Below are 108,058 nucleotides of genomic sequence, written 5' to 3'. Positions count from 1 at the left end.
GCGCCAGCTACCGGCCCGATCCCTCCGGCTACATGACCGCCGGCATGAACAAGGCGCTCGCCTATATCAGGGAAAACCTGACGCAGCTGTTCGACGAGGCGGATCTCGCCGCCATCGCCGGCCAGTCGACCGGCGCCTTCTCGCGCTCGTTTCGCCGTCACACCGGCATGTCGCTGGTGCAGTATGTCAAACGGCTGCGCATCAATCTCGCCTGCCAGATCCTGATGAGCGACGAGCAGGCCTCGATCACCGACATCTGCTACGAGGTCGGCTTCAACAATCTGTCCAATTTCAACCGGCAGTTCCTGGCGGAGAAGGGCATGCCGCCCTCGCGCTTCAGGCGCCTGCTGGCCGACAACATCAACGCGGGCAAAGCCGCTTAACGGAGGAGCCAGGGAGGAACCAAGGGAGGATTTTTCTTTTGCATGACGACGTGAGCCGCGTGGAGCGGTTCGCGATAGAGAACGCTTGTCTCGAATTCCTCCGTAGGCGGAGGTTGTCGGCGCGGCTCGAAAGGCCGGCGCCGGGTCCCGGTTCCCAATGCAGTTTGGGCGAGGGCGGATGGGTGTCTTCAGACCAAAGCAGTCAACGACCTTCTTACAACCATATCAGAAACGGAGAAGACCGAATGACCAAACTTTCATCTTCATTGAAGTCTGCTGGCAAGTCCGCCGGCGTGGCAGCCCTTGCGCTGTCGCTGCTGGCCGGCACCGCCGCGATCGCCAGGGCCGCCGAAGTTACCGACGCCACCGTCGCCTTCCTGATGCCCGACCAGGCCTCGACCCGCTACGAGCAGCATGATTATCCCGGCTTCGCTGCCGAGATGAAGAAGCTGTGCCCGGGCTGCAAGGTGCTCTACCAGAATGCCGATGCCGACGCCTCGCGCCAGCAGCAGCAGTTCAACTCGGTGATCTCGCAGGGCGCCAAGGCGATCGTGCTCGACCCGGTCGACTCGACCGCCGCCGCCTCGCTGGTCAAGCTGGCGCAGAGCCAGGGCATCAAGGTCATCGCCTATGACCGGCCGATCCCGACCGCGCCGGCCGATTTCTATGTGTCGTTCAACAATGAAGGCATCGGCAAGGCCATCGCCGATTCGCTGGTCGAGCACCTGAAGGCGCTGAAGGTCGATCCGGCCAGCGGCGGCGTGCTGCAGATCAACGGCTCGCCGACCGACGCGGCGGCCGGCCTGATCAAGAAGGGCATCCATGCCGGCCTCGACAACAGCGGCTACAAGATCCTGGCCGAATACGACACGCCGGAATGGGCGCCGCCGAAGGCGCAGCAATGGGCCGGAGGCCAGATCACCCGCTTCGGACCAAAAATCCTCGGCGTCGTCGCCGCCAATGACGGCACCGGTGGCGGCGCCATCGCCGCCTTCAAGGCGGCCGGCGTCGATCCGGTGCCGCCGGTGACCGGCAATGACGCGACGATCGCGGCACTGCAGCTGATCATCGCCGGCGACCAGTACAACACCATCTCCAAGCCGAGCGAGATCGTGGCGGCGGCCGCCGCCAACATCGCCATCAAGCTGCTTTCGGGCGAAACGCCGAAGGCCGAGATGACGCTGTACGACACGCCCTCGCAGCTGTTCACGCCGGCCGTGGTGACGCAGGAAAACCTAAAGGCCGAGATCATCGACAAGAAGATCAACACCGCGGCCGAGCTCTGCGTCGATCGTTACGCGGAGGGCTGCAAGAAGCTGGGCATCGGGAACTGACCGCGACCCTTGCCCGCTCCGCTGTCTGGCCGCCCACGCGGTGGCCAGACAGCGCTCAATCCATGAACCGGTTTTGAAAGGCTTCCAGGCATGATCGATACCGCGGACGAACCGGTTCCGGCAGGCGAGCTGGTGCTCAGCCTGCGTGGCGTTTCGAAGAATTTCGGCGCCGTGTCGGCGCTCACCGACATCGATCTCGATGTCCATGCCGGCGAGGTGGTGGCGCTGGTCGGCGACAATGGCGCCGGCAAGTCGACGCTGGTCAAGATCCTGGCCGGCGTGCATCAGCCGAGTTCGGGCACCATTAATTATCGCGGCAAGCAGGTGACGCTTGCAGATCCAAGCGCGGCTTTGACGCTCGGCATCGCCACCGTGTTCCAGGATTTGGCGCTGTGCGAAAACCTCGACATCGTCGCCAACATCTTCCTCGGCCGTGAGCTCAGCCCGCTGCGCCTGGACGAGGTGGCGATGGAGGTGCGCGCCTGGACGCTGCTCAACGAGCTATCGGCGCGCATCCCAAGCGTTCGCGAAGTGGTCGCTTCGCTGTCGGGCGGCCAGCGCCAGACGGTGGCGATCGCCCGCTCGCTGCTGCTCGAACCCAAGCTCATCCTGCTCGACGAGCCGACGGCCGCACTTGGCGTGGCACAGACGGCGGAAGTGCTCAACCTGATCGAGCGCGTGCGCGACCGCGGCCTCGGCGTCGTCATCATCAGCCACAATATGGAAGACGTGCGCGCCGTCGCCGACCGCATCGTCGTGCTGCGGCTTGGCCGAAACAACGGCATCTTCTCGCCCGACGCCTCGAACCAGGAACTGGTCAGCGCCATCACCGGCGCGTCGAACAATTCGGTGTCGCGGCGCGCCGAGCGCAGACAGGCCAGGCACGAGCAAACCCAGGAGCCACGCCCATGAGCCGTGAAGCCGAACAGGCCGCCTCCGTGCCGCCGCAGCTCGACCGCGCCGATGTGCGCGTCAAGCATGAGGCGGGAATCGGCGGCGCCATCCGCAGGTTCTTCGATCGGGTCCGCTCCGGCGATCTCGGTTCGCTGCCGGTGATCGTCGGGCTGGTCATCATCTGGACGGTGTTCGCCAGCATCAATCCGATCTTCCTGTCGAGCAGCAATCTGGTCAATCTGCTGTTCGATTGCTCCACCGTCGGCGTCATTGCGCTCGGCATCGTCTGCGTCTTGATGGTCGGCGAAATCGACCTGTCGGTCGGTTCGATCAGTGGCTTTGCCTCGGCGATGGTGGGCACGCTGTGGGTCAATCAGGGCTGGCCGGTGGCGCTCGCCATCCTCGCCGCTGTGGCCGTCGGCGGCTTCATTGGCGCGCTCTATGCGCTGCTGTTCAATCGACTCGGCATGCCGAGTTTCGTTTCGACGCTTGCCGGCCTGCTGGCGGTGCTTGGCCTGCAGCTCTATATCCTCGGCTCGACCGGCTCGATCAATCTGCCGTATGGCTCGAACCTGGTGAATTTCGGCCAGCTGCTGATGATGCCGAAGTTTGTTTCGTTCGCTCTGGCGGCCGTGCCCGGCATCGTCATGCTGGTCACCGGCCTGCGCACCGTCGCGCGCCGCCGCGCCGCCAATCTGTCGGCGCCGTCGACCGGCGGGCTCGTCACGCGCGCGGTGGTGATCACGGTCATCCTCGAACTCATCGTCTTCTATCTCAACCAGGCGCGCGGCATTCCGTGGATGTTCGGCCTGTTCGTCGGCCTGGTCATATCAATGCATTACGCGCTGACGCGGACCAAATGGGGCCGCTCGATGTCGGCGGTTGGCGCCACCCCCGAGGCGGCGAGGCGCGCCGGCATCAATGTGCGACTGATCTATTCGAGCGCCTTCGTGCTGTGCTCGATGCTGGCCGCTTTCGGCGGCGTGCTGTCGGCGGCCCGCCTTGCCTCGGCCAGCCAGCAGGCCGGCACCGGCGACGTGAACCTCAACGCCATCGCGGCGGCGGTCATTGGCGGCACCAGCCTGTTCGGCGGCCGCGGCAGCGCCTATTCGGCACTGCTCGGCATCATCGTCATCCAGTCGATCGCCAGCGGCCTGACGCTGCTCGATCTGTCCTCGTCGCTTCGGTACATGATCACCGGCGCCGTGCTTGCCATCGCGGTCATCGTCGACTCGCTAGCACGCCGCTCGCGTGTCTCGCATGGCCGGGCCTGAACCCATCAACAGGAGCAAGACATGAGCGAAGAACTGTCCGGAAAAGTTGCCGCCGTCACCGGCGCGGCATCAGGCATCGGCCTCGAATGCGCCAGGCACATGCTGGCGGCCGGCGCCACAGTGGTGCTGGTCGACCGTGCCGAGGCGACGCTGAACAAACTGTGCGCCGAGCTCGGTTCGAAGGCGATCCCGTTGGTGATCGACCTGATGCAGCCGGCAAGCGTCGCCACCATGATGCCGCAGATTCTGGAGAAAGCCGGCCAGCTCGACATCTTCCATGCCAATGCCGGCGCCTATGTCGGCGGCGAGGTAGCGACCGGCGATCCCGACGCCTGGGACCGGATGCTCAACCTCAACATCAATGCCTGCTTCCGCTCGATCCAGGCGGTGCTGCCGCACATGATCGAACGCAAGACCGGCGACATCATCGTCACCAGTTCGATCGCCGGTCTGGTCCCGGTGGTCTGGGAGCCGATCTACACGGCTTCCAAGCACGCGGTGCAGGCCTTCGTCCACACGGTGCGCCGCCAGGTCGCCAAGCACGGCCTGCGCGTCGGTGCGGTGGCGCCGGGTCCGGTGGTGACGGCGCTGGTCGACGACTGGCCGAAGGCCAAGCTCGAAGAGGAACTCGCCGCCGGCGGCCTGATGCAGCCGCGCGAAGTGGCCGAAGCGGTGATGTTCATGCTGACCCGCCCGCGCAACGTGACGATCCGGGATTTGGTGATTTTGCCGCAGAGCAATGATTTGTGAGGCAGTAGGCAATGGGGAATAGGCAATAGGCAATAGGCAATAGGAAGATGTAGACACAGTCTTACAGGCCCCGCTCAAAAGTGCTTCGCGCGTCCTATCCTACTAACTAATCGCTTACTGCCTACTGCCTATCCCCTATTCCCTGAACCGGAGGTTCCTCATGCCCCATTATCTCGGCATCGATGTCGGCACCGGCAGCGCGCGGGCCGGGGTGTTCGACCACACCGGCACCTTGCTCGCCTCGGCCAAGCGGGACATCGAGGTCTGGCGCGAGGCCGGCGACATTGTCGAGCAGTCGAGCAACGACATCTGGCGGGCGGTGTGCGCGGCCACGCGGGAAGCGGTCGCTCAATCGGGCGTGGCAGCTGAGGCCATCGCCGGCATCGGGTTCGACGCCACTTGTTCGCTGGTGGTGCTGGGCGAGGGCGGCGTGCCGCTGCCGGTAAGCAAGTCCGGCAATTCGGAACGCAACATCATCGTCTGGATGGATCACCGCGCGGTCGAGCAGACGCGCCGCATCAACCGCAGCGGCGAGGCGGTGCTGAACTATGTCGGCGGCGTCATCTCGCCGGAAATGGAAACGCCGAAACTCCTTTGGCTGGCCGAAAACCTGCCCGACACGTTCAACGCCGCCTGGCAGTTCATGGACCTCGCCGATTTCCTCACCTGGCGCGCGACCGGCAGCCTTGCCCGCTCGGTCTGCACGGTGACTTGCAAATGGACCTATCTGGCGCATGAAAGCCGCTGGGACGAGGCCTATTTCCGCACCATCGGACTAGGGAGCCTGGCCGACGAGGGGTTCGCGCGCATCGGCACGCAGATCGTGCCGGCGGGTGCCGCGCTCGGCGGCGGACTGACCGCGCAGGCGGCATCGGATCTGGGCCTGCGCCCCGGCACGGCCGTGGCGGCGGGGCTGATCGACGCGCATGCCGGCGGCGTCGGTACGGTCGGCGCGCGCGGCGCGTTCGGCAGCGTTCTGTCGCGCATGGCCTATGTCTTCGGCACCTCAGCCTGCACCATGTCGTCGACCGCCGAGCCGGCCTTCGTCGACGGCGTCTGGGGTCCGTATTTCTCGGCCATGGTGCCGGGCCTGTGGCTGAACGAGGGCGGCCAATCTGCGGCGGGTGCGGCCATCGACCATCTAGTGCGCATGCATCCGGCGGCCGGCGAAGCGACCGCCAAGGCGCAGGCCGAGGGGCTCAGCCTCAGCGCCTGGCTGTCGCTGCAGGCGCAGAGCCGCAACGGGGCAGCGGCGACGCCGGCCTTGGTCGGCGGCATCCATGTCGTGCCGGAATTCCTTGGCAACCGCGCGCCTTTCGCCGACCCGGACGCACGCGCGCTGATCGCCGGGCTCGATCTCGACACCAGCCTCGACAGCCTGGTCGGGCTCTATGTCGCCGGGGTCTGCGGGCTGGGCTATGGCGCGCGCCAGATCGTGCGGGCCGAGCATGACAAAGGCATTGCCGTCGACACCATCGTCATCAGTGGCGGCGCCGGGCAAAGTCCGCTGGTGCGCCAGCTGCTTGCCGACACGACAGGCATGGTGGTGGTGGCGTCGACTTCGCCGGAACCGGTGCTGCTCGGCTCGGCGATGCTGGGCGCCGTCGCCGCCGGGACCTACAAGGATGTGGCGGCGGCAATGGCCGGCATGTCGGAACTCGGCGAGGTCTATCATCCCGACGCTACGCTGGCCGGCTGGCACGCGAAGCGCTTCGCGGCGTTCGAGCTGCTGCAGCAGGCCGGCAGGGCCATCCGAGGCTGAAGCGAGCGGCTCCTGTCGGGCTCTGTCAGGAGCGTGGCGAACACCGCTTGGCGATGATGCCGGAAGCTGGCAGCTTTGTTCTGTCGTAGACCCTCCTGCGGCTTGCGACGAGGGCAGGGCGACAGGATCAGGAGGCCCCAATGGCTGACGAGAAAGCGCCCGTGCCATTCGCATCGGATGAGGTGCCGTGGACGGAATGGTCCGATGTGCCGCGCTTCGGCGTGCGCTATCGCCATTTGTCGCTGGCCGCGCTTGGCGAAAACTACCATGTCGGCGTGGCGATCGAGGAGTTGCCGGCGGGCAAGCAGACTTCGCCGGCGCATTACCATATTTTCGAGGAAGAGCATGTCTTCATCCTCGAGGGGATGCTTACCGCGCATGTCGGCGACGCCGCCTACGCCATGAAGGCCGGCGACTACATCTGCTTTCCGGCAGGTGCAGCGGCGGGGCATTGCCTCATCAACACCAGCGACGCACTCTGCCGCTACGTCCTCGTCGGCGAGCGCAACCCGAACGACGTTGTCGTCTACACCGCCTCCAACAAGGTGCTGGTGCGCGCCTTGGGCAGCCGTGCGATCTTCGATCTCGCGGCGACCCGAACCTACTGGGACGGTGAGAGCACCGGCCTCGCCGCCGGCGATCCGTTGCCGTCGGATGTGACGGCCGGTGTCACCAAGGCCCCGGCCGCGCCGATCCCGCCGGTCGCCAGCGATGCTGTCGAGTGGAAACAGGAAGGCGAGGGGGCGCGGTTCGGTGGTCGGTCCAAACACCTCACCTGTGCCGCCTTGGGACGGCCCGACTACCATGTCGGCGTGCTGATCGAGGCGCCGGCCCCCGGCATGCGCCTGGCGCCCAGGCACTACCATATGCTGGAAGAAGAGCATGCGCTGATCCTGGAAGGGCAGGTGACGCTGCTGCTTGGCGAGGCGCGCCACGAGATGAAAGCCGGCGACTATGTCTGCTTTCCGGCCGGCCTGGCGGTTGGACATTCCTTCCTCAACAGCGGTACGGGACCGTGCCGCTATCTGATGATCGGCGAGAAAAACCCCAACGAGGTCTGCGTCTATCCCGATTCCAACAAGATGGCGGTCGACGCCTTGCGCCGGCGCGACGGCATTTTCGATATGGCCGGGGTTAGGCGGTATTGGGATGGCGAAGCGTAGAACTGAAAGTGTCGATATCCGACTCAAATAGCCGCGCTCTGAACGCGAGAACCGTTCGGAGATAGGCGTTGTTGCCACCCTACCTGGGTGACGCTAGTCTGGTTCGGGCACTTCAACGGGGGAGTTGGCGGGGATGCTCCTGCCATTCTTGCGATGGCCTTCACGCTATCACCGCCGCCTTGGCAGGCTGAGATGGGTGGCTTTGTTCGCGCCGTTCATTCTGTTGTCGGGCTATATCGTCTATGGCTTCGTCGGCATTCGGTTTGATACGCCTCTCTCGGTGCTGAGGCACCTTGCCGCGTTCCCGAACTGCACGGCCGCCCGCAGGGGCGAACCTGGCTATTGGCCGACTCACGATGCCGACCATGACGGCATAGCCTGCGAGCCCTGGCACGGGGCAAGCCGACGACACGGGGCAAGCTCCACTGGCGTTCGGGTCCATCGTTACTCGCGTACCGGCCCATAGCCTTTGCCTTGGCTTCACAGCTCCTTCTCCGCCAGTTCCCTGAATTCATCCGGCACCGAGCGCGCCGCCTCCAGCGCCACCGTGCCATAGCCGACCGCCTGTTTGCCGAAGCGTTCGCGGATATTGTCGATGGCGCGGTCGGCGTCAAAGCGTGCCAGGCCTTTTCGGGTGCCGGGCCTCTGCTTCTCGTCGGCGAGATCGAGCGGCAGTTCGAGCTGTAATTCGAAGCTTTCCTCGAGATGCGAGACCGAGATCGCCAGCAGCGAGATCGTTCTCTCGTGGGGGTTGTCGGCAAGCACGCCGCGCACCAGATCGCCGGCGATCTCGGCCAGCATCGCGGTCGCCGAGATCGCCTGGTCAAGCGTGATCGAGCGGGTGACGGCGCTGAGATCGGCAAAGCGCACGCGCACCGTCACCGTGCGGCCGGGCCGCGCCTTGGCGCGCAGCCGGCTGGCGACGCGGTCGGCCAGATGCAGCAGGGTTGGCACGATGACGTCAGCTACGGCGGGCTTGCGGCCAAGCGCCGATTGCGCGCCGGCCGAATGCGCCCGGCGCTTCGTCTCCAGTTTTCGCGGGTCGCGGTTCCATGACAGCGCGGCGAGCTTTTCGCCGGCGGCGGGGCCGAGCAGCCGCGTCAGCGCGCCGCTGCGCGTCCTGGCCAGCTGGCCGATGGTCTCGACGCCGATTTCCGCCAGCCGCGCTTTGGTCGCCGAGCCGACGCCCCACATCAGCCCGACCGGCAGGTCGTGCAGGAAAGCGAGCTCGCTGCCGGGTTCGACGACCACCAGCCCATCGGGTTTTGCCACCTGCGAGGCGATCTTGGCCAGATGCTTGGTGCGGGCGACGCCGATCGAGATCGGCAGGCCGAGTTCGGCGCGTACCCGGCTGCGGATCGTCGTGGCGATCTCCTGTGGGGAGCCGAACAGATGCGTGCAGCCGGCAACGTCGGCAAAGGCCTCGTCGATGGAGATGCGCTCGACCAATGGCGTAAAATCGTCGAGCACCTTGATCGCCGCGTCGCCTAGCCGCTGGTAATGGCTGAAATTGCCACCGACGAAGATCAGATGCGGGCAGAGTTCGCGCGCCTTGCGCCCGGGCATGCCGCCGCGCACGCCGAAGGCGCGGGCCTCGTAGGAAGCGGCGAGCACGACACCGCCGCCCACCGCGATCGGCTTGCCGCGCAGCGACGGATCGAGCAACTGCTCGACCGAGGCGTAGAAAGCGTCGAGATCGGCATGCAGGATGGTGGCTGTCGTTTCCATCCCGACCGCACATCCGCAGTTGCTGATAGATTGGAACAAATAAAGAACAAAGATGGATCATTGTCAAGGGAAGGGCGATTTGTGCGGCAACAGCCATGCCGGTTCCGCCTGAACGCAACCGCCTAGACAATATGCTCCGCTCGCAGCGCCGCTTTCATCCTTTCCAGCGCCGCTTCGCCGCCTGCCGCCAGTTCGTCGGCAATCCTGGCCAGCTTATCGTCGGCCTTGCGGTGCTTGCTGCCCCAGGCGCCGAGCGTCGCCAGCACCGGCAAGAGGTCGATGCCTGCTTCGGTCAGCCGGTAGACGGTTCTCAAGCCATGCGTCGGGTCGTCGCTTCGGGTGAGGATGCCCTCCTCCTGAAGCGTTTGCAGTCGCTCGGCCAGCGTGCGCGAGGAGATGCCTTCGTCGGATTGCAGGAATTCGCGAAAGTGCTTTTTCCCGGCGAAGACCATGTCGCGGACGATGAGCAGCGTCCAGCGGTCGCCGATCAGTTCGAGTGACAGGTTGATCGGGCAGCCGGACTTTTCGCGCGTCGACATCTATGGTTCCATTTTTAAATCACTTTACTATTGACATCGTTTTGGCCTTGCGTCAACGGTTCCAAATGTAAACTGTTTTGCGATGGCCCTGAGGAGAATGACGGTGAAAAAGCTGGTCCTGCAGATGCAGATGTCGGTCGACGGCTTTGTCGGCGCCAATGAGGACCATTCCTGGCAGCTCTGGGAGTGGGGTGACGAGAGCGCCTGGGACGGTGCGCTGAAGCAGGACTTTAACGCCGTCTTCGCAGGCGTCGATACCATCCTGCTCAGCCGCAAGATGGCGCAGGAGGGCTATCTCACCCATTGGGGCAATGCGGCGAAGAAGTTTCCGCGCGATCCGTTCTACGCCTTTGCGCAGCGCATCGTCGACTCCCCAAGGTGGTGCTCAGCAACAAGCTCAAGCAATCGGCCTCGGAGCCGGCTTGGGAGCGCACCAGTGTGGTCAGCGGCGACCTGCCGCGCGAAGTCAATGCGCTGAAAGCGGGCGAGGGCGGCGACATGGCGGTGTTCGGCGGCGCCGGTTTCGCGTCGGCGCTGATTGCGGCCGGGCTGGTCGACGAGTTCCAGCTTTTCATCAACCCGGCGGTGCTGGGTGCGGGCCGCCGGATTTTTGATCAGGGCGGTTTTAGGAACCTGCGGCTACTCGGCTCGAAGGCCTATGCCTGTGGCATGGTGGTCAGCCGCTATGCGCCGGCGGGGTGAGGGGGACCTCCATCTTCTCCCTGGTCACTTCGCATCGTGAAAAATGATCCCGACCGTGTGGCGCATGCCTGAGCGCAACCGGCTGACGCCATGGCGCAGGTTGACCCGGTAATTGCCTTTGGTGCCCTGCACCGGCCGGTTGTGGACGGCGAAGACAACGGCGTCGCCCTGGCGCAGCGACACCACTTCGACCCGGCTCTGCATGCGCGGGCGCTGCTCGGTCAGGGCGAACTCGCCGCCGCTGAAATCCCGGCCCGGTTCGGAGAGCAGGATCGCCACCTGCAGCGGAAAGGCGAGGTCGCCATAGAGATCCTGGTGGAGGCAGTTGAAGTCGCCAGGCACATATTGCAGCAGCAGCGGCGTCGGCCGTGACTGGCCGGCGGCATGGCACTGATCGAGAAACGGGGCGTGCGTCGCGGGATAACGCATGGCCTGCCCCATGCGCTCGTTCCACCGATTGGCGACCTCGGCCAGCCTGGGGTAGAGCGCGCTGCGCAGGCCACCCAGGAGGTCGGGCAAGGGATAGCGGAAATAGCGGTACTCGCCCTTGCCGAAGCCGTGCCTGGCCATATGGATGTGGCTGCGGAAATATTTCTCATCCGAATAGAGGTCGGCGATCCGCCGGCACTCCTCGGGCGACAACAGCTTTTCGATCACGGCACAGCCGAAGCCGTCGAGTTCGGCGGCAAGGGCCGGCCAGTCGTAACCGGCGACGCGTGTCTCGGCGGCTTCGATCACCGATCTGGCAATTTTGGCATGGGCATTCATATCGTAGCCTCCTTGTCGAGCAGGGCGCGTTTGCGTTCGACACCCCAGCGGTAACCGGCCAGTGAGCCGTCGGCGCGGACGACACGGTGGCAGGGAATGCCCAGCGCGATCGCGTTGGCCGCACAGGCGGTCGCCACGGCGCGGGCGCCATTCGGCTGGCCGAGGCGGCGAGCCAGTGCGGTGTAGCGGATGGTGGCGCCGCACGGGATGCTGCGCAGCACATCCCAAACCTGTTGCTGGAATGGCGTGCCGTGGCGCATGTCGAGCGGCAGGTCGAGGCCGACGCCGGGCATTTGGATGAAGCGCGCGATTGTCGCGAGATCGTCGCGCAGTGCGGCCTCGTCCTCGACCAGTATCTTGTCGGGGAAGCAATGGCCAAGGTCCCGCTCCAGCGCGTCGGCGTCCGAGCCGATCAGGATGGCGCAGACGCCGATCTGGCTGCGCGCTGCCAGGACGTCGCCGATTGCGGATTCACCGATGGCATAGCTTATGGTGTCGAAGGCATTGGGGACGCTCGCCGGCGGCGCCATTTGGGTTTGCATGAGGTTCATTGCGTCTGTGCGTGAACCCTACAGGGACGGCTTCTCGCGCTCACTCCGGTGCTTGCTTTCAAATTCGAATTTCGAAGGTAGGTGCTCTACGGCGCCCCCCCCTCTGCCGGACAGAGGGGGGCGCCGTAGAGCACTGACTTGAACCGTTTTACGCGACACGAGTAACAGCGACCTCGCCGAGCAAAAACACCTCACCCGTCAACAACCGCAGCTCGATCTCGCCGGCCGCGGTGCGGCTCCATTCGGCTCTGCCGTGATCGACCATCTCGCCAATGGCCGCCATCACCAGTAACTTCGAGCCTTCGGCGCGCCGGCTGCCGACAGCTTGGGTCCGGCTGGTCGCATCGGTGGTGGGAGACCTTGCCATCGCGCGCATTGCCGGTCCTGGTCAGGCCCGAATTGACCGGTTGGCATTGTCGGACGCCGCCTCACGCTCCAGCAGTGCGCGCTTGCGCTCAACGCCCCAGGCGTAGCCGGACAGGGCGCCATCCCTGCGGATCACGCGGTGGCAGGGAATGGCGACGGCATGATTGTTGGCGGCGCAGGCGGCGGCGATGGCGCGGGTTGCCTTCGGCGCACCGATGCGCTGCGCGATCTCGGCATAGGAAACCGTGCGGCCGGCGGGGATGTCGCGCAAGGCCTGCCAGACGCGCCGCTGGAACGCGGTGCCGCGCACGTCGAGCGGCAAATCGAGGCCCAGCGCCGGAGCCTCGACGAAACCGACGACGCGGGCGACCAGCGCCTCGTAGTCGCGGTCGCCGCCGATCAGCCGCGCCCTGGGGAAACGGTCCTGCAGGTCGCGCACAAGCGCGTCGGGATCGTCGCCGAGCAGGATCGAGGCGACGCCCTTTTGACTGGACGCGACCAGGATGGCGCCGAGCGAAGTCTCGCCGACGGCGAAGCGGATCTCTTCATCAGCGCCGCCGGCGCGATAGCGCGTCGGCGTCATGCCGAGCATCCCGGTGGATTTCTCGTAAAAACGTCCGCTTGAATTGAAACCGGCATCGTAGATCGCCGTCGTCACGCTTGCGCCGTCTTCCAGGCCCTGGCGACCCGGGCGGCGCGGTGCGCGGCGGCATAGTCCTTCGGTGTCAGCCCGGTGGCCGCCTTGAAGATACGATGGAAATAACCGGCGCTACGGCCGGCGGCATCAGCCAGCTCAGCGAGCGACGGTTCTTCCTCGCTCTGCTCGATCCTGCGGCAGGCATCGGCGACCATCGCGGCATTACCGGCCTCGAGCGATGGGCCATCCGGGTTGCAGCGCCGGCACGGGCGAAAGCCGGTTGTCCTGGCCTGATCGAGCGTGCCGTGCAGTTGCACATTTTTCGGATTGGCGCGCCGCGACGGGCAGGAAGGCCGGCAATAGACGCCGGTCGTCGCCACCGAATACCAGAATGCGCCGTCGGCCGACTTGTCGCGCGCAACGATACGCGCCCAGCGCGGATCGTCGGCGATTTGCGGCGGCGCGGATTTCAGATTTTTCGCCAGGGTGATGAACATGGCCGGCATTGAAGCCGCCAAAAGCCGGCCTCGCCACCCGTTTCCTGCCAAGAGCCCCACTCTCCTAAGCCGCGCGTTTGGGCTCCACCGCGAACGGGCTGAGCCCGAGCCAGGTCTGCATCTTCCTGCCAATGGCCTGGTCGCCGGTCAGGGCAACCTTGGCGCCGGCCTTCTCGACGGTCAGCAGTCCCATCCAGATCGCCGTCATGGTGTGCAGATCGGTCGAGACGTAAAGGTCGACGTCGAAACCCGGATCGTACCAGCACAGATCGACCTCGCCGTGCTTCTCGACGATCAGCCACCATGACCGTTTGGACGCCGGCAGGTCCTGATACAGAAATTGTATCACCGTGCGTCCCTCGGGCAGCGGCGAGGGGTTCAAATTGCGCCGCATGTCCCACATCAGCAATGACGGATCGAGGTTCTTGAGCGACAGCCGGGACTCGACCCATTTCTGCCCCCAGAAGCCCATCGCCTCGACGACTGGGCGCAAATCGCGGCCGGCCTCCGTCAGCCGATAATCGAAGATCCCCTTCTCGCCCCGGACCTCCCCGCGCTCGACGATCCCGGCGATCTCAAGCTCCTTCAGCCGTTGCGACAGAAGGGTTGGCGACATTTTGGGGACACCGCGGCGCAGGTCGTTGAAGCGGGTCGAACCCGCCACCAATTCGCGCATCAGCACCATCGTCCAGCGGGTGCACAGCACCTCCGCGGCCATCGATAGCGGGCAGAATTGCTTGTATCCGTGCTGGTTCATGATTGCGCCTCTCCCTCCAACCTGGCCGAACATTAGGCCTTCATGAATGAAGCGGCCAGTACGGAAACTGTACTGCCCCAGTACAGATCGCGGACTGGTTGGCGAGCGCCTTGCCATGCGAGCCCTTTGGCCGGTTGCACGGGATACCCTGTGCGCCGCAACCAGGAGACTACCATGACCGCTTACGTTATCGCAGACATCAAGATAAACGACCCGCAATGGGTGCCGGCCTACGCCGCATCGGTGCACGACCTCGTCCACAAGCATGGCGGCAGATATCTGTCGCGCAGCGGTAATGTGAAGACGCTTGAAGGCAAGCCGCTCGACACCACGCTGATCGCCCTGATGGCGTTCCCGTCGGAAGCGGCGGCCCGCGCCTTCGCCAACGATCCGGCCTATGCGCCCTTCGTTTCGGCCCGTCGGGGCGGTAGCGACAGCCGTTTCCAGATGATCGACAACACCGATCTGGCTGGAACGATCCCGTATCTGCCGAAGGGATGATCCTTCCCGGTAGTCGTCACATCGATTTCGGGATCTCCAAGCAACAACAGTCACAGCGCTTGCCCGCCGGGCCTCCGTATTTTCGGCGGCCGGCCAGCTGGGCTTTTTCAAGAAGAATGGAATGAAGATGATATCGAACTTTCACAATAAGCTTGCCATGGCCGGGGCCATGCTGGCTGTCTGCACCACCTTCGCACAGGCGCATCAGGAAGCCGCCGCGCCGGTGGCCGGCCTCAATCCGCTGGCCGACAAGGTGCGGGCCGCCAACAGCCGGTTTCTCGACGTCAAGGCCGCTACATCAGAGGGCTATGCGCCCATTCCCTGCGCCAGCGGCATCACCGGTGGCGCCATGGGCATCCACTATGTCAACGGCGGATATCTGAAGGACGACAAGATCGATATCGCCCGGCCTGAGGCCGTGATGTACGAGCCGATGGCCGACGGCACGCTGCAACTGGTGGCGGTCGAATACATCACCTCGAAGGGGCCGGCGTCGCTGGACGGACAGCTGTTCAATTTCAACAGCGCGCCCAACCGCTATGGCCTGGGCGAATTCTACGAACTGCATGTCTGGGCCTGGAGGGGCAACCCGACCGGCACTTTCGCCGACATGAACCCGAAAGTGTCATGCGAACACACGATGGCGCCGAGCCAGTAAGCAATGAAGCCAGGCGGCGTCAATGCCGCCTGGTCGCCCTCCGCGACAGTTGGCAGCTCCGGCCCAGCGGCCGCTTTCGGCGAGGAAAAGCCGGGGAGGTGCGTGCCGCTGGCGCTCCTCGCGGCGTCAGGCAGGTACGGTCTTTATGCCGCTTGATCCGGGATCGCCAATCCCACCTCGGCGGTATCCCGGCTCGCTTGCGGCGGCAAGACGAGGCGTCCCGTCACATACCAGAGCAGGGACACGACAAGGATCGAGAGATAGCCATCCACGGCATAGTGCCAGCCGGTGTAAACCGAACCGAACAGGATGAAGGCCGCGAAGGACCAGCCGGCGGTTGCCCACCGGCGGCCGAATCGGGTCAGGAAGAATGCGTTGAGCGTGGCGATCGCAACATGCATGCTGGGCATGGCCGAGATGCCGCCGCCGAGTTCCGGGCGGCCACTCTGGTAGGCTGTAAACAGATAATCGGCGTACAGATGGACCGACGCGCCGTAGCCCTTCTGCGCCAGGGCGGCCTGCAGCGCGACAAACCGGTCGCCGCCGTAGATTTGGTCGTGGAATATCGGGCCGGCGGACGACAGCAGGGTCGCAAGAACGGTGCCGCACAGCATCGTGGTCAGCGCAAATGCCCATAGGTAGCGCAAACGCCCGACCGGATTGTTCCAGAAGGCGACGAAGAGCACGGCGCCGAACCATTGCAGAAGCCAGCCATAACCATAGCCGGCGAAAATGACGACCGACACCGGTTCGGAAACGATGCTGTGCGCCCATGTCCAGGGATCGGCGCCATGCAGCCGAAGATCGAGGTCCGCCAGGGCGCGGTCGGCGTAGAACGGCACCATGTCCGGGATGGCGACCTTCAAGGTGGTGAATGCGGTGACGCCGAGAAAGAACAAGAAGATGACGGGTGCGGCTGCAAGCCAGCGGTGCCTGAGTACGCCGAGGATGAACCTCGTCGGCGCATGCCGGGCAAATGCCAGCCCCGCCACACCAAGGCCCGCCGCCAGAAGCGCGGGCAGGAAAAAGGCGAACGGCTTGGCATAGGATTGCGCCAGATGCAGGTAGCGGTCCGGCTGCAGGCAAACAGCGGTCACGGCATAGGTCAGACACAAGGCAACCAGCAGCCAGCCGCTCCTGGTTGTCGCGATGTCGAGGTCAAGGATGGCAGCTGGGCGGCGATTGTTGCCGTGCTGACCTGTGTGCTCACTCATCGAAGGACATCCCGCCAGTTGTCCAGAAAAATAATTGGATTATTTCGCAGGCGATATATTACCATCAGGTTACACTTGTGTGCGAATAGATCTCCAAATATTAGACCGATAGATGCCTGTTGGCAAAGAGTCTGTTTACGAAAGCGTTGCGCCGCCCTCTTTGTCTCTGCATGGGCTCATCGGCGCCGCCGATGATCCGGGATCATCGGATTGGCCGATGACCTGGAGCCATGACTAGGAAGATCCGGCCGATGCGAAACTCCGGTTCTTGCCGGCCAATCGAAGAGCAGAGGCGGCAGGCGGGGAGCCAACAAAGCAGCCCGCCATCGCCGCGGTAACTGTTTCTTCTCTGGTTTTGCCGCAGATTGCCCCGCGGTGGAGCAGGCGAAGCAGACGATGGCGCGTCAGGGCAAGAAAAGTCGCAATGGAACGTTCTGGGCCAAGGCCCTGGAGCGCGCCCATCTTGGCGTCTGGGACTGGGATCTTGTGACCGGCGACTGCTTCTATTCCGCGACCTGGGCGCGGATGCTGGGCTACGATGAGAGCGAACTTGCCGACACCAGCGACCTGTGGCTGCAACTGACCCATCCTGACGACCGCGAGCGGGCGCTGGCCAGCGGCGACCGCCACATTGCCGGCCTGACCGACACCATCGAGACCGAATTGCGGCTGAAGCACAAGCAGGGACACTGGGTGTGGGTGCTCGATCGCGGCGGCGTCGTCGAGCGCGACGCGATGGGAAAGCCGCTCAGGCTGATGGGTGTGCAGACCGACATCTCCAAGCAGAAAGCCGCAGAAGCCGAACTCGAGCAGGTCAATGTGCGCTTCCGCCTGGCGCTCGCCGCCAGCGGTACCGGCATCTGGCACCACGACCTCGCCACCGGCAAAAGCTATTGGGACGAACGCACCAGGGAGATTTTCGGGCTTGTCTCCGACACCGCCGAAGTCGAGCGCGACCACTGGTTCGGCTATCTGCATCCGGACGACAAGGAGGCCGCGTCGCGCGCACATCTGGTGCCGCTCGAAACGGACAAGGTCACCGCGGTGCAATACCGCATCGTCCGACGCGACGGAGAGGTCCGGCACATAGAATCCCTGCTGCGTTTCATCGCCGACCCGCAAATCCCGGACCGCCGGCTGGCGGGGCAGATCCTGGGCACGGTGCGCGACATCACCGAAGACAAGCAGCGTGAGCAGGAACTTGCCTATGCGGCCCGCCACGATGCGCTCACCGGTCTCTGGAACCGTGCCGCGTTCGACCGGCTGCTGGCCGATCATATCGCGGCCGCGCAGCGGCTGCCGCTCTCCGTGTTCTATGTCGATCTCGACTACTTCAAGGCGCTCAATGATTTTGCCGGCCACGCGGCCGGCGACCTGGCACTGAAAAGCGTTGCCCAAGGCATTCTGGGCTGCCTTCCCCCGACGGCGCATGCCGCGCGCCTGGGCGGTGACGAGTTCGCGCTGCTGATGCCCAATTGCGATACGGCGCAGGCCGGGCGGCTGGCCGACGCGGTACTTGCAGCGGTTCGCGATGCCGAACTAGGATCGACGGCCACGTCGCGCAAGCTGGCGGCCTCGATCGGCATCGCTTTCGTCGATGATGCAAACACGACGGTGGCCGACGCGCTGGCCTGCGCCGACGACGCCTGCTACGCGGCCAAGGCCGCCGGGCGAAACCGATTTGCCGTCTTCTCCACCGATACGGCATCGGGTTCGGGTGGCCTCAACGCGGCGCGCGTCGTCGCCGATACGGTCGATGCCATGGAAGACGGGAGGCTGAAGCTGTTTGGCCAGGAAATCCATCGGCTGGGCCGTCCCTGGCTGGAAAGCCGCCATGTCGAAGTGTTGGCCAGGCTCGCCGCCCGCAACGGCCGGCTGGTGCCACCCGGCGAGTTCATTCCGGTGGCCGAGCGGTTCGGCATCGCGTCGCGGCTCGACCGCTGGATCATCCGCACCGCGCTGTCGCGGCATGGTGCCGCCTTGCGTTCGGGGGCGTTGACGCTTGGCTTCAATCTGTCGGCGCAGACGCTGAGCGACCCGCAGCTTTGGGACTTCGTGGACAACGTCATAGAAGAAACCGGGGCGCCGCATTCGGGCATCGGCTTCGAGATCACCGAAACCGCCGCCGTCACCAATTTCGACGCCGCCGAACAGTTTGTGCGCAAGGCGCGCGAGCGGCGCTGCCGAGTCAGCCTCGATGATTTCGGCGCTGGTATGAGCTCGTTCGAATATCTCCGGCGGTTCCCCGTCGACGCGATCAAGATCGACGGTTCCTTCATCGAGCACATCACGCAAAGCCGTTTCGACCGCGAGATCGTGCTGGCCATCACCAGCATCGCCCGCAGCCTCGGCTGTGACGTGGTCGGCGAGAAGATCGAACGGCAGGACACGCTGGCCATGTTGAGCGACATGGGCGTCGCCTTCGGCCAGGGATTTTTGCTGCACCGGCCGGAGCCGCTGGAGCGGATTGTCGTGCGTGCGACCAAGGGAGCGGCGGCCCGCAAGGCATCGTGATCCGGGTGCGGCGAGTTTCAGGCCAGGCCGGACTGACCTGAAACTCGCCACAGTCTATCCGGTTCGCCGCGCCGTTGATTGCGGAAACTCCAGCACTCCAGCCTCGGGTCGCCTGTGCTGCGCCTCCGTCACCGCTTCGATCAACAGATCGAGCGCTTCACAGGCCGTGCGACTCGTCTCGTCGTTGCCTTGCAGATAATGATAGGCGCGTTCGAGGTGGATGCGGGCGGCTGAAAAATCGCTGGTCAATGGTCCCTCCATGATCCCGCCCTAGAAGACCTTGCCGGAGACGAGGGAACGCGGGGTAAATATCCACAAGCGGCTTTTATTCAAATGCCGCAGAAACAGGGCGCGGCAGATGCGCTGTCAGGAGTGACGCCACCCAACTCTTTGCGGTGCCTTGCCGCGCGACTAGACTGTCGGCTCCCTTGTCCGAGGTGAGACCGATGATCGTCCAGGCCTGCATCAACGGCGCGCGTCCGCGCGATTTCCATCCCGCGCTACCGCTGACTGCCGAGGCGATGGCCGGCGATGCCGCCGCCTGCGTCGCCGCGGGTGCCTCCGAACTGCACATCCACCCGCGCGGCCTTGACGGGCGCGAAAGCCTCGCGGCCGTCGATGCCACCGTGCTGGCGGTGCGTCAGGCCTGTCCGGGCACGCTTATAGGCGTGTCGACGGGCGCCTGGATCGAGAACGATGTCGAGCGGACCCGTGCGGCGATCTCCGGCTGGCGGGAACTGCCCGACTATGCATCGGTCAATCTGTCGGAGGTGGATGCGCCTCGCGTGATGGAGCTGTTGCGCCAGCGTGGCGTCGGCATCGAGGCCGGGCTTGCCACCGTCGCCGACGCTGAGCGCTTCGTGGCGCTTCCCGACCACGACCGGGTGCTGCGCATCTTGATCGAGATCGACATCCCGGATCTGTCCGTGGCACTCGACGAGGCACACGGCATCGCCACGGTGCTCGATCGCGCAGGGGTGCGGCGGTCGATCCTGCTGCATGGCGTCGACACAACTGTCTGGCCCCTCGTCGAGCTTGCGTATCGCAAGCGCTGGTCGACACGGGTCGGCCTGGAAGACGGCAAGACGCTCGCCGATGGAACTGTGGCGAAGGATAACGCGGCGATCATCGCTGCCGCCGTGGCGATCTTTCGCGGCTAGTTTTCCAGAATGATCTGGATCGCCTTATCCACCACCGGATGCAAGCCGCTGGCCTGGAAGGACAGGCGGTTGCCGGAGCCGACATTGCTGGTCATGGCGATGGTCAGCTCTGAGATCGGGTCATGCAGCATGACGGCGACGTAGCCGGGGATACTGCCCTGGTGGCCGTAAAAGGCGCGGTTGGCGTAGTCGCTCTGGAACATGCCGGCGCCGGTCTCGCGCATGCGGGTGCCCGGAAAACTCGCTGGCACGCGGTGTTCGAACATCTCGGCGAAGAACGGCGGCGACAGCACTCTGCCGGAAAAGAGACCGCGCATGAAGCTCACCATGTCGGACGGCGTCGACACCATGTCGCCGCAGCCATAAGCGGCGCCGAACGGGAAGGAATCGGAAGAATCCTGCAATTCGTCGGAGTAGCGCAGCACGCCGTCCACGCGCCACATCTCGCCGCCGGAGGCGATGTCGGTGGGCGCATTCGCCGGCGGCGGGGGGCGGTGGTAGTAGCCACGCACCATCGACTTTTCCGGAAAGGCTTCGGTGGCCGGCGACCAGGTATTCTCCAAGCCGAGCGGCTGCAGCACCGCGCTTCTGACATAGCCGCCCAGCGACTGGCCTGTCACCGCCTCGATCACCATGCCGGCCAGCACATAGCCGGTGTTGTTGTAGACGGCGGGTCCGCCCGGCGCCTTCTGCTTGTCGGAAGCGAAGGCGATGTCGACCAGTTGCCGCGGCGTCCATTGCCGGCTCGGATCCATCGGAATGTAATATTCGAACTCCGGCAGGCCGCTGCGGTGGTTGATCAACTGGCGCACCGAAATGTCTTTTGCTTCCGGCAGGTAAGGAAACCAGCCGGAGATCGGCGCTCCGAGATCGAGCTTGCCGTCCTGGGCGAGCTTGGCCAGGGCCGCGGCAACGAAGGTCTTGGTGCAGCTGCCGATCTTGAACAGGCGTTCAGGCGAGACGGCAATGCCATGCTCCCGGTCGGCGAGGCCGGCGGTCAGGGGGGTTGGTGCGGCGCCAGTGGAGTATGCGAGTGATGCGCCTACCGCGCCATCGGTGAGATAGGTCTTGAGGAGGGCGTTCAGGTCTTCACACATGGATTCTGCTTTCGCCGCTAAATTGCTGGTTTCATAGATGATGTCGGTGCGTCCTCGGGCCGAGCCCGAGGGCAGGGTCGCCAAGCTTCACTCCGCCATATCGACAGCGGCAAAGTTCTGCCGGCCGAAGGGGTCGAGCACGTAGTTGAGCACGCTCTTGCGGATCGGGATCGCCACCACCGAATGGGCGATCGGCGCCACCGGCACCTCGACCTTCAGGATCGCTTGGCCCTGGCATAGATGTCGGCGCGCTGTTTCGGATCGGCGGCGACGCGGCCGTCCTGCAGCAGCTTCTCGAAGGCCGGATCGCACCAGCGCGAGCGGTTGGAGCCGCCCTTCACGCCGTCGCAGGACAGCAGGTAGCTCAGCATGTTGTCGGGGTCGCCATTGTCGCTGCTGCCGCCGAGCAGGTAGGCGTCCTGTTCGCCCGCCGCGGTGCGCTTGAGATATTCGCCCCATTCAAAGCTGACGATCTCGGCCTTGACGCCGACTTTCGCCCAGTCGGCCTGGATCATCTCGGCCATGCGCTTGGCATTGGGATTGTACGGCCGCGATACCGGCATCGCCCACAGGCTGACTTTCAGGTCGCTCTCGTGGCCGGCTTCCTTCAGCAGCGCCTTCGCGCCATCCGGGTCATAGTCGATGCCGGCATCGGTGACGGCGCCGATCTGCGCCGGCGGCACGACGCTGCCGGCGACCGTGCCGGCGCCGGCATAGACGGCGTCGACGATCGCCTTGCGGTCGACGGCCTTGGCCAGCGCCATGCGCACGCGCACATCGCCGAGCGGCTGATGTTCGACATTGAAGCCGAGAATGCCAATGTTCTGGCCCTTGAGGTCGAGCACGGTGATGTCGGGATCGGTGCGCAAATCGGCGACGGCGCTTGGCGGGGGCGGGGCGGCGACCTGGCACTCATTGGCCTTGAGACGCTCGACGCGCGTGGTCGGTTCGGGCGTAACGGCGAAGACCAGAGTGTCGATCTTCGGCGCGCCGCGCCAATAATCCTTGTTGGCGGCGTAGCGGATCTGGCTGTCGGGGACATAGGCCTGCAGCACGAACGGGCCGGTGCCCACGGGCTCGCTATCGATCAGTTCCGGCGTGCCGGCGGCGACCATCTTTTCGGTCTGCTCCAGGGACAGGATGGAGAGATAGTCGAGCGCAATGCCGGGCAGGAAGGTGACATTGGCAGCCGTCAGCGTGAAGCGCACGGTGTAGTCGTCGACCTTGTCGATCTTGTCGATCAGCGTGCCCATGCCCAGTGCGTTGAAATACTCGTAAGCGCCGCCGCCGAGCTTGTGGTAGGGATTGCTGGCGTCGCGCTGGCGGTTGAAGGTGTACAGCACGTCGTCGGCATTGAACTCGCGCGACGGTGTAAGTGGTCGTTCGACTGGAATTTCACGCCGTGGCGTAGGTGGAATGTGTAGATCTTGCCTTCGGCTGAGACCTCCCAGCTTTCGGCCAGCGCCGGCCCGACCTCGGTCGTGCCAGGCTTGAACTCGACCAGCCGGTTGAAGATCGTCTTGGCGGCGGCATCCATGGTGGAGTCCGCCGTGCCGATCGCCGGGTTGAAGGTCTCGGGATTGGCTTCCGAGCAATAGACCAGGGTTTTGGCGTAGGCCTGTCCGCCGAGAAGGACGGATGAGGCCAGCAGGGACGAGGTAAGCACTGCGCGCAGAACGGATTTCATCGCAAACGCTCCTGATGACACTTTACGGGTTGAGGGAAGGGCAGGCCGGTGAAGTTCATGGCGTCGCCGCCGGGGTGATGAAACGGTTGGGCGCAAGCGCGGCGGACGTGATTCCGCGTGCCGTGAGATCGTCCGGCAGCGGCTGGCCGCGCAGCAGCACTGAGCCCAGCCGCGCCAGCGTCAGCGACACCTGGAAACCGTAGCCGCCCTGGCCGCCAAGCCAGAAGAAGCCGGGCAGGCGAGGGTCGAAGCCGATGACCGGCGTGCGGTCAGGCGAAAAGGTGCGCAGGCCCGCCCAGGGCGTCGACGGACGGCCGATGCGCAGCGACGTCGCCTGTTCGATGCGGTCGACGGCGATCGCGGCTGCACTGTCTTCGACACCGCCGACGTGCAGCGCGCCGCGCCGGTGGGCGGCGAAGCCGCCATCGATGATCGCCTGTCGGCTGGCCAGCGACAGCGCCCGCACCAGTGCATTGCCATAGGTTTCTGAAAACAGCGCGGCCGAGCGGCCGCTGGCGTGATAGCCGAGATGCGGCTCGCGCTCGAGCACTGTGACCTCGGCCCAGGGCTGCACGGCAGCCGCCAGCGAAAGGCCGGCAATGCCGCCGCCGATGACGACGATTTTTTGGATAGACTTGGATTGCATGCCCTAGGGGTAGAAATAATTTCGTATCCAGTCAATATTTAGCGTATAAGAAAATTGTTGGTGTTGTTGATGGCGGCAGAGAGTTGGACTACCTAGGGTGGACTGGCGGCTCGATGGGCCGCGCAACGGAGCTGACGATGTCGGAGCAACCGAACCTCGGTGATTGTCTGCGCGGCTTGAGGAAAACGCATGGCTGGACCTTGCAGGAGGTCAGCACGCTGACCGGCGTCGCGGTGTCGACGCTGTCCAAAGTCGAGAACGACCAGATGTCGCTGAGCTACGACAAGCTGCTGCAGATCTGCGAGGGGCTGAACATCCATGTCACCGAGCTGCTCAGCGGCGACCGCAAGCAGCCGGCCGCGCGCACCCGTCGTTCGGTGACTTCGCAGTCCAACACGCTGCGCCAGCTGACCCGCAACTACGACTACCGCTATCTGGCCACCGATCTGGTGCGCAAGCGCATGGTGCCGATCCACGCCTATGCACGCGCCCGCACGCCGCAGGAATTCGGCCCGCTGACCAGGCATGCCGGCGAGGAATTTTTGATCGTGCTTAAGGGCGAGATCGAACTGCACACCGACCAGTACGCGCCGGTGCGGCTGAAACAGGGCGACAGCGTCTACATCGATTCCACCATGGGTCATGCCTACCTCTCGGTCGGCGAGGGCGACGCCGAGATGCTGTGCGTCTGCTCCGGCGACGAGCCTGATATGGAAGGCACGCTGCTGAGCGTGCTGGAGACGGTGGAGGGGTAGGGACTAACATTCTCGATGGCTGCGCCGCCCCTCATCTGGCTGCCGCCATCTTCTCCCCGCAAGGGCAGGGCTATCGCACATGGAATTCCTGAGATGTCTGCCCGGCACGGACCCCCACCCCTAACCCCTCCCCACAAGGGGGAGGGAGACTTCCGTTGGCGCTGACCCAGGAGAATCGCCTGTCTTTCGGCGCCAAGAAGAATGGAAGGCACGCGGCAGCGTTCCCTCCCCGTTGTGGGAGGGTTAGGGTGGGGGTTCTTCCTCGCAAGAATCCATATGCGATAGCCCTGCTGTAAACGGGGAGAAGGACGATCCTATTGACGGGCGGCGCTGGCTTCGACAATTGAGCCCCCACTACATCGCAACCACACGCCCCATTCCCCGCCGAACCGCCTCGCGATAGGCGAGATCGGCCGCCACCATGTCCTCCATAGCAACGCCCATGGCCTTGTAGACGGTGACCTGATCGGCGCTAACCCGTCCCGGCCGCCGCCCGAGCAGCATGTCGCCGAGCTCGGTTCCGGTTTGCGGATCGAGGTCAGCGAGTTCGCAGGAGCCGACCGGCGTCGGGGCAAAGGCCTCCCTGGTCTCGACGAACAGGCTGGCCCTGCCGATAAGCTCGACCGGCAGTTCGCCGCCGGGCGGGGCGACGCCGACCGATGAGATGTGAGTGCCGGGCCGCACCCAGTCGGCCGAGATCACCGGCGCATAGGAATGCGTTGCCAGGCAGACGACGTCGGACGAACGCACCGCGGCCTCGATATCGGCGACGGCGACGACGCCGGGATGCTGCGCGGCAAGCGCCTGCGCATCGGCGAATTCCTTCGAGACGACGCGGATCTCGGTGAAGTCGCGCACCAGCGGCAGAAGATTGAGATGCTGGCCGGCCTGCACACCGGCGCCGACCACCGTCGCGACCTTGGCGTCGCGGCGGGCGAGTTCACGCACCGAGAGCACGGCGGAGCCGGAGGTGCGCACGGCGGTGATGTAGGTGCCGTCCATGACGCAGACCGGCATGCCGGTCTGCGGATCGAACAGATGGATGGTGGCGAGGTGGCTGGGGATGCCTCTGGCGACGTTGCCCTCGAAGACGTTGACGATCTTCACCGTCAGATGCATGCCTGCCATCCATGCCGACATCGCCAGCGAATAGCCGACCTGCGGAATGTCGAGCTGCGGCCGTGCCGGATTGACCACCTTGCCGCCGGACAAGGCCTTGAAGCCGCCGGCGAGCACGTCGAGAAGCTGGCGCAGGTCGATGCAGGTTTTCACCTCGGCCTCGCTCAGGATGAGTACGGGCGTGTCACCCTTGGCCTGGGCGCTGCGGGAGGTCGATATCGCTGATGTCATGGAATCCGCTTTCGTTATGGGTTGCACGACAACGGTATTGCGATCTATCAGCGTGATGAAATATGCTGTTTTCGTTATTTTGGCGTGACTATCACGCGTGCCCGGCTCACAAAGCGTGAATCCTGAAATGGACGATCTCGACCGTATCGACCGCTCGCTGCTGCGTTTGTTGCAGGAGGACGGCCGCCGCACGACGCTCGATCTGGCGCGGCGGGTCGGCCTGTCGCCGACCGGGGCGACGCAGCGCGTCAAGCGGCTGTTCGCCGAAGGCTTCATCCGCGCCGTGCGCGCGGTGCTCGATCCTGCTCGGATCGGGCAGGCGCAGCTCGTCTTCATCGAGGTGCGGCTCGACCACACGGCGCCGCATGTCTTCGACCGCTTCGCCGAGGCGGTTCTGCGGGCGCCCGAGATCATCGAATGCCACATGGTGGTCGGCGGCTTCGACTATCTGGTCAAGGCGCGCATCGCCGACATGGCGATGTTCCAGGATTTTTTGCAGCGGGTCATCCTGCCGCTGCCCGGGGTGCGGGAGACACACACCTACGCTTCGATCGCCAATGTGAAGCCCGACGCCCTGCTGCCGATCTAGACCGGCGGCCGTTCCCCCGCATCCAGCAGCCATTGCCGCACCGCTTGCGTCGGCTCCGGGTGCCGCTGCTTTCTCGGCATCACGACATAAAAATCCTGCGTGCCGCGCATTTCACCGCTGACGGGCTGAACCAACCGGTGGGCGGCGAGGTCGGCGGCGACGAGAAAGCGGCTGGCCAGCGCTATGCCCTGGCCGGCGATGGCTGCATCGATGGCGAGGCTGGTCTGGTTGAAGCGCATGCGTTTCAGTTCGGTCGTCATCTTCAGGCCGACCGCCTTTTCCATGAATTCCGGCCACAGATTGTGCGCATCGTGCAGCAGGACGTGGTGCTGGATTTCGGTGGCCGCGATCTGGACCGTGCCGGCCGGCAGCAAGGCAGGGCTGCAGACGGCGATGATCTGCTGGGGAAACAACAGGTCGACGATCAGCCAGCGCCGAAGGGCGGGCGGCCTTGCCTGACCGCGATGTCGACGCCATCGGCCTGGAAGCTCGACAGGCTCTCGCTGGCCAGAACGCGCAGGTCGACAAGCGGGTTGTGCGCGACGAAGTCGTGCAGCCTCGGGATCAGCCATTTGGTGGCGAAGCTTGGCGTCACGCTGACCGTCAGCCGCGCCGGTTCGGGACGCAACAGCAGCGTCGCCTCGGAGATCAGGTCGAAGGCGCGGCGGATGTTGGGCACATAGGCGCGGCCCTCATCGGTCAGCGCCAGGCCGCGCGGCAGCCGCTCGAACAGCTTTGTGCCGAGATCGGCTTCCAACCCGCGAATGTGCTGGGCGACCGCCCCTTGAGTGACGTTCAGCTCCTCGGCCGCGATGCGGAAGTTGAGATGACGCGCCGAGGCTTCGAAGGCGCGCAGCGCATTCAATGGCGGCAGGCTGAGGAAGGCTTCGGGCATGCAGGAGTTTTTCTACAGGTTGATTTCAAGCATTCTGGTTCGAACCGGTGTGGAAAACCAGCTATATCGACGTTCAACTCCCGAAAACACCGTTTGCGGTGCCCGCCAACCCTGAGAGGAAAATCCGATGAGTGTAGAAAAAGTAGCTGTGGTGGTGGCCGGCGGCAGCGGCATGGGTGCGGCGGCGGCCAAGCGGCTGGCGGCGGACGGCTTCAAGGTCGCCATCCTTTCGTCTTCCGGAAAAGGCGAGGCGCTGGCTGGGGAATTGGGCGGGCTCGGCGTCACCGGCTCCAACCAATCCAATGAAGATTTACAGCGCCTCGTCGACCTGACGCTGGAGCGCTTTGGCCGCATCGACGTGCTGGTCAACAGCGGCGGCCACGGGCCGCGCGCGCCGATCCTCGAAATCACCGACGAGCAATGGCACACCGGCATGGATGTCTATCTGCTGAACGTCATCCGTCCGGTGCGCATCGTGGCGCCGCAGATGGTCAAGCAGAAGGGCGGCGCCATCATCAACATCTCGACCGCCTGGGTGGTCGAGCCGAGCCCGATGTTCCCGACGTCCGCCGTGTTCCGCGCCGGGCTTGCCGCCTACACCAAGATCTTCGCCAACACTTGTGCAGCCGACAATGTGCGCATGAACAATGTGCTGCCCGGCTGGATCGACAGCCTGCCGGCCACCGAGGAGCGCCGCGACAGCGTGCCGATGCAGCGCTACGGCACCTCGGAAGAGATCGCCGCGACCATCGCCTTCCTGGCTTCGGAAGGCGCCGGCTATATCACCGGCCAGAACATCCGGGTCGACGGCGGCATTATCCGCGCTATTTGAGGGCGTCGACCGGGAGGGGGATTCCGGCATCTCACCCCAAGGAGCAAAGAATGCGGCTTTTGATACTCGGCACCGGCTGGATGGCGCAGGAACATGCAAGGCGGTTCAGCGCCATCGAGGGCGTCGACATTGTCGGCGCGGTCGATGTCGATCCGGCACGGGTCGGCGAGTTCGCCGACAGCTTTGACATTCCCAACCGCTTTACCGCGCTGGATGAGGCGCTGGCATGGGGCGAGTTCGACGCGGTGGCCAATGTCACGCCAGACCGCATCCATCACCCGACCACCATGGCGCTGATCGCCGCCGGCAAGCCGGTGCTGTGCGAGAAGCCGCTGGCCGAAGACTTCGCCAAGGCGACCGAGATGGCCGATGCCGCCGAGGCTGCCGGCATCGTCAACATGGTGAACCTGACCTATCGCAATGTCGCCGCGCTGCAGAAGGCTCGCCAGATGGTGCTGGCGGGCGAAATCGGCATGGTCAGGCATGTCGAGGCGTCCTATCTGCAAAGTTGGCTGGTGTCGAAATTCTGGGGCGACTGGCGCACCGATCCGAAATGGCTGTGGCGCCTGTCGCGCGGCCACGGCTCGAATGGCGTGCTTGGCGATGTCGGCATCCACATCCTCGATTTCGCCAGCTATGGCGCCGCGGTCGACATCGACCATGTCTTCTGCCGGCTGCGCGCCTTCGACAAGGCGCCCGGCAACCGCATCGGCGACTACGGGCTCGACGCCAATGACAGCTTCGCCATGACGCTGGATTTTTCCAACGGCGCCTTCGGCGTGGTGCATGCCAGCCGCTGGGCAACAGGCCATCTCAACGAGCTGCGTCTGCGCATCTATGGCGAGAAGGGGGGCATCGAAGTGGTGCACAATCTCGATGGTTCGACGCTCAAGGCCTGCATCGGCGAAAACGTCGAGAACGCTATATGGGAAGAGCTCGACGCCGGCACGGTGCCGACCAACTACCAGCGTTTCACTGACGCAGTGCGATCCGGCGTGCAAGCCGAACCGTCCTTCCGCCATGCCGCCGAATTGCAGCAGGTGCTGGATCTGGCAGTGGTATCGGACGAGAAGCGCGCGGAGCTGCGGGCGAGTGCGGAAACGCGGTGAGCTGGGGCGAAGCGGCGGAGAGCGCGGGCGCCAGCGGTCGAGATAGCACTGCCGCCAACTTCGGATTGGAGGCTGCGCCAGTCAGGGGCCGGTCACGAGCGAAAAAACCAGTTTCTGCAAATTGCCGCCATCGCCGAATTCGACGCGGTCGAAATCTCGGCTTGCCTGCACACGCGCCTTCGAAATCGCGTCGAGCCGCTTGACCACCTCGGCCCTTGTCTTGCTGCATTTGGGATCGTCGGCGACGGTCAGGCCGTCCGTAGCGGCTTGGATATCGTGGACCATCTGGACCATGCTGGCGCCATGCACCTTCTCATGGGCGGCGACGCCGGCGATGAAGGTTTCCCAGTTCTTCTGGACGGCGGGCGGCAGGGAGCCGGAGGGTTTTGGCAAGGTGTAGGTGACGATCAGCTTCGGCCGCCCGGCCGTCAGCACGCAGTCCTTGCCCCTGGGCCGGTAGTCCCTTAACCCCCAGGTCAGCTTGAAATTGGTGTAGGCGATGGCACGGGCAATGCCGAGCTTTGGCCCTTTCTCGCCGATCGAGCGGTAGAGTTCGGCGCCGGACCGGCCCGAGATCGCGTAGGGCTCGATCTTCTCGACCGGCTTCCACTCGGCATGAGCGATGAGCGGCAAGGCCAGCAGGGCAACAAAGGACAGACACAGGCGAACGCAGGCTTTCAATCCAACTCTCCGCGAAACAGGACTGGTTGCCGCAAGGGGCAATGCCATCGGATCGCTTTTCCTATATGCTGCCGACGGGCGCTGCAAATGCCCTGGAGGCAGTCAATTGGGGGAGTCATGAGAGTTGCACATCTCATCGTCGCTGGTGCCTTGGCGATCCTGCAGGCCGCGCAGCCGGCGTTTGCCGCGTCGTGCGGTGGCTGGAGCGCCAAGATGGAGGAAGACGAGGGCGGCAGCGTGCTGACGGCTTCGGTCTGCGGCGGGCCGAAAGGCGATGCGCATCTGATGCTCACCTGTTTCGACACGCCGGTGCTGAGCTACGATCTCGGTGCCACCGGCCAGCAGCTGGAACCTGGCATCAGCGGTTCGTTCGCGTTCAAGGCCGACGGCAAGACGGTGACCAGGACGCTGCAGCTGGAGGCCATGTACAATTACTTCGTGGTCAACCTGGCGAAAGCCGATCCGCTGCTCGACCTGTTGCGCGGGAAGGGCGATGTCAGCGTCAGTGCGGCCAAATATGGGGAGATCAGCTTTCCACTGAAGGGGTCGAGCGCGGCCATCGGCAAGGTGCTGGCGCAGTGCGGCAAGGCCGGGCCAGCGGATGGGGATTGAGGGGTTCTACAGTTCGATGCCGGCGCAGGAATGAGGCGGTTCTCGTTGGCTCACCGGGCTTGCTGCCGAACCACCCCACCCAGTCGCGCCGTCGCGGCAATCAATTCCTCATCCAAGAATCCCGAAAAACCCAGCACCAGACCTTGCCGGGGCGCCCCGCCGATGAACATCGAGGACAAGGCCCTGGCGCCGACACCCGCCGCCTTCGCCGCCTCGACGATCGCGGTGTCAGGCCCGGCGCGCTTCAGCGTCGCCATCAAATGCAACCCCTGTTCGGGCACGGTTACTTCGAGGGCATCGCCGCAATGCGCCTCGAGGCCGGCGACCAGCACGTCGCGCGCGGCTTGCACCCGGCGGCGCACGCGCCTGAGATGGGCGGCGAAATGGCCTTCGTTCAACAGGTCGGTCAGCGCGCCTTCGGCCAGCGTCGAGGGGAAGCGGTCGGAGCGCGCCCTGACCGCCATCACGGCATCGAGCAGCGCTTCGGGCACCACGACATAGCCGATGCGCAGGCCGGGGAAGAGGATTTTCGAGAAGGTGCCGAGATAGGCGACACGGCCTGAACCGTCCATGCCCTGCAGCGAGGTCAGCGGTGGGCCGGCATAGCGGAACTCGCTGTCGTAGTCGTCCTCGATGATCCAGGCATCGTTGCGCCGCGCCCAGTCGAGCAAAGCGAGACGGCGGCGCATCGTCATCGTCACGCCGAGCGGATATTGATGCGAGGGCGTGACATAGGCCGCGCGCGCCTTGGAGCACAGGCTTTCGCCGATCTCGGGATCGAGCCCTTCCGCGTCGACCGGTACCCCAAAAACCCTGGCGCCGCTGCCGGCCAGCACGGCCTGCGCCATCGGGTAACAGGGGTTTTCGATCCAGACGGCATCGCCGGGGCTGAGCGCGGCACGCACCAGAAGATCCAGCCCCTGCTGCGTGCCCGAAGTCAGCACGATCTGGCCGGCGTCGCAGCGCACGCCGCGTGCGGTCCTGAGATAAGTTGCAATTGCCGTGCGCAGCGGCAGGCCGCCGCGCGGGTCGCCATAGCGGAAATGCTCCGGCCCGGGGCGGGCGAGGTGGCGCGACAACAGGATGCGAAACATATCGAGCGTGCGCGGATCCGACACCGCCACGCCAAGGCCGCAAGGCAGCGAGGTCGCCGCGTCGATCTCCGGCGGACGCGGCTTGACCAGTGCTGTCGGCAGATGCGGCACGTCAGGCGCGACGAAGGTGCCGGCGCCGACCTTGGCAACCGCAAACCCCTCCGAGATCAGGATTTCGAAACAGGCAACCGCCGCCGAACGCGACAGGCCGAAGCGCTGTGCGAGATCCCGGGTGGTCGGCAGTTTGGCCCCGGCGGCCAGCGCGCCGGTCTCGATCAGCCGCCGCAGCGCCGCATATAGTTCGCGGCTGCGCGGGCCGTCGCCCGGCAGGACCGGGATCAGCGCCGACCAATCCGGAAAATTGGTCTGGTTTTTCTTCATCAGATTGGTTCTTTTATCAACCAATGTCATGGCGCATGGTTGGCAGACAACAACCAAGGATGCAAGCCGTGAACGACACGCCAGCCAGCTTTCCGACCACCAGCCGCAACCGTGTCAAGCGCCTGCACGAGCGCGGCAGCTACGACCATGCGGCAGTCTTCGCGGTGCTGGATGCCGGGCTGCTGTGCCATGTCGCCTATACGTTCGACGGCCAGCCCTATTGCACGCCGACCATCCACTGGCGCGAGGACGACATGCTCTACTGGCACGGCTCGTCGGCCAGCCGCATGCTGCGCAATCTGCGCGGCGGCACGCTGGCCTGTCTCACGGTGTCGCATCTCGACGGGCTGGTGCTGGCGCGCTCGGGCTTCAACCATTCCGCCAATTACCGCTCGGCGATGTGTTTCGGCACGGCGCGGATCATCGATGAGCCTGATGAGAAACTGAAGGCGCTGGCCGGCGTCGTCGACCGCTTCTACCCCGGCCGGAGCGAGACCCTGCGGCCGATCTCGGTGCAGGAGGCCAAGGCGACGACGGTGATCGGCATGCGCATCGAAGAGGCATCGGCCAAGGTGCGCGCTAAGGGCGTCGCCGACGACGAGGAGGATTACGGGCATCCGGTGTGGGCCGGCGTCATCCCGGTGCGGATGGTGGTCGGCGCCGCCGAGCCGTGTCCGAGGCTGCTGCCTGGGACGGTGCGGCCGCAAAACCTGGCTAGATATGCCGAGGGTGCGAGGCTCGATGAGGCGCTGACGCGGGCGCAGCGAGCGTATGAGGGCAAAGTTTAGCCAGCGCCTAGTGGGAGCGTATTCAAATCTTGCCGCTGCCGCCGCCTCGCGATATCTCGACACCATGATCACCTTCCGCCGTGCGCAGGCCTCCGACCTGCCTGATATCGTCGCGATGCTGGCCGACGATCCGCTTGGCGCCGGCCGCGAGGACGCCTCCTTGCCGCTGGCACAAGGCTATATCGACGCTTTCAACGCCATCGACGCCGATCCCAATCAGTTGCTGGTGGTGGCCGTGGATGGCGGCGAGGTGATCGGCACCTTGCAGATATCTTTCCTTGCGGGCCTGTCGCGCAAGGGCGCGTGGCGCGGGCAGATCGAGGCGGTTCGGGTTGCCGGCCACCGTCGCTCGGGGGGCGTCGGCAGGCTGATGATCGAATGGGCGATCGACGCGTGCCGGGCGCGGGGCTGCAGCCTCGTCCAGTTAACCACCGACAAGGGGCGGGCGGACGCGCACCGCTTTTACGAAAGCCTCGGCTTTACCGGTAGCCATCTCGGCTACAAGAAGAGCCTATAGGCGGGCGGCTGCACACTTTTTGTGGAACGGCTCGCGGCGTTCGAGCATCGCGCCACCGCTGGCGCATTCGGGAAATCGTTCAGGCATACTTCAACTCGCGACCAAGAGGGGATATAGGTCAGTCAAGTTGACCTATATTGCAGCGTCTGGGGAGGCGTGTCGTGACCCTTATGAATCTGTTGGCCTCGCGCTCATCGCGCATGAAAGCGTCCGAAATCCGCGAGCTCCTGAAGCTGCTCGACCAGCCAGACATAATCTCGTTCGCCGGCGGTATTCCCGATCCCGCGCTGTTCCCGGCCGAGGCGATCCGCGACGCCTATGCTTCGGTGCTCGGCGGCGCCGAGGCGGGTGCGGCGCTGCAGTACCAGGTCTCGGAAGGCTATCTGCCGTTGCGGCGCTGGCTCGCCGGGCAGATGGGCAAGCTCGGCGTCGCCTGTGACGAGGCCAACATCTTCATAACCTCCGGCTCGCAGCAGGCGCTGGATTATCTCGGCAAACTGTTCCTGTCGCCGGGCGATACCGCGCTGGTGACGTGGCCGACCTATCTGGGCGCGCTGCAGGCTTTCAACGCCTATGAGCCTCGCTACGATCGGCTGACCCCGGCCGGCGGCAACATGACGCCCGATGCCTATCGCGCGGCGGCGGCTGCAAATGGCGGCAAGGCCAAGTTCGCCTATCTGGTGCCGGATTTCGCCAACCCGACCGGCAACACGCTGAACCGTGAGCAGCGCGAGGCGGTGCTCGACCTTGCCGGCGAACTCGACATCGCCGTCATCGAGGATGCCGCCTATCGCGCGCTGCGCTATGACGGCGAAGGCGAGCCGCCGATCCTGGCGCTCGACTGCATCAGGTCCGGCGGTATCGACAAGGCGCGCACGCTCTATTGCGGCTCGTTCTCGAAGATCCTGTCGCCGGGCATGCGGGTCGGTTGGGTGTGCGCGCCGCGCCAAATCGTCGAGAAGCTGGTGCTGATGAAGCAGGCCTCCGACCTGCATAGCCCGTCGATCAACCAGGTGGTGATGCATCGCGTCGCCGAAGCCGTGTTCGACGGCCAGGTGGAAAAACTTATCGGCGCCTATCGTGAGCGCCGCGACGGGCTGCTCTCGGCACTGGAAGCCCACATGCCGGAAGGCGTGACCTGGAGCCATCCGGAAGGCGGCATGTTCGTCTGGGTGACGCTGCCGGAAGGGGCCGACGCCACCGAGCTTCTGGCGCGGGCGGTCAAGGAGGCGCGCGTCGCCTTCGTGCCGGGCAGCGCGTTTTATGCCGACGGCACCGGGCGCAACACGCTGCGGCTGTCCTTCACGCTCGCCGACCGGCGCGCGGTGAGCGAAGGCATTCCAAGGCTAGCCGCCATCCTGAAGGGATAGGCCGGCGCCGGAAGCCGGCTTTGCCTCCGCCATTGCACTAACCAGCCGCTCGAGCTTTGAAAGCCTGGTGCGAGCGAGCTTGCGGACCGGCTTTTCGACACCTTCTTCGCCGTTTTCGACGACGAAGACCAACGTCATGAAATCGAGCATGAACTCATCTATGGCTGCCGCGACCTCGTGCGACCTGCCCTTGAACCGGCGCAGCAGAGCGGTTGCTTCCTCGATATCGTCGACACCGGCGCTGTCGACAAGCGCTTCGAGCCTCTGAAAACAATCCAATCGCAATTCCTCCCACCGCGCCACCAAACCCGGTTCGGAGCGGAAAGTTCCAAACTGAGAGTGGTCTCGCGAAAGAAATCGCCTCCACCGCTCGAATTCCGCGGTTTCGACCGGGCGTTGGCATTTTTCTGTTCGGGTGGAACCTCCGCGGCCAACAAAGGTTCTTACCAGGTCTGATCCCCCCTCAGACCTCTGAAGGCTAGAGATGCTTTCCAAAGGCCCGCTGGATCCCCTCCCAGCGGGCCTTTTGTTTGCTGGACGGAAGGAGTATCCGCATTGACGACGCCCTGTCCGAACCTAAATTCGAACCCACACGAGGAGGCGTTTTCATGGAAACCCAGGAATTGCATCGCGGCCGGCTCATCGACCACATCCAACTGGTGGTCGGGGACCTTGCGGCCAGCCGGCGTTTCTACGAGGCGGTCCTGCAGGCGCTCGATGTCCCGATTGGCGGCAGCGGCGCCGCCTTTTTCTGGGCCGACGAGCTGTTTGTCTCCACTGCCGACAGCCGGGCCGCACAGGGAAAACTCACCGGCCGCCATCACCTGGCTTTCCAGGCAAGGGATCACGCCATGGTCGATGTCTTCTACAAGGCCGGGCTTACGGCTGGCGGCACGGACAATGGCGCACCGGGCGAACGGCCCTATCACCCCGGCTATTACGCCGCCTTCCTGCTCGATCCCGACGGCAACAACATCGAGGCCGTCCATCACGGCCCGCATAGTCGCAGCGCCGCTTCGGTGAAGATCACCTTCTAAGCTGCCGATATTCAGCCGGCCGGGATCGCGGGCGCATGGGGCGATGCTGGAGAGAGAGGCTGCTTTGCGTTGCCAGATTGGTGGCCACGATGCTAACCGTGCAAATGGCGAGCGGGAATCGGTATCGAAGCAACGCGCGCTGCAAAATCCTCAATAAAACTCCCCTTACCCCCGTGGAGATATATTTTTTATGCAAAACCCAACAAGGGCGATCTGTGCCGCCACGCTTTTATTTGCGATCGGGGCCGGTGGCCTCACAAGTATATCACCTTTTGCTTATGTTTCATCGGCGCAGGCGCAGGAGGAATATCTTCCGACCCAGAAGGATTTTGTCGGTAAATGGAAACTGAACGGTGGGGCCATCCGGCCGCCGCGCGATATGAAGGATGCGCCGACACCGGAACAGGAAGCGGCCGCCAATGAATTCCAGCAGACGGTGACGGCGTTTTACGGGGCGTTCGACTATCTGGAGATCACGGCGGACGGCCGCTACAATTTTCATCAGCCGGGTGATCCGACGTCGGGGCCTTGCGTCTGGTGCGGAACCTGGTCCTTCAGCAAGAGTTCGGCGTGGCTCAAGCTGGAGACCGCGCCCCGGCTGGATATCTACGCCAAGGACGGCGACATGCAGATGACCTACACTGTCGAACCCGACGAAAAATCGAAATATGCATGGCTGGTTTTCGGTTGGACGAAGGCCGAGTAGGCGGCGGCACACGGCTCGCCAAACGGGCCTAAGCGGCTTTTTCGCGATCCGCTGTGGCGGGAGTCGGGCGCGGAAACTCTCGATGAGTATGCGGTCTGGGCCGCCAACATCTGCGGCATGGCGTGCCTGAAGATGATCCTGGCCAGCCGCGGCGAGATCGTGCCGACGATCGAGCTTGCCAGGCGCTGCACCTTATATGGCGGCTATGTCGTCAACGGGGGATCGATCAAGGGGCTGATCTACGCGCCCTTCGTCAGCTTCGTGAAAGAGGTTTTTGGACTCCGGGCCGAGGTGGTGACCAATGTCGCGACGGGGGAGATTCCGGCGATCATGCAGCGGACGCGCTTCTTCATCGCGTCGGTCAGCAGTTCGATCCGCTGGCCCGAGCGCGAGCCGCCCTCGAAGGGCGGTCATCTGGTGCTGGTCACGGCGGCGTCCGACGAGGGTTTCCGCTTTCACAACCCGTCCGGCCACGACCCCGCCACACAGGCAGACGCAGTGTTGGCGCCGGCCGATTTCGATCGCTTCTTCGCCAATCGCGGCATTGCCGTCGCCATTTGATTTTTTGACAGTCGAGGGATTTCGATGACCGGTAAGACAAGAGTGGCCATCCTCTATGGCGGGCGTTCGGCCGAGCATGACGTGTCGCGCCTTTCGGCCGCCAATGTGCTGAAGGCGATCGACCGGACGCGCTACGACATCGTGCCGATCGCTATTTCGCGAAGCGGCAGATGGCTGCTGCAACAACTTGATGACGCGGCAGGGGCGCCGGCATCCGAAGACGGCCCGGAGGTTGCATTGTTGCCCGGCGGCAAGGGCTGGCTGGTCGCCGTGTCGCGGGATGGTACGCAGCCTGACCTGCCCCCCATCGACGTCGTGTTCCCGGTGCTGCACGGGCCGTTCGGCGAGGACGGCTCGGTGCAGGGCTATGCCGAGGTCGCCGATGTCGCCTATGTCGGCTGCGGCATCCTCGCCTCGGCCGCCGCCATGGACAAGGATGTCGCCAAGCGGCTGATGCGCGAGGCGGGATTGGCGGTTGCCCGCTCCGTCACCGTGCATCGAAACGGCAAGCATTCCTTCCAGGAGATTGCCGGGATGCTCAGCCTGCCGTTCTTCGCCAAGCCGGCGCGCCAGGGCTCGTCCTTCGGGGTCAGCAAGGTGAATGACAGGGACGGCTTCGAGCAGGCCATCGACACGGCTTTCCGCTACGACCGCAAAGTGTTGATCGAGGAATTCGTCGAGGGTCGCGAGATCGAGTTCTCGGTGCTGGAGCGCGCCGACGGGTCGCTGACGGTGTCGCTGCCCGGCGAGATCATTCCGGCCGGCAAGCATGGCTTCTACACCTATGAGGCCAAATATCTCGATGCCGACGGCGCGCTGGTCAAGGTGCCCGCCGATGTCCCGGCCGATGTGGCCGAGAAGGCCAGGGATATGGCGCGGCGGGCATTCCAGGCGCTTGGCTGCGAAGCCATGGCGCGCGTCGATTTCTTTCTGCGCGCCGATGGCAGCCTGCTCGTCAACGAGGTCAACACCATTCCCGGATTCACCGACATCTCGATGTACGCCAAGGCGCTGGCGGCAACAGGCATCGGCTACAGCCAAACCATCGACGTGCTGATCGAGCACGCGCTGGCCAGGCATGCGGCGCGCTGATCCGAACGAGCGAGCCTGACTTCCATTCCGCGCGTTGAGAGCGCGGCCGACGCGGGCGGGATCATTGCCTGTTGAGTGAGGTGTATTTCATCGTTGGCTAAAGTTGTACGTCGGCTCTATATGCCCGATCATGGCATTTGGCAGGGAGGCATCACGTGGCCAATCGTCGAAACGGCACGGCGTCTTCGGCTGATGGGCCGGGGGACGCCCTTTCAGCGGCCGCGCTTCATCCGCGAACCTCATTGCCAAATGTGGCGGCCATCGTCACGACAGTGGCGGCACTGTATTTCGGGCGCGAGGTTTTCCTGCCGATCGCGATCGCGCTGCTACTGACCTTCGCCCTGGCGCCGCTTGTCTCAGCTCTTAAAAAGGTCGGTATCCCCCGGATTGCCGCCGTCATTGCCAGCGTGCTCGGCGCTTTCGCGGCCCTTGGCCTGTTCTCCTTCATCGTCGCCACGCAGGTCAGCGAACTGGCGCAGAACATCCCGGTCTACCAGACCAACATCCTGACCAAGATCCGCTCGCTCAAGGAAACCGGGGTGGGGGGCGGGATCCTTGCCAGACTGAGCAAGGTGGTCGAGCGGGTCGGCCAGGAGATCGACAGGCAGGACCCCTCGCTACCGGCTGCCACCCCGGAAAAGCCGCCGCGCGAGCCGGTGCCGGTCGAGATCGTCGCGCGCGAAAGGCCGCTCCAGGTCCTGCAGAACATCGTCGGGCCGCTGATCAGCCCGCTTGGGTCGGCCGGGCTGATCATTGTCGTCGTCATCTTCATGCTGCTCGAGCGGGAGGATCTGCGCGACCGCTTCATCCGGCTTGTCGGCTACGGCGACCTCCACCGCACCACCGAGGCGCTTCAGGATGCCGCCAAGCGGGTGGGCCGCTATCTGTTGATGCAATTGGTCGTCAACATCGTCTACGCCGTACCGATCGCGATCGGGCTCTGGGCTCTCGGTATTCCCAATGCGCTGCTGTGGGGGCTGCTGGCGCTGGCGCTGCGTTTCGTGCCCTATATCGGCCCGATCATAGGCATGCTTTTGCCGCTGTTCCTGGCGCTGGCCGTTGCGCCGGGCTGGTCGCTCGTGCTGTGGACGGCCGCCCTGTTCGTGGTGATGGAGCTGATCACCGGCAATGTCATCGAACCCTGGCTCTACGGTTCGCGGACAGGACTGTCGCCGCTGGCGATCATCGTCGCGGCGATTTTCTGGACGTGGCTTTGGGGGCCGCTCGGGCTGATCCTGTCGACACCGCTCACCGTCTGCCTGGTGGTGCTGGGCAGACACGTGCCGCAGTTTGAATTCCTCGACGTTCTGTTCGGCAACGAGCCCGTGCTCGAACCCCATGCGCGCCTGTACCAGCGGCTGCTGGCCGGCGATCCGGAAGAAGCCACCGACCATGCCGAGGAGATGCTGGAGGAGAAATATCTGGTCGAATTCTACGACAAGGTTGCCATTCCGGCGCTTCTGCTGGGCGAACAAGACCGTGTGCGCGGCGTCATGGGCGATTTGCAAAGGCGGCAAGTGGCGGCCAGTGCCCTGATGCTGGTCGCCAATCTCGACGACAGCGCGCAGGAGGAGGCAGGCGAGGAGGAGGAGCCGCCCGTGGCCGCAGAGGCGAGCGACGATGGCGATCCCAACGGGGAGGACGAGACCGACCTGCCCGATGGCACGGATATGTCCGTGCTTTGCGCCGGTGGGCGTGGCGAGCTCGACGACGCCGCCGCCGCGATGCTGGCGCAGGTGCTGGAGGTTCAGGGCGCGACGGTATTGAAAGCCGGCTTTGCCGATATGGAGCCCGCCAGCATTCGCCGCCTTGAGCTCGAAACCGTCGACACCGTCGTGGTCGGATTCCTGAACCGGGATTCCGTCAAGCACGCCCGTTTCCTGGTTCGCCGGCTGAAGCGCGCGAAGGCCGCACTTCGGGTGGGAATCGTGTTCTGGTCGGAGGCCGCTGCTGAGGACAAGGAGACGGCCGACAAACTGGCCCGTGACATGAACGCGGATTTCGTGGCGCATGGCATGGTCGACGCCGTGCTGGGCGCGCTGTCAAACGAGCCGCCGGTCGCGCTCAAGCTTGTCGCCAAACGGCGCATGCGGCGACAGCGGGCCGCGTCCAAGAAGGTCACGGCGGCAGCGGCGGGTTAGGCCCTGCCTTTGCCTTCTTCGGCAGTGTCGGGGTCGACAAGCCAGGCACGAATTGCGGAAAATAGTTCAGACCGATGTCGATTTCCGGGAGGCCCATTCGTCTTGACGATAGGGAGCCGAAGAATTCACCCAATCAGGAACGATGCGATGACAATCACCATCACGGCATTTAAGCGATCGCCCGATCGCGGCAAGGGACTGGCGCGCGATACGCGCGTTCGCTGGGCGCTCGAAGAAGCAGGGCAGCCTTATGAGGTTCGGTTTGTTTCCTTCGCGGAGATGAAGGCGCCTGGCCATCTGGCACTCCAGCCCTTTGGCCAGATCCCCACCTATGAGGAGGGTTCTCTCTCACTGTTCGAGACCGGCTCGATCATCCTTCATCTTGCCGAGCAGCACGCGGGCCTGCTGCCCGGCGATCGCGATGCCCGCGCGCGTGCGATCACCTGGATGTTTGCCGCACTTAACACAGTCGAGCCGCCGATCCTCGAATTAACGACGGCAAAGATATTCGAAGCTGACAAGCCCTGGAGCGAGGAGCGTTTGCCATTGGTGAAGGATCGTGTTCGCGCCTGTCTCGACAGGCTCTCGGCTCGCCTGAGCGCCGCCGAGTGGCTCGACGATGCATTCAGCGCGGGCGATCTGTTGATGGTATCGGTGCTGCTGCGACTAAGAATGTCGGGCATTTTGGACGAATATCAAAACCTTGCTGCCTATGTGGCGCGCGGTGAAGCTCGGCCCGCTTACATCAGGGCTTTCGCTGCGCAATTTGCGGTCAACGCCCCGAGCACGCTGGACAGGCATGGCGCGAACGCTCTGAGATGTTCGCAAAGCCAGGGATGATGCAGCGGATTGTAATTCTTGGAAATGCCGGAAGCGGCAAATGACCCTGGCGCGGCAGATCCCAGACTTTTGCAGGCGGTGAGGAATGCTTGAAATTCGCCCAGCCCAAGAAGCCGACCAGCCGGCGATCGTGCAACTATGGCACCAGGGCTGGCATGATGCCCACGCGCATCTGGTTCCGGCCGAAATCCTGGCGTACCGAACGCCCGCGCATTTTTCGCTGTGGCTGGAGCAATCCGCCGATGCATTCCATGTGGCGGCAGCCGATGAACTGCTTGGCTTCGTCGCCATCAACGGAGCGGAGCTGGTGAAACTCCACGTAAGCCCGCAAGCACGGGGAAGCGGGACCGCCCGCGATCTGCTGTCACGCGCCGAGCATCTCTTGTCCGAGCAAGGCGTGGCTGAGGCCGAGCTTTTCTGCACGGCGGGAAATCTCCGCGCGCAGAGATTTTATGCCCGCGAAGGGTGGCGCTTGAGCCGCACCTTCGAAGACGCACTTTGGCTGCCGGACGATGTCGCCGGCAGGTTCACCGTGGAAACCCACTGCTATCGGAAGCATCTGGGCTTTCGGTAGCCTTGTCTATTCGGAACGACCTTGGCGAGACTGTCGCGGACGCTGGAGCAGGCACCCCTACCGATCGACCATCGCCATGCCCCGCTCGGTGTAGCGCGGGCCGGAGACTTTTCCCGGCGCAAGCGCTGCGTCGAGCGCGGCCATCTCGGCGGCATCGAGTTTGATGGCGGCGGCGGCGACGTTCTCTTCCAGATATTTTGTGCGCTTGGTGCCGGGGATCGGCACGATGTCGATGCCAAAGCCGTCGCCCTTCGCCAGCAGCCAGGCCAGCGCGACCTGGCCGGGCTTGACGCCGCGGGCAGCGGCAATGTCGCTCACCTTGGCGGCCGCCTCGACATTGGCGTCGTAGTTTTCGCCTTGGTAGCGCGGGTCGTTGCGGCGATAATCGCCGTCGGGATAGTCTTCCGCGCGCTTGACCTGGCCGGTGAGAAAACCTCGGCCGAGCGGCGAGAACGGCACCAGGCCGATGCCGAGTTCGCTAAGCAGCGGGATGATCTCCGGCTCCAGATTGCGCTCCCACAGCGAATACTCGCTCTGCACGGCCGACACCGGATGCACGGCATGCGCCCGGCGGATGTTGGCCGCACCCGCCTCCGACAGGCCGAAGAAGCGCACCTTGCCTTGCGCGATCATCTCGCCGACGGCGCCCGCGACATCCTCCATCGGCACCGCCGGGTCGACGCGGTGCTGGTAGAGGAGGTCGATATGGTCGGTTCCGAGGCGGCCGAGCGAGGCTTCCACGACCTCTCGAATGTGTTCGGGCCGGCTGTCGGTTCCGACCTGCTTGCCGTTTTCGATGCGAAAGCCGAATTTGGTGGCGATCGTCACCTGGTCGCGCTTGCCCTTCAGCGCCCGGCCAAGCAGGGCTTCGTTGTCGTAAGGGCCATAGACCTCGGCGGTGTCGAGGAAGGTGCAGCCGAGTTCGATGGCACGGTGCAGCGTGGCGATGGATTCGGCCTCGTCGGCCGGGCCGTAGGACTGGCTCATGCCCATGCAGCCGAGGCCGATGGCCGAGACCTGCAGCCGCTGGCTGCCGAGCTTGCGTGTGTTCAGGGTCATGGTGGGGTCTCCAAGGAGGGGATGCGCGACTATAGCAGCCGCATCGACGTTGGCCGATTCAATCGACACTCTATTCGATCAGGATGTGGGCTTCACGCGCGGCCTCGACGAGCGCCGCCCTGGCGACGTCGGGGGCGACATCGCCGCTCGTTGCCCGCCGGCAGGCGCGCAGCGCGGACTGATGCTTCGGGCTGCCTGCGTCACGCCAATGTGTGGTGAGCAAATCAATGGCCTGCTGTGTATTGGACAGATGGTGGATGGTACCGGTGACGCCGACCGAAACCGCCACAGGCTTCGAGAACCATGCCGTTTGCATTGGAACTACCTCGATAGGGCTGAAGCGATAAACGCCTATGGCCGCTCAAAGGTTTCGTCGATGCCAATCATCCGGTGTGAGAGTTGCCGATACCTCCCGATGGCATTGGGCGACCCATCTTGTCCGCGCGGCTCACATGTTCGAGGAGACGTCGCGGGTGGACGGTGTTTTGGGTTTGTGGGCGGCACGTTGCCGCGGCGCCTGATGGGCGGGGCGGGGTTTGACTGTGTTCACGACAGTGGGCGCCTGCGCCTTGCGGCGCTTGAGCCAGCTGGCTGACAGTTCGGCAAGGAGACTGCGCAAGCCTTTCACGACGTCCTCCTCTTGTAAGGGTGACAAGGTAATTTTCGTCGCCCCAACTTGTTCCGCCGGAAATCATTCCGCGAAAAATAAAGGTTCTTGCCGGCGAAAGCGCCGGGCATCACCTGCCGATATAGGCGGCCAGTTCGTCCGGCGTCCCATTCGGGAAGGCCTGTTTCAGAAAATCCAGGAACGCCGACACGCGCGCGCTGAGCAGCCGCCGGGAGGGGTAGAGCGTCCAGAGAGCGATCTCCGGGCCATCGATGTCCCCCCAATTCACCAGGGTGCCGTCAGCCAAATCGTGGCTAACCAGGGAAATTGGGAGACGTCCAACACCGACGCCGGCCCGCACCGCATCCCGCACCATGATCAGCGTCGACAGAGCAAGGACAGGCTCGACCGCAATCGTCGAGCGGCCACCATGGTCCTTCACGTGCCATGTCTGGCGTTCGCCTGTGCCGCGTGCAACGCCAGGAGCGGCCTGCCCACCGGTCGTACGAGGAAGGTCCGGGCTCGCCACAACGACCAGGCGGTCGCGGAGAAACGCCCGTCCGACCAGGCTTTCGTCGGGTTTCGGATTGACCCGGATCACCAGGTCGTAACCTTCCTCGATCATGTCGACAGCCCTGTCCTCCGTCGTGACCTCAAGCCTCACCTCGGGATGCTTGAGGGTAAATCCCGCGGCGATCCTTCCCATCGCGGTCTGAGAAAAATGCAGAGGTGCGCTGATCCGCAGTCTGCCCTTGGGTCTTTGGCCGCCCGAGGCGATCTCGGCGGCCGTCTCGTCCAGCTCGGCGAGCAAGGTCCCCGTCCGCTCGAAGAGTGCTCGCCCTTCCTCGGTGAGCTTCAGGTTGCGCGCACCCCGTTCAAACAGGCGCAGGTCAAGGCTGCTCTCCAAGTCTCCAACCCGCCTGGACAGCGTTGCCTTGGGCCGGCCGGTGGCCCTTGCCGCTTTGCCGAAACCCCCATGGCGGGCAACGAGGTTGAAATCGGTCAGGGCCAGAAGATCCATGAGTGTTCCACCAGTGAGACGGTACGTCTAAAATTTCGGCCTGTTTGACTGTTTGTGAGCCACACATATTGGTCCTGTCAAGCAACCCAACAGGAGAAATTCCATGACCATCCTCGTTGCCGGCGCCACAGGCAATGTTGGCCGCCAAGTCGTCGAGCACCTCGTCAAGCGCGGCGCCGACGTCCGTGCTCTCGTCCGCGATCCGTCGAAAGCCAGCTTTCCGGCAGGCGTATCGGTCGCGCACGGCGACTTTCTCGATGTCGATTCGCTGCGCAAAGCCATGTCCGGCGTTTCCACCCTGTTCCTCTTGAACGCCGTGGTGCCGGACGAATTCACCCAGGCTTTGGTCGCGCTGAACGTCGCCCGATCGGCGGGCATCGAGCGGATCGTCTATCTCTCGGTGATCCATGCGGACGTCTATGTGAACGTGCCGCATTTCGCCGGCAAATTCGGCGTCGAGCGAATGATCGAGCAGATGGGCTTCCAGGCTACGATCCTGCGCCCGGCCTACTTCATCCAGAACGACCTGATGATCGAAGACGTCATCACCGGCTACGGCACCTACACAATGCCGATCGGCACCAAGGGGCTCGCCATGGTCGACGTGCGTGATATCGCCGAAATCGCCGCTCTCGAGCTGCTGCGTCGGGAACGATCCGCAGAGCCGCTTGCGCTGGAGCGGATCAATCTCGTCGGTCCGCAGACACTGACCGGGACGGATATCGCGGCCATCTGGTCCGACGTGCTCGCACGCCCGATCAGCTACGGCGGCGACGATACCGAAGGTTTCGAGCAGAATCTCAAGCAGTTCCTGCCTGCCTGGATGGCGTACGACATGCGCTTGATGGGCGAGCGGTTCCTGACCGACGGCATGCTGCCCGAGGCCGGCGACGTCGAGCGGCTGACCGCGCTTCTGGGCCGCCCGCTGCGTCCCTATCGGGACTTCGCCTCACAAATCGCCGGCTCCGCCTGACGGAACAGCTCTCATCATCACCAGGGTACAGAAACAGCAGGGCGGCCTTTTGAGGAGGCCCCCTGAATGGCACAGGACAAATGCGCGTTCAGCCGGAACTGCCCTACTGCAGGGTGGCCGGACCAGGCCTGTCGAGTTGGGCGATCACGTGCTCGCCACCGTCGCCACCGAGCCCATCCACGAACAGACCAGCTACGCCGTCGAAATTGGTGAGCCCGTCGAATTCAATTGCGGCGCCAATCAACTGGGCTGCCTGGAAGACAAGGTATTCGACGTCCTCGAGGGCGACGTTTTCGGCCAGATTCCTGACCCTTACATGCTCCGCCACCGCCGTGATGCTGACGATGCCGGTCTTCCTGAAGGCGATCTGGACCGCTGAACGGACGTCATCGCGCAGTCGCGCCGAGTAATCATACCGCATCGAAACCTCCCGAAGGGAACGGTCTTCTGTTCAGATCGCACAATGCGGCAAAAACTTCGCCTTGGCAAGTCACGAATTAAATAATATCCAAATAAATCAACCAGTTAGCATAGTTATGCAAGTGTGCGTCTTACGCCGAATACCCGTCAGGCTCATCATGAGCACGAGAAGCGGTTCACACATCGCGAGGTCTTGACGCGCTAGGAGCGGTTTCCTAATTATGAGGTAAATGAGTTGAATGCTCATTCGACGTATTCATGGTCCAGAGCGAGGGAAGCGCGATGACTGAACTGGAACGCCCGGAACGGTTGCAGATCATGCTGACGTCAGACGAACTGGCGGCGCTGGAAAACTGGCGCTTCGACAAGCGCATGCCGAGCCGTTCGGCCGCCGTCAGGGAATTGCTGCGGCGCGGTCTTGCCGCGGATGGCTTCCTGACGGCGGAGCAAGGGGCGAAGTCGCAAGACTTCGGCATCCTGCCAACCGCCGACGGCAACGGCATTTCCGACGGCGGCAAGGAGTAGAGCGGTTCACCGCGCGTGAGCCGCCCTGGTCCCCGCAACGGTCAGCGGTCGCCGCGCTACGCCGGCCGGCGTAGCGGACGATAACTCTCGATTCAGAGGATGTTTGTCGTCACTTCGACGACGATCGCGGCACCTTCCAGGCTGCCATTGGTGACGTGCACGACGCGCGATACCCGCAGATCCTGCGTGGTTCCGTCGATCGACAGCGCAACGCTTTCCCCAATCCGGGGAACCGCCTGGAAAACGGCGTCCGTGGCCTCCGGCCGGTTGTCGATCGATATGCGGCAGTTGACGGTCATGAGATGTCTCCTGTGTCGGCCCGGTGGTCAACGCGGGGTCCGCGAAATGGTTTCAGGAGGCCGGATGCAACTTAACGGCGCCCGGATCCGTAACGCAGTAATTGCTCCATTGTTCATCGTCACGGAGCAACAGGGCTCGCCGGGGAGGGCGTTGGGGCTGCCCCGGCGAGCTTGATTGCTTTGCCCGGGGGCGCTGCCTCACCGAGGTATGGAGACGAGTTTCGGGGCCCGCAATTCACCGGCCATCCTTGCCGCCTGGAAAATTGTCATCAAAACCAGGATGGGCTCACCCTCGGTCGGGTTGATGGTCAGGACGATGCGGCCAAGCTCGTCGCTCATGCCGCAAGACCAGTCCTTGACGGCTATCACCTTTCTGGCGGCCATATGCCTTCTCCTGCACAGGAGGTTCTCTGCGGGCTACGCCGTCTGGAGTTGGTCGGCAGAACCTTCGCGCGATATTGCAACCAGCCGAAATGCGGCAAATGCGGCCAATATCATGAAAACCGCCGTGATGTTCAGGGACATCGCCGATGCAAGGACGCCCCCGTCAAAGCAACTCAGTTCCATGTCGCTCCACCCCTTCGATCCACTGTCGGCCAGGATGATGGTCCTGCTTCGAGCGAAATACAACCGCTCGCTAATACGCTGAAGCCGGCTGGCCAGTCTGCGCGCAGCTTCGAACCAGCCGAACGCTGGTTGCTTGCTGGTTCCCGCTCATGGGCTCGAACCACGATTCACGCCTTCAAAGGGCGCTGTCCTACCATTAGACGAAGCGGGAAAATGCAAGTTGCCCCCACCCCTAGCCGGTTCCCGCGCCGGGATCAACGCAATGCGGCGGCAAAGCCGACTGGAGGCGCGGTATCAGTCCGGAAAGTTGGTGACAGGTTCCTCGCAGCGGTAGACGGGGCAGCTGCCGTCACGGGTCGGGACATAGGCCGACATCGGCACCTCCGGCCAGTCGCATTCGTTGCCGAACTGCCTGACATAGCGGTCATAGGTGTTGGGGCCGGTGGTCAGCACCACGGCATGGTGACTTTGGAGCAGTCGCCGAAGTTGGTCGCAACTCATCGTGCGGGTATCGGGCCTGGCTTCGGCGAGGCCGGTCGCGGCCAGCAGGATCGCTGCCGTCATCAAGGCAATTCGGCGCATCGGCATAGCTGTTCCCTCGAATGGATGTATTGGCCGAAACTCGCATCCCGGCGGGTGGTTCCGCAACCGCCGGGTGGCCGTCTGTAGCGGCGCAACCAAATGGTCCGTCGTGCATTGCTGGGGATGGATGGCAGGAAGCCCTACGAAACCCCGCAATGGCGTCCCGGAAACGGGGATCGCGAGGCCATGTGCTGTTCTTTCTGCGGCGGGCGCGACCACAGCTATGAGGACTGTCCGCAAAGGGATGCCGACGCCGATCCAGCACCGAATGCCCCTGACCCTCCCAAGCCGGACTGATCGGCACCGGTGTGCCGCACCGGCGATATTCGCTGCGCCCCACCGGCATTCGCACATCTGCCTGAGGTCCTCGACGCCGTCCGGCTACATCCTGACCTTGCCGGTGTTACCGATTTCCGGGCGGCTGTCGCTGACCGTTGCCGCCAGCATCTTCACATAGCTGACCACGGTGCCGGGACTGTCCCAATACTGGGCATCTTTCGGCGTCACTTTAAGCACGCGGATCGAAGGGTCATCGGCACTGTCCCACCAGGCCTTGGCCGGGGTCGACCACAACTCCCTGATCTTGGCGCGGTCGTTCGAAACCGCCGCCAGACCGCTGACGGAAACATATTTCTGGCCGCCTGAATCGGCGAAGGCGAGACCGACATTGGGCTCGGCTTCGATCTCGTCGTCCTTATGGCTGTCGACATCGGTGAGGAAGTAGATTGCGTTTTCGTCGCGCACCACATGCGCCGCCATGGGTCGCGAGCGGATGTCATCGCCTTCGCGGGTGGCCAGCATACAGAAACCGATCCTGTCCATCAGCTTCCAGACCCGGTCGAGATCGCCGTCGCTCATCGTGTGTCTCCTTATTGAGCCATCCATGGGGGTGTCGGGTGCAACTCGCGCAAGCGCGCAAGGTTCCAGTGCAAGGTCCAGTCATGAACTGCCTGGACTGTTCCTGGGAGGAATGTTGGGAGGCGATTGCAACCAAAACCCACCGCGGCGCATTGGTGGCCATGCGCGCAATCCGCGCATGAGGGAGAAGGGGTCGACAGTGACAGATTTGGCGGGCTTTGATGCCTTGATCGCCATTACCGCCGATGCGCGGCTGGCGGCGATTGTCGATTCGTCCTTCGACGCCATCGTCAGCAAGGATTTGAACAGCATCATCACCAGTTGGAACGCGGCGGCGCAACGCATGTTCGGCTACACCGTCGAAGAGGCCGTCGGCCGGTCCGTGCTCATGCTCATCCCCGATCATCTCAAGGATGAAGAGACCGACATCATCAGCCGGGTCCGCAAAGGCGAACTGCTGGCAAGCTATGAGACGATCCGCCGACGCAAGGACGGCGGCCTCATCGCCGTGTCGCTGACCATTTCGCCGATCAGGAACGCGTCCGGCGAGATCATCGGCGCCTCGAAGATCGCCCGCGACATCACCGCCAGCAAGGAGAGCGAGCGCCGGATCAGGCTTTTGCTCCGCGAGGTGAACCATCGCGTCAAGAACCAGTTCGCGGTGATCCTCTCGATGATCCGGGAGACCAGCAAACGCTCGACCGATCCGCGCGAGTTCGAGGAGTTGATCCGCTCCCGCATCATGGCGCTGTCGCGGTCGCACGATCTGCTGGTGAACTCGGAATGGGCCGGCGCCAGCCTCTTCGACCTCGCCCAGGAGCAGCTCAAGCCGTTCGGCCACGAGGCGCGGGTATCGCTGTCCGGACCGCTTTTGACCTTGCAGCCGAATGCCGTGCAAAATCTCGGCATGGCATTTCATGAGCTCGGCACCAACTCTTCAAAATATGGCGCGCTGGCGAGCGAGGCCGGGCGGCTCGAGATCACCTGGCGGATCGTTGAAGGCGTTTCGGACAAGCGGGAAATCCATCTGGTTTGGGACGAGACGATGCCGGTGCGTGAAGGAGAGCGGCCCGGGGGGCGGCAAGACGAAAGCACGCGCAAGGGTTTCGGCACCGTCGTCCTGCAACGGGTCGCGCCGCAATCGCTGAACGGCTTGGCGGTGCTGGATCGCAGCCCGGGCCATCTCAAATGGTCCCTGACGGCGCCCCTGGACTCGATCATCGTTCCGGAGCTCGGCGCCGACCTGCCCGAAACCGAGACTTCCTGAGCCTTGAGGTCTGGTTCCATCAACCTCCCTTTGGCAGATGCGTTTTCAAAAGCGGCCGCATCCTTGCCGCACCTGGCGGTGGATTCAGGAACCGTGACCCGGCGGCCGCGTTGTGGCGTCACGCTTTCGGAGGGGACATCATGGAACAACTCGTCGAGGAATTCGGCCATTCCACCTACACCTCGTTTCCGGTCATCGCGGCGCGGCTGTTGCTGGCGACGCTCTATGGCGCGGTCATCGGTTTCGAACGCGAATGGCGCAATCGCCCGGCCGGACTTCGCACGCATATTCTCGTCTGCGTCGCCGCCGCCACCTTCGGCATCCTGACGGTCGAGATCGTGCACGCGCCGATGTTCGCGGGGGAATCGGTCAAGGTCGATCCGATCCGGGTGGTCGAGGCGGTGACCGCCGGCGTCGCCTTCCTTGCCGCCGGCTCGATCATGTTTTCGCGCGGCGAGGTGCATGGGCTGACGACCGGCGCCGGCATGTGGCTGGCGGGCGCGATCGGCGTCGCCTGCGGACTGGGTCTTTGGCAAGTGGCCGGGTTCGGCACGCTGATCGTGCTGGTCGTTGCCGGCTTTCTGCGCCGGTTCGAACGCGGACCCGGCCTTGCCGCCGGTGATGAAGGCAGTCAGGCAAAGGCGGAGAAGGAGGGGCTTCGGCCCGATCAAAGGAAGGGCGAAGGTAATTCCGATCGCCGGGAAATGCCGTGACTGGTTTCACCGAAGAAGCCGGCCAGCAGATCGGCCGTGCGCGCCGGATTCTCTTCGGGAAAGAAGTGCCCGGCCGGCATCGCCTGGCCACGCACATCGTCGGCCCAGCCGCGCCACAGCGCCAGCGGCCCGCCTTCGCCGGCATACCAATGCGCCAAGGCGCCCTGACCGCTCCATAGCGCCAGCAGCGGGCAGCGGATGCGCCGGCCGGCTGCCTTGTCGGCATGGTCGTGCTCGCGGTCGAGCGTGGCTGCCGCCCGATATTCCTCGCAGATGGCGTGGGCGTGGGCAGGCGCGCGCAAGGCCTCGATATAGGCCTGACGCACTTCGGCTGGAAACGCCGATGGCGGCGAGCCCCAGCCGTTGAGCGCATTGTCGACGATCGCCTCGGCGGCGCCGGACAGGATCTTTTCCGGCAACGGCTCAGGCTGCGCCAGCAGCGACCATGGCCAATAGCCCAGCGCCAGCCTGGCGTCGGCCCGGTCCCAGGCATCGGCGGTCGGCACGATGTCGAGAACGGCGAGCCTGTCGATGCTGTCCCGATGATCGAGCGCCATGCGGTAGGCGACACGCCCGCCGCGATCATGACCGGCGACCATGAAGCTGCTGAAACCCAGCTTCTCCATCAGCCTCCTCATATCGGCGGCCATGGCACGCTTGGCATAGGGTGCGTGGTCCGGAGTGGACGTCGGACAGGAACTGCGGCCATAGCCGCGCAGGTCGGCGCAGACGACGCTGAACCGGCTGGCCAGAGCGGGGGCGATGTCGCGCCACATCAGATGCGTTTGCGGAAAGCCGTGCAGCAACAGCAGCGGTGGGCCGCCGCCGGCACGCAGGCAGTATATGCCGGCATCGCCAATGTCGATTTCCGTGTTTTGAAAACCTTCGAACATGACCGCCTCCGGCACGCGCAACGGCCGGCAAACGGGTTTGGTTGCAATGCCGCCCGGCGAGGCGGCCAACCTTTTTCTTCGACAGGCGTTGTCCCTGTGAAGGGAAGGTCGCCGCGGGCGGCCGTGAAAGAAAAGAAGGAGGCAGTGATGAGAACTCTCGCCATCATGCCACTAGGCCTCATGCTGGCGCTGGCAGTGCCGGCCGCGGCCCAGCAGCAGAACGACAGCCAGGCGCTGCAGGCCGACAAATGCAGGGCTCAGACCGAGCAAGGGGCAAAACAGCAGCCTGAACAGCAGGCCGATGACGGCAATTTGACCGCCAAGCTCAACGACTGCGGCGGCGTGCTGAAACCACCCCCGACGGGCGACCAGGGCATGGCGGCGCCCGCTCCCGACGAAGGCAAGACGCCGGTAATCAAGCCTGGTGAAGTGCCGCCCCAGCCGCCGAAACAATAAACGCCGGCTCGTTGGTATTATCGCGCAAGCTAATGGAACCTCGTTATGTTGGGAGCGTTTTTCTCACGACTTGGAATTTGGAGAGATTATCGTGAGAGATATTGCAGCCACTGCCACGTTGCTTGCCTCGATAGCGATCGTGATTGCCTTGATTCTGCTGGCGCCAAAGAGTTTTGGCTTCGAAACCTCTCACCCGATCGTACAGGGCGAGCTTCCGGCGGAATAATCGGATCGATTATTCGGATACGGAGTGATCAGGACCGATTTGCACGAAGCAGGCGAGGCAATAATGCCCCCCCTGCTTCTATTGAAACGCTATCGCACCAAAACGCCGGAGTGGCTGCAGAGCGCTGCGAACGCTTCCTGTGCCTCGGCAGCACCTATCTTGGTTTCCAGGGCGGCTTCGACCTTCTCGCGCGCCGCCTGGTAGAACGGGCCGCGCTTGGCCTGCGGCCAGTCGATCAGGATTTCGCTGGCATCCTTGAGCGTGGCGACGTCGCGGATCGTATCCGACCCATGCGGCTTGATCCGCATCGGTGTAGGCAAAATGAGATCAGGCATGGCCCCTGTTCCAACTACTGGAGGAGTTTTGCTTCGCGCGCGGCGTCGATCATCGCCCGCATCGCTTTTTCCGCCGGCGTCCAGCCATCCAGCGCATCGCGACAACTGCGCAACGCCGCTCGGTAGCGCCGTCCCTGGCCAGCCGGCCAGTCGCCGAGGCATTCCAGGCCTTCCCAGGCGCTGCGGATGATGCGCTCGCGCTCAGGCGCGAATTTCAGCCTGATCGGGCGGGGAAACATCTTGTCGTTCAACGGTCGTCTCCATGATTGCCGCAAGTCGCCGGGGCGACATGCGTGAGAGGCATCCGGTAACGTAGGCGGCAGGGCAGGGTTCCCTTCCCCAGAGATCAAATCTCAGCGTCGATGTCCGACAGCGATCTCGGCGTCGGCGCTTCGGCGTTGTGCTGCGCTGGGCGGTCGTGCTCGAACTGTTCGGTGCCGGACAGAGCGTGCAGCCAGGTCTCGCGCCTGGAGGTCCACAGTTCATATTCGGGCACGAGATCGGTCGGCGCGATGTCGAGGCTGCCGATCGCCACCTCGGCCTCGTTGTCGTCGACCCAGGCGACGCGGCCGCCGCAGGTCGGGCAAAAGCTGCGCGTGCCATAGGAGCTGACGAGGCCGGTCGTCTCGAAGGCCTCGCGCGGCCAGATGGCAAAGGCCGAATAGACCGACCCGCCGGCCTTGCGGCAATCCTTGCAGTGGCACAGGCCGACGCGCAACGGCGGGCCGTGAACCTCGAACTGCACGCCGCCGCACAGGCAGCTGCCGGTCCTGCGTATGGTGTCGGACATGACGACCTCCCTCAATGCGTGGCGCTGCGGGCCGGGTGGGACAGATGCTCGTCTGCCGTTTCGTCGGCCAGGATGAGAAACCGGGAAAAAGACATCCTGTTCACCGTACCACCAGGCCCGGTTGACACGGCCCGCAGCATCTTCAACGCCGTCGAGGCGAAATGGTTTCGGGCCTAAAGCGCGCCGCGCCCGAACGAGTTCAGACGACCCGCTTCATGCATGTCGTTCTCCCAAAACCGAGATCCACTTTTGGGCGACATGCGCTAGCCGCGGGCCGCCATATGGGCGTCGAGCTTCTTGCGCGAGGGTCCGTAGCGCTTGATGATGGTCTGTGCCTCGCTTGGCGGAATGCCGTATTTGCGGGCAAAGGCGGCAACCTCGTAGGGCTCTTCACTCGAGACCTGCTTGCGGTCCTGCTTCGTCTTCGACTTGTCGTCAGCCATCTCAGGCCTCGCTTTCTGTTGTCGGGACGCGCAGCCTTCGGCGCCCGCGATCAACACGACATAACACAGATTGGCGCCGCCGGTTCCACCAGACGACACGGCCTGGGCTGCGATAGGCATGTATCAGGCCGATGGCCGCATGGGGTCGGCGTCGGCAGTGTGGTCGCCGTCACATTCGGAGCATGCCGCGCTGAGGCCGGGGCAGCCGCGCCGGTGCGTACCGGCAGGGCAGCAATGGCCGTTGGAACTCGTCCAGCGCGGACACTGGAAGACCTGGCCAGCGCCGCCGCAGCCGCTGCATTCCAGCGTCGCCGACCGCACGCTATGAGATATCTCCCCAAACCTGACGCTTGTACGCAAATTTCAGCCCACCCAAAATCGCTGCGCCGGCACGCCGGTGCATTAGCCCCGACTAACGATAGCACTTCCGTGATTACCAACAAGTTTCAATCGCGGGCGGCGCCGGAAGCCGTTCGGGCCTCTCGAGAAAAATTGGCCTGATGTGTCGGACCTGGCGTCCGTCGCGCGTCCTAGGAGCGAGCAACCTGCAAAGCTGGAGAACGAGCATGTCGTCGCAAATCACTCAATCGCCGTGGCAGACCGCGGCCCTTCTCATCGCCCGGCTGATCTTCGCCGGCGTCTTCCTGATGGCCGTGACCTTCAAATTCATGGGCATGGCGGCGACCGCCGGCTATATCGCCGCCGCCGGCTTTCCGTTTCCGTTGTTCCTGGCCTGGTGCGCTGCGATCCTGGAAGTCGCGCTGGTGCTGTGCTTCCTGACCGGCGCCTTCTTCTCGCAGGCGGCCCTTGTCGCCGCCGCCTATGTGCTGTTCCTCGCCCTGGCCTTCCACGGACCCAGCCACTGGGCCGGCAACCAGGCCGAGTTCGGCTTCTTCGTCGACCATTTTTCGTTCCTGGCCGGACTGCTGTTTGCGGCCGTGCATGGACCGGGCAAGGTGCTTTCGCTCAATTTGGGATGGCCGGGCAGGGCTTGAGGCGAGACCGACCGGCACCGCGCGAAGGACGCGCGCCGGGGCCTGCCTTGGCACCCCCTCACAGCTGGTCGTTGTAGGGTTCCTTTATCTTGCCGACCATGCGGGCCAGCTTCGAAAAAGACGGCATCTCCGCCTCCGGCTGGCACTGGTTGGCGAGTTCCAGCAGCCGGATCGGAAAGTTGACGGCGTCGCGGCTGGACGCGGACATGCCTTCGGACCGCTCCTGGTTGGTTTCGCCTGCCTCGGTCTTGCGCAAGGCCAGGTCGATTTCCTCCGCCGTCAGCACCCCCTTTTGAACCAGGAGGCGGTTGATCGAGGCGACGGCCATCAACAGGCCTTCGAGTTGCAGGTTGGCGACATTCATGGCGATTGCTCCCGTGACTGGGGTTGAAACGCGCGAGCGGCATTTCCGCTCCAGAGAGCGCGCGCAATGCTTGCGGCTGGGGGAACAGGCGACCGAGGCCGGGCGAACGCCTATTCCTGCGTCAGGCGTTCGCCATATTCGCGCCACAGCGCCTTGACCTCCAGGTTGCCGAGGCTGCTGATCGAAACATCCCCACAGCTGATGGCGACGGCGCTGATGTCGTATTGGGGGTAAGCGTTGGCGACGAAACGGATGGCTTCGCCCAGCGAACGCACGTGGATGACTGGATCGGCCTGACCCTGCCCAGTGCTGCGCACGCCGGAAACCATGGCTGGTGCATGCCGCATCCTGAACACGGATGCCATGGCTGGTCTGTCCATCGTCCTCTCCCACAAGGCCGTGCGACGGGAATCACTCCATGAGCTTCGACGAATGATTTCACACCTGCCGGCTTGTGACCAGCCGCCGGCAAAAGCAGGGTTTTACGCGCTTTGCCAGCGTCGGTCAGGCCAGAATTGCGATCGATCTAGGAATTTTTTCTCAGAAAACGGTTGACGGGGTGAGTGCAGCTATGCTACATTTTTGTCCATGGTGCTGAGTTGCGCCGACGACCCGCCGCCGAGGCGGGTTTTTTGTTTCTGGGCTAGACATGTCGGCAGGACAGAGGGGGGCCCCAAGGAATGCCATCCTTCGCCCGATGACTCATTTCGCAATCCGAGAGACACTCATGACCCGCTACGCCACCATCATCACCGATGCTGACGGCCAGGAAATCGTCAGCGCCATCGGCGAATTCGAAGGTGCTGCGCCGCAGCCAGGCCTGGGGCGTGTCGAGCAGGTCGCGCCCAGCGTAAAGATCGGCATGGTGCGGGATGCGGCCGGCGGGTTTGACCGAATTAGGAATTTTTTCTCAGAAAACGGTTGACGGGGTGAGTGCAGCTATGCTACATTTTTGTCCATGGTGCTGAGTTGCGCCAACGACCCGCCCCTGAGGCGGGTTTTTTGTTGCTGGGCTAGACATGTCGGCAGGACAGAGGGGGCGCCAAGGAATGCCATCCTTCGCCCGATGACTCATTTCGCAATCCGAGAGACACCCATGACCCGCTACGCACCAGCATCACCGATGCTGACGGCCAGGAAATCGTCAGCGCGATCGGCGAATTCGAAGGCATTGCGCCGCAGCCACGCCTGGGGCGTCTCGAGGAGGTCGCGCCCGGCGTAAAGATCGGCATGGTGCGGGACGACGCTGGCGAGTTCGGGTTCTCGCAGGCCGGCATCGCCGGGCACCTTGTCGGTCTGGTCATGGCGCGTCTCAGGGCGCGGGCCGGTCTGGCAAGGCCTGCCCCGGCGGCGAAGCCTGCCGACGCGGCAAAGCCAAAGCGCGTCCAGGGAGCCAAGAAGCGCACCAGGAAGAAATCCGCTCGTTCAAAGAAACCGGCCAGCCGGGCCGGATCGATGCCGAAGGCCGGCATTCCCGCTGCCAACGCCGTGGGTGGTGACGTCCGTGACTGACAAGACCGCCGCCGGGCCAACGCGCCGCAAGCCGGCAAAGCGCAAACCCGCCGCCAAACCGGCCGCGCAAAAGCCGCGCCGCAAGCGCGCCAAGAAGACACTGGGCGACGATTTCCTGGCCGCCGTGCGGGCCGATTTCCGCGCCTATGGCGCCGGCGTCATTGCCCAGGTGCGGGCCGACAAGCCGGACCAGTATCTGAAGATCGTGCTGTCGGTGCTGCCCAAGGATTTCGATGCCAAGATCAACCAAATGGACGGCCTGAGCGATGACGAGATCCGCAGCCGCATCCGCGCCCTTGAGGCCGTCGTCAAACCGTTCCTCGAAGAGCCCGGTGATGTCCGTGAAGATGGAATATCTGGCGCTGCTGGCGGAGCTTGACCGCCGGCGCCGGACCAATCAATTGGCGGCCTATAGACCGTATCAACGCCAGGCCGAGTTTCACGCAGCGGGCGCCCAGAACCGCGAGCGCCTGTTCATGGCCGGCAACCAGCTCGGCAAGACCAGGGCAGGGGGCGCCGAATGGGCCATGCACCTGACCGGCCGTTATCCCCAGTGGTGGCAAGGCAAGGTTTTCGACACGGCCGTTCGGCTGTGGGCGGCCGGCGTCACCGGCGAAGGCACGCGTGACAATCCGCAGCGCGTGCTGGTCGGTCCGCCGCAGCAGCAGGCGGCCTGGGGCACGGGCATGATCCCGGCCGACGCCATTGTGCAGACCTTCATGGGCCGCGGCGCACCGGGCGCGCTGGACAGCGTCGTGGTGCGCTGGGGTGGCGGCGGCGACGTGCAGGCCGATGAATCGGTGCTGTCGTTCAAGAGCTTCGAGAAGGGCCGCGAGAAATGGCAGGGCGAGACTTTGCACGGCGTCTGGTTCGACGAGGAACCGCCGCTCGACATCTATTCCGAAGGCCTGACCCGCACCAATGCGACGGGCGGCATCACCATCGTGACGTTCACGCCGCTGCTTGGGATGTCGGATGTGGTGCTGTTGTTTCTGTCGGCGTCGCAAGTGGAGGGGATGGCCAAAGGCAGCGGATGAAGACGTTCAAGGGTATTTGCTGCCCGCAAGCTGTCTGGCGCGGGCCTTGGGATCGGTTGCTTTCCGGGTTAGCGGTTGGCACCATATCCTTTCATCACCCGTAATCTGGTTGTACCAGACATTGCATACTTTATTTGGTGTGTCCGGGATACAAACTTCGCGTTGGAACCCTGAAGAATTGGCGTACATCTTGCAGGTTTTCTTACTCGTATCATACGGAACGTTCGATTGGCATGCCGACGCACTCGCGGCAATGGCCACAACGATTGCTATGCGGATCATGTATCTCCCCCAATTGGCCAGCAGCTTTGCATTGATAAACAGTATTATCAATGGCGGTTACTCGTCCCGGCAAATAATTTAGGCAGACTGATATGTCTCGACACGTCACCTTCATGACCATCGACGATGCCGCGCACTACACGCCGCAGGAGCGCGCGGCGATCGTCGCGGCCTATCCGGCGCATGAGCGCGAGGCGCGGGCTCGGGGCATTCCGGTGCTGGGTTCGGGCCGCATCTTTCCGGTGGCCGAGGAAATGATCGCCTGCGAGCCGTTCCGGCTGCCGCGCTACTGGCCAAGGCTCGGCGCGCTGGATTTCGGCTGGGACCACCCGTCGGCCGCCGTCGAGTTGGCCTGGGATACGGAAGCCGACGTCGTTTACGTAACCAAATCAGCGCGGGCCTCGCAGCAGACGCCGGCGATGCAGACGCTGACGCTGAAACCCTGGGGCGAATGGCTGCCCTTCGCCTGGCCGCGCGACGGCCGCCGCGAAACGCTGGAAGGGGCGGGCGTGGCGCTCGCCCGGCAGTACTCCGCGCACGGGCTGAACATGCTGACCCGCCACGCGCAATTCCCGGACGGTTCGGTCTCGGTCGAGGCCGGGCTGATGGAGATGCTCGACCGCATGCAGAGCGGCCGCTTCAAGGTGTTTGCCACGCTCGCCGACTGGTTTGAGGAATTTAGGTTGTTTCATCGCAGGGATGGCCAGGTTGTGAAGCTGCGGGATGATTTGATGGCGGCGACACGCTATGGCGTGATGATGCTGCGCGAGGCGGTGGTGGACCCGGCGGAGTTCAGGTCGGCGAGAAGGCCGGCGGGGCAGAGCGACCCGCTGGGGGCGTTTCGGTAGGGGCAAGGCTCCCCACACTTCGTCATTCTCGGGCTTGACCCGAGAATCCATGCCGTGATGGTCGCCGGGGAACGCGGCACGTCAGAATCCTGCGACGTAGCAGCGCTCCAAGGTCACGGCATGGATCCTATGGTCTGCGCCGCGTCGCTCCGCTCCTTGCTCCGCCATAGGATGACGAAGAGACAGGGCGCGCCGGCCCTGCGCCTGTAGTCCGCAACACCGAATTACGGTGAATTACGGTGACAGTGCACTTTTATCGGTTGCACCATGTGACCGCAGCGAACCTCCGGACTGAAGCACCGGCACCGTAATTCTAGCTTATCGGCTAAACTTGGCAGCCAAAGCCACCAGAAAAAAGAGAGTCGAGACGGCGAGTGCCGCTCCCACGACAGCAAAAAGGCAAAGTATAAGTAAAGCACTGCGAAGGTGGTAACGCCAACCAGGCGTCGGAAAGTCAGAACGTCTGAGCTTCGGAGAACGAGCCCTGTTTTTGATCGAATGGAGCCTGTTCTCCACGCGGACAAAAGTTCACGAACGCAGTAGAGTGTGGCCGAGGCGAGGACAATGAAGACGATACCGCTAGCCACTGTGTCGCTTAGTATCTTTGTGTCTGAAATCACTGGCGTTATCTGAACTGCTTGGTGCTGGAGTTTCATGGAAGATAAGCGCTGTATGCGGGGATGTCAGCAACGAGTCGAGAGCGGGATTGCAAATAGACCCTATCCTGTCTGAACGGCACAAAATCATTCGGCTGCGTGGACGAGAACCTGTCTGTAAGCGAATACGATGACAGTGCACTCTTACCCGTCACACCACCGCAATTCGTATTGACGCCGCAAGCTACTCCACGATCTTCCAATAAGAATCCTTGCGGATCACCTTGCCGTCGCGAAACGTATAGAAGTCGCAGCCCCGGACTTCCTTTTTCACGCCTTCACGGGTGGTGCCGGTGAGGGTCCATTTCGACATGCCGGTCTCGGCAGCCTCGTCCGCAAAGTGCTCAGCCTTGCCGTAGTGGACATCGGGCAGGCCTTCGAAGCGTGTCGCCAGCGCGTCCCGTACGTTGCGCTTGCCCTCGCAACGGGTTCCCCAGGGCTCGGCTCCCCTCGGCATCTCCAGGACGCAGTCGTCGGCGAAGAACGCCATGATGCGATCGAGATCGTGCGCGTTGAAGGCGTCGCATAGCTGCGTCAGTGTCGCTCGAATGTCCATTCGCCCGTCTCCTGGGTAGCCGTCGATGCCCGAAGTAGGTCACTGGCGACGGGGACGGTCAAGTGCGCAGGCCGCCGAGACGCCGCCCGGAAGCGAGAACTGCATTCTATTGCTCAGGCCTGCTCATGCCCCTTCGCATCATGCCCGCAACCCTTCGCGACCTGTCCTACATCGCAGCCAATTTGCGCCCTGAGGACCGGGCCGAGATCGACTGCCAGCTCGACCACTGGTCGCCGGCACTGCTGGCGCTGACGGCGCTGCAGGGCTTTGCCTATGTCGCCGAGCTGGACGGCAACCCGGAAGCGGGCTTTGGCGCTGCCGAACAGCGCGGCGGCCTGTGGACCGCCTGGAGCTGGGGCACGCGCCGCATGAAGCGCTGCGTGCCTGGGATCACCGACTTCTTTCACGCCGTGCTGGGACCGCAGGTGTCTGCGCGAAGCGCCTGGCGTGTCGAGGCGCGGGCGCTGGCCGCCAATGAACTGGCGCTGCGCTGGCTCGGCCGGCTGGGCGCCACGCAACGCTGCCTGTTGCCGGGTTACGGCCGCAACGGCGAAGACTTTTTCCTCTACGACTGGACAAGAACCTCTAATCTTGGAGAAGGCTGGAACCATGTGTCTGTTTCAAAAACCACCGGAACTGAAGCCGCTGCCGCCGGTGCCGACGGCGCAGGACAAGGACGTGCAGGCGCGCGAGGCGGCATTGCGGGCTGAACTCGAACACCGGAACGGCACCGCCGGCACCATCAAGACCGACCTCGCGCCAGGCAGCCTCACCGGCCAGCGCCGCGTGCTGCTGGGGCTATGACCATGACCGCGATGAAGCGCAGTTTCAGGAAGCGCGTGTGGGACTGGTGGGTGTGGCGACGGCATGCAAGGGTGATGAAAAGGCGGGGGTGATTAGCCGATCTCCCCCCTTGCGGGGGAGATTGGCAGCTTCAGCCCCTCACGCCTTCTTCGCAAACGCCCAGACCATCAGCGGGTATTCCTCGTCGTTGCTCAAGTCCCGCCAAAGGCCGTAGGCGCGGACGGGGCCGCCGATATGGGCCCTGGCGCAGGCCTTGTTGCCCCAGCCGTGGACCTTGACGTTGGCTTCCGCGAAGCCGCCCTCGACCATAAGCTGCTTGAGGCCGGCGGGGGTCCATCTGTTGTAGTCGTGCGGCCTGGCGTGCACCCGAAACAGGAAAGGTGTCGCCACCATCGCCCAGCCTCCGGGCCGGGTCATGGCGTGGATGTTCTGCACCGCTGCCTGTGGCCGGCGCACATGTTCCAGCACCTGGTCGGCGATGACGATGGAATATTGCTCGTCGGTGCGGTCCTTGCAGATGTCGAAGGCGGGGAAATCGACTGAGCGGTAATTGGGGCACATCGCCCGCCAGTAGCGGTTCCAGCCGGGCGAGATCTCGATCACGTCGGAAGCCTTGCGGTTGCCGGCTTCGAGAAAGAGCGTGAACGCCTCGATCTGGCGGATGCGTAGCCAGTTGCGGGAATCGTAACCGATGAGCCGTTTCACGGCGCGTTTGCTTTGGCTTTTCAGGGCGGCAAGGCTTGTCGTCACATCGACCTCCTCCAAAACCCGCCGCGAGCAAGTTCGTAGCACCGCCAAGTGGGCAAAAGATGACAAGGGAAGGCTGGCGCGAGGCACCCCCCCTCTGTCCTGCCGGACATCTCCCCCGCAAGGGGGGAGATTGGATGTGCTGCCGCTTTCGCCAATTGCCGACGTTGCAGGAAACGCGCCGTCGGCAAAACTGCCGATCTCCCCCCATGCGGGGGAGATGGCCGGCAGGCCAGAGGGGGGTGCTGTCCCTCCGCATCTCCAATCAATCGGCAGCTCCGCCGCGCCAAACAAGTGAGAACATCATGACCGACACCCGCGCCCGCAATATCCTGTCCCGCCAGTCCGAGCTCGAGAGCGAGCGCAGTCAGTATGAGGCTGTGTGGGAGCAGGTGGCGGAGTTCTGCGACCCCGATGCGCCCGATATCTGGAGCGGCCGCCGAACCGGCAGCCAGGACTCGCAGGCCGAGCGGCAGGAGCGGCGCGGCGCCCGCGTCTATGCCAACACCATCAACTCGGCCGCCAACCGGCTGGCCGCCGGGCTGGAAAGCCTGATCATCCCGCAGTCGGAAAAATGGCACGGGCTGTCGACGGCGGCCATGAACGACGAGGAGACCGACGAGGAAAAGGAATGGGCGGAGGCCTTGCGCGATTTCCTGTTTGCGCTGCGCTACTCCGCCAATTCGAATTTCGTGCCGGCGACGCAGGCCTGCCTGCGCAATGTCGTGCGCTATGGCCCGGCCTATCTCTATGCCGAGGAAGGGTTTGGCGCGACGCTGATCCGCTATGCCTCGATCCCGGTGGTCGAGGGCTATCTCAGCCGCAACCGCTGGGGCCAGGTCGATATTTTCCACCGCCGATACGAGCGCACGGCGCGGCAGGCGGCGCAGCTGCTCGGCTATGAAAAACTGCCGGCGCAGATCAAGGTTCTGGTCGACGATCCGGCCAAATGCGAGACGAAGATCTCGCTGATCCAGTGCATTGAGCCGCGCGACGAGCGCAAGATGTACCGGCTCGGCGGCCAATACCAATATCTCGACACGGCCTTCGCCTCCTACCACGTCATCGAGGACGAAGAGGAGATCGTGCGGGAAAGCGGTTTTCGCACCTTTCCGGTGTCGACCTTCAACTGGCGCCGCTACGAGGGCGACCCCTATGGCATTTCGCCTGCTATCGAGGCGCTGACGACCGTGCGCGAGGAAAATGCCGTGCGCCGTTCGGGCTTGCGTGCCTTGCAGCAGATCACCGATCCGGCGACCGCCTCGAAGGCCCGGCTCGACTACGTGCCGGTGCTCAATCCGGGCGAGAATTATCCGGGGCTGATCGACGACAATGGCCGGCCGCTGATCGCGCCAATCTCGACCGGGCAGAACCCGACCTATGCCTTCAACTACGCGCAGAGCCGCGCCGACGAGATCCGCGACATGATGTTCGTCAACCTGTTCCAGACACTGGTGCAGAACCCGCAGATGACGGCGACCGAGGCGCTGATCCGCCAAGAGGAAAAGGGCGCGCTGCTGGGGCCGTCCGGCTCGATCATCCAGGCCGGCTTCGCCAGCAATCTCGATCGCGAGCTCGGCATTCTGGAGGACAAGGGGCTCTATGACGAAGACAGCCGCTTCGTGCCGCCGGAGAGCCTGGCCGGCAAGGCGGTGCGGCCGACCTTTACCGGCCCGCTCGACGTGCTCAGGCGCTCGGCCGAAGCGCGCGACACCATCCAGGTGGTGACGACGGCCATGCAGATGGCGCAGTTCGATCCAGGCGTGATGGACAACATCGACAGCGACGAGGCGATCAAGATCGTGCAGAGCGCCGGCCGCAGCCCGCAGCGCATCTTCCGCCGCAAGGAGGAGGTCGACGGCCTTCGCGACGCCCGCGCCAAGGCAAGCCAGGCGCAGGCCGGCATGGCGGCGATCGCCACCGCCGGCAAGGCCGCCAAGGATGCGGTGCCGGCAGCGGTGCAGGCGCGCGACAGCGGCCTGCTCGACGGGTTGCAAGACATGCTGGGCGGCGCCCAAGATGCGCAAAGTGGTCAAAGCGGGCAGCCTGTCGGCCCGGCGGGCGGCGTCGCATGAGCCGGAAACGCTTTGCCCATGCCGGGCAGGCCGGCAGCCCTGCCAGAGGGCGCGACGCGCTGGCCAAGGCCTATCTCCGAGTGTTTTCCGGCGAGGGCGGCGAGATGGTGCTCGCCGACCTCGCGGCGACGACCGGCTATTACCGGCGTCCGTCCTATGGCGAGTGGATGGCGCGGACACGGACGCCCAACGGGTTCGAACTGCACAGCGCCTTGAGCAATGCGCGCGCCGAGGTGGTGCAGCACATTATGGGGTTTCTGACGCTCGATGACGCGCAGCTGGTGGCGCTGGAGAAGGCGGCAAGGGCGGAGGGGTAGCGGAGTCCTGAAGCTGCCGATCTCCCCACTCGTGGGGGAGATGTCCGGCAGGACAGAGGGGGGCGCTGTCCCGCTGACGCTTCAATAATTAGACGCGCCCGAGGGAGCGGTCGCCGCGGCTGCGCGGCGTGGCAGAGCTGACCCACACGGGCAGCACCGCTGCTCCAGGATTTTCCAGAAAAGTCGATCCGACAAAACCCGCGAACGCCACAGACAGCGTGCGACCCGGCCGTGCCGTGAATCGCCAGCGCCGCGCGCCCTTTTGTTCAAAGCCAGTTGCGCAGGAAACAGCCAATGGTCAGCATCATCCCCCTCTCCATTGCCCAGCGCCGACTCGATACCGGCAACGCGCCGCAATACCCGCAAGGGTCGCCGATTGGCGGCGCCATGCAGGGTCTTGGCGACCAGTTTTCCGCTGTCGCCGAGCGCTATCAGCAGATGAAGGACCAACAGGAGGCGTTCGACGCCGAGCTGGAACGGCGCCGGTTCAACGGCCGGATCGCGCAGGCGGAAGATGAGGTGGCGGCGAACGCTCCGGCCGATGGCGCCGGCCTGCATGAGACGATGTATGGCCTGGTCGATCCGTACAACGGCCGGGTGGTCAAGACTGGGCTGTTCGACACGCTGTTCGACGATGCCTTGCCTGATATGCCCGAGAGCCAGCGCGCTGGTTTCGCCAGGCAGAAGGAGGCGATGCGTGCGGTTGGCGCGCGGCGCATGGCGCAGCGGCAGAAGACGCGGCGTCAGGACTACGAGCAGGCGCAGGTCGACACGGTGCTCAAGACCAGCGCCATCGCCATCGGCAACGCCAATCCCGACGATCACGTCACCTTCGAGGCGGCCAGGCAGGAAGGGCTCGATCTGATCGACAAGATGGGGCTCGACCCCGGGATCAGGCAGCAGAAGGTGAAGGACTGGTTCGGCACCGCGGCCAAGACGCGGTTCGAGGCGCTGATCGCCAAGGATCCGAAGCGCGCGCTGGAGGTGTTTGGTGTCGGGGCACCGGTCTCCGGCCGCGATGCCCCCGGCGACCGCCTCGGCAAGAAAACACCTGATGAAACCGTGGCGCAGGCGTTTGCTGGCCGTGCTCCGGCGCCCGATCCGATCGCGACCAAGCCGGCAGGCGATCCTCTCGCCGACCTGTCTTCAGATGACGTTCAGCGACTGATCGACCGGGCGCACGCTTCGACGACGGCCCAACTGATCGAGGCGCGCACCAACATCGCCCTCGCTTCGCAGAATGCGCCGGACGCAATCGCCAATACGGGCAGCTATTCCGGCAAGATGCCCAGCCCCGCTGACTTCGCGGCCGTCTATGGCGCGGAGGACGGCGGCAATCGGTACCAGGACTTCAGCTTGAAGATGGATGTCGGCCGCCATGCCTTTGGCATGCGGACGATGCCCAACCAGGCGATCCACGCAGCGCTGCGCGATGCGGAGCCTGGGCCAGTCAGCTCCAACGACGAGGAGACACGGTATCGAGTTGCGGCTGCCGCTGCGCTCAAGATTCTGGGCGTGAGGCGGGCGGATCCTGCTGGCTACGTCCGCGATGTCTTCGCCAGTGTCGACGCCGCGTGGAGGGCGGCAACGAACCCGGACGGCAAATCGGAGACCAGCAATCCGGCGGCGTACAGATGGGCCATCGCCGTCTCTGTCGCAGCACAGAGGCAACTGGGCGTCGAGACCCCTCAACCCCTACCAAGGGCCATTGTCCAAAGCCTTGCCGACATCTTTAGCAATGAAGACGTGCCGCAGGCTGAGAAGGACATCATCCTGCATGATCTTCTGGCAGCAGCGCCCGATCCGGGTGTCCGCCAGGCCTTATCTCGGCAGTTGGATCAAGCTCGCTCTCCTCAGCCGGCCCACGTCGATTCGATCATCACCAGTGCGACAGGGCAGGGACGGGTTCCATCCGCACAACCTGGCCAGCCCCGGTCTGCATTCCAACAAGCCGCTGACGACTTCGGGGACTATCTCAGTGAGGGTTTCGAGGCCCTAGGCCGAATCCCGCATGACATCGGGATAGCTCTCCAGGATCTGCACGACGATCCGTTGGATGCCCTTAGTCAACTGCCGGTTACTTCCGCCTCCGGAGCAACGGTCGGCGGGGTCGCAGGCCTTCGGTGGTTAGGCGCCAATTTCCTCAAAGACGGGAAAATCGCCAGTGAAGTAATTGAGCCAGCTTTAAGAGTTTTCTCCAGAAAATATCAGAAGACGTTCTTTAAAGAATATCCTAAGTTAGCTGAGTTGGTATTTGTTCATCATCGAATAGAGCAAAAAGCGCTCAAGATATACATCGGAATTATGAACAAAGATATGATGCATTCACTTGAGAATCTCCGAGGAATACCGAAGGAATTGAATTCTACGCTGCATCTGAGTACCATTCGACGCGAATGGGACGCGTTCTACAGGCAAAATCCTACAACCACATTGCAGAAGTTGCTGGAAAAGGCCGCCGAAATAGATCAGAAATATGGTCACCTCTTCAATCCACCAATAGGTGAGAAATGAGATACTATTATCTTGAGCCAGAGGTATCTGGTGGTTTTGGCGATAACATCATTTTGGACGCGAGTGTCCATCCCCCTCTCATAACCCGTTTACATTATGAGTTTGATGGATGGCTGGGCGATAGTATGGTGGCGTCATTCCCGTGCTATCTTGTCACCGACGATGTTGCAGAGAAAATTCTCAAGAGTGAATTTTCAGGCGTAACCTTCGACAAGGTCGAGGTGACCACTTCTGAATTGTTCGAGGAGATGCAACCGGACCAGAAGCTTCCGCCCTTCGTATGGCTGAAAGTGAAAGGGGATGCCGGTCGCGATGATTTCGGAATGGCGAAAGATCTCCGCCTTGTCGTTTCCGAGCGGGTTCTCGATGCTCTCAAGCCTTCGGGAATCTCCAATGCCTTGATTGAACCTTTCGAGGCGTCTTGATGCCCTTAGTCTTGGCGGCTCTTTGGGGGGCGATGTTGAAGCGATGGATTGCTGGCCTGAGGGCGAAACTCGCCGAAGCGACACGTGAGGCGGCACGGGGGCATCCGACCAACGGGTCGACCGGATACTTTAAAATAAGGCCGAACGTCGCTGGCGGGATCGGCGAAAACACCGTTCTCGACTCGAGCGTCCATCCACCAATCGTGACCAAGCTTCACTATGAGGTAGAGGGCTGGTTCGGCGATGTGATCGTTGCGACATTCCCCTGTTTCCTCGTCACTGAAGAAACCCAGCGCGCACTGAAGAAGATGAGCTTTTCAGGTGCGACGTTCGCCGACGCAGAGGTGACTACCTCGGAAGAGTGTCAGGAGGATCAACCCGGGCTGGAGCTACCACCCTTCGTCTGGCTGAAGGTAAATGGGAAGGCTGGTCGCGACGATTTTGGGATCGCGATACCCTTCCGCCTTGTCATTTCGAAACGCATTCTCGATCTGCTGGAGTCGTTGGGAATACCGTTTGCTGTGGTCGAGCCTTACGAACAGTAACACGCTGTCGCAACGTTGCCGGGGTGTCGCCAAGCTGGAACACCCCTCATCCGGCCGCTGCGCGGCCACCTTCTCCCACAGGGGGAGAAGGGAAGATCAGCGCCTCAATAATCGCCGTTGTAGTACCGGTCGTCGCAAGGTGCCGTGTAGATGCGGCCGCCGCGGTCCTGGTAGCGGCACATCTGTTCGCCACGGCGCTGCGGCGTGGTGGAGCTGCCGACAACCGCGCCCAGCAGGGCGCCGGCGCCGGCGCCGATGAGCGTGCTTTCGGTGTTGCCGCCGATGGCCTGGCCGACGAGGGCGCCGCCGGCGCCGCCGATCAGCGCGCCGGTTCCGGCCCGCTGCTGGCCTTCGGTCTGCGCGCAGCCTGCCAGTGCGGCGGTCATCAGCACGGCGGCGATGGCTTTGTGAAAGTTCATGTGCGGTCTCCCTTAAAGGCCTGAAATCCCTATGGCTCGTCCCGTGCGGTCGCATTGCGGCGGAACGGGGGCACGAAGCCTCACGATATAAGACATGGTTTCTCGGGCGTTGATAGGCCGAGGGCCGAAAACATCTCTTTCGAACAAGGCTCTAGCGGTGCTCCTTGTCAAAATGATTCAGCCTTCGACGGCTCGCCCTGCTGGGGCTTGATTGGTCGAGCTGCCAGAATTGCCAATGAAAAAAATGGAGAAATGCCATGACCCGAGGTCTTCCCCGGACGCTTGCCCGTGCCGCCGCCCGCGAGGCCGGCCTTGCCCCGCCCAGGCCTGGCCTGAAAGCCGTCACCACAGGGCAGGGCGGATCGTACCGCACCGTCTTCGCCTTCGCCGGCATGCAGGTGCCGGTCACCGATGCGCTGGCCTATGCCGCCCAAAAGATCTTCGACTTCACCAAGGGCAAAGTGCGCATCAAGGGCGGCACGGCCCGGCTGCAGTTCGCTGTCCTCGGCACCCGTGCGGCGACCATCAACGACAATGCGGCGCTGACTTGGTCGCTGGGCTCGGCCGCCGCATCGAGCGCGACGCTGGCCTCGACCATGGTCAACGTGCTGGCCTCGACGGCCCGCACACTCGACGGCACTGGCGCCGCACTCTCCACCGCCTTGACCGCCGACATCGCCGCCGCCGTGACGCTGGATGGCACGGTGACGCCGGTCGATCTCTATCTTAACCTGGCGTTTGCCACCGGCACGGATATCGATGCCGACGGTGTGCTGGCGATCACGGGTACGATCACGCTGCTTTGGGAGAACTGGGGGGATAACGCCTAGTTGCCGATGACGCGGCCAATCTCCCCCCCTCGTCGGGGAGATGCCCGGCAGGGCAGAGGGGGGGCGCTGTCCCACGAGCCTGTCCTGCTGATTAGCATTTGCATGCCTCGGGAGGGCATCGGGTGACGAAGAGCGTCGAACGCTTGCGTTCCTTCGCGCCCCCCTCTGTCCTGCCGGACATCTCCCCCACAGGTGGGGAGATTGGCAGCTTTGCCGCCGGCTCATTTCTAACCCCTAGCAAAGGAACATTACATGACAGATCTGGCAGACGCCGGGTCCGTGGCGGCGCGTGCGCAGCCGGCGGGCAACCCGGCACAGTCACCGGCAGGCACGGATAACGGGTCCGCCGCGCCTGGCGGCAAAAGTTGGTTTGACGGTCTTTCCGAAGGCAACCGCAAGCTCGCTGAAACCAAGGGCTGGACCAAGCCTGAAAGCCTCGATCGGGTTTTCACATCCTATGCGGAGCTGGAGCGGCAGCAGGGTGAGAGCCTGCGCCTTCCCGCCCCGGACGCGCCACCGGAAGACTGGGACCGGTTCCACGCCCGGCTGCCCGAGGCCATGCGTCCGGTCACGTCGTCCGAGAAGGTCGAATACCTCAGGCCGGAAGGCTTGCCGGAAAACTTCGCCTATTCGGACGAACTCGCTCAGGTGTCCAAGGCTTGGGCGGTCGAAGCGGGTGCCTCGCCGAAAACCGCGCAGGCCTATCACGACAGGTTCGTCGGCTACATGGCCGAGCAGGCCAAGCATCAGGAGATCGCGCTGGCCCGCTCGGTGGAAGCCACCCATGACGAGCTTGTCAGGGACTGGGGACCGACCGATAGCGACGGCTTTCGCCAGAGACTGGAGGTCGCCAACCGGGCGATGAAGAAGCTCGGCCTGGTCGACGCCTACAAGGCGAAGGGCATCCTTCTGCCTGACGGGGCGCTGACCGATCCGCAGATCGCCAGGGCGTTCCAGGCGATCGGCGAGGCGATGTTCCGGGAAGACACGATCGACGGCGGTGCTTCTTCCAGCGGAGCCAATCCGTTCAAGCGCAATGCCGCCGGCGAACGCAACGTGACCGATATTTCAGCCCTCGTCAAAAGCGACCCCGCCCGCGCAAGGCGGCTGGCTCGCGAGGCGGGGGAAAATCCCGACCGCTGGATGCCCAACAACCCGCGCTGACGATCGATCAGCCGCACTGAAACGCCCCTCATCCGGCCGCTTCGCGTCCACCTTCTCCTCGTCAGGGAGAAGAGGCGCGCCGACGTCGCAAGTCTCCTCTCCCCCGGAGAGGTCAGCCGAGCGAAGCAGAGGCTGGGTGAGGGGGCACCCGCCGCCAACCCAAACCTGAAGGAAGAGAAAAATGGCAGATGCCTACACCCGTATCGCGGACGCGATCGTTCCGTCCGTCTATGCGCAATATGCTTTCGAGGAACATGTGCAGTCGCTCGAGATCTACCAGGCCGGAATCCTGTTTTCCGACCCGGCCATCTCGTCAAAGCTGTCGATGGGCGGCCGCTCCGTCGACATGCCCGGCTGGAAGGACCTCGGCAACGATCCGTCCGAACCGGTCAATGACGATCCGGCTGATTCCATCGAGATGAAGAAGATCGGCTCGCGCCGCGAGGTCGCCGCCCGCAATGTCCGCGCCCAGGCGTGGGGCGTTCCGGACCTGACCTCGATCCTGGCCGGCGACGATCCGCAGAAACTGATCGTCAAGCGGCAGACCGAGTACTGGCAGCGCGCCAACAAGCTGACCCTGCTCGGCATCCTGAAAGGCGTCGTCGCCGACAACATCGCCAATGACGGCGGCGACCTGGTGCGCACCACCGGCGCCTCCATCGTCGACACCGACATCATCGAGGCCGCCTATCTGATGGGCGACCGCGCGGACAAGTTCAAGACGATCTGGATGCACTCCAAGCAGATGAAGGCGCTGAAGCTCGCCGACCTCATCGACTATGTGCCGTCTTCCGAGCAGGGCGGACCGCTGATCCCCTATTATATGGGTCTGCGGGCCGTGGTCGACGACGATATCCCGGTCACGGCGGGCGTCTACACCGCCTTCATGTTCAAGGACAAGGCGATCCTGTGGAACGAGCTGCCGGTCAACACCGAGGGCGGCCCGCTGGAGTTCGACCGCAAGCCGCGCCAGGGCCATGGCGGCGGCATCACCGAAATGGTCGGCCGCCGGCATTTTGTGCCGCATGTGCCCGGCACCCGCTTCCTCGACGCCTCCTCGGCCGGCGAATTCGCCACCGATGCGGAACTGGCGCTGGCTGCGAACTGGGACCGCACCGCGTCGAGCGTCAAGAACATGACGTTCATCGCGCTGAAGACGACCGAGGCCTGATAGGACCGAGGCGGGGGGCGGGGGCGATGCGCTCCCGCTTCTTTTCTAAACTTGGCGCCGGCCATGTTCCGATCCTGGCGTGACAAACAGAGCCGGAATCCGTCGCCGGCACAGGATTGGCCCGCCGAATCAATGCGTGGGCAACACGCTCGTTGGCGGCCTCTCCAAAATCCGGATCCGACGAAGGCATCGGCCTCGAGCGCCATTGCCGGCCGTGCCGCAGCGGCCGGGTGATTTTCGGCCGTTCAGCCCTCAGTGCTTCGTGAGCAGGGAACAGCCATGGTACACATCATCCCCCTTTCCATTGGCCAGCGCCGGCTCGACACCGGCAACGCGCCGCAATATCCGCAGGGGTCGCCAATCGGCGGCGCCATGCACGGGCTGGGCGATCATCTTTCCGCTGTCGCCGAGCGCTACCAGCAGATGAAGGACCAGCAGGAGGCGTTCGACGCCGAATTGGCCCGCCGCCGCTTCCACGGCCAGATCGCGCAGGCGGAAGATGAGGTGACTGCCAACGCCCCGGCTGACGGCGCCGGCCTGCATGAGACCATGTACGGCCAGGTCAATGCGTACGACGGCAGGGTCGTCAAGACCGGCCTGTTCGACAGGCTGTTCGACAAGGCTTTGCCGAACATGCCTGAGAGCCAGCGCGCCGCTTTCGCCGAGCACAAGGAGACGATGCGCAGGGTTGGCTCGCTGCGCATGGCGCAGCGGCAGCTTCAGCAGCGCGAAGACTATGAACAAGCGCAGGTCGACACGGTGCTCACGACCAGCGGCATCGCCATCGGCAACGCCGATCCCGACGATCCTGTCACCTTCGAAGTAGCCCGCCAGGAAGGGCTCGACTTGATCGCCAAGATGGGGCTCGACCCCGGGATCAGACAGCAGAAGGTGAAGGACTGGTTCGGCACCGCGGCCAAGACGCGTTTCGAGGCGCTGATCGCCAAGGATCCGAAACGCGCGCTGGAGACGTTTGGTGTCAGGACCCCGGAAGAGTCTTCGGGAGACGTTCAGCCGATCACTTGGGTTCTTGCCTCGGGCAGATCAGAGGCGGCTGCCGCGAAAGGCGATCGCGTTGGCAAGCTCACGCCAGACGAGCGCGTGGCGCAGGCGTTTGGGGACATTGCTCCGGCGCCTGATACGGCGATCAAGCCCGCAACCGACCATCTCGCCGACCTGTCTCCAGATGACATTCAGCGGCTGATCAACCAGGCACACGCCGCGAATACGGCCCAATTGATCGAGGCGCGCACCAACATCGCTCTCGCTGCGCAGAACGCCCCGAACGCGATCGCCAATACGGGAAGCTATTCCGGCAAGATGCCCAGCCCCGCCGACTTCGCCGCCGTTATGGCGCCGAGGAGGGCGGCGATCGGTACCAAGACTTCAGCTTGAAGATGGATGTCGGCCGCCAAGCCTTTGGCATGCGGACGATGCCCAACCAGGCGATCCACGCAGCGCTGCGCGATGCGGAGCCTGGGCCGGTCGGCTCCAACGAAGAGGAGACACGGTATCGGGTTACGGCTGCCGCTGCGCTCAAGACCCTGGACATGAGGCGGGCGGACCCTGCTGGCTACGTCCGCGAGGTCTTCCCCAATGTCGACGCCGCGTGGAAGGCGACAACGAGCCCGGATGGCAAGTCGGAGACCGGCAATCCGGAGGCGTACAAATGGGCCATCGCCGTCTCTGTCGCAGCCCAGAGGCAACTCGGCATCGAGACCCCTCAACCTCTGCCGAAGGCCGTTGTCCAAAGCATAGCTGACACCTTCGGCGACAAAAACATGCCGCAGGCTAAGAAGGACATCATCCTGCGTGATCTTCTAGCAGCAGCGCCCGATCCGGGTGTCCGCCAGGCCTTATCTCAGCAGTTGGATCAAGCTGGCCTTTCTCGATCGGCCCAAGTCGGCCCGATCGTCACTGCTGCGACAGTGCAAGGACGGCTTCCATCAGCGCCTCCTGGCGAAGCCCGGTCTGCACTCCAACGAGGTGCGGACGACTTCGGCGATTATCTGAGCGAGGGTTTCGAGGCCCTAGGCCGAATCCCGCATGACATTGGGATAGCTCTCCAGGATCTGCACGATTCTCCTTTGGGTTTCCTTGAGCAACTGCCCGCCACCCCTGGCTCGGGGGCGGTTGCTGAAGGGCGCTTGGCATTAGAGACAGTCGGCGAAGCTGTTGCAAAAGGCTTGGCCATAATCCGCGGCGGGACCGGCAAGTTTGCCAAACCGCTGGAGGAGTTTGCAACAAGTGGTTCGCGCGCCACATCGGAGCTTGCCGCTGAGGGCGCGGTGGCTCGCCAAGCGTCGGTGCGGAGGCTCGTGCAGTAAATGCAGCAAATGAGGCCGCTTACCGCTTGGGCACAGGCGCAAAGCCCGACAAGGCCGAGCTTCTTGAAATAATAAAGTCAATCGCGAGAGACCCCTCAAAGATAAAGTACGCGGGGGCATCGTTTGGCAAGGCTCTTTCAAAAAATTACCGCAAAACGTTTCTCGACGCGAACCCGAAACTGGAGGGTGAAGTTGTGGTCCACCACGCGGCTGAGCAGCAAATCTTGAACAGATATCTCGGGCTCGTGGCCGAAGAGGAGATGCACTCGCTTCAGAATCTGCGTGGGATTCCTAAAAGCTTGGACAACCTCTTGCACAACAAAATTTTCCGATACGAATGGGACGAATTTTATGCGTCGCATCCTCAGGCCACTCGTCAGCAGGTGCTGGACTACGTGGCTTATATCGACAAAAAATACGGACATCTGTTCAACCCTCCAATAGGGTGGATAATGCAGTATTTCTATATCAGACCTGATGTGGCTGGTGGGCTTGGCAGAAACACCGTTTTGGACCCCAGCGTCCATCCTCCGATTGTGACCAAGCTCCACTACGTGGTAGAGGGCTGGACCGGTGATGTGCTCGTTACGACGTTCCCGTGTTACCTCGTCACCGAAGAAACCCAGCGTGCACTGCAGAACATAGGTTTTTCGGGTGCGACGTTCGCTGAAGCCGAAGTGACGACATCCGAAGAGTTTCATGAATATCAACCTGGGCAGGAACTTCCACCTTTCGTCTGGTTGAAAGTGAATGGGAAGGCTGGCCGCGACGACTTCGGGATCGCAGCAAACTATCGCCTTGTCATCTCGGAGCGCATTCTTGATTTGCTGGAATCATTGGGAATACCGTTTGCAGTGGTCGAACCCTACGAGCAGTAACGGATTACGCTTGTTGAATGCGATAACAGTCCGTCTTTTGTCGGCTGCACCATGTGACTGCAGCGTGCACTGTCACCGTAATTCCAGAAGACACTGCATCCGAATGGCCGAGGAGGATTTTCCCTATGGGGAAAAAATGAAGGTGCTGGATATCGTTGGACGGTTGTCGGAATTTGACGAGGAGGACCCGGTCTACGCAGCGGAGCCCACAATCTACGCGGCGGAGCCTTGGACCGAGGATTCAGACGCAATGGTTTTGCCTCAGCAGGATGGGGTGTTGGTACCAGCCGAGGCAGCTAAAGAGGGCCTGGCATACTTTCTCGAAATCAACCTTGCGATCGAGATTACCGAGGCTTTGGTTGCATCCGCAGAAAGAAAAGCCAAGCGTTTCCGCTATCTGCGAACGCGTTATTTATTATGCCACCTATGATGCGTGAGAGGTTAAATGTCGACTAACCCACGTTATGACGGACAGCCGCTGCTTAGACTGCTGGATGTTTATGTGCTCTGGGCGATCGGAGAACTTTCTCAAGAGTCGAAAGAGGGCTTGAAAAGAATGGCCCCCAAACTGCAATCTCTGTTTGGTGGCGATGGACGGTGGCATCACGCAATTGCCCAAGCCATGCACATGCCCGGAGGAATCCCGGCAGCAATCCGGGATATGTGGGCAAGGAATCTCAAAATCGCTCGCGTCAACGGCACGACCCTCCCGCCCGAGAGATTTGCCGAGATATTCGTGGACAACAACTTCGCGGATTGGGCGTTCTGTAGCGCCAGATTTTCAGACCTTCGCTGCCCCTCAACCTCCTGCCGGGACCTTCTCCCCGTCAACGGGGATGATCAATAATCGCCATTACATCGATAAGAAATACTGAAATCTGTTCAATCCTCCGATAGGTGAGTGATGCAATATTTTTACATAGAACCGAACGTTGCTGGTGGGCTTGGCAACCACACCGTTCTTGACACGAGTGTCCATCCGCCGATTGTGACCAAGCTTCACTACGAGGTAGAGGGCTGGTTCGGCGATGTGCTCGTTACGACGTTCCCGTGTTACCTCGCCACCGAAGAAACCCAGCGCGCTCTGCACAAGATGGGCTTTTCAGGTGCGACGTTCGCCGAAGTCGAAGTGACAACCTCCGAAGAGTTCCATGAGGACCAGCCTGGGCAGGAACTTCCGCCATTTGTCTGGTTGAAAGTGAATGGCGAGGCTGGCCGCGACGACTTCGGTATCGCAGCAGATTATCGCCTCGTCATCTCGCAACGCATTCTCGATCTGCTGGAGTCGTTGGGAATACCGTTTGCCGTGGTCGAGCCTTACGAACAGTAACGGGATTACGCTTTTGAATTGCGACGACGGCTCATTTTTGTCGGCCGCACCCATGTGACTGCAGTGAATCTTCAGACTGAGAACTGGAAATAGTGCATTGTCACCGCAATTCCTCATGGGAACGGCATCGCTCCAATCTCATCCAGGCGTCAATAATGCAGCGGGTGCTTTGAGACATGCCGAATGGTCGGCCAAGATGGCGCAATCGCTTGGGGTCAACGAAGCGAAGAAGATATCGGATGCCTATGAGATATCCCATCCGAATGACCGATATGAGCGCGCGATGGATTTGATAAATAACAATGTCGGCCGTGTGTTGGGCGAAGCTTTACCCGGGGTCGCGCCCGAGGAAATCGCGCGCCTTGCCCTGGAGGCCGGACTACTTCAGACTTCACTGCCTCCGGCAATGATCTTTCACGAGAAAAGAAAATGAAGAAAGTGATGGTTCTGACGACCGCAACTATCTTGGTGGCTGCTGCAATTTTTGTTTATTGCAGCCCTCTTCTCGTCAAGCTTGAGAAGGACGGATTTGTGGGCGGAACGCTGGAAATTGCAGGCACCAAACTGGATGAAGCGGCAGGATCTGGAACGACGTACCACCTCGTTTTCGTGAATGAGGAATCCAGCGCGAGCGTTTCTTGCAGCAAGGATGGGAAAGTTACAAGCCGGGATGGATATCTATCTCCATGGCTTGGGTGGTACGTAAGTTTCCATCTTTCGAATTGCTCGATTAGTGGATTTCGTCCGATATTTTAAGGGTTGGAATCACGAATAACAGTGAGATGCCGGAGATCTCGCGCGTTTTGTCGATAGCATGTCCGGACTGAGACTTGGAAAATAGTGCGCTGCCGCCGTAATTCCTCGTTCTGACAATATTTCTTAGCGCCCCCTCCGTCCTGCCGGCTTTCGTCATTCGGAAAGCCAAGCAGTTGGCTTTCCGTCCGCTACGCGGACCACTCTTCAACCCCACGAAGGGAGATCGGAGGGGCGTAGAGCACGATCTCTGAATATCGCCATCCAAACCCCCAGCCGCTTCGCAGCGGCTTTTTTCATGCCCGGAGAAAATCATGACCCGACCCACATGGACGAGGCGCTGACCCATGGCCATCACCCCGCTCGATATCGCCAACATGGCGCTGGCCGTGCTCGACGAGGCGCCGATCGACAGTCTCGATCAGGACGTCAAGGCGGCACGGCTGCTCAACTTGCATTTCGACCTCGCAAGGGAAGCAGAACTTACCAAATGTGCCTGGGTGTTCGCCATCCTGCGCGCCACGGTTGCCGGGGCGGACACCGGCAGCGATTGCGGCTTGACCTTTGCCTATGAACTGCCGGCCGACTGCCTGCGGCCGCTGCCGCTGACCCGTGATGGCGAGCCGGACGGCGTGCCGATTTCGTGGCGCCAGGAGGCGGGGCTGATCTATTCCGACCAGTCCGGCCCGCTGACCATCCGTTACGTCGCCAACCTCACCGATCCCAACGACTGGGATGCGCTGTTCACCGAGGTTTTGGTGGCGGCCCTTGCCGTCAAGGTGGCGCATCCGCTGACGCACAAGTCAGGCATGATCGATATTGCCCGCTCGGCCTATGACCGGGCGCTGGACGCGGCGCTCAACGCCAACGCCATCCAGCGCGGCAGCCGGCTCTACACCGCCTCGTGGTCCAATCAGCGCGGCGACAACAGGATTGCGCGCTGATGACGACGCTCTATCCCGTCCAGGACGTCTTCACCCGCGGCGAGATCTCGCCGCGCCTGCATGCACGCGCCTCGCTCGACTTCTATCGGGCGGCGCTGGCCAAATGCGAGAACTTCATCACCCTGCCGCATGGCGGCATCCGCAAGCGCGGCGGCACCTATTTTGCCGGCGAGGTGAAGATTTCCGCGAAGACGACGCGGCTGATCCCGTTCATCTTCTCGGCCGATCAAGCCTATGCGCTCGAATTCGGCGACCGGTACATCCGCGTCCATGCCTATGGCGCGCGCGTCGACACGGTGGAGGTCGCTTCGCCCTATCTCGAGGCGGACCTGTTCGAGCTCGCCTATGTCCAGTCGGCCGACCAGATGTGGGTCACTCACCGGGACTATCCGCCCAAGGTGCTGACGCGCAGCGCACACACGGCGTGGGCTCTGACGGATTTTGAATTCCTCGACGGTCCCTACGACCCGGTCAACGACACGGCGACGACGCTGACACCGTCCGACACCGGGCATCTGACGCCGCAGATGACCAGCAACACGACGCCTTCCGGCACCGCTTCCACCGGCAGCGGCAGCGCCTCTGCCTGGCAGATGTTCGACCGCGACAAGACGCAGGATATCCAGATCTCTGGCGGCGGTGACGGCTATATCCGGTTCCGCAATGCCGGCGGTTCACAGCGCGTGGCCGATGCCTACTGGATCACCACGTCACGGGTGGCAACGGGCAATTATGATTTCTTCACCGCCTGGGAATTGCAGGGTTCCAATGATGGCACCAACTGGGTCACCCTGGATACTCGTACGGGCGAGCTCGGCTGGGGCAATGGCGAGACGCGCTTCTACGAATTCACGAACAAATCGGCCTTTGAATATCATCAACTGGTGTTCAGCGGCGGTGGCGGCGATGATGCCGAAAGCAGCGTTTCGGCCGAGCTTGCGATCCATGTCGCCGCATTCGACCAGACGCCGTTCGACATCACCGCGTCTTCAAGCATCGGCATCAACAATGACACCGGCTTCCAGGCGACCGATGTCCGCCGCGCCATCCGCTTGTTGGGCGCCGACGGCATCTGGCGGTGGGCGAGGATCACCAGCCGCACCAGCACCACGGTGGTCAAAGTGATCCTCTACGGCCATGCGCTGCCGAACATGAACCCGATCACGCGCTGGCGGCTCGGTACGTTTGTTCCCGGAAAACATGTGGAGAGCGGCTCGCTCTATGAGGAGCGGCTGGCCTTCAGCCGCAAATTCTCGGTCTATGCCTCGGCCACCGGCGACTTCGACAATTTCGCTCTCGGCGAGAAGGACGACGATGCGCTGGAGTTCGTCCAGGCGGGCGGCGGCCAGGCCAACGACATTGTCTGGATCGCCGACAGCGACGGCGCGCTTCTGATCGGCACCTCAGGCGGCATCCGCGCCCTGTCGGGCTCGGGCATCGACGAGGCGCTGACGCCCTCCTCGTTCAAGAACCGGCGCTCGCGCACCTTTGGCTGCGCCCGCATCCGCCCGGTGGATGCCGGCCAGTCGTTCCTCTATGTCACACGCTCGCGCAAATCGATCGCCGAGCTGACGCAGACGGCGCAGAGCCGTTTTGCTTCGGACGATGTCGGCCAGGTCTCCGAGCATATTCCCAAAAAGGGTGTGGTCGAGCTCGCCTTCCAGACCGATCCCGACCCGTTGCTGTGGTTCCCGCTCGAGAATGGCGAGCTTGGCGGCTACACCCATCAGCCGAGCCAGGAGGTGCGCGGCATGCACCGGCATCGCCTGGGCGGCAACGTCAGCGGGGCGGGCTCCGATGGTTCAAATTGGGCTGATGTCGAAAGCGCTGCGGTCACCCCCGGCCAGGACGGCAATGACGATCTCTGGCTGATCGTGAAGCGCAGCATTGGCGGCGTGACCAGGCGCTACATCGAGATCAAGACCGCGCCGTTCGAATACGGCGCCATCGCGGACGCCTTCGAGGTCGATTGCGGCCTGTCCTACGCGGGTCTTGCGGTCACCACGGTGGGCGGCGCCATGCACCTTGCCGGCCAGTCCGTCGATGTGCTCGCCGACGGCAAGGTCTATCGCGGGCTGACCGTCAGCGGCGGCGGCACCGTCACGCTGCCGGGCGGTTCTACCGCCGCCAAATGGCAACTCGGCCTGCCCTACGCGGCGGGCGCCGACACGCTGGAGCTCGATGTCGGCGGCCGCGACGGCTCCATCATCGGCCGCCGCAAGAAGGTGGCGAAGGTGATCCTGTCGCTGCTGGAGACCGACACCACGGGGCTTCAAGTCCAGTCCTTGATGCGCGGCCGCTGGGAGCCGGTGCGCATGCCCTCGATCATCGCGCCGGACGGGCGGGCAACGCTGTTCACCGGCAATGTCGAGGTGCCGATCGACGACAGCTGGGAAGGGCAGGGCCGAGTGCGGATCCGCCATGTCAACCCGACGCCCTGCACGATCCGTGCGTTCACGCCGGTGTTCGACGCCGAGCCGTAGAGCGCCGGCATTGAAGATGGTGATTTCCCCCTTGAGGGGAGATGTCGCCGGAGGCGACAGAGGGGGTCGGTTCGACCGGACGCCAACCTCCTCCACGTTGAAAGAGGATGCCGACGCTCCACGCGAAGCGCCAATCTCATCTGCCGCGGTAGGTCGCACCCGGTCGTGCCGACCCCCCTCTGGCCTGCCGGCCATCTCCCCCTCGAGTGGGGAGATAACAATTCACCAAAGGATCCCCGAAATGACATCTCCCCATGCCGAAATTCTCGGGATGGCGCGGACGGCTGCCGAATTCGCCGCCGTCATCGCCTTGCTCGACACCGACCTCAACGACGCGCTTCACTGCAGAAGCGAACTGGCGCAAGCCGAGGACCGCGCGGTCTTCGGCGATGGCGACCTGGCCGCCGCGCGTGCCGCGCTGGACGACTGCAACGACCAGATCGGGCTGCTGGAAAAGATCATCGTCGCTGCCGGCAAATGCCGTGCGGAGGCCGCTCGGAGCGAAGCGCGGGCCGACATCGCCGCGCTTGGCGACGAGATCAAGGCCAAAGCTGCAACGCTTGGCGAGCGCTGGGGCAGCGCCCGCCGGCTGGTCGAGCTGCTGCGCCAGGAATTGTTCGAGGCCGATGCGCTCGCCCGCACCATTGCCACCGCCAACGGCCTGTTCGATGCCGCCGGCGTCGCCGAGCTGAAGATCAATCTGACCACGACCCGCCGCGCCGCCATGGCCGGCCCGCGGGCCGCTGCACCCGCCCGTCTCAGCCGGCCGGCGTTGCAGGCCGACAGGCTGCTTGTGTCGTTCCTCACCCCCGGCGGTGCGCTCGACCCTCGCCCGGCGCTCGGCGCGCCGGTGGACGGCGTCAAAAGCAAATTCATTCCCGCAAACACCTCCTTTGGCGAACGAGGCTGAACCATGTGCACACTTGCCCTTATCGGCACCGCCCTTTCTGTTGGCGGCGCGCTGGTCGAAGGCCAGCAGTCGAAGCAGATGGCCGACTATCAGGCCAAGGCCTACGGGCAGCAAGCGCAGGCCGAGGCGCAGAGTTCCGCCTTCGAGCAGAGCCAGGAGCGCCATAAGCAGGATCTCCTGCTGGGCCAGGCGCGTGCGCAGGCCGGCGCCTCGGGCGTCGGCATATCAGGCTCGCCGGCCGAGGTGCTGGCCGCCAATGCCAGGCAGGGCCAGCTTGATCTCGACGCGATCCAGTACGGCTCGAAACTGCGCCAGAACAGTCTCAATACGCAAGCCGCGCTCTCGCGCTTCTCCGGCAAGCAGGCGGTCACGGCCTCGATCTTCAAGGCCGGCAGCAATCTCGTATCGGGTCTCTCCGGCCTCTACGACCCGACCAAGGCCGTGACCTTCGGCAAGGGCGCCTTCCCACCGCCGCCGGGCGGCTCGTCCACCGGAGGCCTCTACTGATGGCCACCATTCCGCTCCACATAGCGCAGCGCCGGCTCGATGCCGGCAATGCGGTGCCGTACCCCGGGGGATCGCCGATTGGCGGCGCCATGCAGGGTCTTGGCGACCAGTTCTCGGCTATCGCCGAGCGCTATCAGCAGATGAGGGACCAGCAAGAGGCGTTCGACGCCGAGCTGGCGCGCCGCCGGTTCAACGGGCGGATCACGCAGGCGGAAGACGAGGTGGCGGCGAACGCGCCGGCCGACGGCAGCGGCCTGCATGAAACCATGTACGGCCAGGTCGACCCGCGCACCGGCCAGGTGGTCAAAACAGGCCTGTTCGACACGCTGTTCGGCGATGCCTTGCCTGATATGCCCGAAAGCCAGCGTGCTGGTTTCGCCAGGCAGAAGGAGACGATGCGCGATTGGCGCACGGCGCATGGCGCAGCGGCAGCTCCAGCGCCGTGACGAGTATGAGTTGGCCGAGTGGACCAAGGTCGACACCATGTCCACGGGTTCCATCGCACAGGGCGACCCGAACGACGCCGAGACATTCGAGGCGATCCGGCAGAGCGGCTTCGACCTGATCGCCAAGATCGGCAACTCGATCATTCGGCAAACAGCCGAGGCCACCTGGCGCACCAACACGGCCAAGGCGCTGGTCCAGGCAATGATTGCCCAGGATCCGAAGCGGGCGGCTGAGATGCTGGGTGCGGGGCGGGCTGGCAGCCGGATCAAAGATGATACGGCCGAGGCGGTTGGTGGCCCACAGGCAAATACCACAAGTTTTGTGGCGCCAAGAGACGATCGCCTTGGCGAGCCGACGCCATATGAGCGAGCGGTGCAGGTTGTCCGGGACGACATCCCGCCTGAAGACAGGCCAGCGTTGGCCCAGAAAGCGCGAACCGCTGAGATCGCACGGCAGGTCGAAACACGAACCAACATCGGCCTCGCCGAACAGAATGCGCCAAGCTCCATCAGGGAAACTGGAACCTATTCCGGCCCCGTGCAGACTCCGGAGCAGTTCATCGCTCTCTACGGCGCCACCGAAGGCGTCAGGCGCTTCCAAGCCTTCAGCCAAGCAATGGATGTCAGTCGGCAATTCTACAGCATGCGTGGCATGTCGAATGAGGCCGTTTTGGCCAGAGTCAAAGAGTCCTCGCCCAAGGCCGATAGTGCTACGCCGGAAGAGGACAGCGCGCGTCATGAAGTAATAGCCACGGCCGCCGACCTCACGCTCAAAGAGAGGCAGGGCGATCCGGGTGGCTATGTACGTAAGACGTTCGCGAATCTCGATGCGGCTTGGAACAATCTTTCGACGCCGGAAGACTATCAGGCAGCCATCATCGGCTCGATCGCCGCTCAGCAGCAACTGGGCTTCGAGAAGATTCAACCGCTGCCCAATTCCGTGGCGGGAGGCGTCGTCGACGGACTCAAAAACGGAACAAACCCGCAAAATCCCGCCCTAAACAACCTCTTTGCTGCACTGCCTACCGAAGCTGCCCAAAAGGCAATGCTAGACCACCTAATTCGGACAAGTGCAGCGCAGACAGAGAGAAGCCTAGCTGATCGAACACGTCGCGATTGGATAGTCGACCCCGAAATGCTGCTCGATCTGCGCCAAGCAGCCGAGTTGGGTCTGCGGGACTCGCATGTAGAAGTCACGAATTACATTCCTACGCCCCAAGATAAGCTTGGCTACCTTATCGCCGGCGATAGTAAGCCAAGCAGCGTGCGGCGTAATCTGGCGCGGATGCTGGTTGGCTCCGAGGGAGCCGGCGAGCAGGGCATCTCGCTGCTCGGCATTGCGCCCATGGTCGCGGCCGATAAGGCTGTTGCGTCCGCGATGTCTGGCAACGTCGGCGACACCATTCTCAATGTCTTAGGAACGCTCCCCACCGAGAAATTGGTATCCGTCGGCCTGCAACAAGCCGGCAAGATTGCGGGGCCTTTGGTTAAGGAACTCTCGCAGGTCTTGAGGCGGTCCGACGACCTAGCGGAGGGGGCCGAGGCGCTTGTTCGCAGAAGCAGCGGCAAGCTCGCCGACTCGACGGAGGACGCTCTTTCTGAAGGAGCGGATCTTTACAAAGGCGTAGACGACTTACCTACACCCGGGTCCGAACCGCTGACAGAAGAAGCAGGCGACGGCGCTAGTCGAGGGCCGACCGGTCAATTCTATAGTGTGGTGTTCGAGACAGAGATAGATTCTGCATTATATCCGAACGTTTCGCGCCCACGCCATTTCCAGGCGGCCAACGAAGCCCTGCTGGTGCTAATGGAAAGAGAGCCGGATTTCGCGAAAGCTCTGCAAGATGCGGGAATTAACCTCCAGCGGACAAAGAGGGGGCTCGTTCCCCGAAGAGCGCCCCCCGGCTACACTTGGCACCACGACACAAAAGCCGGTGTGATGCAACTTGTCCCTAGATCGCAGCATGATCCTGGGACTATCTTTCAGAAAGCATTGCACCCGAATCGTCGAGGAGGATTTTCTTTATGGGGAAAATAATCAAGTTGTTGGATATTGTTGGACGGTTGTCGGACTTTGACGAGGATGACACGATTTATGTGGCGGAGCCTTGGACTGAAGATTCCAATGCAATGGTTGCGACCGCACCCGACGATAGCACGGTGCCTCCGAAGGCGGCAGCCAAAGCGGGGCTTACATATTTCATCGAGATATTCATTGCGATTGAATTTACCGAGGCCTGGGTAGCTTCACTGAAGGAAAAGCCCAGCCTGTCGGCTATCTGCCAAAGACTCATCGAATACGCCACCAATGATGCGTGAGGGGAAACATGGCGACTAACCCACGTTACGATGGACAGCCGCTGCTTAGGCTGCTGGAGCTTTATGTGCTCTGGGCCATTGGAGAACTTTCTCAAGAGTCGGAGGGTGGCTTGAAAAAGATGGCCCCCAAACTGCAATCTATCTATGGCGGCGACGGACAATGGCATGATGCAATTGCCCAAGCCATGCACATGCCCGAGGGAATGCCGGCAGCAATCCGGGATATGTGGGCAAAGAATCTCGAAATCGCCCGTGTCAATAATGTAACGCTTACGCCCCAGCAATTTGCCAAGATGTTCGTGGACAACAACTTCGCAGGTTGAACGCTGTTTTCTGATTGGAATTGCGGTGCTGGCTGGCGTTCTACGGCGCCCCCCTCGTCCTGCCCGACATCTCCCCGGAGGGGGATTACGGTGACGATGCACTTTTATGAATTCTATCGATACGGATCGGAGTGAAATCTAGACAAAGAAAATAGTGCAAGAGCACGACTCGCCAAATGTAGGCAGCCCCGAAGCAAGAGCCTGGGCGCGAAATTATCTAAAAGATCGATAGTGCGTGCGAAAAGCGCGGCAACTGGGTTGCTGACCGAGGCGAAAAGGCTGATGCCGACCTTGTGCTGCAGTTACGGTGACAGCGCACTTTTATCGGTCCCACCCATGTGACGGGGGTTAACCTCCCGACGCGCCCACGCCCCAAAATCAGACCCTTTTCACAGCCTCGCTTGCGCGGGGCTTTTTTCATGGAGCAAGCCTTATGGCCCGACCTGCAACCGCCGCCGTTCGCCTGTTGACCGGCGAGCGCGAACCCGTGCGCCTGGCAACGACGGCGAACCTGGAGACGATCGTCATCGACGGCGTTGCCTGGATCCAGGGCCTCAAAATGGTTGACGGCGTCCAGACAGCGACCGGCGACCGGGTGCTGGTCAAGGATCAGGCGGACGCCAGGCTGAACGGCATCTATACGGCCTCGGAAGGCTACTGGTACCGCGCCGCCGATGCGCGCACGGGGCGCACCATGCAGAAGGGAACGACGGTGCATGTCCAGGAGGGCACGGCTTCGGCCGCTTTCGTCTATGCCTTCCAGACAGTGAGCCCCGTGATCGGTGCCGACGACATTGTGCTGTCGTTTTACCAGTCCGACGACACCGTCGGCGATATCCAGGCAGCCGCGCAAGGCATCATCGACCGGGCCCAGGCCGCGGCGGACGTGGCGACGGGCGCCATGACGACGGTGCTCGATCCGCAATTCGCAACCAAGGCGACGGCAGAGGCATACTCACCGGCGATCGCGCCGGATTATATCAGGACTGCCGGCTATTCGCAGGTCGGCGACGGCCAAGCCCTCTACAGGAAGAATGGCACCATTTCGGCTGGCGGGGGCGGCCTGGCGATCACGCTGCAAGATGGGGCGAAAGCCGGCTTCGACATCATCAACGCACCGAGGGCAAAGGAGATCAACATTCGCGCTGCGGGCGCCGACACGGCAGCCGGCAACAACAGGACCGCGATCGTCAACGCCATTGCTGCCGCCGGGCAGGGCAGGGTGATCATCCCGGCTGGCACATTTTCGCTGGCCGGCAATATCGACATTCCGCAGGGGCTGATGGTCGAGTTTGACGACAAGGCGCTTTTACAGCGCACCGAGGAGGCCACGCACCTATTCAACCTGAAGGGCGACAACCGCATCATCGCTCCAAAGGTCAACGGCGCCTGGAATCATGTCGCGGCTCCGAACGGCTTTGGCGTTTTCAACATCAGCGGCATTTCAGGCGTCACGATCGAGCATGGCACGCTCACCGGTGCGCAAGGCGATCACTACCGCATTGCCGATTCCAACTGGGTCTACATCGACGACGCCAGGGGCGACACAGCGCGCAACATCGTCACCATCAACGACGATGTTTCCGGCACAAGTCACGTGTTTGTCCGCCGCGCTCGCGTGAGTGCCTATTTGAACGGTTTCGATGCAGAGAGCGACGACGACTGGCCGGTGAGCGATATCGAGGTGGATATCGACTGGACGCAGCTTGGCGGCGTTCAGCTTGGTGCGGCCGTCGCCTTCACCCGCAGCGCTGTGCCCGCCGGATCGGTGTTGAAGTACAAACGCCTTCGCATCAGTGCCAAATCCAGGGATGGCCTTTATGGTCTGGTGCTGCGAGGGGCCAAGGATATCGAGGTGCGCAGCCTGGTGACGGAAGGCGTGCAGCAAGGCATTCGCGCCGGCACCGGCCATCATATCGAAGATCTTCGCCTGCTGTCCTTCGACATCCAGGCGACACATCAGGGCATCTATATCGAAACCCCGGCCGGGCAACAGATCTCGCGCGGCGTCAGGATTGGCGCCGGCCGCATCTTTGGGTTCACCCAGGCCAATGCCTATGGCGTCTTCAGCGCGGCGGATGAGACCATTGTGTCGGCTGACACGCTTGTCGACATGGGCGGCGCAGCCGCTTCCATCGGCGTTCGATTGAACGGCGACATGTCGCAAACCCATGCAGGCATCGCGGATGCGCGATCGTCCTATGTCGCCCTGTCGACACTATCGAGCGAACGGCAGAGGGCGACGGGTGGCCTTTTCAAGGCGACGACCGGCAGTGTCGTCAACGACGTGAAAGTCAGCGGATCCTCGCCGAACATCGAGGTGCGGGGCAACATCTACTCCGGCACGGCGACGGGCAAGCCAACCGATGACGGATCGCACATAGCGCTGATTGAAGGAAACCGGGGCGGCGATCTTTTCAAGGGCTATAAATCGACGCCGGACGCAACGCCCGTTCTTATGGTCTTCGAAGCCGGAAACAGCTTTGTTCCGATCAGGCCAGGGCAAGGCGCAAAGTTCACCGTCGATGTCGCTGCCCGCCGCACGGATGGTTCATCGTCGACCAGCGCCGGCTATGTGTTCGCCGGGGTGATCCGCAACACGGGCGGAACCCTGGCGATCGAAGGTGCGATCACCAAAACGGTGATCGGCGAATATGCAACCGACGCCGCATCGCTCGACGCGTCGGTCACCGCTGGGGCTTCCGGAATTGAGGTGACCGTTACCGGCGTCGCGGCAAAGACCTATGGCTGGAACGCCGTTGTGCGGCTTCAGGAGGTTTGATTCTGCTGAGAAGTTCGACGCCGCTGCGCCATCACAATCGCCACTGATGTCATCAGCCGGCTGATCGGCAGGCCCGAGGGATGGGCTCGCTGCATTGCAAGACCAAAATCTTTTTTCAGCCTCGCTTTTGCGGGCTTTTTTCATGGAGCAAGCCAGCATGGCCCGATCTTCAGCCGCCGCCGTTCGCCTTCTGACCGGCGAGCGCGAACCCGTTCGTCTGGCAACGACCGCCAGCATTGCGTTTTTCGGCCTTCAGACCATCGACGGGGTGGCGACGGAGGTGGGCGACCGCGTGCTGGTCAAGGACCAGGCCGACCAGACGCAAAACGGTATCTATACGGTAAGCGAAGGCCGATGGTTCCGCGCCGCCGATGCCCGCACCGGGCGCACCATGCAGAAGGGAACGACGGTGCATGTCCAGCAGGGCAACGCGAACTCCAGCAAGGTCTACGCTTTCCAGACCGATAACCCGGTGATCGGGACTGACAACATCGTGATCAGCTTCTACCTCTCCGACGACGCCGTCGGCGATCTTCAGGAGGCGGCACAGGAAATTCTCGATCTCGTAACGGGCGCTATGACGACCGTCATGGATCCTCAGTTCGCTACCAAAGCGACGGCTGAAGCATTCTCGCCGGATGTCGCGCCCGACTACATCCGCACGGCATTCTACGACGGCAACCATGTGGCAGGCAGCGGCGGCGTCTATCGCAAAAATGGCACGACGACCGGCGACCTCGTGATCACCTTGCACGATGGCGTGACGGTCGTCGGATACACGCTCTCTGACACGCCGACGGCTTCGCAGAAGGGTGCCCGGAAAAACAACTCGACTGATGATGCCGCAGCCGTGCAGACCGCGCACAATCTGGGTTCGGGCGGCGTAGAGTTTCCGTCCGGCATCTACAAGATGGTGCCCGGCTCGGTCTCGCCATTCACGCTCGGCAACACCACTGCCAATGTCTATCGCGCGGTGGCACTGACCGCCGACAATGTTACCTTCAGCGGACATGAAGCAGTGCTGCATGGCGTGAGCCGGGCAAGTGTTGTCGCTACCGACATTCAACCGGTCTTCTCGACCGACAAAAATATGACAGTCGGCGCTCGCAAGAATATCGCGTTCGACGGCGTCACCTTCGATTCCAACAATGACGGCGACGCGACGAACAGCAACCAGCGTTTCCTTTACGCCGTGGGCGTTGATGGTCTGCGGTTTATCAACACCAAGGCCGAGTCGAGTGGCGGCCGTCGCGGCTATTATACCCACATTCAGAACAGCAAGAACGTGCAGGTGAACGGCCATCGTCACCAGAAAATGACAGGCGGATTCAATGTCCGCTATGTCGACAGCTTCGTGATGACCAACTTCATTTTCGAGGACTTCTCGGAGGCGATCGATCTCGACGGCACAAGCCAGCTTGTCGTGATCCGAGGCGGGGTCTTCAAATCGGTCGCGCGCGTTAACCAGTGCATAGACATCAACGACCAGATCGATGCGTCGATCGGCGATTTCTCGGTCCACAACACCGGCAACATCGCGACCATCAACTACAAGACGACGACGCCAGATACTTTTGCAGAGTACGTGGCCGGTACTGCTGTCAGAAATTTTCAGGTCAGCAAGCGCATTATTTTGTCCAACATCAGCGGCTCGGCCATCGGCTCGACCACGGCCCCTGCCTTCTACATCGGGTGGGATTGGGCGGCTGGCGGCCATGCAGGCACGGGTCCAGTGCAGGACATCACGCTACAGAACATCACGCTTGATGATCATGGGTATTTCTGGATCCGCGAAGCCGTCAACCTGAAGCTCAAGGACATAACGTCTTATCGTGCGATCTGCGGTTTCAACCACGCCTTTACTTGCTTTTCAGGCGTAGCCAACGCCGATCAGATAGGATGGTCAGACCTTGATATCGACATCGATGGGATGCGCATCGAGGCTTCCGATAAAGGTGGCATCAGTATTCAATCCCCATCGAGCGTAAAAGTGCGTCGCCTTATCACTCGGGGCAACAACACTTCAGGATCAACCCAGGCTGACCTTGTCATCACCGCGCTACACCAGCGAGCAGGTTGCGCTACGGTCGATGAGTGCGACATTGAGGGCAGCGTGAACCTCAATGGGGACAGCACCGCAATTGCCTCGTGGGCTGCCGACACGATCTACAAGCGCAACGCCATGGTGACGAACGGGGGAAATTTCTACCGTGCGACCACCGAGGGCCGTTCGGCAAGCAGCGGGGGACCAACCGGGACGGCACTGTCCGTGACCGACGATGGCAGCGCATCCATTGCCGCGTGGGCTGCCTTTACACCTTATGCGGTTGATGCTGTGCGGAGGAATGGGAGTGCCTACTTTATCTGCATGACAGCCGGCACCTCTGCGGCGTCGGGTGGCCCGAGCGGAACCGACCAGCGGATTGCCGACGGCACGGCTGTCTGGCGTACCATTGAGGGGCTGGTAAGGTGGGAATATCTCCTCCACCCCTACTCCATCCGGTGGGGCAAAAACAACCGCGTCAGGGGCACCGTCACTTTTCAAGGGGATGCGCAGAAGCACACGTTCGGCGAGAGCATCACGGCGATCGCGGGCGACTACTCGGCGACCGGCACCGTGAACAAGTGCGTGTTCGTCGCGCGGCGTCGTTGCCTTGTCGCCCGGGCCAGCTATCAGGTGCTCGCCGACGTTGCCGCAAGCGGCTCCAACTACCGGAACCTCATCCTGCGGCGGTATCGGGCAGGCTCATCTGCGAACGCTGCGACAATCGACACGACCGCAACCGGGTTCACTGCCTTTGTGTCGCGAGATGCCGGGGTCACTGCGAGCCCGGCCGGCGCATATCTGGAGCCTGGGGACGTGTTGATCCTCAACTCCAACTCTGCCGGGTCCGGCGTCGCTCTGTCCGGGCTTGGCGTGACGGTCGACTATATCGAGTATTGATCGGCTACCGAAGCGCACTGAACAGCGGGACGATCCACAAGTAGACGAAATAGGTTGCGGTCGGGCCAAGCACGATGATCGCCAACCATACCATCTCGTTGGTCATGATCTGAAGCTCAGCTTCTTCATCGAATGGGGCGTCTTTGTCCTTGGTGCCTCTTTCGATCATGGTCCATCCTCGCCAGCAGCACGAGCGCAGACCCATACCAAGGAGCGGCCAGCCAAGCAAAGAACGTCAATAACGCTTATCGACGCGGCGCCGGGGCTGTTGCCGGGTTTTGGCAGCCGGCCGCCATGGGCATTGATTAAATTGCAAGAGTTGAGCAATGGTTGCAGCCATCGTTATACGAGAGAGTCGAATGCGGCCCGTTCGCCAGAATTGGTTCCCGGCACTGGCCTGCTTAGTGCCAGTGATGCTATTTGCGGTTTCGAGGACTGACTATGCCAACTACGTGGCATACACAGCCGATGGCGACATCGTCAGCTATTCGCGTGGTTTCTCCTATGCGACGCGAACTGGCTTTGTCCTCTATATGACATCTGTAGCGCACGAGCGCGTGTTCCTAGCAATGCACTGGCTGTATGCAAACCTGGGATTTTCGCTCTCCGACAGCATGCTGGCAAACAGCATGATGATGATCGCAGCCTATTTCTTCTACGCCTCCCGGCAGTGCAACAATGTGCTTCTTGGCGCACTAGCTACCGTGGCCTTCATCATGCTGCCATGGTTTGAACAGCTCGGGCAAAACACGCTAAGGCAAGGGTTTTCGCTGATATTCATTCTCGCCTTTTTTCGGGCGGTGAATTATCGGCAAAAACGTTGGGCCGTCCTCTTCGCGGCGCTCGCTATAGGTAGCCATTACAGCGCCGCATTGTTCGTGAGCGTGTACATCCTCACCGACTTCTTGCCGAGGTCCGGCAAGCTGTTTGTCGCGGTCGTTGTCCTGACGTTCGTCGGCTATGTCACCGATTACATCACTGTTCTATCTGGGATGATCGTCACCCCGATCCTTTTATGGACTGGGCTTTACACCCAGTACTCAACCAACGCGTTCTTGACTTATCAGGTGGGCTACAAGGCGCTGTTCTTCTACTACTCACTGTTCCAGTGTGTCGTGAGCGTCCTGCTGCTTCACAAGGCCGAAAAGCAATCGGATGCGCGCTTGGCTAAATACTGCATTGTCATGACCGTGATCTACATGGCAGCGAGCGGCCTGCCTTATTACAATCGAGTGGCGATGATGCCGATGCTGCTGCTGCCGGTGGTGGTCGTGACCCTGTGTTCCCGGATAACTTTGCCTCGCTGGGGTCTGAGATCAATGCTTGATCCCGGGAACTATCCGTTCTTGCGGCGCGTCGGGTAAAGACGATCTCGCCAACCCTTCTTCGCAGGCCGGTTCGTCGGCCATCGGCTATAGCTGTGCCGTAAGAATTGCCGGAGTTTTCGCAGCCAACCGAAGAACCGTCGCGGCTCGCTACCAAGGGACAAATAGTGCGAGCGCCATCGTCAACCTTATGTAGGCTGCGCCGCTCGGCATGGGTATGCGCCCTCAGAGGGTCGTACCTGTTCCAGACAAACCAGACAGCCTGAGAGCAATGGGACGTTCCCCGTCCCGTAAGCCGGCAGGGACGGCGGGCGCTCGGGTTGTGTCAGCCAGTTTCCGCGTTGCTGTCGCCGGGTCGAATGACTTCCCACCCGCTGTCGTAGAGAAGCAAGAGCCCGCCGTCGTGGGTTCTGATTTAGCCAGCCTTCGTCGCTGCGTTCGCACGAAACTTAGCGCTGTGCTTAGCCCACGGCGCGGCGAGTATCACTAGGTCCTTGCGTCGCTCATCATCCATCAGCCCGCTCCCCGGCGCCGACCATAGCCAAATCATTCGAAGAAGGAAAACCACCATGGACCGCAACTTCGCTCGGGCGCTTGCGCTTGTTCTCAAATCGGAAGGCGGGTGGTCGGACAATCCGGCTGACCCCGGCGGCGCCACCATGAAGGGCGTGACGCTTGCCAGCTTCCGCCGCTATGTGAAGGCCGACGCGAGGAAGGCGGATCTGCGTGCGATCAGCGACGCGCAGGTCGCCACCGTTTATCGCCGCTTCTACTGGGACGCTGTGCTCGGCGCCGAATTGCCCGATGGCGTCGACCATGCGGTGTTCGATTTCGCCGTCAACAGCGGGCCTGGCCGGGCGGCCAAATATTTGCAGGCGGCCGTCGGCGTTGCGCAGGACGGGCGGATCGGACCGGTCACCGTCGCGGCGGCCAAGGCAAAGCCGGCCGGCGTCACCATCGATGCGCTTTGCGATGCGCGGCTGGCGTTCCTCAAGCGGTTGCCGACATGGGCAACATTCGGGCGCGGCTGGTCCGATCGTGTCAGGTCGGTGCGGGTTCAGGCCCTGCTGATGTCGGCGCAGGGCCCCGCGGCACCGGTGGCCGCGCCGGCGTCGCCCAGGTTTGAGACATCGGCTGATGTGATGCCGGCGACCCAGCCCGTGCAGCCGGCATCCGGCGGCAAGACGGCTGCCGCGGCCGGCATCCTCGTTCTCATGGCCGGAGCGCTCGCGGCCTTCCGGCATCGGGTCGCCGATTTTTTCGGGGGCCTGTTTCAATGACATGGTTCAACACCAATGCGCTGCACAATCTCCTCAACACGCTGATCGCCATCATCTGCGGCGGCGCGCTCGCCGGCTTCGACTGGACGCTGCTCGGGGTGAGCGACCGCACCGCGCTTCAGATCAGCGGCGCCATTGCCCTTGCCAAGATCATCATCAACGCGGTGCGTGACGGGCCGCGCGGCATGGTCGCGCCGCCGGCCAAGGAGACATGAGATGGGAACACTCGCCCTCGCGCTGCTTGGCCAGGCCTGGCCGTATCTTCTGGCAATGGGCGCCGCGCTTGCCGGTGTCTGGACCGCCTATGCCAAGGGCAAGGCCAGCCAGAAGGCCAGGCAGGATGCCGCCGACGCAGCGGCGCGCACCGAAGCCCAGAAGATCGACGATGCCGTCGCCGGCCGGGCGCCGGACGACAACAGGGGGAGGCTGGCCAGATGGTCAAAATCATAGCGCTCTCGCTCCTGCTGGCCGGCTGCACCAAATCAGGCGGGTCGTTCTGCGCGGCCGGGCATCCCCTCCGGCCGACAAGGGCAGAGGCGGCGACCCTTTCCGATGCGTCGGTGGCGGCGATCCTGGCTCACAACGAAAAGGGCCAGAAACTTTGCGGCTGGAGGCCATGATGAACGATCTTTTCGACCTGCTCGGCATCAAGGGACCGGTCGTGGCGGCGGGTCTCGCCGGCGGCGTTCTGCGCGCGCTGTCGCGGCATCGCTACAAGCTGCGCGAAATGGTGGCCTCGCCGATCTGCGGCGCACTTGCGGCGGCCTACCTGACGCTGCCGGCGGTTTCCTACGCCAGGATCGCCGGCCTGCCGATGCCCGATCCCGCCGACGACACCACCACGCTGGCGGCTGCCTTCCTGATCGGCGTCTGCGCCATGTGGATTTCGGACGTGCTGTTCGAGTTTGTGGTGCGGAGATTCAAGCCGGGGGTGGAGGAGTAGCTATTGGCACCGCGTCGTCTGTTGGCTACTGCCTCGGAATTACCGAGGCAGGCAACCTGGCGCGGCGCTGCTCTCATTTCCAGAAACGACCGCTGCCCGCTTCGGCTCACGCCGGGGCGGCTTTTTTGTATTTCCGATCGGCTATTGCTGAGCGGCATTCGATCTGACCGGTCTCGTCATCGCCCGTTGTCACAAGCAAGTTAATCATGTCGGTTATGCATAATGATTATTGTTAATTTTTGATTGATGCACTGAAACTAGATAAAGACTTGAGCGGATGAAGTGTTCATATATTGTTAAACAAGAGGTAGACCACAGAAGACGGAAGCCATCTCCATCATCAAACGGGAGTAGCTTTCATGAACAAGTTCACTGTTATTTTAGCCGCTGTTGCAGTTGCATCGTCCGTTGGAGCCGCCGAGGCAGGTTGTGGGTGCGGAGGTTCGGGCGGCTGGGGAGGCAATTCGGGCAGCCTGATCAATGTTTCGCCATCCATCGACCTTGGCAAGATCACCGCGCTGAACGACGTGCTCAGCGGCAACAACATCCTGAGCGGCAATGTCGTCTCAGGCATTCTGAACGGCAACAAGACCAACATCGTCGGTGGCGTTCTGAGCGGGCTCGGCGTCAACCTGCTGGGCGGCAACAGCTACAGGCTGGGCAAGCGCCACTAGTTCGGCGCTGCATTCCAATCATCGAAGACAACCCAAAATAGCCCGTTCCGGTTCGCCGGGCGGGCTATTTTCGCGTGTCGGGCCGATCAAGCGAGGATGTTGACCGCGCGTGCCGCGACCAGCGCGATGGTCAGCAGCGAGATCATGGCCTCGGCCATCATCAGCAGCTTGGCGCGCTGGGAGAGTGGCAAGGTATCGGTGGGCGAAAATGCGGTCGCATTGGTGAAGGCGAGGAAGAAATAATCGACGAAGCCGGGCAGCCAATCTCGAAGCTCACGGTCGTTCAACGTCATCTGCGCGAACAGGAAATCGGCCTGTGCGAGCTTGACGAGGCCGCAGGTCGGCGGACCGCCGCGGTCGGTGCTCCAGAACCACAAGGCAAACACGATGACGTTGGTAACCCAGATGTTGAGTGCGTCGATCAGCAGCGTCGTACCGCTGTTGCCGGCATGGCCCTCCAGCAAGGCACGCACCAGCAGGACCAGCGAACCGCAATTCATGATGCTGATGATGGCGGTCATGGTCAGGGCTGTTCTGCGGATCATGACCCGAAACTGGCCGATCGCATGCCACTCGTGGTCCTCGACCGCCTTTCGGGTGGCGGCCTGTGTCCAGGCGGTGGCCACCGACAAGGGCAGCAGCAGGGCCGCCTCCAGCGCGGGCGCCACCCAGCGCGGCCCGAATGAGAGATTGTTGATGACCAGAAGCTGCAGGCAGATGATGACGAGAACGGCCGCACGGGCCATCCAGAAATCGAGCGCACGGTAATGAATGACGGCATGGTGGTGGCGCATTTTTCAAATCCTGGATGCTTTTTTGGGGACGGGAGCCGGTCGGGCGTAGGCGACACCTGCCGCGATCACGCCCAAGGCGCCATGCCCGGCATGTTCAGGGTGCTGCGGGATGGCGTGTTCCATTGTTGTCTTGCTGGCATGTGATGACGGGAGAGGCGGCATGGTGGCGCGAAACTCTGCCTCAATCTTGGTTTTGCCATGGTCGGCCAAGTATACATTTTCGTAAGCTTCAAGTTCTGGGCTGTTCGTAAAACCGTCCGGTGTGATTTATCCACCGCATGACGCGAATCGACGAACCCATGAACGGTTGGCTGCCGGTCGGCAGTTCTGTTCCAGGCGACTGGCGGCAGTCGTCGATCTGGCCGGGTCTGATGCGCTATCCAGAAGCCGGCCTGGCGCTTTTATGCCTGACGCAGATCCTGTGCTGGACCGTGGTTCCGGCGCTTGTCGATGCCGCCCCGCCCGGCGATGTCGTCGAGAGCTTCATGTGGGGCCGCGAATGGGTGCTTTTGACCTACAAGCATCCGCAGCTCCCCGGCTGGATGCTCGAGATCAGCCATCTTCTGACCGGATCGTTCCGCTGGCCGCAATATCTGCTCGCCCAGCTTGTCGTCTCGGCGACCTTCGTCTTCGTCTACCTGCTGGCCCGCGACATGCTCGGGAGAACCCGCGCGCTGGCCGCCGTGCTTTTGATGCCGTCATTGTATTTCTTCGGCTGGCCGACACCGCAGTTCAATCATGATTACGCGCAGATGCCCTTCTGGGCCGCAATCTGCTGGCTGCTGTGGCGTGCGGGCCGTGGCGGTGGGCCGGGCTGGTGGCTGCCGCTCGGACTGGTGTCGGGCGTCGGGCTCTATGCCAAGTTTTCCACCGGGTTGCTGTTGCTCTTCGGGGCGATCTGGCTGTTGTCGGACACACGGGCACGCAACCGACTCGCCACGCCCTGGCCCTGGCTTGGGCTCGCGGTTTTCCTCGCCGTCGCCGCGCCGCTGGCCGTCCAGCTCTACCGCATCGATTTCCTGCCGCTGACCTATGTCGCCGGCCGCGATGAATGGGTGTTGGTCCACCGCGCCCGCCTTTACTATATCGGTGTCCAAATGGCGGGGCTCTGCGGCTTATTGCTGGTGCTGTCGATATCGGGGCTGTTGCGGCGTTCGCCCGCGCCGGTACAGCCCATCGAGCGCGGCGCGCTGGCCTATCTCGTGTGGATGGGGCTTGGTCCGGCGGTGCTTGTCATGGTGGCTTCGCTGTTCACCGGCGCCGGCGAGGCGTGGGGCGCGCCGATGTACAATCTGGTCGGCGTTGTGGCGCTCGCCTTGCTGGGTCATCGGCTCGGCGCCGTCGAACTGCGACGGCTGGCGATCTGCGCGTTCGCCTGCATCCTCGGCATGTCCGCTGCCTATGCGGGCATCCGCTGGACGAGTTGCAATTTGCGCGGGCGCATGGATGCCGTCTGCTGGCCAGCGCGGCAGATTTCGGACGAAGCCGAGGCGGTCTGGCACGCGGCGGTGCCCGGTCGGCTCGACATCGTCGGCGGCGATACCCGCATCGCGTTGCTGGCGGGCCTCAACGCCTATGACAAGCCGTCGATCTTCACCGACCTCGACATGCGGCTCGCCCCCTGGATCACCAGCCAGCGGCTGCGCGATCACGGCATGCTCCTGGTCTGGCCCGGGAGCGGCGTGCCACCTCGGCTGCTGGCGTGGCTGGGCAACATCCCCGTCAAGACCGTTCTTTTCGACTGGTCGCTCAGGGCACCACCGGTGGCGATCAGCTTTGCCGCCATTCCGCCTGGCATGAAGCTACCGGGTTTGATCGACAGGCTCGCCCAAACGAGCAACTGAAGTAGATCCACCGCGTCCGCTGGACGAAGCAGGTGACAATGCCCATTTATGGCGAGACCACTTGCTTTTACGCAATTCCGGACGGAAAACCGCTACACACTTTTCCTGGAATTGCTTTTGAGGAGACGTGACATGGCGACTTCGACCGAACGTGCAGTCCTTGCCGGCGGCTGTTTCTGGGGCATGCAGGATTTGATACGGCGCTATCCAGGCGTCATCTCCACCCGCGTCGGCTACAGCGGCGGCGACGTGCCCAACGCCACCTATCGCAACCATGGCAGCCACGCCGAAGCGATCGAGATCAATTTCGATCCGGCCATCATAAGCTATCGCACGCTGCTGGAACGCTTTTTCCAGATCCACGATCCGACGACGCGCAACCGCCAGGGCAACGATGTCGGGACGAGTTATCGCTCGGCGATCTATTACACCAGCGACGAACAGAAGCGCGTCGCCGAGGACACCATCGCCGATGTCGATGCCTCGGGCCTGTGGCCGGGCAAGGTCGTCACCGAAGTCGCACCCGTTGGTCCATTCTGGGAAGCCGAGCCCGAGCATCAGGACTATCTGGGGAAATATCCCGACGGATACACCTGCCACTTCGTCAGGCCAGGCTGGAAGCTGCCGGTTCGCGAGACGGCGGTTTCGTAGATTTGCAACTGCGATTTGCCCTGCATTGCTGCTCGACGGTGTCGTCGAGCAGATCATCGCATCCAAACCCCTTTCGGTCAGCGCGGCTTGTCGCGTCGGTGAAGCCATCGAGCTTTCACCAATGTGCGAAAGCGCCCTTCGAACACCTTCGTCAACGGCGAATGCGGATGCGGTAGGCAAACACGGTCAGGCGGTTGACAGCCTGCCGTATCGCGGTCCAACTGCGCAGGAAGAGTTGATTTCGGGAGACGGGCCGTGAAAAAAGTTTACGAAAAGCCAGTGTTTGTAAAACGCGAGCGTCTTTCGGTTGTCACTGCCTTGGCATCGCCTTCCACTCAGCCGACCTGACAAGCTCGCCCTGACCTGTCGGCCCGTTTGAGCCGCCGAAGATGAGGCCGATCGAATCGACCGATCACTCGGAGCCGATCACAGCCGTTTTTGTCCTCGATATCTCTAACTATACGGGGCCTCTGCTCGCCGGCTGGCTAGAGGCTGGAAATGCAATTGGCGCGATCATCGTGCCCGGGTTCCGGCGTCGTCCCACCGGTTTCAGCATTGGCAATTTCCGGCGAAGGCTTCAACGCAAGCTGCTGCTCAGGCGGTTTATCGGTAACACGCCTGTCAAGTTGATCGAATTTGGCCGCCCTTACGATTGGAATGCGCTTGGTCGGCAATTGTCTGACGTCCGCGCCGATGTGCTGGTCTGCTACACTTTGCCTGTCTTGATCCCTCAAGAGGTTCTTGGCCATTTTTCCAAAGGCGGGGTCAACCTCCACCCGGCGCTGCTCCCCGACTATCGAGGGCCCCACCCGATCCAGCGCTTGGCCGTGGACGGCCGGCATGCGGCTCATGGCGGCGTCACGCTCCACAAGATGTCCGCCGGTTTTGACGAGGGTGACATTCTCGGGCAGGTGCCGTTTTCCGAAGCTGACTGGACATCGAGAGAAGCCCTGGTCGACAGCACGGCAACCGCTATGCGGATTCTGGTGAGCGAGGCGGTGCCGACCTACTGCCGGGGGCTGTTGTCAGGAATGCCGCAGCCGAAAGGCGATTTCGTCTGGGCGCGGCTTCAGCCCAGCCACCTGATAATCTCGCCGGCCATGTCGGTCGAGCATGTTGTACGGCTATGGCATGTGCTTGGCCTTCTGCCAGGCATCTATCTTGAAATCGGAACGCGCAAAGTCAGGCTGGGATTCCAGATCAGAAGGCTGGGGCCCTGCACAGGAAAGGCTCCGGTCAGGCGGTGGGGAACAGTGGAATTCGATCTCGCCAACGGTCGGGTCCTGTATTTTACCTACGGTAGAGTGCTCAAACGGCTGCTCAATTCGAAACACCTATTTTCGCGCCCGCCCGCCGGGAGGCCCGCTCCAGAAATCCGGCTGTTCGGCAAAGCGAGTGCTGCGGACCAGAAAAACGGATGAAGTCGCTGGGCGATGCCCAGCGGCTTCATCCGTTTGCGACGTGGTTACTTGCCACAATGATTATCGTTTACCGTTGGCGCCGTCGCGTTACCATCGGCGTCCGGCTGCGCGCCTTGCGGGTTGGTCGGGCAATTCTGATCCGCGTTCGAATTCATGTCCCCTACCGTGCCAGTCGTGCTGTTGGTCGTGCCCGGGTCGACAGTGTCCGGCTCGATCGTATTCGGGGAAGCCGGCGTGTTCGGCTCAACCGTCACCGACTTGCCGCTGCCGCTTCCATTTGCGTTGTTGCTGCCGGCGCTTTGCGCCATGGCTGACGTGGCCAGACCAATGGTGAGAACCGAAGCTGCGAGGATTTTCATGAACATGGTTTGTCTCCATTTCTGTGAAGTCGTCGCTTATTTTCTACGAAAGTGATCGCGTTGCGACTGTGGGGACAACCGGTCGCGGCGGCGAAGGTTCCCGACAAAATTCCGCTCAGGTACACCGTGACTGGCGCAATGCTTTTGGCGCAGTGCTCTGAAAAAACGGCTTTCCCTTGAACTCGAATGATGCTTTAAGGCGCACATCCACAGGGGTGCTCCGTACGGTCGGGGCTGAGACGGGGGCGGCAAGCCCACAGACCCTAGAAGCTGATCTGGGTAATACCAGCGGAGCGAGGCGGGCGATGTTTTCAGGCGCACAGATTTCCCTATACCCCATGACCGACGAATTCGTCGGTGTCATTCTTGGCGCGCTCGGTGCGCTCGATCCCTGGCGCGACAAGCTCAGGATCGAGACCGACGACATCTCGACCTTGCTGGTCGGGCCGCCCGAAGTGCTGTTTCCCGCCATGCGCGACCTCTTCGTGGCGGCGGCACGTAGCGGCAAACATTGCGTGTTGTCGGCCACCATCTCGCGCGGGTGCCCTGGCGAGCCGGATGATCCGATCTGCCGCTCCGATGCACTTGGCGGGCCTGTCGGGCCACTCGGCCCGCGCAAGGATGCGGCCATCGCGGCGGTGCGCAATGCTGCTGCCACCGGCCAGCCGGCGGCGGCGCAGTTCTCGCTCTATGTGATGGGCACCGACGACCACATGGACGAGATCTACGGCTGCATCGATTTTCTCAAGCAGTCCGGCGTCTATGAGCGTTCCAAGCATTTCTGCACGAAACTGCGCGGTGATGCCGGTGCGATCTTTTCGGCGCTGGACGAGGCCTTCTGCCGCTTCGGACCAGGCGCCGGCCACGTAACCCTCGACGTCACGGTCTCGGCCAACAGCCCGTCGGCTGTCTGAGCCAGCCGCGCTTTCGCGCTGCCGTCAAAGGTTGTCTCCCGTGGCCACATCATCAGTCGCTTCGCGCCCGATCGCGGGTCTTCTTGTCAAGGCAATGCCGGCCATGATCTCGGTCGGTTTGCTCCTAGTGGCGTGGGAGCTTTATGCCACCTATTCCGGCATCAGGCCGACGATACTGCCGGCGCCGTCGCGCGTTTTCGAGCAAGCGCTGCTCAATCGCCAGGCGCTGGCCGACAACGCCATTCCGACCATCGGCGCCACGCTGCTCGGCTTTGCCTGTTCGCTCAGCGCCGCCTTCGTGCTGTCGATGCTGGTCGACTTCTTCCAGCCGCTGCGGCGTGCGCTGTTTCCCGTCTTAATCGTCAGCCAGACCTTGCCGCTGGTGGCGATCGCGCCGCTGGTGGTGCTGTGGTTCGGCTTCGGGCTGGCGCCCAAGATCATGCTGGTGGCGCTGGTTACCTTCTTTCCGATGCTGGTTGCATTGGTCGAGGGTTATGAGTCGACCGAGGCCGAGATCGGGCAAATGCTCCGCGCCATGGGGGCAGGGCGCTGGCGCATCTTCGTGCTGGCGCGGCTGCCTTCGGCGCTGCCCTATTTCTTTGCTGGGTTGAGGATCTCCATCACCTATGCCGTGGTCGGCGCGATCTTCGCCGAATATGCCGGTGCCGCGAAGGGGCTGGGCATCTATATGCTCAACGCCAAGAACAATTTCCGCCCTGACCTGGTTCTTGCCGCCGTCGGAGTGAGCGCTGCCCTGACCCTTGTCCTGTTCGGGTTGACTGTACTGCTGCAGCGCCTTGCGATGCCCTGGGAGCGGGCCGGCAAGGAAACCGCCGGGAAGGGAGCCTGGCGATGAGCCGGCTGGAACTGCGGTATGTGCGCAAGGCGTTCGGTGGGCTCGACGTGCTGGCCGATATTTCGCTTAGCGTCGGCGCTGGTGAATTCGTCTCGATCCTTGGACCCTCGGGCGCCGGCAAATCGACGCTCTTTCAGCTTCTGACCGGCGCCGAGCATGGCGAGGGCGAGATGTTGTTCGACGGCGCGCCGCTCGACGACCACGGCAGGCATTTCGCCTTCATGCCGCAGCGTGACGCGCTGATGCCGTGGCGGCGCATCCTCGACAACGCGACGCTCGGGCTCGAAGTCCAAGGCATGAGGAGACAGGCGGCGCGGGTGCGCGTTGCGCCGTTGTTTGCCGAATTCGGGCTTGCCGGCTTCGAGCGGCATTTTCCAGCGCAACTGTCCGGCGGTATGCGCCAGCGCGCGGCCTTGCTGCGCACGGTGGTGCAGCAACGCGACATGCTTTTGCTCGACGAGCCGTTCGGCGCGCTCGACGCGCTGACCCGCACGGCCATGCAGCGCTGGCTGGAACAGATGTGGCGGCATCATCGCTGGACGGCGCTCCTGATCACCCATGACGTGCGCGAAGCCGTGTTCCTGTCCGACCGCATCTATGTGCTGTCGGCGCGCCCGGCCCGCATCGTGCGTGAAATTAAGGTGCCGCTGCCGCGCCCGCGCAGCCTTGGCGGCGATGCCGCGCGCCAGGCAAGTACGCTCGAGGCCGAGATTCTCGACATCATCGTCAACGCCACCCCATCCAAAGGACACGATCATGACTGACTTGACGCGCCGGCAGGCCTTGTTGCTGACCCTTGCCACAGGCCTTCCGCTCATTGCCGGATCGGGGCGAGCCCAAGCACAATCGGCACAAAAGGTCACCGTTGCCCTCGACTGGACGGTCAACACCAACCACATCGGACTGTTCGTCGCCCGCGACAAGGGCTTCTATCGCGAGGCCGGGCTCGAGGTCGACATCCTGCCTTACAGCGATACCGGTGCGGGCACGCTGGTTGCAAATCGCGTCGCCGATTTCGGCATCAACGGCACCATCAGCCTGTTCACCCAGAGAACCGCCGGAGCGGACCTGAAGGGCGTCTATGCGGTGGTGCAATCGGAAACCGGCCGCGTGGTCTTCAATGCGGCCCGCAGCGAGATAGTAAGCCCGAGAAACCTTGACGGCCTGACCTATGGCGGCTTCGGCAGCGCCTGGGAAAACGCCCTGATATCGACCATCATCCGCCATGATGGCGGCAAGGGCAATTTCGAGACGGTGACGCTCGGCACCTCAGCCTATGAGGCGCTGGCCAATGGTTCGGTCGATTTCACGCTCGAAGTCTCGACCTGGGAGGGTGTCGAAGCCGAGCTCAAGGGCGTCAAACAACGCAGCTTCGTCTATGCCGATTACGGCGTGCCTGACGAGCATACGACACTGATCTCTTCGAGCGAAGCCTATCTCCAGGCAAACCCCAAGCCTGCGGCAGCCTTTGTCCAGGCGACACGGCGCGGCTACCAGTTCGCGGTCGATCACCCCGAAGATGCGGCAGCCCTGCTGATCGCGGCCAACAAGGATGCGTTGACCAATCCGGCGCTGATCCACGCCTCGCTGAAGGCGCTGATCGACGGCCATTATCTGCGCAGCCAAAGCGGCGCCATCGGGACGATGGATTCGGCCAAGATGGAAGCGATCGGCGACTATCTCTTCGCGTCCGGCATCTTGCGCGATGCCGATGGCAAGCTGGTTGCTCAACGCCCGGATTTCGGGAGCTATTTCCGCAACGACTATCTGAGCTAGTCTGCCAAGATCAAATGAAATGGGTCGCCCGTCTTTTTGGACGACCGCGTGGAGCAGGGTCGTCTGGATGTGGCACCCTGGCTCCCCGACAGCCAGTTTAACACCGATCTGATCTTGTTGATTAACTGCCCGGCAATGGTTGCGTGCAAAGGTCGCCTCGAGGGATCATCGGGGTGTTTGCATTGCTCATATCAAAAAGCGAGGCGGCTTTCGCACGTCAGTGACGGCAGGATTCTGTCCGCAGCCCGAAAGCGCGAAATCCTGGTGGATTTGCGTGAAGGTTTCTTTCGGATCTGCGCGCTGGCCTTCGCGGGCATGTTCGTCTACCGCGGCGTATATCACCTGATGCTCGACCCGACCCGGATCAATGTGGCGCTGGTGGCAATCTCCGAGATACTGACCTTTACCTGGCTGCTTCTGTCGCGGCGACCGCAGGTACGCGACTGGAACCCGCTGACGGTGGTTGTTCGGTGGTCGCCAGCTTCGGTGTCGGCTTCATCGACCTGGAACCGGGCGTGGCCATCATCCCGGTCTATGCCGCTGCGCCGCTGCAAGTCCTGGCGTTGGGGTTCGTGATCTGGGGGAAGATATCGCTAGGGCGTTCTTTCGCCATTCTGCCGGGCAATCGCGGCGTGATGACCGACGGTGCCTACCGCCTGGTGCGGCACCCGATCTATGCCGGTACCTTGCCGGTCATGTCCTGTTCCTGCTGTCGGCCTTTTCCTTCTACAATCTTGCTGTCTACGCCGCGATCACCTTCTTCCAGGTTCATCGCATCCTGCGCGAAGAGGCGCTGTTAGCCGCCACGCCGGAATACCGGGACTATATGAAGCGCGCCCACTACAGGCTGTTCTACGGGATCGTCTGACAAGCGGGCCGGCGCAGAATCGTTCGGCCTGCAATCACGCTTGCACTCTCTCACTCCCGCATCCGGCCGCCGATAGACTCTGGCCACTTGCAATCATCGCGGCGGTCTTGCTGATCTTGCGAGAGGCCTATCCATGTCCAGCGCGGTGTGCGGCATGGAGCAGAGTAACGTCCGATCGCCAATGCCTTACGAATTGTTCGTGTAAAGAACAATTATTCAAACTTTAATATCATTTTGTTTCAGAAATTTTGTTGATGTACACCACGCCTCAGGTTCAGTATTCTCTCTCTGAAACTGAAATTCACCACCTCGCGTAGTTGATCTTGCAATCGGCCTCTCGCCAATTGCTTTAGCGCAACGACAACAGGAGAGTGTTATGGCTCACACCATCAAGACAGTCGCCAATATGTTGGCGGGTAGTGCGGTAATTTTAGCTCTTTCCCTGCCCGCCAATGCTGCGGGAATCGGCCTTGGCGTTGGTGCCTCGGTGGGTGGTAGCGGCGGCGTCAATGCCGGTGTCGGGGCTTCCGTTGGCGGCAGTGGCGGCATCAGTGCCGGAGTGGGCGCCTCGGTCGGCGGCAGCGGTGGTGTAAATGCCGGTGCCGGTGCCAATGTTGGCGGCTCGAGCGGTGTCAATGCTGGTCTCGGCGCTTCGGTCGGCGGCAGCAACGGCATCAATGCCGGCGCGGGCGCCAACATCGGAGGGTCTGGCGGCATTACGGCCGGCCTTGGCGCCAATGTAGGCGGGACGAGCGGCGTCGGCGTGGGTATTGGTGGCGGCATCAATCCAGGCAATCCGTCGAACCCGAGCAATCCGTCCAATCCGTCAAACCCCAGCAGGCCGAGCCTGCCGGGTGTCGTGGCCCAGATGTCGGATAGCAACGTGGCGCGAATGAAGAAGCGCTGCGTCGACGTGCTCAGCAGCGAAGGCGCCTACGACCGCGATCTACGGCAACTCTGCCTCCTCATCGCTCGTCGCTGATACTGAAGGGGCCGGGGATTGGAAGTGCCGAATCAGCCGTGAGGCTCGACCGCACTCTCCTGGCCTCCGGCCGGTAGGAAAGCCCGCCACGCTGGCGGGCTTTCTGCGTCCACAGGCGTGCCGGAATCAAATTCTGGTTGCCATCATCTGGATGGCCGCTTCTGTTGCCGGCAGACCTCTTCCGCACGCGATGCCCGCCACAATCGCGCGGAACGGTAGAGCCTTTGGAGCGCTCGTCTTTGAACATCGCTATGAGTCTTGGAACCATACCGATCATCATTGCGCTGCTTGGCGGCCTCAGCGGCCTCGGTGGCGGTCCGTTCTACGGCACCGGCTACTATGGCGGCGGCGGCCTTGGGCTCGTGCTGCTCATCGCCATCGTGCTTGTCGTGCTCGGGCGTATCTAGCCGGGTTATCGCAACTGATCGCAATCTCGTGAGCGCCCCCAATATCGGCGTGCACCGGATTGTGATGCAGGCAAGCCGGCTTGTGATCCTGCACTCTGCAAAACTTTCGTATGGTCATTGCGGTCCACACCCCCCCGTGGAAACAAGAGGAGAGGGTCCCACCCCTTGTCCTCCTCCAAGGCCCGCTCCGGTTCACCGTAGCGGGCTTTTGCTTGCTGGCGAGGGGAAACCGGCTCGCATCAAACCCTATGGGCAAGGCATCCAGAAGCTGACGCCAGTCGACTATTCCATGTCAGGTACGTCGCCGCTGACGAAGAGCGTGTTCGGCGGGCCGTATTCGCCCAGCGTCGGATCGGCCTCGCGGCTCCAGGCGATGACGCCGGCATGCTTTGCCGCTAGAGCCCTGGCGGTGCGTATGGCGCGGTCTTCGCTCTGCTGGTCGGCGGGTCCAAAGGCTGGGAACAACTCGCCATCCTCACCGCGATCGAACGCGACCACGACGATCAGCCTGGGATTTTTCTGGCCACTGGAATCGGACATCTTGCACCTTTGTCGCGGAACCTATCACATTGCGCGGGGTTGAAGGCCGCGAATCGATGAATGCCGACTTTGGGGAGTGGCATCGTGCAAGATCAGCGTTTCGATGAGCCGGTCAGGATTGCGCTCGGCCGATCGCGAAACTCGATCTTCAACGTGGAGCGGGTCGCTCAGGCTGCCGACATCCTGCTGAACCGCTGGCCGGTTGCAACCGGGCAAAAGCATATGGTTGCCCGTAAGGTCTGTCTGGCCGTGCTAGAGGGAAAGAAAGAAGTCTCGGCGGCAAGGGCGGCGTTCATCAACGCCGCTATCGAGGCGGACATTCTCGTTGAGCCGCGTGAGGTGTCGATCCCGTAGCCTGCCCGGTGAAATTGAATCAAGGATCGGCTCTATCCTCTTGGTTGATCTCGGTCTTTCACCGGCTTTTCCGGGCCATGGCAACCGGCCAGTTCGGCGCGCTCTGCGGACAATCCGAAATTCGGGGTTCATTGGGCCTGTTTCCGGCATCTGTTGACACGGCATTTCTATCCAGATATTGAACAGGACTATACAGGTTCACTGAACAGGTACCTATATGAAGCGGCGCGCGGTTCAACTGTCTCCCGGTACGGGCAAACCCGAGCAGATCGCCACCGTTCTCGAACATGAAATCCGCTCCGGTGTTCTCGGCTTCGGCGACCGCCTGCAAAGCGAGAATGAACTTGTCCAGCGCTTCTCCGTCAGTCGCAATACGGTCCGCAAGGGCCTCGAAGAACTGTCCAGCCGCGGGCTGATCACGACCAGGGTTGGTATTGGCTCGTTCGTCACCTTCGACGGCAAGCCGGTCGATGACTCCATCGGTTGGTCGCGCGCGCTGGCCGATGCCGGCGCCAATGCCGAGACGCGGACGCTGCGGCTGGAGGTCATCGAAGACCCCGATCTGGCTGCGCTGCTTGGTATCGAAAGCCCGTTCTTCATTGCCGTTGACCGGGTGCGCACCAACGCCAGCGACGGCCATGCGATCTCCATCGAGCGCAGCCGGCTGCCATTGTCCTCCGAGCTTGAGGACGTACCGTTGCGCGGACTGCGCGAGGGCTCGCTGCACCAGACGCTGCGCGCCGCCGGCCTCATTCCCGACCATGGCGAGGAATGGGTCGAGATCGAGATGCTCAATGCCGAGGATGCGGCCATCCTCGGTTGCCCACAAGGCACGCCCTTCCTGCGCGGCCGCCGGCTGACGCGTGCGGCTGACGATCGGCCGATCGAGTATGTCACCAGCCTGCTCAACCCGGCACATTTTGCGCTGCATATGAGGTTCTGAGCGATGTCGGATGCAACCAGCAAGGCCATCGATCGCGCCATGGGCGCGCTTGTCGGCGGAGCGCTGGGAGATGCGCTCGGCATGCCGACGCAGCTTTTGTCGCCGGTTCGCATTGCCGAACTCCACGGCCATGTCGAGGATTTCATCGAGCCTTTCGCCGATCATCCGGTGTCGAAGGGACTGGCTGCCGGCACCATCACCGACGACACCGAACAGGCGCTGCTGCTCGGCCGCATCCTGGTCGAATCCGGCGACCGTTTCGACCACGCGCGCTGGGTCAATGCGCTGCTCGACTGGGAGCGCGAGGTCAAGGCGCGCGGCAGCTATGATCTCTTGGGGCCGTCGACCAAACGGGCCATCGACGCCATCAACAATGGCGTACCGGCCGAGGAAGCGGGACGCAGCGGCGACACCAATGGCGCGGCCATGCGCATCGGGCCTGTCGGCATCATGATGCCGCTCGAACCATTGGAGGCGTTCGTCGCCAAGGTGGCGGAGACCTGCCGGGCGACGCACAACACCTCGATCGCAATCGCTTCCGCTGCTGCCGTTGCCGCTGCCGTCAGCCGCGGCATCGCCGGCGGTGGCTGGCGCGATGCTTCCGCCAGCGCCGTCGCGGCGGCGAGGCGAGGGGCGACGCTTGGTCATTGGGTCACCGGCGGCGACATCGCCGCGCGTATCGTCTGGGCGCAGGACATCGTGCGCGGCAAGGCGATCAGGGATGCCATTCGGCTGATCACCGATCTGGTGGGTACCGGCGTCGCCAGCCAGGAATCCGTCCCGGCGGCCTTCGCCGTGCTGGAAGTCGCCCGTGGCGACCCATGGCAAGCAGCTATCATCAGCGCCAATATCGGCGGCGACACCGATACGATCGGCGCCATCGCCGCCGGCATGGCCGGCGCCTGCAGCGGTTTTTCCCGATTGCCGCAACAGCATATCGCCCGGCTTGTCGGCCTCGACATGTCAGAGGTTCGCGCGCTTGCCGCCGACCTCGTGGCAGCAAGGGTGGCGAAAATCGGTTCCGGCAAGGACGCGGCGGAATGAGCGGCCGTCTCGTCCATGTCGGCAGTGCCGTGGTCGACTATGTCTACCGCATCGACGCCCTGCCGGCGCCCGGCATGGAAAAGACGGCGTCGAGCTTCGCCCAGGTCGCCGGCGGCGGCTTCAACATGATGGTCGCGGCCAGCCGCACCGGCATGCAGGTGGTGTTCGGCGGCCAACTCGGCAGCGGACCCAATGGCGATTTCCTGCGTGCCGCTTTCGCCGCCGAGGGCATCGCGACGCTGACGCCGCCATCGCCATTGACGGACAGCGGCAACTGCGTCGCCATGATTTCGAGCGACGCCGAACGCACCTTCGTGTCGTGGCCAGGGGCGGAGA

129 protein-coding genes, 1 tRNA gene, 2 pseudogenes and 1 riboswitch (2 of these 133 only partly in view) are annotated in these 108,058 nt (G+C 63.0%); of the genes and pseudogenes, 90 read left to right on the top strand and 42 right to left on the bottom strand.

Translation table 11 applies throughout. From position 1 onward, the window contains the following. The 8 genes from NKJ11_RS10760 to NKJ11_RS10725 form a co-directional block, all read left to right on the top strand. Positions 1–383: the end of an AraC family transcriptional regulator gene (locus tag NKJ11_RS10760; protein ID WP_031214037.1), read on the top strand. 502 nt of this gene lie to the left of the window's left edge; the window shows 383 of its 885 coding nt (coding positions 503–885); its start codon lies beyond the left edge, outside the window; the stop codon is at positions 381–383. 245 nt (positions 384–628) lie between these two features. Continuing rightward, positions 629–1,717 carry an ABC transporter substrate-binding protein gene (locus NKJ11_RS10755; RefSeq protein WP_127270010.1) on the top strand — a complete coding sequence of 363 codons (1,089 nt, stop codon included), beginning with the start codon at positions 629–631 and terminating at the stop codon, positions 1,715–1,717. A gap of 90 nt (positions 1,718–1,807) precedes the next feature. Beyond that, on the top strand, positions 1,808–2,629 hold the full coding sequence (locus NKJ11_RS10750; protein ID WP_023814428.1) for an ATP-binding cassette domain-containing protein: 822 nt from the start codon (positions 1,808–1,810) through the stop codon (positions 2,627–2,629). Continuing rightward, positions 2,626–3,885, top strand: coding sequence for a sugar ABC transporter permease (locus NKJ11_RS10745; protein WP_352793262.1), 1,260 nt, complete (start codon positions 2,626–2,628; stop codon positions 3,883–3,885). Before NKJ11_RS10750 ends, NKJ11_RS10745 begins: the two co-directional genes overlap by 4 nt. Before the next feature lie 21 nt (positions 3,886–3,906). Beyond that, positions 3,907–4,635, top strand: coding sequence for an SDR family oxidoreductase (locus tag NKJ11_RS10740; protein ID WP_031214035.1), 729 nt, complete (start codon positions 3,907–3,909; stop codon positions 4,633–4,635). 160 nt (positions 4,636–4,795) lie between these two features. Then, a complete protein-coding gene (locus NKJ11_RS10735; protein ID WP_352554548.1) occupies positions 4,796–6,397 on the top strand; it encodes an FGGY-family carbohydrate kinase in 1,602 nt (533 codons plus the stop codon). Positions 6,398–6,537: 140 nt separating this feature from the next. Next, positions 6,538–7,560 (top strand): cupin domain-containing protein, encoded by a 1,023-nt coding sequence (locus NKJ11_RS10730; RefSeq protein WP_352793261.1) that lies wholly within the window; start codon positions 6,538–6,540, stop codon positions 7,558–7,560. A gap of 133 nt (positions 7,561–7,693) precedes the next feature. Continuing rightward, on the top strand, positions 7,694–8,026 hold the full coding sequence (locus tag NKJ11_RS10725; RefSeq protein WP_128305750.1) for an excalibur calcium-binding domain-containing protein: 333 nt from the start codon (positions 7,694–7,696) through the stop codon (positions 8,024–8,026). Positions 8,027–8,040: 14 nt separating this feature from the next. On the opposite strand, the gene dinB is transcribed toward NKJ11_RS10725, so the two are convergent. Together dinB and NKJ11_RS10715 are read right to left on the bottom strand one after the other, a co-directional pair. Next, positions 8,041–9,288, bottom strand: coding sequence for a DNA polymerase IV (gene dinB, locus NKJ11_RS10720; RefSeq protein WP_352793259.1), 1,248 nt, complete (start codon positions 9,286–9,288; stop codon positions 8,041–8,043). Positions 9,289–9,410: 122 nt separating this feature from the next. Continuing rightward, positions 9,411–9,827 (bottom strand): winged helix-turn-helix transcriptional regulator, encoded by a 417-nt coding sequence (locus tag NKJ11_RS10715; RefSeq protein ID WP_023813870.1) that lies wholly within the window; start codon positions 9,825–9,827, stop codon positions 9,411–9,413. 103 nt (positions 9,828–9,930) lie between these two features. On the opposite strand from NKJ11_RS10715, the gene NKJ11_RS10710 reads away from it, so the two are divergent. Further along, on the top strand, positions 9,931–10,305 hold the full coding sequence (locus NKJ11_RS10710; RefSeq protein WP_352793258.1) for a dihydrofolate reductase family protein: 375 nt from the start codon (positions 9,931–9,933) through the stop codon (positions 10,303–10,305). After that, complete coding sequence (locus tag NKJ11_RS10705; RefSeq protein WP_352793257.1) at positions 10,266–10,529, top strand: dihydrofolate reductase family protein; 264 nt, start codon at positions 10,266–10,268, stop codon at positions 10,527–10,529. The genes NKJ11_RS10710 and NKJ11_RS10705 overlap by 40 nt, the downstream gene beginning before the upstream one ends. A 24-nt stretch (positions 10,530–10,553) precedes the next feature. On the opposite strand, the gene NKJ11_RS10700 is transcribed toward NKJ11_RS10705, so the two are convergent. The 5 genes and pseudogenes from NKJ11_RS10700 to NKJ11_RS10680 all read right to left on the bottom strand — a co-directional run bounded on the left by NKJ11_RS10700 (position 10,554) and on the right by NKJ11_RS10680 (position 14,105). Further along, a complete protein-coding gene (locus tag NKJ11_RS10700) occupies positions 10,554–11,297 on the bottom strand; it encodes a 2OG-Fe(II) oxygenase (RefSeq protein WP_352793256.1) in 744 nt (247 codons plus the stop codon). Continuing rightward, on the bottom strand, positions 11,294–11,839 hold the full coding sequence (locus tag NKJ11_RS10695) for a methylated-DNA--[protein]-cysteine S-methyltransferase (RefSeq protein ID WP_352793255.1): 546 nt from the start codon (positions 11,837–11,839) through the stop codon (positions 11,294–11,296). Before NKJ11_RS10695 ends, NKJ11_RS10700 begins: the two co-directional genes overlap by 4 nt. A 157-nt stretch (positions 11,840–11,996) precedes the next feature. After that, a complete protein-coding gene (locus NKJ11_RS10690) occupies positions 11,997–12,224 on the bottom strand; it encodes a hypothetical protein (RefSeq protein WP_352611169.1) in 228 nt (75 codons plus the stop codon). A gap of 12 nt (positions 12,225–12,236) precedes the next feature. Continuing rightward, positions 12,237–13,348 (bottom strand): annotated as a pseudogene (ada, locus tag NKJ11_RS10685) (bifunctional DNA-binding transcriptional regulator/O6-methylguanine-DNA methyltransferase Ada). A gap of 64 nt (positions 13,349–13,412) precedes the next feature. Further along, positions 13,413–14,105: a winged helix-turn-helix transcriptional regulator gene (locus NKJ11_RS10680; protein ID WP_127297522.1), complete on the bottom strand. Its 693-nt coding sequence runs from the start codon at positions 14,103–14,105 to the stop codon at positions 13,413–13,415. 174 nt (positions 14,106–14,279) lie between these two features. Between NKJ11_RS10680 and NKJ11_RS10675 the strand changes: the two genes are divergently transcribed. Both NKJ11_RS10675 and NKJ11_RS10670 read left to right on the top strand, forming a co-directional pair. After that, positions 14,280–14,606 (top strand): DUF1330 domain-containing protein, encoded by a 327-nt coding sequence (locus tag NKJ11_RS10675; RefSeq protein WP_352611171.1) that lies wholly within the window; start codon positions 14,280–14,282, stop codon positions 14,604–14,606. A gap of 157 nt (positions 14,607–14,763) precedes the next feature. Continuing rightward, positions 14,764–15,264 (top strand): hypothetical protein, encoded by a 501-nt coding sequence (locus NKJ11_RS10670; protein ID WP_502895816.1) that lies wholly within the window; start codon positions 14,764–14,766, stop codon positions 15,262–15,264. A 143-nt stretch (positions 15,265–15,407) separates the two neighbouring features. Here NKJ11_RS10670 and NKJ11_RS10665 read toward each other — a convergent pair whose 3' ends face one another. Beyond that, positions 15,408–16,478 (bottom strand): phosphatase PAP2 family protein, encoded by a 1,071-nt coding sequence (locus tag NKJ11_RS10665; protein WP_352611173.1) that lies wholly within the window; start codon positions 16,476–16,478, stop codon positions 15,408–15,410. Positions 16,479–16,874: 396 nt separating this feature from the next. On the opposite strand from NKJ11_RS10665, the gene NKJ11_RS10660 reads away from it, so the two are divergent. After that, positions 16,875–18,992, top strand: coding sequence for an EAL domain-containing protein (locus NKJ11_RS10660; protein WP_352630362.1), 2,118 nt, complete (start codon positions 16,875–16,877; stop codon positions 18,990–18,992). A 54-nt stretch (positions 18,993–19,046) separates the two neighbouring features. Here the strand turns inward: NKJ11_RS10660 and NKJ11_RS10655 are convergent, their stop codons facing one another. Then, positions 19,047–19,241, bottom strand: coding sequence for a hypothetical protein (locus tag NKJ11_RS10655; RefSeq protein ID WP_023813860.1), 195 nt, complete (start codon positions 19,239–19,241; stop codon positions 19,047–19,049). Positions 19,242–19,438: 197 nt separating this feature from the next. Here NKJ11_RS10655 and NKJ11_RS10650 point away from each other — a divergent pair, with 197 nt between their 5' ends. Then, on the top strand, positions 19,439–20,152 hold the full coding sequence (locus tag NKJ11_RS10650; protein ID WP_352441261.1) for a 3-keto-5-aminohexanoate cleavage protein: 714 nt from the start codon (positions 19,439–19,441) through the stop codon (positions 20,150–20,152). Here the strand turns inward: NKJ11_RS10650 and NKJ11_RS10645 are convergent. From NKJ11_RS10645 to NKJ11_RS10630, 4 genes are all read right to left on the bottom strand, one after another. Continuing rightward, positions 20,149–21,333, bottom strand: coding sequence for a serine hydrolase domain-containing protein (locus tag NKJ11_RS10645; RefSeq protein ID WP_352611175.1), 1,185 nt, complete (start codon positions 21,331–21,333; stop codon positions 20,149–20,151). The genes NKJ11_RS10650 and NKJ11_RS10645 overlap by 4 nt on opposite strands. A 131-nt stretch (positions 21,334–21,464) precedes the next feature. Beyond that, positions 21,465–22,592, bottom strand: a complete 1,128-nt coding sequence (locus tag NKJ11_RS10640) for an ABC transporter substrate-binding protein (RefSeq protein ID WP_352793254.1) — start codon at positions 22,590–22,592, stop codon at positions 21,465–21,467. Continuing rightward, positions 22,490–22,936, bottom strand: coding sequence for an ABC transporter substrate-binding protein (locus NKJ11_RS10635; protein ID WP_352793253.1), 447 nt, complete (start codon positions 22,934–22,936; stop codon positions 22,490–22,492). The genes NKJ11_RS10640 and NKJ11_RS10635 overlap by 103 nt, the downstream gene beginning before the upstream one ends. Before the next feature lie 55 nt (positions 22,937–22,991). Beyond that, on the bottom strand, positions 22,992–23,582 hold the full coding sequence (locus NKJ11_RS10630) for an FAD-dependent oxidoreductase (RefSeq protein ID WP_352793252.1): 591 nt from the start codon (positions 23,580–23,582) through the stop codon (positions 22,992–22,994). Between the two features lie 137 nt (positions 23,583–23,719). Between NKJ11_RS10630 and NKJ11_RS10625 the strand changes: the two genes are divergently transcribed. Continuing rightward, positions 23,720–24,337 (top strand): helix-turn-helix domain-containing protein, encoded by a 618-nt coding sequence (locus NKJ11_RS10625; RefSeq protein WP_128306018.1) that lies wholly within the window; start codon positions 23,720–23,722, stop codon positions 24,335–24,337. A 354-nt stretch (positions 24,338–24,691) separates the two neighbouring features. Here the strand turns inward: NKJ11_RS10625 and NKJ11_RS10620 are convergent, their stop codons facing one another. Next, the gene (locus NKJ11_RS10620) at positions 24,692–25,687 is read right to left on the bottom strand and encodes an ornithine cyclodeaminase family protein (protein WP_023813854.1); all 996 of its coding nucleotides are present in this window, start codon (positions 25,685–25,687) and stop codon (positions 24,692–24,694) included. 127 nt (positions 25,688–25,814) lie between these two features. Here NKJ11_RS10620 and NKJ11_RS10615 point away from each other — a divergent pair, with 127 nt between their 5' ends. Then, complete coding sequence (locus NKJ11_RS10615; protein ID WP_023813853.1) at positions 25,815–26,276, top strand: Lrp/AsnC ligand binding domain-containing protein; 462 nt, start codon at positions 25,815–25,817, stop codon at positions 26,274–26,276. On the opposite strand, the pseudogene NKJ11_RS10610 reads toward NKJ11_RS10615, so the two are convergent. Then, a pseudogene (locus tag NKJ11_RS10610) lies at positions 26,273–27,171 on the bottom strand (LysR substrate-binding domain-containing protein). The gene NKJ11_RS10615 and the pseudogene NKJ11_RS10610 sit on opposite strands and share 4 nt — an antisense overlap. 127 nt (positions 27,172–27,298) lie before the next feature. Between NKJ11_RS10610 and NKJ11_RS10605 the strand changes: the two are divergent. Both NKJ11_RS10605 and NKJ11_RS10600 read left to right on the top strand, forming a co-directional pair. Next, positions 27,299–28,003 (top strand): SDR family oxidoreductase, encoded by a 705-nt coding sequence (locus NKJ11_RS10605; RefSeq protein WP_352793251.1) that lies wholly within the window; start codon positions 27,299–27,301, stop codon positions 28,001–28,003. Positions 28,004–28,053: 50 nt separating this feature from the next. After that, entirely contained in the window at positions 28,054–29,112 is a 1,059-nt protein-coding gene (locus NKJ11_RS10600) for a Gfo/Idh/MocA family protein (protein WP_352793250.1), read from the top strand. An 81-nt stretch (positions 29,113–29,193) separates the two neighbouring features. Here the strand turns inward: NKJ11_RS10600 and NKJ11_RS10595 are convergent, their stop codons facing one another. After that, positions 29,194–29,793 (bottom strand): DUF922 domain-containing Zn-dependent protease, encoded by a 600-nt coding sequence (locus tag NKJ11_RS10595; protein WP_128304589.1) that lies wholly within the window; start codon positions 29,791–29,793, stop codon positions 29,194–29,196. A gap of 117 nt (positions 29,794–29,910) precedes the next feature. Here NKJ11_RS10595 and NKJ11_RS10590 point away from each other — a divergent pair, with 117 nt between their 5' ends. Then, positions 29,911–30,405, top strand: a complete 495-nt coding sequence (locus NKJ11_RS10590) for a hypothetical protein (RefSeq protein WP_352554530.1) — start codon at positions 29,911–29,913, stop codon at positions 30,403–30,405. Between the two features lie 50 nt (positions 30,406–30,455). On the opposite strand, the gene pdxR is transcribed toward NKJ11_RS10590, so the two are convergent. After that, a complete protein-coding gene (pdxR, locus tag NKJ11_RS10585; protein ID WP_352793249.1) occupies positions 30,456–31,880 on the bottom strand; it encodes a MocR-like pyridoxine biosynthesis transcription factor PdxR in 1,425 nt (474 codons plus the stop codon). Between the two features lie 35 nt (positions 31,881–31,915). On the opposite strand from pdxR, the gene NKJ11_RS10580 reads away from it, so the two are divergent. The 3 genes from NKJ11_RS10580 (at position 31,916) to NKJ11_RS10570 (ending at position 34,555) form a co-directional block, all read left to right on the top strand. Beyond that, on the top strand, positions 31,916–32,668 hold the full coding sequence (locus tag NKJ11_RS10580; protein ID WP_164892969.1) for a pyridoxamine 5'-phosphate oxidase family protein: 753 nt from the start codon (positions 31,916–31,918) through the stop codon (positions 32,666–32,668). Between the two features lie 64 nt (positions 32,669–32,732). Continuing rightward, complete coding sequence (locus NKJ11_RS10575) at positions 32,733–33,185, top strand: GNAT family N-acetyltransferase (RefSeq protein WP_352611183.1); 453 nt, start codon at positions 32,733–32,735, stop codon at positions 33,183–33,185. Between the two features lie 170 nt (positions 33,186–33,355). Then, a complete protein-coding gene (locus NKJ11_RS10570; RefSeq protein WP_031213765.1) occupies positions 33,356–34,555 on the top strand; it encodes an aminotransferase-like domain-containing protein in 1,200 nt (399 codons plus the stop codon). Here the strand turns inward: NKJ11_RS10570 and NKJ11_RS10565 are convergent. Then, the gene (locus tag NKJ11_RS10565; protein WP_352774086.1) at positions 34,532–34,834 is read right to left on the bottom strand and encodes a hypothetical protein; all 303 of its coding nucleotides are present in this window, start codon (positions 34,832–34,834) and stop codon (positions 34,532–34,534) included. The genes NKJ11_RS10570 and NKJ11_RS10565 overlap by 24 nt on opposite strands. A 329-nt stretch (positions 34,835–35,163) precedes the next feature. Between NKJ11_RS10565 and NKJ11_RS10560 the strand changes: the two genes are divergently transcribed. The 7 genes from NKJ11_RS10560 (at position 35,164) to NKJ11_RS10530 (ending at position 41,506) form a co-directional block, all read left to right on the top strand. Further along, complete coding sequence (locus NKJ11_RS10560; RefSeq protein WP_352793248.1) at positions 35,164–35,592, top strand: VOC family protein; 429 nt, start codon at positions 35,164–35,166, stop codon at positions 35,590–35,592. A gap of 190 nt (positions 35,593–35,782) precedes the next feature. Further along, positions 35,783–36,298, top strand: coding sequence for a hypothetical protein (locus tag NKJ11_RS10555; RefSeq protein WP_352793246.1), 516 nt, complete (start codon positions 35,783–35,785; stop codon positions 36,296–36,298). 51 nt (positions 36,299–36,349) lie between these two features. Next, positions 36,350–36,859 carry a cysteine peptidase family C39 domain-containing protein gene (locus NKJ11_RS10550; protein ID WP_352793302.1) on the top strand — a complete coding sequence of 170 codons (510 nt, stop codon included), beginning with the start codon at positions 36,350–36,352 and terminating at the stop codon, positions 36,857–36,859. Between the two features lie 24 nt (positions 36,860–36,883). Further along, the gene (locus NKJ11_RS10545) at positions 36,884–37,951 is read left to right on the top strand and encodes a D-alanine--D-alanine ligase family protein (RefSeq protein ID WP_128304596.1); all 1,068 of its coding nucleotides are present in this window, start codon (positions 36,884–36,886) and stop codon (positions 37,949–37,951) included. 155 nt (positions 37,952–38,106) lie between these two features. Further along, positions 38,107–40,092: an AI-2E family transporter gene (locus NKJ11_RS10540; protein WP_128304597.1), complete on the top strand. Its 1,986-nt coding sequence runs from the start codon at positions 38,107–38,109 to the stop codon at positions 40,090–40,092. 147 nt (positions 40,093–40,239) lie between these two features. Beyond that, positions 40,240–40,932 (top strand): glutathione S-transferase family protein, encoded by a 693-nt coding sequence (locus NKJ11_RS10535; RefSeq protein WP_128304598.1) that lies wholly within the window; start codon positions 40,240–40,242, stop codon positions 40,930–40,932. Positions 40,933–41,017: 85 nt separating this feature from the next. Then, positions 41,018–41,506: a GNAT family N-acetyltransferase gene (locus NKJ11_RS10530; protein ID WP_352611191.1), complete on the top strand. Its 489-nt coding sequence runs from the start codon at positions 41,018–41,020 to the stop codon at positions 41,504–41,506. Between the two features lie 57 nt (positions 41,507–41,563). Here NKJ11_RS10530 and NKJ11_RS10525 read toward each other — a convergent pair whose 3' ends face one another. The 4 genes from NKJ11_RS10525 to NKJ11_RS10510 all read right to left on the bottom strand — a co-directional run bounded on the left by NKJ11_RS10525 (position 41,564) and on the right by NKJ11_RS10510 (position 44,193). Continuing rightward, a complete protein-coding gene (locus tag NKJ11_RS10525; RefSeq protein ID WP_352793244.1) occupies positions 41,564–42,565 on the bottom strand; it encodes an aldo/keto reductase in 1,002 nt (333 codons plus the stop codon). Positions 42,566–42,635: 70 nt separating this feature from the next. After that, positions 42,636–42,881, bottom strand: coding sequence for a DUF982 domain-containing protein (locus tag NKJ11_RS10520; protein ID WP_352793242.1), 246 nt, complete (start codon positions 42,879–42,881; stop codon positions 42,636–42,638). Between the two features lie 132 nt (positions 42,882–43,013). Then, positions 43,014–43,193 carry a hypothetical protein gene (locus NKJ11_RS10515; RefSeq protein ID WP_196815358.1) on the bottom strand — a complete coding sequence of 60 codons (180 nt, stop codon included), beginning with the start codon at positions 43,191–43,193 and terminating at the stop codon, positions 43,014–43,016. Between the two features lie 109 nt (positions 43,194–43,302). Beyond that, positions 43,303–44,193 carry a LysR family transcriptional regulator gene (locus NKJ11_RS10510; RefSeq protein ID WP_023813832.1) on the bottom strand — a complete coding sequence of 297 codons (891 nt, stop codon included), beginning with the start codon at positions 44,191–44,193 and terminating at the stop codon, positions 43,303–43,305. A 103-nt stretch (positions 44,194–44,296) separates the two neighbouring features. Here NKJ11_RS10510 and NKJ11_RS10505 point away from each other — a divergent pair, with 103 nt between their 5' ends. Then, on the top strand, positions 44,297–45,166 hold the full coding sequence (locus NKJ11_RS10505) for an SDR family oxidoreductase (RefSeq protein WP_352793241.1): 870 nt from the start codon (positions 44,297–44,299) through the stop codon (positions 45,164–45,166). 103 nt (positions 45,167–45,269) lie between these two features. Here the strand turns inward: NKJ11_RS10505 and NKJ11_RS10500 are convergent, their stop codons facing one another. Next, positions 45,270–45,587, bottom strand: coding sequence for a hypothetical protein (locus NKJ11_RS10500; protein WP_352722011.1), 318 nt, complete (start codon positions 45,585–45,587; stop codon positions 45,270–45,272). 281 nt (positions 45,588–45,868) lie between these two features. On the opposite strand from NKJ11_RS10500, the gene NKJ11_RS10495 reads away from it, so the two are divergent. Next, positions 45,869–46,111, top strand: a complete 243-nt coding sequence (locus NKJ11_RS10495) for a hypothetical protein (RefSeq protein ID WP_023813828.1) — start codon at positions 45,869–45,871, stop codon at positions 46,109–46,111. Positions 46,112–46,203: 92 nt separating this feature from the next. Here NKJ11_RS10495 and NKJ11_RS10490 read toward each other — a convergent pair whose 3' ends face one another. The 5 genes from NKJ11_RS10490 to NKJ11_RS10470 all read right to left on the bottom strand — a co-directional run bounded on the left by NKJ11_RS10490 (position 46,204) and on the right by NKJ11_RS10470 (position 48,417). Then, positions 46,204–46,410, bottom strand: a complete 207-nt coding sequence (locus NKJ11_RS10490) for a hypothetical protein (RefSeq protein WP_013530768.1) — start codon at positions 46,408–46,410, stop codon at positions 46,204–46,206. A gap of 198 nt (positions 46,411–46,608) precedes the next feature. Continuing rightward, positions 46,609–46,794, bottom strand: coding sequence for a hypothetical protein (locus NKJ11_RS10485; RefSeq protein ID WP_127297322.1), 186 nt, complete (start codon positions 46,792–46,794; stop codon positions 46,609–46,611). A 320-nt stretch (positions 46,795–47,114) separates the two neighbouring features. Beyond that, positions 47,115–47,188: transfer RNA gene (locus NKJ11_RS10480), tRNA-Gln, on the bottom strand. An 83-nt stretch (positions 47,189–47,271) separates the two neighbouring features. Continuing rightward, positions 47,272–47,565, bottom strand: coding sequence for a hypothetical protein (locus NKJ11_RS10475; protein ID WP_127297320.1), 294 nt, complete (start codon positions 47,563–47,565; stop codon positions 47,272–47,274). A gap of 375 nt (positions 47,566–47,940) precedes the next feature. Then, positions 47,941–48,417: a pyridoxamine 5'-phosphate oxidase family protein gene (locus NKJ11_RS10470; protein WP_023813825.1), complete on the bottom strand. Its 477-nt coding sequence runs from the start codon at positions 48,415–48,417 to the stop codon at positions 47,941–47,943. A gap of 199 nt (positions 48,418–48,616) precedes the next feature. On the opposite strand from NKJ11_RS10470, the gene NKJ11_RS10465 reads away from it, so the two are divergent. Further along, a complete protein-coding gene (locus tag NKJ11_RS10465; protein ID WP_023813824.1) occupies positions 48,617–49,684 on the top strand; it encodes a PAS domain S-box protein in 1,068 nt (355 codons plus the stop codon). Positions 49,685–49,824: 140 nt separating this feature from the next. Then, positions 49,825–50,397 (top strand): MgtC/SapB family protein, encoded by a 573-nt coding sequence (locus NKJ11_RS10460; RefSeq protein WP_352441243.1) that lies wholly within the window; start codon positions 49,825–49,827, stop codon positions 50,395–50,397. Here NKJ11_RS10460 and NKJ11_RS10455 read toward each other — a convergent pair. After that, on the bottom strand, positions 50,352–51,290 hold the full coding sequence (locus tag NKJ11_RS10455) for an alpha/beta fold hydrolase (protein WP_352793240.1): 939 nt from the start codon (positions 51,288–51,290) through the stop codon (positions 50,352–50,354). The two genes, NKJ11_RS10460 and NKJ11_RS10455, sit on opposite strands and share 46 nt — an antisense overlap. Before the next feature lie 147 nt (positions 51,291–51,437). On the opposite strand from NKJ11_RS10455, the gene NKJ11_RS10450 reads away from it, so the two are divergent. Beyond that, positions 51,438–51,746: a hypothetical protein gene (locus NKJ11_RS10450; RefSeq protein ID WP_023813821.1), complete on the top strand. Its 309-nt coding sequence runs from the start codon at positions 51,438–51,440 to the stop codon at positions 51,744–51,746. A gap of 91 nt (positions 51,747–51,837) precedes the next feature. Continuing rightward, the gene (locus NKJ11_RS10445; RefSeq protein WP_023813820.1) at positions 51,838–51,972 is read left to right on the top strand and encodes a hypothetical protein; all 135 of its coding nucleotides are present in this window, start codon (positions 51,838–51,840) and stop codon (positions 51,970–51,972) included. A gap of 89 nt (positions 51,973–52,061) precedes the next feature. Here the strand turns inward: NKJ11_RS10445 and NKJ11_RS10440 are convergent, their stop codons facing one another. From NKJ11_RS10440 to NKJ11_RS10425, 4 genes are all read right to left on the bottom strand, one after another. Beyond that, on the bottom strand, positions 52,062–52,307 hold the full coding sequence (locus NKJ11_RS10440) for a DUF982 domain-containing protein (RefSeq protein WP_023813819.1): 246 nt from the start codon (positions 52,305–52,307) through the stop codon (positions 52,062–52,064). Positions 52,308–52,321: 14 nt separating this feature from the next. Next, on the bottom strand, positions 52,322–52,558 hold the full coding sequence (locus NKJ11_RS10435; RefSeq protein WP_023813818.1) for a DUF982 domain-containing protein: 237 nt from the start codon (positions 52,556–52,558) through the stop codon (positions 52,322–52,324). A gap of 95 nt (positions 52,559–52,653) precedes the next feature. Beyond that, positions 52,654–53,097: a GFA family protein gene (locus NKJ11_RS10430; protein ID WP_023813817.1), complete on the bottom strand. Its 444-nt coding sequence runs from the start codon at positions 53,095–53,097 to the stop codon at positions 52,654–52,656. A gap of 263 nt (positions 53,098–53,360) precedes the next feature. After that, a complete protein-coding gene (locus tag NKJ11_RS10425) occupies positions 53,361–53,540 on the bottom strand; it encodes a DUF3606 domain-containing protein (RefSeq protein ID WP_023813816.1) in 180 nt (59 codons plus the stop codon). Positions 53,541–54,106: 566 nt separating this feature from the next. Here NKJ11_RS10425 and NKJ11_RS10420 point away from each other — a divergent pair. Then, positions 54,107–54,535, top strand: coding sequence for a DoxX family protein (locus NKJ11_RS10420; RefSeq protein WP_352441241.1), 429 nt, complete (start codon positions 54,107–54,109; stop codon positions 54,533–54,535). A gap of 58 nt (positions 54,536–54,593) precedes the next feature. Here the strand turns inward: NKJ11_RS10420 and NKJ11_RS10415 are convergent, their stop codons facing one another. Both NKJ11_RS10415 and NKJ11_RS10410 read right to left on the bottom strand, forming a co-directional pair. After that, a complete protein-coding gene (locus tag NKJ11_RS10415) occupies positions 54,594–54,899 on the bottom strand; it encodes a hypothetical protein (RefSeq protein WP_023813813.1) in 306 nt (101 codons plus the stop codon). A gap of 110 nt (positions 54,900–55,009) precedes the next feature. Beyond that, entirely contained in the window at positions 55,010–55,279 is a 270-nt protein-coding gene (locus NKJ11_RS10410) for a hypothetical protein (protein WP_352793238.1), read from the bottom strand. A gap of 347 nt (positions 55,280–55,626) precedes the next feature. Here NKJ11_RS10410 and NKJ11_RS10405 point away from each other — a divergent pair, with 347 nt between their 5' ends. The 5 genes from NKJ11_RS10405 (at position 55,627) to NKJ11_RS10385 (ending at position 58,578) form a co-directional block, all read left to right on the top strand. Beyond that, positions 55,627–55,824, top strand: coding sequence for a hypothetical protein (locus tag NKJ11_RS10405; protein ID WP_023813811.1), 198 nt, complete (start codon positions 55,627–55,629; stop codon positions 55,822–55,824). A gap of 305 nt (positions 55,825–56,129) precedes the next feature. Further along, entirely contained in the window at positions 56,130–56,411 is a 282-nt protein-coding gene (locus NKJ11_RS10400; protein WP_352793237.1) for a hypothetical protein, read from the top strand. Next, positions 56,404–56,790 carry a hypothetical protein gene (locus NKJ11_RS10395; protein WP_352793235.1) on the top strand — a complete coding sequence of 129 codons (387 nt, stop codon included), beginning with the start codon at positions 56,404–56,406 and terminating at the stop codon, positions 56,788–56,790. Before NKJ11_RS10400 ends, NKJ11_RS10395 begins: the two co-directional genes overlap by 8 nt. After that, positions 56,747–57,448, top strand: coding sequence for a terminase large subunit domain-containing protein (locus tag NKJ11_RS10390; RefSeq protein ID WP_352793233.1), 702 nt, complete (start codon positions 56,747–56,749; stop codon positions 57,446–57,448). The genes NKJ11_RS10395 and NKJ11_RS10390 overlap by 44 nt, the downstream gene beginning before the upstream one ends. Positions 57,449–57,843: 395 nt before the next feature. Beyond that, a complete protein-coding gene (locus NKJ11_RS10385; protein ID WP_352793232.1) occupies positions 57,844–58,578 on the top strand; it encodes a phage terminase large subunit family protein in 735 nt (244 codons plus the stop codon). Between the two features lie 840 nt (positions 58,579–59,418). Here the strand turns inward: NKJ11_RS10385 and NKJ11_RS10380 are convergent. Continuing rightward, positions 59,419–59,790 carry a nuclear transport factor 2 family protein gene (locus NKJ11_RS10380; RefSeq protein ID WP_352611220.1) on the bottom strand — a complete coding sequence of 124 codons (372 nt, stop codon included), beginning with the start codon at positions 59,788–59,790 and terminating at the stop codon, positions 59,419–59,421. Positions 59,791–59,915: 125 nt separating this feature from the next. Between NKJ11_RS10380 and NKJ11_RS10375 the strand changes: the two genes are divergently transcribed. Both NKJ11_RS10375 and NKJ11_RS10370 read left to right on the top strand, forming a co-directional pair. Then, positions 59,916–60,500 carry a hypothetical protein gene (locus NKJ11_RS10375; RefSeq protein ID WP_352793231.1) on the top strand — a complete coding sequence of 195 codons (585 nt, stop codon included), beginning with the start codon at positions 59,916–59,918 and terminating at the stop codon, positions 60,498–60,500. Further along, positions 60,469–60,594: a hypothetical protein gene (locus tag NKJ11_RS10370; protein WP_352793230.1), complete on the top strand. Its 126-nt coding sequence runs from the start codon at positions 60,469–60,471 to the stop codon at positions 60,592–60,594. Before NKJ11_RS10375 ends, NKJ11_RS10370 begins: the two co-directional genes overlap by 32 nt. Before the next feature lie 138 nt (positions 60,595–60,732). Here the strand turns inward: NKJ11_RS10370 and NKJ11_RS10365 are convergent, their stop codons facing one another. Beyond that, positions 60,733–61,344: a class I SAM-dependent methyltransferase gene (locus tag NKJ11_RS10365; protein WP_352793229.1), complete on the bottom strand. Its 612-nt coding sequence runs from the start codon at positions 61,342–61,344 to the stop codon at positions 60,733–60,735. 302 nt (positions 61,345–61,646) lie between these two features. Between NKJ11_RS10365 and NKJ11_RS10360 the strand changes: the two genes are divergently transcribed. From NKJ11_RS10360 to NKJ11_RS10340, 5 genes are all read left to right on the top strand, one after another. Beyond that, entirely contained in the window at positions 61,647–63,416 is a 1,770-nt protein-coding gene (locus NKJ11_RS10360; protein ID WP_352793228.1) for a portal protein, read from the top strand. Then, positions 63,413–63,733 carry a Bbp19 family protein gene (locus NKJ11_RS10355; RefSeq protein ID WP_352793227.1) on the top strand — a complete coding sequence of 107 codons (321 nt, stop codon included), beginning with the start codon at positions 63,413–63,415 and terminating at the stop codon, positions 63,731–63,733. Before NKJ11_RS10360 ends, NKJ11_RS10355 begins: the two co-directional genes overlap by 4 nt. A 294-nt stretch (positions 63,734–64,027) precedes the next feature. Further along, positions 64,028–66,247: a hypothetical protein gene (locus NKJ11_RS10350; protein WP_352793226.1), complete on the top strand. Its 2,220-nt coding sequence runs from the start codon at positions 64,028–64,030 to the stop codon at positions 66,245–66,247. Further along, a complete protein-coding gene (locus tag NKJ11_RS10345; protein ID WP_023813797.1) occupies positions 66,244–66,672 on the top strand; it encodes a hypothetical protein in 429 nt (142 codons plus the stop codon). Before NKJ11_RS10350 ends, NKJ11_RS10345 begins: the two co-directional genes overlap by 4 nt. Further along, positions 66,672–67,217: a hypothetical protein gene (locus tag NKJ11_RS10340; RefSeq protein WP_352793225.1), complete on the top strand. Its 546-nt coding sequence runs from the start codon at positions 66,672–66,674 to the stop codon at positions 67,215–67,217. Before NKJ11_RS10345 ends, NKJ11_RS10340 begins: the two co-directional genes overlap by 1 nt. Before the next feature lie 104 nt (positions 67,218–67,321). Here the strand turns inward: NKJ11_RS10340 and NKJ11_RS10335 are convergent, their stop codons facing one another. Beyond that, entirely contained in the window at positions 67,322–67,636 is a 315-nt protein-coding gene (locus NKJ11_RS10335; protein WP_352793223.1) for a YMGG-like glycine zipper-containing protein, read from the bottom strand. Between the two features lie 257 nt (positions 67,637–67,893). Between NKJ11_RS10335 and NKJ11_RS10330 the strand changes: the two genes are divergently transcribed. The 20 genes from NKJ11_RS10330 to NKJ11_RS10235 all read left to right on the top strand — a co-directional run bounded on the left by NKJ11_RS10330 (position 67,894) and on the right by NKJ11_RS10235 (position 89,747). Next, positions 67,894–68,466: a hypothetical protein gene (locus NKJ11_RS10330; protein ID WP_352793222.1), complete on the top strand. Its 573-nt coding sequence runs from the start codon at positions 67,894–67,896 to the stop codon at positions 68,464–68,466. Positions 68,467–68,718: 252 nt separating this feature from the next. Further along, positions 68,719–69,630: a hypothetical protein gene (locus NKJ11_RS10325; RefSeq protein ID WP_352793220.1), complete on the top strand. Its 912-nt coding sequence runs from the start codon at positions 68,719–68,721 to the stop codon at positions 69,628–69,630. Between the two features lie 181 nt (positions 69,631–69,811). Next, on the top strand, positions 69,812–70,801 hold the full coding sequence (locus NKJ11_RS10320; RefSeq protein ID WP_352793219.1) for a Coat protein: 990 nt from the start codon (positions 69,812–69,814) through the stop codon (positions 70,799–70,801). 279 nt (positions 70,802–71,080) lie between these two features. Next, the gene (locus NKJ11_RS10315) at positions 71,081–72,196 is read left to right on the top strand and encodes a hypothetical protein (protein WP_023814098.1); all 1,116 of its coding nucleotides are present in this window, start codon (positions 71,081–71,083) and stop codon (positions 72,194–72,196) included. Then, positions 72,193–73,128 carry a hypothetical protein gene (locus NKJ11_RS10310; RefSeq protein WP_352793216.1) on the top strand — a complete coding sequence of 312 codons (936 nt, stop codon included), beginning with the start codon at positions 72,193–72,195 and terminating at the stop codon, positions 73,126–73,128. Before NKJ11_RS10315 ends, NKJ11_RS10310 begins: the two co-directional genes overlap by 4 nt. 26 nt (positions 73,129–73,154) lie before the next feature. Beyond that, positions 73,155–74,006: a hypothetical protein gene (locus NKJ11_RS10305; protein ID WP_352793214.1), complete on the top strand. Its 852-nt coding sequence runs from the start codon at positions 73,155–73,157 to the stop codon at positions 74,004–74,006. 103 nt (positions 74,007–74,109) lie between these two features. Continuing rightward, on the top strand, positions 74,110–74,436 hold the full coding sequence (locus tag NKJ11_RS10300) for a hypothetical protein (RefSeq protein WP_128304613.1): 327 nt from the start codon (positions 74,110–74,112) through the stop codon (positions 74,434–74,436). Between the two features lie 474 nt (positions 74,437–74,910). Then, positions 74,911–75,336 carry a hypothetical protein gene (locus tag NKJ11_RS10295; protein ID WP_023814092.1) on the top strand — a complete coding sequence of 142 codons (426 nt, stop codon included), beginning with the start codon at positions 74,911–74,913 and terminating at the stop codon, positions 75,334–75,336. A 97-nt stretch (positions 75,337–75,433) separates the two neighbouring features. Next, entirely contained in the window at positions 75,434–75,769 is a 336-nt protein-coding gene (locus NKJ11_RS10290) for a DUF6973 domain-containing protein (RefSeq protein ID WP_352793212.1), read from the top strand. Continuing rightward, positions 75,766–76,092, top strand: coding sequence for a hypothetical protein (locus tag NKJ11_RS10285; protein ID WP_128304616.1), 327 nt, complete (start codon positions 75,766–75,768; stop codon positions 76,090–76,092). Before NKJ11_RS10290 ends, NKJ11_RS10285 begins: the two co-directional genes overlap by 4 nt. Before the next feature lie 344 nt (positions 76,093–76,436). Beyond that, positions 76,437–77,033: a phage connector family protein gene (locus NKJ11_RS10280; RefSeq protein ID WP_023814089.1), complete on the top strand. Its 597-nt coding sequence runs from the start codon at positions 76,437–76,439 to the stop codon at positions 77,031–77,033. After that, entirely contained in the window at positions 77,033–79,516 is a 2,484-nt protein-coding gene (locus NKJ11_RS10275; protein ID WP_352793210.1) for a phage tail protein, read from the top strand. Before NKJ11_RS10280 ends, NKJ11_RS10275 begins: the two co-directional genes overlap by 1 nt. A 241-nt stretch (positions 79,517–79,757) precedes the next feature. Further along, positions 79,758–80,426: a hypothetical protein gene (locus NKJ11_RS10270; protein WP_352793209.1), complete on the top strand. Its 669-nt coding sequence runs from the start codon at positions 79,758–79,760 to the stop codon at positions 80,424–80,426. 3 nt (positions 80,427–80,429) lie between these two features. Continuing rightward, positions 80,430–80,933 (top strand): hypothetical protein, encoded by a 504-nt coding sequence (locus NKJ11_RS10265; protein ID WP_031213873.1) that lies wholly within the window; start codon positions 80,430–80,432, stop codon positions 80,931–80,933. Beyond that, positions 80,933–81,379, top strand: a complete 447-nt coding sequence (locus tag NKJ11_RS10260) for a hypothetical protein (protein ID WP_352793208.1) — start codon at positions 80,933–80,935, stop codon at positions 81,377–81,379. Before NKJ11_RS10265 ends, NKJ11_RS10260 begins: the two co-directional genes overlap by 1 nt. Next, entirely contained in the window at positions 81,351–83,417 is a 2,067-nt protein-coding gene (locus tag NKJ11_RS10255) for an HNH endonuclease (RefSeq protein ID WP_352793207.1), read from the top strand. The genes NKJ11_RS10260 and NKJ11_RS10255 overlap by 29 nt, the downstream gene beginning before the upstream one ends. Further along, positions 83,405–83,698: a hypothetical protein gene (locus tag NKJ11_RS10250; RefSeq protein ID WP_023814084.1), complete on the top strand. Its 294-nt coding sequence runs from the start codon at positions 83,405–83,407 to the stop codon at positions 83,696–83,698. The genes NKJ11_RS10255 and NKJ11_RS10250 overlap by 13 nt, the downstream gene beginning before the upstream one ends. 8 nt (positions 83,699–83,706) lie before the next feature. Next, positions 83,707–84,021, top strand: a complete 315-nt coding sequence (locus NKJ11_RS10245; RefSeq protein WP_023814083.1) for a hypothetical protein — start codon at positions 83,707–83,709, stop codon at positions 84,019–84,021. Positions 84,022–84,454: 433 nt separating this feature from the next. After that, on the top strand, positions 84,455–86,803 hold the full coding sequence (locus NKJ11_RS10240) for a glycoside hydrolase family protein (RefSeq protein WP_352793206.1): 2,349 nt from the start codon (positions 84,455–84,457) through the stop codon (positions 86,801–86,803). Between the two features lie 142 nt (positions 86,804–86,945). After that, positions 86,946–89,747 carry a hypothetical protein gene (locus tag NKJ11_RS10235; protein WP_352441213.1) on the top strand — a complete coding sequence of 934 codons (2,802 nt, stop codon included), beginning with the start codon at positions 86,946–86,948 and terminating at the stop codon, positions 89,745–89,747. 4 nt (positions 89,748–89,751) lie between these two features. Here the strand turns inward: NKJ11_RS10235 and NKJ11_RS10230 are convergent, their stop codons facing one another. Then, positions 89,752–89,916, bottom strand: a complete 165-nt coding sequence (locus tag NKJ11_RS10230) for a hypothetical protein (protein ID WP_352441212.1) — start codon at positions 89,914–89,916, stop codon at positions 89,752–89,754. Between the two features lie 157 nt (positions 89,917–90,073). Here NKJ11_RS10230 and NKJ11_RS10225 point away from each other — a divergent pair, with 157 nt between their 5' ends. The 7 genes from NKJ11_RS10225 to NKJ11_RS10195 all read left to right on the top strand — a co-directional run bounded on the left by NKJ11_RS10225 (position 90,074) and on the right by NKJ11_RS10195 (position 93,969). Next, positions 90,074–91,111 carry an EpsG family protein gene (locus NKJ11_RS10225; protein WP_352441211.1) on the top strand — a complete coding sequence of 346 codons (1,038 nt, stop codon included), beginning with the start codon at positions 90,074–90,076 and terminating at the stop codon, positions 91,109–91,111. A gap of 530 nt (positions 91,112–91,641) precedes the next feature. Then, a complete protein-coding gene (locus NKJ11_RS10220; protein ID WP_128304620.1) occupies positions 91,642–92,352 on the top strand; it encodes a glycoside hydrolase family 108 protein in 711 nt (236 codons plus the stop codon). Then, positions 92,349–92,567 (top strand): hypothetical protein, encoded by a 219-nt coding sequence (locus NKJ11_RS10215; RefSeq protein ID WP_224699536.1) that lies wholly within the window; start codon positions 92,349–92,351, stop codon positions 92,565–92,567. The genes NKJ11_RS10220 and NKJ11_RS10215 overlap by 4 nt, the downstream gene beginning before the upstream one ends. A 1-nt stretch (position 92,568) precedes the next feature. Beyond that, entirely contained in the window at positions 92,569–92,802 is a 234-nt protein-coding gene (locus NKJ11_RS10210; RefSeq protein WP_023814075.1) for a hypothetical protein, read from the top strand. Continuing rightward, positions 92,787–92,972 carry a hypothetical protein gene (locus tag NKJ11_RS10205; RefSeq protein ID WP_032909564.1) on the top strand — a complete coding sequence of 62 codons (186 nt, stop codon included), beginning with the start codon at positions 92,787–92,789 and terminating at the stop codon, positions 92,970–92,972. The genes NKJ11_RS10210 and NKJ11_RS10205 overlap by 16 nt, the downstream gene beginning before the upstream one ends. Beyond that, on the top strand, positions 92,972–93,295 hold the full coding sequence (locus NKJ11_RS10200) for a hypothetical protein (protein ID WP_013530789.1): 324 nt from the start codon (positions 92,972–92,974) through the stop codon (positions 93,293–93,295). Before NKJ11_RS10205 ends, NKJ11_RS10200 begins: the two co-directional genes overlap by 1 nt. Before the next feature lie 359 nt (positions 93,296–93,654). Continuing rightward, positions 93,655–93,969, top strand: coding sequence for a hypothetical protein (locus NKJ11_RS10195; protein WP_127297818.1), 315 nt, complete (start codon positions 93,655–93,657; stop codon positions 93,967–93,969). Between the two features lie 86 nt (positions 93,970–94,055). On the opposite strand, the gene NKJ11_RS10190 is transcribed toward NKJ11_RS10195, so the two are convergent. Continuing rightward, positions 94,056–94,763, bottom strand: a complete 708-nt coding sequence (locus tag NKJ11_RS10190; protein ID WP_023814072.1) for a hypothetical protein — start codon at positions 94,761–94,763, stop codon at positions 94,056–94,058. Between the two features lie 299 nt (positions 94,764–95,062). Here NKJ11_RS10190 and NKJ11_RS10185 point away from each other — a divergent pair, with 299 nt between their 5' ends. The 4 genes from NKJ11_RS10185 to NKJ11_RS10170 all read left to right on the top strand — a co-directional run bounded on the left by NKJ11_RS10185 (position 95,063) and on the right by NKJ11_RS10170 (position 98,679). Then, a complete protein-coding gene (locus NKJ11_RS10185) occupies positions 95,063–96,607 on the top strand; it encodes a glycosyltransferase family 39 protein (RefSeq protein WP_352793204.1) in 1,545 nt (514 codons plus the stop codon). A gap of 132 nt (positions 96,608–96,739) precedes the next feature. Continuing rightward, the gene (gene msrA / locus NKJ11_RS10180) at positions 96,740–97,258 is read left to right on the top strand and encodes a peptide-methionine (S)-S-oxide reductase MsrA (protein ID WP_352793202.1); all 519 of its coding nucleotides are present in this window, start codon (positions 96,740–96,742) and stop codon (positions 97,256–97,258) included. Between the two features lie 25 nt (positions 97,259–97,283). Beyond that, positions 97,284–97,517, top strand: coding sequence for a hypothetical protein (locus tag NKJ11_RS10175; RefSeq protein WP_155930624.1), 234 nt, complete (start codon positions 97,284–97,286; stop codon positions 97,515–97,517). A 130-nt stretch (positions 97,518–97,647) separates the two neighbouring features. Then, positions 97,648–98,679 carry a formyltransferase family protein gene (locus NKJ11_RS10170; protein WP_023814069.1) on the top strand — a complete coding sequence of 344 codons (1,032 nt, stop codon included), beginning with the start codon at positions 97,648–97,650 and terminating at the stop codon, positions 98,677–98,679. Between the two features lie 44 nt (positions 98,680–98,723). On the opposite strand, the gene NKJ11_RS10165 is transcribed toward NKJ11_RS10170, so the two are convergent. Then, positions 98,724–99,044, bottom strand: coding sequence for a RodZ family helix-turn-helix domain-containing protein (locus NKJ11_RS10165; protein ID WP_023814068.1), 321 nt, complete (start codon positions 99,042–99,044; stop codon positions 98,724–98,726). A 195-nt stretch (positions 99,045–99,239) separates the two neighbouring features. Further along, a riboswitch (TPP riboswitch) is annotated at positions 99,240–99,353 on the top strand. Here NKJ11_RS10165 and NKJ11_RS10160 point away from each other — a divergent pair. From NKJ11_RS10160 to NKJ11_RS10130, 7 genes are all read left to right on the top strand, one after another. Then, entirely contained in the window at positions 99,344–99,952 is a 609-nt protein-coding gene (locus tag NKJ11_RS10160; RefSeq protein WP_127411989.1) for a YkoF family thiamine/hydroxymethylpyrimidine-binding protein, read from the top strand. Its footprint overlaps the riboswitch before it by 10 nt. Positions 99,953–100,055: 103 nt before the next feature. Then, complete coding sequence (locus NKJ11_RS10155; protein ID WP_128304637.1) at positions 100,056–100,808, top strand: ABC transporter permease; 753 nt, start codon at positions 100,056–100,058, stop codon at positions 100,806–100,808. Continuing rightward, positions 100,805–101,572 (top strand): ABC transporter ATP-binding protein, encoded by a 768-nt coding sequence (locus NKJ11_RS10150; RefSeq protein WP_128304627.1) that lies wholly within the window; start codon positions 100,805–100,807, stop codon positions 101,570–101,572. Before NKJ11_RS10155 ends, NKJ11_RS10150 begins: the two co-directional genes overlap by 4 nt. Continuing rightward, a complete protein-coding gene (locus tag NKJ11_RS10145; protein ID WP_128304628.1) occupies positions 101,565–102,584 on the top strand; it encodes an ABC transporter substrate-binding protein in 1,020 nt (339 codons plus the stop codon). The genes NKJ11_RS10150 and NKJ11_RS10145 overlap by 8 nt, the downstream gene beginning before the upstream one ends. A 48-nt stretch (positions 102,585–102,632) precedes the next feature. Further along, positions 102,633–103,160, top strand: a complete 528-nt coding sequence (locus NKJ11_RS10140; RefSeq protein ID WP_352793200.1) for a hypothetical protein — start codon at positions 102,633–102,635, stop codon at positions 103,158–103,160. 668 nt (positions 103,161–103,828) lie between these two features. After that, complete coding sequence (locus NKJ11_RS10135; protein WP_031213861.1) at positions 103,829–104,434, top strand: hypothetical protein; 606 nt, start codon at positions 103,829–103,831, stop codon at positions 104,432–104,434. A gap of 251 nt (positions 104,435–104,685) precedes the next feature. After that, entirely contained in the window at positions 104,686–104,841 is a 156-nt protein-coding gene (locus NKJ11_RS10130) for a DUF3309 family protein (protein WP_023814061.1), read from the top strand. A 282-nt stretch (positions 104,842–105,123) separates the two neighbouring features. Here the strand turns inward: NKJ11_RS10130 and NKJ11_RS10125 are convergent, their stop codons facing one another. Beyond that, entirely contained in the window at positions 105,124–105,381 is a 258-nt protein-coding gene (locus NKJ11_RS10125; protein ID WP_023814060.1) for a hypothetical protein, read from the bottom strand. A 60-nt stretch (positions 105,382–105,441) separates the two neighbouring features. Between NKJ11_RS10125 and NKJ11_RS10120 the strand changes: the two genes are divergently transcribed. The 4 genes from NKJ11_RS10120 to NKJ11_RS10105 all read left to right on the top strand — a co-directional run. Beyond that, a complete protein-coding gene (locus NKJ11_RS10120) occupies positions 105,442–105,735 on the top strand; it encodes a DUF982 domain-containing protein (RefSeq protein WP_245482812.1) in 294 nt (97 codons plus the stop codon). 217 nt (positions 105,736–105,952) lie between these two features. After that, entirely contained in the window at positions 105,953–106,678 is a 726-nt protein-coding gene (locus tag NKJ11_RS10115) for a GntR family transcriptional regulator (RefSeq protein WP_023814058.1), read from the top strand. 3 nt (positions 106,679–106,681) lie between these two features. Continuing rightward, entirely contained in the window at positions 106,682–107,722 is a 1,041-nt protein-coding gene (locus NKJ11_RS10110) for an ADP-ribosylglycohydrolase family protein (protein ID WP_023814057.1), read from the top strand. Continuing rightward, positions 107,719–108,058: the 5' end (the start) of a PfkB family carbohydrate kinase gene (locus tag NKJ11_RS10105; protein WP_128304630.1), read on the top strand. 632 nt of this gene lie beyond the right edge of the window; only the first 340 of its 972 coding nucleotides appear in the window; it begins with the start codon at positions 107,719–107,721; its stop codon lies beyond the right edge, outside the window. Before NKJ11_RS10110 ends, NKJ11_RS10105 begins: the two co-directional genes overlap by 4 nt.

It is taken from the genome of Mesorhizobium sp. M0243, from assembly GCF_040321775.1.
Classification (GTDB): Bacteria; Pseudomonadota; Alphaproteobacteria; order Rhizobiales; family Rhizobiaceae; genus Mesorhizobium.
This window is presented reverse-complemented; position numbering and strand designations above follow the sequence as displayed.

Coding starts and splice junctions, on each gene's coding strand:
- NKJ11_RS10755 (WP_127270010.1), top strand. CDS start 629: ATGACCAAACTTTCATCTTCATTGAAGTCTGCTGGCAAGTCCGCCGGC.
- NKJ11_RS10750 (WP_023814428.1), top strand. CDS start 1,808: ATGATCGATACCGCGGACGAACCGGTTCCGGCAGGCGAGCTGGTGCTC.
- NKJ11_RS10745 (WP_352793262.1), top strand. CDS start 2,626: ATGAGCCGTGAAGCCGAACAGGCCGCCTCCGTGCCGCCGCAGCTCGAC.
- NKJ11_RS10740 (WP_031214035.1), top strand. CDS start 3,907: ATGAGCGAAGAACTGTCCGGAAAAGTTGCCGCCGTCACCGGCGCGGCA.
- NKJ11_RS10735 (WP_352554548.1), top strand. CDS start 4,796: ATGCCCCATTATCTCGGCATCGATGTCGGCACCGGCAGCGCGCGGGCC.
- NKJ11_RS10730 (WP_352793261.1), top strand. CDS start 6,538: ATGGCTGACGAGAAAGCGCCCGTGCCATTCGCATCGGATGAGGTGCCG.
- NKJ11_RS10725 (WP_128305750.1), top strand. CDS start 7,694: ATGCTCCTGCCATTCTTGCGATGGCCTTCACGCTATCACCGCCGCCTT.
- dinB (WP_352793259.1), bottom strand. CDS start 9,288: ATGGAAACGACAGCCACCATCCTGCATGCCGATCTCGACGCTTTCTAC.
- NKJ11_RS10715 (WP_023813870.1), bottom strand. CDS start 9,827: ATGTCGACGCGCGAAAAGTCCGGCTGCCCGATCAACCTGTCACTCGAA.
- NKJ11_RS10700 (WP_352793256.1), bottom strand. CDS start 11,297: ATGAATGCCCATGCCAAAATTGCCAGATCGGTGATCGAAGCCGCCGAG.
- NKJ11_RS10695 (WP_352793255.1), bottom strand. CDS start 11,839: ATGCAAACCCAAATGGCGCCGCCGGCGAGCGTCCCCAATGCCTTCGAC.
- NKJ11_RS10690 (WP_352611169.1), bottom strand. CDS start 12,224: ATGCGCGCGATGGCAAGGTCTCCCACCACCGATGCGACCAGCCGGACC.
- NKJ11_RS10680 (WP_127297522.1), bottom strand. CDS start 14,105: ATGAACCAGCACGGATACAAGCAATTCTGCCCGCTATCGATGGCCGCG.
- NKJ11_RS10675 (WP_352611171.1), top strand. CDS start 14,280: ATGACCGCTTACGTTATCGCAGACATCAAGATAAACGACCCGCAATGG.
- NKJ11_RS10670 (WP_502895816.1), top strand. CDS start 14,764: ATGGCCGGGGCCATGCTGGCTGTCTGCACCACCTTCGCACAGGCGCAT.
- NKJ11_RS10665 (WP_352611173.1), bottom strand. CDS start 16,478: ATGAGTGAGCACACAGGTCAGCACGGCAACAATCGCCGCCCAGCTGCC.
- NKJ11_RS10660 (WP_352630362.1), top strand. CDS start 16,875: ATGGCGCGTCAGGGCAAGAAAAGTCGCAATGGAACGTTCTGGGCCAAG.
- NKJ11_RS10650 (WP_352441261.1), top strand. CDS start 19,439: ATGATCGTCCAGGCCTGCATCAACGGCGCGCGTCCGCGCGATTTCCAT.
- NKJ11_RS10635 (WP_352793253.1), bottom strand. CDS start 22,936: ATGAAATCCGTTCTGCGCGCAGTGCTTACCTCGTCCCTGCTGGCCTCA.
- NKJ11_RS10630 (WP_352793252.1), bottom strand. CDS start 23,582: ATGCAATCCAAGTCTATCCAAAAAATCGTCGTCATCGGCGGCGGCATT.
- NKJ11_RS10625 (WP_128306018.1), top strand. CDS start 23,720: ATGTCGGAGCAACCGAACCTCGGTGATTGTCTGCGCGGCTTGAGGAAA.
- NKJ11_RS10620 (WP_023813854.1), bottom strand. CDS start 25,687: ATGACATCAGCGATATCGACCTCCCGCAGCGCCCAGGCCAAGGGTGAC.
- NKJ11_RS10615 (WP_023813853.1), top strand. CDS start 25,815: ATGGACGATCTCGACCGTATCGACCGCTCGCTGCTGCGTTTGTTGCAG.
- NKJ11_RS10605 (WP_352793251.1), top strand. CDS start 27,299: ATGAGTGTAGAAAAAGTAGCTGTGGTGGTGGCCGGCGGCAGCGGCATG.
- NKJ11_RS10600 (WP_352793250.1), top strand. CDS start 28,054: ATGCGGCTTTTGATACTCGGCACCGGCTGGATGGCGCAGGAACATGCA.
- NKJ11_RS10590 (WP_352554530.1), top strand. CDS start 29,911: ATGAGAGTTGCACATCTCATCGTCGCTGGTGCCTTGGCGATCCTGCAG.
- pdxR (WP_352793249.1), bottom strand. CDS start 31,880: ATGAAGAAAAACCAGACCAATTTTCCGGATTGGTCGGCGCTGATCCCG.
- NKJ11_RS10580 (WP_164892969.1), top strand. CDS start 31,916: ATGGTTGGCAGACAACAACCAAGGATGCAAGCCGTGAACGACACGCCA.
- NKJ11_RS10575 (WP_352611183.1), top strand. CDS start 32,733: ATGATCACCTTCCGCCGTGCGCAGGCCTCCGACCTGCCTGATATCGTC.
- NKJ11_RS10570 (WP_031213765.1), top strand. CDS start 33,356: ATGAATCTGTTGGCCTCGCGCTCATCGCGCATGAAAGCGTCCGAAATC.
- NKJ11_RS10560 (WP_352793248.1), top strand. CDS start 35,164: ATGGAAACCCAGGAATTGCATCGCGGCCGGCTCATCGACCACATCCAA.
- NKJ11_RS10555 (WP_352793246.1), top strand. CDS start 35,783: ATGCAAAACCCAACAAGGGCGATCTGTGCCGCCACGCTTTTATTTGCG.
- NKJ11_RS10545 (WP_128304596.1), top strand. CDS start 36,884: ATGACCGGTAAGACAAGAGTGGCCATCCTCTATGGCGGGCGTTCGGCC.
- NKJ11_RS10535 (WP_128304598.1), top strand. CDS start 40,240: ATGACAATCACCATCACGGCATTTAAGCGATCGCCCGATCGCGGCAAG.
- NKJ11_RS10530 (WP_352611191.1), top strand. CDS start 41,018: ATGCTTGAAATTCGCCCAGCCCAAGAAGCCGACCAGCCGGCGATCGTG.
- NKJ11_RS10525 (WP_352793244.1), bottom strand. CDS start 42,565: ATGACCCTGAACACACGCAAGCTCGGCAGCCAGCGGCTGCAGGTCTCG.
- NKJ11_RS10520 (WP_352793242.1), bottom strand. CDS start 42,881: ATGCAAACGGCATGGTTCTCGAAGCCTGTGGCGGTTTCGGTCGGCGTC.
- NKJ11_RS10510 (WP_023813832.1), bottom strand. CDS start 44,193: ATGGATCTTCTGGCCCTGACCGATTTCAACCTCGTTGCCCGCCATGGG.
- NKJ11_RS10505 (WP_352793241.1), top strand. CDS start 44,297: ATGACCATCCTCGTTGCCGGCGCCACAGGCAATGTTGGCCGCCAAGTC.
- NKJ11_RS10500 (WP_352722011.1), bottom strand. CDS start 45,587: ATGCGGTATGATTACTCGGCGCGACTGCGCGATGACGTCCGTTCAGCG.
- NKJ11_RS10495 (WP_023813828.1), top strand. CDS start 45,869: ATGACTGAACTGGAACGCCCGGAACGGTTGCAGATCATGCTGACGTCA.
- NKJ11_RS10490 (WP_013530768.1), bottom strand. CDS start 46,410: ATGACCGTCAACTGCCGCATATCGATCGACAACCGGCCGGAGGCCACG.
- NKJ11_RS10485 (WP_127297322.1), bottom strand. CDS start 46,794: ATGGCCGCCAGAAAGGTGATAGCCGTCAAGGACTGGTCTTGCGGCATG.
- NKJ11_RS10475 (WP_127297320.1), bottom strand. CDS start 47,565: ATGCCGATGCGCCGAATTGCCTTGATGACGGCAGCGATCCTGCTGGCC.
- NKJ11_RS10470 (WP_023813825.1), bottom strand. CDS start 48,417: ATGAGCGACGGCGATCTCGACCGGGTCTGGAAGCTGATGGACAGGATC.
- NKJ11_RS10460 (WP_352441243.1), top strand. CDS start 49,825: ATGGAACAACTCGTCGAGGAATTCGGCCATTCCACCTACACCTCGTTT.
- NKJ11_RS10455 (WP_352793240.1), bottom strand. CDS start 51,290: ATGTTCGAAGGTTTTCAAAACACGGAAATCGACATTGGCGATGCCGGC.
- NKJ11_RS10450 (WP_023813821.1), top strand. CDS start 51,438: ATGAGAACTCTCGCCATCATGCCACTAGGCCTCATGCTGGCGCTGGCA.
- NKJ11_RS10440 (WP_023813819.1), bottom strand. CDS start 52,307: ATGCCTGATCTCATTTTGCCTACACCGATGCGGATCAAGCCGCATGGG.
- NKJ11_RS10430 (WP_023813817.1), bottom strand. CDS start 53,097: ATGTCCGACACCATACGCAGGACCGGCAGCTGCCTGTGCGGCGGCGTG.
- NKJ11_RS10425 (WP_023813816.1), bottom strand. CDS start 53,540: ATGGCTGACGACAAGTCGAAGACGAAGCAGGACCGCAAGCAGGTCTCG.
- NKJ11_RS10420 (WP_352441241.1), top strand. CDS start 54,107: ATGTCGTCGCAAATCACTCAATCGCCGTGGCAGACCGCGGCCCTTCTC.
- NKJ11_RS10415 (WP_023813813.1), bottom strand. CDS start 54,899: ATGAATGTCGCCAACCTGCAACTCGAAGGCCTGTTGATGGCCGTCGCC.
- NKJ11_RS10410 (WP_352793238.1), bottom strand. CDS start 55,279: ATGGACAGACCAGCCATGGCATCCGTGTTCAGGATGCGGCATGCACCA.
- NKJ11_RS10405 (WP_023813811.1), top strand. CDS start 55,627: ATGACCCGCTACGCCACCATCATCACCGATGCTGACGGCCAGGAAATC.
- NKJ11_RS10400 (WP_352793237.1), top strand. CDS start 56,130: ATGGTGCGGGACGACGCTGGCGAGTTCGGGTTCTCGCAGGCCGGCATC.
- NKJ11_RS10390 (WP_352793233.1), top strand. CDS start 56,747: ATGTCCGTGAAGATGGAATATCTGGCGCTGCTGGCGGAGCTTGACCGC.
- NKJ11_RS10385 (WP_352793232.1), top strand. CDS start 57,844: ATGACCATCGACGATGCCGCGCACTACACGCCGCAGGAGCGCGCGGCG.
- NKJ11_RS10380 (WP_352611220.1), bottom strand. CDS start 59,790: ATGGACATTCGAGCGACACTGACGCAGCTATGCGACGCCTTCAACGCG.
- NKJ11_RS10375 (WP_352793231.1), top strand. CDS start 59,916: ATGCCCCTTCGCATCATGCCCGCAACCCTTCGCGACCTGTCCTACATC.
- NKJ11_RS10360 (WP_352793228.1), top strand. CDS start 61,647: ATGACCGACACCCGCGCCCGCAATATCCTGTCCCGCCAGTCCGAGCTC.
- NKJ11_RS10355 (WP_352793227.1), top strand. CDS start 63,413: ATGAGCCGGAAACGCTTTGCCCATGCCGGGCAGGCCGGCAGCCCTGCC.
- NKJ11_RS10350 (WP_352793226.1), top strand. CDS start 64,028: ATGGTCAGCATCATCCCCCTCTCCATTGCCCAGCGCCGACTCGATACC.
- NKJ11_RS10345 (WP_023813797.1), top strand. CDS start 66,244: ATGAGATACTATTATCTTGAGCCAGAGGTATCTGGTGGTTTTGGCGAT.
- NKJ11_RS10340 (WP_352793225.1), top strand. CDS start 66,672: ATGCCCTTAGTCTTGGCGGCTCTTTGGGGGGCGATGTTGAAGCGATGG.
- NKJ11_RS10335 (WP_352793223.1), bottom strand. CDS start 67,636: ATGAACTTTCACAAAGCCATCGCCGCCGTGCTGATGACCGCCGCACTG.
- NKJ11_RS10330 (WP_352793222.1), top strand. CDS start 67,894: ATGACCCGAGGTCTTCCCCGGACGCTTGCCCGTGCCGCCGCCCGCGAG.
- NKJ11_RS10325 (WP_352793220.1), top strand. CDS start 68,719: ATGACAGATCTGGCAGACGCCGGGTCCGTGGCGGCGCGTGCGCAGCCG.
- NKJ11_RS10320 (WP_352793219.1), top strand. CDS start 69,812: ATGGCAGATGCCTACACCCGTATCGCGGACGCGATCGTTCCGTCCGTC.
- NKJ11_RS10315 (WP_023814098.1), top strand. CDS start 71,081: ATGGTACACATCATCCCCCTTTCCATTGGCCAGCGCCGGCTCGACACC.
- NKJ11_RS10300 (WP_128304613.1), top strand. CDS start 74,110: ATGGCCGAGGAGGATTTTCCCTATGGGGAAAAAATGAAGGTGCTGGAT.
- NKJ11_RS10295 (WP_023814092.1), top strand. CDS start 74,911: ATGCAATATTTTTACATAGAACCGAACGTTGCTGGTGGGCTTGGCAAC.
- NKJ11_RS10285 (WP_128304616.1), top strand. CDS start 75,766: ATGAAGAAAGTGATGGTTCTGACGACCGCAACTATCTTGGTGGCTGCT.
- NKJ11_RS10280 (WP_023814089.1), top strand. CDS start 76,437: ATGGCCATCACCCCGCTCGATATCGCCAACATGGCGCTGGCCGTGCTC.
- NKJ11_RS10275 (WP_352793210.1), top strand. CDS start 77,033: ATGACGACGCTCTATCCCGTCCAGGACGTCTTCACCCGCGGCGAGATC.
- NKJ11_RS10270 (WP_352793209.1), top strand. CDS start 79,758: ATGACATCTCCCCATGCCGAAATTCTCGGGATGGCGCGGACGGCTGCC.
- NKJ11_RS10265 (WP_031213873.1), top strand. CDS start 80,430: ATGTGCACACTTGCCCTTATCGGCACCGCCCTTTCTGTTGGCGGCGCG.
- NKJ11_RS10260 (WP_352793208.1), top strand. CDS start 80,933: ATGGCCACCATTCCGCTCCACATAGCGCAGCGCCGGCTCGATGCCGGC.
- NKJ11_RS10255 (WP_352793207.1), top strand. CDS start 81,351: ATGGCGCAGCGGCAGCTCCAGCGCCGTGACGAGTATGAGTTGGCCGAG.
- NKJ11_RS10250 (WP_023814084.1), top strand. CDS start 83,405: ATGGGGAAAATAATCAAGTTGTTGGATATTGTTGGACGGTTGTCGGAC.
- NKJ11_RS10245 (WP_023814083.1), top strand. CDS start 83,707: ATGGCGACTAACCCACGTTACGATGGACAGCCGCTGCTTAGGCTGCTG.
- NKJ11_RS10240 (WP_352793206.1), top strand. CDS start 84,455: ATGGCCCGACCTGCAACCGCCGCCGTTCGCCTGTTGACCGGCGAGCGC.
- NKJ11_RS10235 (WP_352441213.1), top strand. CDS start 86,946: ATGGAGCAAGCCAGCATGGCCCGATCTTCAGCCGCCGCCGTTCGCCTT.
- NKJ11_RS10230 (WP_352441212.1), bottom strand. CDS start 89,916: ATGATCGAAAGAGGCACCAAGGACAAAGACGCCCCATTCGATGAAGAA.
- NKJ11_RS10225 (WP_352441211.1), top strand. CDS start 90,074: ATGGTTGCAGCCATCGTTATACGAGAGAGTCGAATGCGGCCCGTTCGC.
- NKJ11_RS10220 (WP_128304620.1), top strand. CDS start 91,642: ATGGACCGCAACTTCGCTCGGGCGCTTGCGCTTGTTCTCAAATCGGAA.
- NKJ11_RS10215 (WP_224699536.1), top strand. CDS start 92,349: ATGACATGGTTCAACACCAATGCGCTGCACAATCTCCTCAACACGCTG.
- NKJ11_RS10210 (WP_023814075.1), top strand. CDS start 92,569: ATGGGAACACTCGCCCTCGCGCTGCTTGGCCAGGCCTGGCCGTATCTT.
- NKJ11_RS10205 (WP_032909564.1), top strand. CDS start 92,787: ATGGTCAAAATCATAGCGCTCTCGCTCCTGCTGGCCGGCTGCACCAAA.
- NKJ11_RS10200 (WP_013530789.1), top strand. CDS start 92,972: ATGAACGATCTTTTCGACCTGCTCGGCATCAAGGGACCGGTCGTGGCG.
- NKJ11_RS10195 (WP_127297818.1), top strand. CDS start 93,655: ATGAACAAGTTCACTGTTATTTTAGCCGCTGTTGCAGTTGCATCGTCC.
- NKJ11_RS10190 (WP_023814072.1), bottom strand. CDS start 94,763: ATGCGCCACCACCATGCCGTCATTCATTACCGTGCGCTCGATTTCTGG.
- NKJ11_RS10185 (WP_352793204.1), top strand. CDS start 95,063: ATGAACGGTTGGCTGCCGGTCGGCAGTTCTGTTCCAGGCGACTGGCGG.
- msrA (WP_352793202.1), top strand. CDS start 96,740: ATGGCGACTTCGACCGAACGTGCAGTCCTTGCCGGCGGCTGTTTCTGG.
- NKJ11_RS10170 (WP_023814069.1), top strand. CDS start 97,648: ATGAGGCCGATCGAATCGACCGATCACTCGGAGCCGATCACAGCCGTT.
- NKJ11_RS10165 (WP_023814068.1), bottom strand. CDS start 99,044: ATGTTCATGAAAATCCTCGCAGCTTCGGTTCTCACCATTGGTCTGGCC.
- NKJ11_RS10160 (WP_127411989.1), top strand. CDS start 99,344: ATGTTTTCAGGCGCACAGATTTCCCTATACCCCATGACCGACGAATTC.
- NKJ11_RS10155 (WP_128304637.1), top strand. CDS start 100,056: ATGATCTCGGTCGGTTTGCTCCTAGTGGCGTGGGAGCTTTATGCCACC.
- NKJ11_RS10150 (WP_128304627.1), top strand. CDS start 100,805: ATGAGCCGGCTGGAACTGCGGTATGTGCGCAAGGCGTTCGGTGGGCTC.
- NKJ11_RS10145 (WP_128304628.1), top strand. CDS start 101,565: ATGACTGACTTGACGCGCCGGCAGGCCTTGTTGCTGACCCTTGCCACA.
- NKJ11_RS10135 (WP_031213861.1), top strand. CDS start 103,829: ATGGCTCACACCATCAAGACAGTCGCCAATATGTTGGCGGGTAGTGCG.
- NKJ11_RS10130 (WP_023814061.1), top strand. CDS start 104,686: ATGAGTCTTGGAACCATACCGATCATCATTGCGCTGCTTGGCGGCCTC.
- NKJ11_RS10125 (WP_023814060.1), bottom strand. CDS start 105,381: ATGTCCGATTCCAGTGGCCAGAAAAATCCCAGGCTGATCGTCGTGGTC.
- NKJ11_RS10120 (WP_245482812.1), top strand. CDS start 105,442: ATGCCGACTTTGGGGAGTGGCATCGTGCAAGATCAGCGTTTCGATGAG.
- NKJ11_RS10115 (WP_023814058.1), top strand. CDS start 105,953: ATGAAGCGGCGCGCGGTTCAACTGTCTCCCGGTACGGGCAAACCCGAG.
- NKJ11_RS10110 (WP_023814057.1), top strand. CDS start 106,682: ATGTCGGATGCAACCAGCAAGGCCATCGATCGCGCCATGGGCGCGCTT.